Below are 114115 nucleotides of genomic sequence, written 5' to 3' on the forward strand. Positions count from 1 at the left end.
GGATGTCGGACAGTTTTGCGCGCGGTCCGCCCTTGGCGAGCTCCTCCTGGCGCGCGATCACGTTGACCTGGTGGTAGTGCAGCGCGTGCAGCGTCGCCGCGGTCGGCGAGGGCACCCAGGCGGTGGTGGCGCCGGCCTGCGGATGGCCGAGCTTCTGTGCCAGCATGTCCGCCATCTTGTCGGGCGCGGCCCACATGCCCTTGCCGATCTGGGCGTGGCCGGGCAGGCCATCGATTAGGCCCATGTCGACGTTCCAGTCCTCATAGGCCTTGATCCAGGCCTGCGCCTTCATCTCGTTCTTGCGGATCATCGGGCCCGCTTCCATCGAGGTGTGGATCTCGTCGCCGGTGCGGTCGAGGAAGCCGGTGTTGATGAACATGATGCGCTTGGAGGCGCGCTGGATGCAGGCCTTGAGGTTGACGGTGGTGCGTCGCTCCTCGTCCATGATGCCGACCTTGAGCGTGTTCTCGGGCAGGCCGAGCATCTTCTCGACGCGGTCGAAAATCTCGCAGGTCAGCGAGACCTCGTCCGGGCCGTGCATCTTCGGCTTCACGATGTAGGCAGAACCGGTGCGGCTGTTCTTGACCTTGGAATTGCCCTTGAGGTCGTGGATCGCGAGCAGGCCCGAGACGGCGGCGTCCAGCAGGCCCTCCGGAACCTCTTCGCCCTTCTCGTCGAGCACCGCGTCCGTGAACATGTGGTGACCGCAATTGCGCATCAACAGCAGGCTGCGGCCGTGCAGCTTGAGCTCGCCCTTGCCGTCCGGCGTCTTGTAGAGGCGGTCGGAATTGAGCGAACGCGTCAGCGTCTTGCCGCCCTTCTCGAAATCGGCCGACAACGTGCCGTTCATCAGGCCGAGCGTGTTGCGGTAGACCAGCACCTTGTCCTCGGCATCGACAGCGGCGACCGAGTCCTCCATGTCCAGAATGGTGGAGACCGCAGCCTCCATGATCATGTCGGCGACGCCGGCCGGATCGTCCTTGCCGATCGCGCTGCTGCGGTCGATCTTGACCTCGATATGCAGGCCGTTGTTGACGAGCAGCACGGCGCTCGGCGCGGCTGGATCGCCCTGGAAGCCCGCGAACTGCGCGGCATTCTTCAGCGCGGTGGCGTTGCCGCTCTTCAGCTTCACCGCGAGCTGGCTCGCGACGACGCTATAACCGGTCACGTCGGTGTGGCTGCCGGTCGCGAGCGGCACGGCGTTATCGAGGAACGCCTTGGCCTTGGCGATCACCTTGTCGCCGCGTGCCTTGTTGTAGCCCTTGCCGCTCTCGGACGGATCATGCGGAATCGCATCGGTACCGTAGAAGGCGTCATAGAGCGAGCCCCAGCGTGCGTTCGCCGCGTTCAGCGCGTAGCGCGCATTGGTGAGCGGCACGACAAGTTGCGGGCCGCAGATCTTGCCGATCTCCTCGTCGACATTGGCGGTCTCGACCTTCTGCGTCGCCGGCTCCGGGACGAGATAGCCGATCTCCTTTAGGAAGGCGGTGTAGGCATTGAGGTCGAACGCCTTGCCTTTATTGGCGCGGTGCCAGTCGTCGATCTTGGCCTGCAGATTGTCGCGAAATGCGAGCAGCTCGCGGTTCTTCGGTCCCAACTCCTTGATGATGCCGGCAAGCCCGGCCCAGAACGCATCCGGCGCGATCCCGGTTTTCGGGGCCGCTTCCTTGGCGATGAAGTCAAACAGGACGGGTGCGATCTTCAATCCGTGGGCGTCGACGCGTTTCATGATGGGCTTTCTTGTTGGAAATGGCTGTTTTTGGCTGCTTTTGACCCGACAGCAGCAAAATGCGCCCGCGCGGGGCAGCTTTCGGGGGCCTATTAGCCCCAAAAAAGAGGCCGTGAGAAGACCCCCGGGAGCTTGTCAAAATGTCAAGGAGAGGTGGGAGACGGTCCCACGCACCGGTGTCATTCCCCGCGACCCGGCTACGCTAAGGCTTCGCCGAGGTTGAGGTCTAGGGGCGCCGAAGCTTTAGCGAAGGCGGCAAGCGGGGAATCCAGTACGCTGCGGCTTCTTCGTATTCCAACGCTGTCTCTGGAATACTGGGTCGCCCGGCCGAGCCGGGCGACGACTAGGGCGGCCTCAAATATTCGCAGCGAGATCCACGAGCTCGTCGAACAGCACGCCTGATGCCTTCAGCATCTGCTCGATCTCGTCGGCCGCTTCCGCAACCGTCCGCTTCGACGTATCGATCACGAGCTCGGCGGCCTCAGGCTTCTCGTAGTCGTTGCCAATGCCGGTGAACGAGGCGAGTGCGCCGGCGCGGGCTTTCTTGTAATGGCCCTTGGGATCGCGCTCCTCGCACACCTCGGCGGGCGTCGCGACATGGATTTCGCGAAACGCGGTGTCGGCGATGCGACGCGCGGCGGCGCGATCTTCGCGCGCGGGCGAGACCGCCGCGACGATGGCGATGTGGCCGTTGCGGGCGAGATGCGTCGCGACCTCGGCGAGGCGGCGGATGTTCTCGCTGCGATCAGTGGCGGAGAAGCCGAGATCGCTGTTGAGCCCGGCGCGCAGCGTGTCGCCATCGAGCAGGATCGGCGAGCCGCCATTGGTGAAGAGACGCCGCTCCAGCGCCCGCGCCAGCGTCGACTTGCCGGAGGCCGGCAGGCCGGTAAGCCAGACCACGGCGCCATTGTGGCGGTAGCGGGCCGAGCGCTCGTCGCTGCGCAGCGCCGATTCCACCGGCACGATGTCGACAGGCACGGCACGCTGGCCGGCATCGACCGACAGCACCAGGCCGCCGCCGGCGATGCGTCCGGACACCTCGATTACGAGGCGGCCGGTGCGCGGATTTTCGGTGTAGGGATCGGTCGCGATCGGATTGGACAGGGAGATGTCGATCTCGCCGACATGGTTGCGACCGATCGCCTTGTTCTCGCTGCTTGAGAGCTCGCCGGGATCGACCGCCTTCTCGATGGCGACCACGGTGGCGCGGCTTTCCTTGGGGCCGCAGCGCACCAAAAGCTGGTCGCCTTTGGCAAGCGGCTTGTCGTGCAGCCAGAAGATGCGCGCGCGCAGCCGCCGCGTCTCGCGCGGGGCGCTGCCCGCATGCGCGATGATGTCGCCGCGCTCGATGAACAATTCGCGGTCGAGCGTGATGCCGACCGAGCGGCCCGCGCCCTGCCGTCCCGCGACCGGCGTCATCGGCCAGCTCTCGACCGTCTTGATCTTGGCGATCTTACCGGCCGGCATTATCACGATCTCGTCGCCGGCAATCAGGCTGCCGGATTCGATGCGGCCGGCGACGATGCGGCGGTCGTCGAACTTGTAGATCGCCTGCACCGGCAGCCGCAGCGCCAGCGCTTCCAGCGGACGCGCCGGCTCGAGGTGATCAAGCGCCTCGACCACGGTCGGTCCCTTGTACCAAGAGATGCGGTCGGTGCGCATCGCGACGCCGTCGCCGTCACGCGCGGAAATCGGGATCACGGCCGTGGGGGTCACGCCGAGGCCGTTCAGATGCGCGGAGATCTCGTCGCTGATGTCCTTGAAGCGTGCGGCGGAGAAATCGACGCGGTCCATCTTGTTGACGACGACGGCGACCTGCTTCACCCCGAGCAGATGCAGGAGATAGCCGTGCCGCCTGGTCTGGTCGCGCACGCCCTCCAGCGCGTCGATGATCAGCACCGCACCGTCGGCCTGCGAGGCGCCGGTGATCATGTTGCGGAGGAATTCGGCGTGGCCAGGCGCATCGATCAGCACGATGTCGCGCGAATTGGTGCGGAAGCGGATCTGGGTGGTGTCGATGGTGATGCCCTGGTCGCGCTCGGTCTGCAGCGCGTCGAGCAGGAACGACCATTCGAACGGCATGCCGCGCCGCGCGCTGACGGCCTTGAGCATTTCGAGCTTGCCCTCGGGCAGGCTGCCGGTTTCATGCAGGAGGCGGCCGACCAGGGTCGACTTGCCGTGGTCAACATGGCCGACGATGACGATGCGGACCTGGGGACGCGTGGTGCCGTTCGGCGTGCCGGGCGAGGCTGACGTGACGATCATGTTCATGGCCGCGTCCTTGATCAGAGATAGCCGGCGACGCGAAGGCGCTCGAAGGCATCCTCGGTCTCGTGGTCGAGCGCGCGCCCCGAGCGCTCCGGCACCTTGGTCTGTTCGAGCTCGATCAGGATCTCGTCGATGTTCGAGGCATTCGAGGCAACCGGATTGGTGATGTCCTGGTCACCCAGCGAGCGATAACGCTTGCCGTTCTTGGCGAGGTACAGCGGAATGATCGGGATGTTCTCGCGCTTGGTGTAGGCCCAGATGTCGGCCTCGGTCCAATGCAGGATCGGATGGATGCGCAGATGCGCGCCTTGCGGCGGCGAGGCGTTGAAATGATCCCAGAATTCCGGCGGCTGGTCGCGCACGTCCCAATTGCCCTCCAAGCCGCGCGGCGAGAAAACGCGCTCCTTGGCGCGCGTTGCTTCCTCGTCGCGGCGGATGCCGGCGATCAGGCCGTCGAAGCCATATTTTGCGAGCGCCATCTTGAGGCCCTCGGTCTTGCGCGCGGCGGACCGGGCGGCCGGCGGCAGCGTTGGGTCGACGGCATCGATCGGCGGGCAGGGCTCGACGCGCAGATCGAGATCCCATTCCTTGCCGTAATGATCGCGGAAGCGATACATCTCCGGAAACTTCTTGCCGGTATCGACGTGAAGGGCCGGGAACGGCATCTTGCCGAAGAAGGCTTTCCGCGCCAGCCAGATCATGACGTTGGAGTCCTTGCCGAGTGACCACAACAGGGCAATCTTCTTCAGCCGGGCAAAGGCCTCACGGAAGATGTAGATGCTCTGCGCTTCGAGCTGGTCGAGATGGTCCATGCTCGAGGCAAGTTCGGCAGCAAATTCTTGCGCGCGCACGCGCTCAGCCAGCGCCGGATTGCTCAGTCGATCAGCAGCGGAATCGTCCTTGAGAAGATGCATCTCTGCCACTTTGCGTTTGGAGGCGAAAATTCTATAGTTGCGGTGCGGAAGAGAAGAAAAAATTTTCTCTTTGCGCGCTCGAAACGAGACATATATAGAAAATAATTCCAGTCAACCCCGTTTGTGGGGAAGCGAGTATCACATGCGGTTCTTGCCGGTGTTTCTCGATCTCAAGGCCGGCCCGGTGGTCCTCATCGGGACGGGCGAGCTTTTGCGCGCCAAGCTGCGCGTGCTCGCCGCTGCCGGCGCGCGCCTGCGCGTGCATGCGATCGATGGCAATCACGACCTTGGCCTCGGCTCCGAAGACTTGGCGCGCATCGAGATCGCGGCAGGCGATCCGCTCACGGTGGATATTTCCGGCGTCATCGCCGTCGTCTGCGCGGGCGCAGGCGATGTCGGTGTGGCCATGTCGGCTCGCGCCAAAGCGGCTGGCCTGCCCGTCAACGTCATGGACGACCTCGAGCATTCCAGCTTCATCTTTCCGGCCATCGTCGATCGCGGCGATGTCGTGGTCGCGGTCGGCACGGGCGGCACCTCCCCGGTGGTGGCGCGGCGCGTGCGCGAGAAGATCGAGGCGCTGCTGCCGGCGCGCATTGGCGAGCTCGCCGAGTTCATCGGCACCTTCCGCAAGTCGATCAACGAGCGCATCGCCGAGTTTCCGCTGCGCCGCCGCTTCTGGGAGCGCGTCATCGACGGTCCTATCGGCGCCGCCGTGCTCGCCGGCCGCAACAGCGAAGCCGATGCATCGCTCAAGGCGATCTCCGATCCCACCGCGTTCGCGCGCGCCGACAAGCCGGAAGGCTCCGTCGCGCTGGTCGGCGCTGGCCCCGGCGATCCCGATCTGCTCACCATCAAGGCGCTGCGCGCGCTGCAGGACGCGGACATCGTCTTTTATGACGAGCTGGTCTCGCCCGAGATTCTCGACCGCATTCGCCGCGACACCACGCGCGTTGCGGTCGGCCGCCGCGTCGGCAAGCCCGGCATCGGCCAGGACGCCATCAACAAGCGCATGATCGAGGCCGCGCAATCGGGCCAGCGCGTCGTGCGGCTGAAGGGCGGCGATCCCTTCGTGTTCGGCCGCGGCGGCGAAGAGGTGGAAGCGTTGCGCGCCGCCGGCGTCGCCTATTCGATCATTCCCGGCATCACCGCAGGGCTCGGCGCCGCTGCCGATTTCGAGGTGCCGCTCACTTATCGTCACGAAGCGACCCGCATCACCTTCCTCACCGCACACAAGGCCCGCGATGCAGAGAACGTGGATTGGTCGACACTGACCGACACCAAGATGACCGTTGTGGTCTACATGGGCATGACCGCAGCGCCCGCCGTGCGCGCAGGCTTGTTCGCGGCCGGCCGCTCGCCGGAGACGCCGGTCGGCGTGTTCGCCCGCGTCACGCGGCCCGATGCGCAAGGCGCAATTGGCACGCTGCGCGATCTGCCGGAACTGGTGCGGCGGATCCATGGCGGTCCCGCCATCCTCATCATCGGCGACGTGGTCCGGCATGCCGGCTCGCTTCGCCGCCAGACACCCAAACAAATCATCTCTGACCTATTGGATGCAGCCGAATGACCTCTCCGCTCGAACAAAAGAAGATCCGTATCGCCGGCCCCTCGGTCGTGACCGCCAACCGCACCTGGGACGGCATCGTGGTCTACCGCACCGCCGCCAACAGCTGGTCCGCCGAGCTGTCGGAAGCCGCGATCGTGCGCAACTCCGACGAGGCCAAGGCGTTGCTTGCGGAAGCCGTGGCCGATGACGTCGGCGCCATCGGCCCCTATATCGCGCCGGTGCAGATCGGCGACGATGGCAAGGTCCAGCCCGGCAATCTGCGCGAGCAGATTCGCCGCACCGGCGTCACCATCGGACAGCCGGCCCAGGTTTAAGGCATCCACTTATGTATGCTTACGACGAAATCGACCGCACGCTCGTCAACGAGCGCGTCTCGGAGTTCCGCGACCAGGTGAAGCGGCGCCTTTCCGGCGAGCTCACCGAGGACGAGTTCAAGATCCTGCGTTTGCAGAACGGCGTCTATCTGCAGCTGCACGCTTATATGTTCCGCGTCGCGATTCCCTATGGCACTCTGGCGACGAACCAGATGCGGGCGCTCGCCCATGTCGCGCGCAAATACGATCGCGGCTACGGCCACTTCACCACGCGGCAGAATATCCAGTTCAACTGGATCAAGCTCGCCGAGCTGCCGGATGCACTCGAAGACCTCGCCAAGGTCGGCATCCACGCGATGCAGACCTCCGGCAACAACATGCGCAACGTCACCTCGGACCAGTGGGCCGGCGTCGCGCCGGGCGAGATCGAGGATCCGCGCATCTGGTCGGAGCTGATCCGCCAGCACACCACGTTGCATCCGGAATTCTCGTTCCTGCCGCGCAAGTTCAAGATCGCGATCACCGCCTCGGACCACGACCGCGCCGCGATCAAGATCCACGACATCGGCCTGCGCTTGATCAAGAACGAGAAGGGCGAGACCGGCTTCGAGGTTCTGGTCGGCGGCGGTCTCGGCCGGACGCCGTTCATCGCCAAGACCATCAAGCACTTCGTGCACGGCCGCGACATCCTCAGCTACATCGAGGCGATCTTACGCGTCTACAATCAGTACGGCCGCCGCGACAACATCTACAAGGCGCGCATCAAGATCCTGGTGCACGAGCTCGGCATCGAGAAATTCTCGCGCGAGGTCGAGGACGAGTGGCAGCATATCCGCAACTCCTCGCTCCAGATCGACGAGGAGGTGATCGAGGACATCCGCTCGCGCTTCACCTATCCGGCTTACGAGAAGCTGCCGCATATGCCGGACGAGCTGCGCCAGGCCGCGGCCGACCCCGATTTCGAGGCATGGCGCAAGAACTCGGTGGCCCCGCACAAGGTGCAGGGTTATTCCATCGTCACGATCTCGCTGAAGCCGACCGGCGGGCCTCCGGGCGATGCCACCGCCGAGCAGATGGACGCGCTGGCAGATCTTGCCGACAAATATTCCTTCGGCGAGATCCGCGTCGGCCACGAGCAGAATCTAGCGCTGCCGCACGTCGCCAAGCGCGACCTGCCGGCACTGTGGAAGGCGCTCGACAAGCTCGGGCTGGCGACGCCCAACGTCAACCTGATCACCGACATCATCGCTTGCCCCGGGCTCGACTATTGCTCGCTGGCGAATGCCCGCTCGATTCCGATCGCGCAGGAGCTGACGCGGCGCTTCGCCAATCACGAGCTCGCTAACCTGATCGGCCGTCTGCACATCAACATCTCCGGCTGCATCAATGCCTGCGGCCATCACCATGTCGGCCATATCGGCATTCTCGGCGTCGAGAAGAACGGCGAGGAGGTCTACCAGATCACCATCGGCGGCCGTGCCGACGAGAACGCCGCGCTCGGCACCCTGATCGGTCCCGGCGTCAAGTTCGACGAGGTCGCCGACGTGGTCGAGGACATCGTGGAAGCCTATCTGGCGCTGCGCGAGCGGCCCGAAGAGCTGTTCATGGACACGGTGAAGCGCCTCGGCGTCGAACCCTTCAAGGAGCGCGTCTATGCCACTCGTTAATGGCGGAAAGATCACGGACGACCGCTTCGTCAAGCTCGCCGTCGACACGCCGCTGCCCGAGGGCGGCGACATCCTGGTGCCCGCCGAGCGCTTCCTCGGCGAGGCCGAGGGCTTGCTCAAGCGCGCCGGAAAGGTCGGGGTGATCTGGCCCAACAATCGCGACATCGCCGAGCTCGTGCCGTATCTCGGCCAGATCGCCGCCGTCGCGCTGGTGTTCCCGACCTTCCGTGACGGGCGCGCCTACAGCCAGGCGCGGCTGCTGCGCGAACGTTACAACTACCGCGGCGAATTGCGCGCGACCGGTCAGGTGCTGCGCGACCAGTTCGTGTTCATGCTGCGCGCCGGCTTCGATGCCTTCGAGGTCAAGAAGCAGGCCGATGCGGAAGCCTTCATGCAGACCGCCAAGCGCTACTCGGTATTCTACCAGCCGACCGGCGATGGCCGCATCACCGCGCTGCACCGGCGCATGCAATTGCGCCACTCCGAAGGGGTCGGCACGTGAACGCGATCGCGCCTCAGGTTTCGCCCGTGTCTGCGCTACCTTCGGCGGACGAGCTCGATCGCGCCTTGCGCGATGCCTCGCCTGCGGAGGTCATTGCCGCGGCGCTGAAGACGGTCGGGCGCGACAAGCTTGCGCTGGTGTCGTCCTTCGGCACGGAATCGGCGACGCTGTTGAAGGTCATGTCGGATGTCGATCCCGCAATCCCCGTGATCTTTCTCGACACCGGCTGGTTGTTCGAGGAGACGCTGGCTTATCGCGATACGCTCGTTGCGACGCTGGGCCTGAAGGACGTTCGCTCGATCAAGCCGGCCGAGGAGACGCTGTTGCGCGAAGACCCCGACCGCGACCTCTGGTTCTCCGATCCCGATGCCTGCTGCCGCATCCGCAAGGTCGAGCCGCTGGCGCGTGCGCTGAAGCCGTTCGGCGCCTGGCTCAACGGCCGCAAGCGCTTTCAGGGCAATGCGCGCGCCGACATTCCGGTCGTCGAGGACGACGGCGCGCGGCTGAAGTTCAATCCCTTCGCCAACGTCTCGCGCGAGGAGATCGAGGCGATCTTCACCCGCGCTAAATTGCCGCGGCACCCTCTGGTTGTGTCAGGATTCCTGTCGGTTGGGTGTATGCCTTGCACCAGCAGAACGACTGAGGGCGAGGATGCACGCGCCGGCCGGTGGCGCGGCCGGGCCAAGACAGAATGCGGCATCCATACGATGAAGACTTCGTAGCACAGTCGCGCTGCAAGCTAGCGAACAAGAAAATCGGGTTCCGTTGACACAAGAGCGTTTCGCCACGAGTTATGCCTGCCGTCGACGACGCCGATGTCGTCGAGGTGAATGGAGATGGACATGATGCGCCGTATCGTTCCGCTCGCCGCAGGATTGCTCGCGACGGGGTTCTGGGCAGGCTCGGCTCTGGCCGCCGACATCAATTTGCTGAACGTGTCGTACGATCCGACGCGCGAGCTCTATGTCGAGTTCAACAAGGCGTTCGCGAGCGCCTACCAGAAGGAAACCGGCAAGAGCGTCGAGATCAAGCAGTCGCACGGCGGCAGCGGCTCGCAGGCGCGCGCGGTGATCGACGGCTTGCAGGCCGATGTGGTGACGCTTGCGCTGGCCTATGACATCGACGCTATCGCGAGCAAGCGCCTCACCGCGACGGATTGGCAGAAGCGGCTGCCGCAGAATTCGTCGCCCTACACGTCGACCATCGTGTTCTTGGTGCGCAAGGGCAATCCCAAGGGCATCAAGGACTGGGATGATCTGATCAAGCCGGGCGTTGCCGTCATCACGCCGAACCCGAAAACGTCGGGCGGCGCGCGCTGGAATTATCTTGCCGCCTGGGGCTTTGCGCAAAAGAAATACGGTTCGGCCGACAAGGCCAAGGACTTCGTCGGGAAGCTCTTCCAGCAGGTGCCGGTGCTCGATACCGGCGCCCGGGGCGCCACTGTGACCTTTGTCGAGCGCGGCGTCGGTGACGTGCTGCTCGCATGGGAGAACGAGGCGTTCCTGGCCCTGAAGGAATTCGGTGCGAACAAGTTCGAGATCGTTGCACCGCCGCAGTCGATCCTCGCCGAGCCGCCGGTCGCGATCGTGGACAAGGTTGCCGACAAAAAGGGCACCCGCAATGCGGCTGACGCCTACCTTCAATACTGGTACACCAAGGAAGGGCAGGAAATCGCCGCGCGCAATTTCTACCGTCCGCGTGATGCCGAGACCGCCAAAAAGTACGAAAATGCCTTCGCCAAGGTCGAGCTGTTCACGATCGACGACGTCTTCGGCGGCTGGACCAAGGCACAGAAGGAACATTTTGCAGACGGCGGCGTTTTCGATCAGATTTACAAGAACTGATCGGGCGCTGTCGTAGGGGGCTTTAGCAGGGGGCCTGGTGAGCGCACTCGCAGCACGACGCCGGACATTGCCGGGCTTCGGTCTCACCATGGGACTGACGCTTTCCTGGCTGTCCGTGATCATCTTGATTCCACTCGCCGGCCTGTTCCTGAGATCGCTTGAGCTCAGCCCCGAGCAGTTCTGGAACATCCTCTCCAGCCGCCGCACCCTGAACGCGCTACGCGTCTCGTTCGGCCTCGCCTTTGCGGCGGCTTGCGTCAATCTGGTGATGGGCAGCATCATCGTCTGGGCGCTGGTGCGCTACCGCTTCCCCGGCCGCCGCATCTTCGATGCCATCGTCGACGTGCCGTTTGCGCTGCCGACGGCGGTGGCCGGCGTCGCGCTGACGGCGCTGTTCGCCGAGAAGGGCTGGCTGGGGGCGCCGCTCGCCGCGCTCGGCCTCAAGGTGGCGTTCACGCCGGTCGGCATCTTCGTCGCCATGATCTTCATCGGCATTCCCTTCGTTGTCCGCACCGTGCAGCCGGTGCTGCAGGATCTCGACCCTGAAATCGAGGAAGCCGCGGGCAGCCTGGGGGCCAGCCGCTTGCAGACCATCGTTCGCGTGATCCTGCCTTCGCTCGCGCCGGCGCTGCTCACGGGCCTCGCGCTCGCCTTCGCCCGCGCGGTCGGTGAATACGGCTCGGTGATCTTCATCGCCGGCAATCTGCCCAACGTGTCCGAGATCGCGCCGCTCTTGATCGTGATACGCCTGTCCGAATTCCGTTACGCCGATGCGACCGCGATTGCGGTGGTCATGCTGGTCGTCTCCTTCGTCATCATCTTCGCGGTCAATCGGCTCCAGCGCTGGGCGCAGAGCCGGATCCCGGCGCGCTGAGGGCGGACCATGACGATGCAGATCGCAGATTCCGTGTCGCTCTCGGCCTCCGACTCGCAGGCACGCGCGCACGCGGCGGCGGCGCGGAACAATTTGCGCACCGAGCCGCGCGCTGTCCGCATCATCATCATCACGCTGGCGTTGCTGTTTCTCACCGTCTTCGTCGTGCTGCCGCTGGTCGTCGTGTTCGCGCAGGCATTTTCGCGCGGCATCCTCGCCTATTTCGCCGCGCTCGCCGAGCCGGAGGCGATGGCGGCGATCAAGCTGACGTTGATCGTCGCGGCGATCTCGGTCGGGCTCAATCTGGTGTTCGGCCTCGTCGCCGCCTGGGCGATTGCAAAATTCGAGTTTCCGGGCAAGACCTTCCTGATCACGCTGATCGACCTGCCATTCTCGGTCAGCCCGGTGATCTCGGGCCTCGTCTTCGTGCTATTGTTCGGCGCGCAAGGCTATTTCGGCAGCTGGCTGCGCGAGCACGACATCCAGATCCTGTTCGCGGTCCCCGGCATCGCGCTCGCCACCACCTTCGTGACCTTCCCCTTCGTGGCGCGCGCGCTGATCCCCCTGATGCAGGAGCAGGGCACGCAGGAGGAGGAGGCCGCGATCTCGCTCGGCGCCTCCGGCCTGCAGACCTTCTTCCGCGTCACCCTGCCCAACATCAAATGGGGCGTGCTCTACGGCGTCCTGCTCTGCAACGCGCGCGCGATGGGCGAGTTCGGTGCGGTCTCCGTCGTCTCCGGCCACATCCGCGGCGAGACCAACACCATGCCGCTCTTGGTCGAGATCCTCTACAACGAATACCAGTTCGTCGCCGCTTTCGCGATCGCCTCGCTGCTCGCAATGCTGGCGCTGATCACGCTGATCGCAAAAACCATTCTCGAACGTCATCTCGACGAAGGACAAGACGCCAGTGACCATTGAAGTCAAGAATCTCGTCAAGAAATTCGGCAGTTTTGCTGCCCTCGACGGCGTCGATCTCAAGGTCAACGACGGTGAGCTGCTGGCGCTGCTCGGTCCGTCCGGCTCCGGCAAGACCACCTTGCTGCGGATCATCGCCGGCCTCGACTGGCCGGACTCGGGCGAAGTCTCCTTCAACGGTGAGGACGCGCTGGCGCAAGGAGCCCGCGAGCGCCACGTCGGCTTCGTGTTCCAGCATTATGCGCTGTTCCGCCACATGACGGTGTTCGAGAACGTTGCCTTTGGCCTCCGCGTGCAGCCGCGCGCGGTCCGAAAGGATGAGGCTGCGATCCGCTCGCGCGTCAAGGAGCTGCTCGATCTGGTGCAGCTCGACTGGCTCGCCGACCGCTATCCCAGCCAGCTCTCCGGCGGCCAGCGTCAGCGCATCGCGCTCGCCCGTGCGCTTGCAATCGAGCCGCGCATTCTGCTGCTCGATGAACCCTTCGGCGCGCTCGACGCCAAGGTGCGCAAGGAGCTGCGCAAATGGCTGCGCTCGCTGCATCACGAGATCCATGTCACCTCGATCTTCGTCACGCACGACCAGGAGGAGGCGCTGGAAGTCGCCAACCGCGTCGTGGTGATGGACAAGGGACGGATCGAGCAGATCGGCTCGCCCGACGACGTCTACGACAATCCGGCGACTGCGTTCGTGCACGGCTTCATCGGCGAATCCATCGTGCTGCCGATCCAGATCGGCGATGGTGCGATCCGGCTCGGCGACCGGCAGCTCGATCTGGCGGCCGATGGGCTTGCGCCTGGCGCGTCGAAGCTGTTCGTACGGCGACATGACATGCTGGTCGGCCCGCCCGGCAGCGGCGCCTTCGAGGGCGCGGTCCAGCACGTCCGCAATTTCGGTCCGGTGCAGCGGGCGGAAGTAGCCCTGTCCGGCGGCGAGACCATCGAGATCGACGCCCCCCGCGACAAGGAACTGCGCGCCGGCGACACGATCGGCCTCAATCCGCGTCGCTACCGGATTTTTGCGGGCTGAGCCCACCGTCATTCCGCCGCGGAATGACGGCTCAAATTCTCTTCAAAATTCACCTTTCAGCCATTGTTGGTATGCAACAACAGCCCCTCATTTGGGGGCCCCGATTCATGCGCGCTGCGGCCGCAATTCTCATCATGTTGCTGCTCGCCGGTTGTGCCGGCAACGAAGCACCGGTCCAGCAGCCGTCGATGTATGCCGACATGGCGGTGCCGGGCTCCAAGCTCGACGTCCAGGCAGCTGCGATCATGATCTCGCAATACCGCCAGAACAACGGGCTCGGTACGGTCGTGGTCGACCCGGATTTGACGCGGCTCGCCGAATCCCAATCGGGCGCGATGGCGGCGGCCAACAAGATGGACCACGACGTCCGCGCGCCGCTCGCCAAGCGTCTGGCCTCTGGCGGTTATCCTGCCACCGTGGCGGTCGAGAACATCTCGGCCGGCTATCATACGCTGGCGGAAGCGTTTTCCGGCTGGCGCGACTCGCCTCCGCACCGCGCGAACATGCTCAAGAGCGGTGTCACAAAATTGGGCATCGCGGCGAGCTATGCTCCAGGCACCAAATACAAGGTGTTCTGGACCATGATCCTGGCCTCCACCGAGCCTCGATAAGCCAGACTTGATCCCGGGGATGCATTGACGTCGCGGCGGAGTGTCGCCACGGTGGCCAGCCCTTTGCTATTGTTCCCGCATGACCGATCATAGTCCGGAAACCGCAACAATCCCCACGAATGCGCAACGCGTCCTGGTCCTCCAGGGCGGCGGCGCGCTCGGCTCGTACCAGGCTGGCGCCTTCCAGGCGCTGTGTGGCTACGGCTTCGATCCGGAATGGGTCGCCGGCATCTCGATCGGCGCGGTCAATGCCGCCATCATCGCCGGCAACGAGGGGCACACCCGCGTCGAGCGGCTCAAGGAATTCTGGGAAATGGTGTCGGCCCCGGTGCCGTGGAAGCCGGTCGGCAAGAGCGACCGCAGCCGCGAGCTGTTCAATTCCACCAGTGCCGCGCTGATTGCGACGTTCGGCGTGCCCGGCTTCTTCACGCCACGCATTCCGCCGGCGCCGCTGTGGCCGCCGGGGCATCGCGAGGCCGAAAGCTATTACGATACCTCGCCGCTGAAGAAGACGCTGGAGCGACTCGTCGATTTCGACCGCATCAACGATCTGAAGACACGCCTGTCGGTCGGCGCGGTCGGCGTCACCTCGGGCAATTTCAGATATTTCGACAATTACGCGTTCAAGAAGCTCGGCAAGAAGATCGGCCCCGAGCACATCATGGCCTCCGGCGCGCTGCCGCCGGGCTTTCCCTCCGTCGTCATCGACGGCGAGCATTATTGGGACGGCGGCATCGCCTCCAACACTCCGCTCGACTACGTGCTCGATGCCGAGGTCGAACGCGACATGCTGATCTTTCAGGTCGATTTGTTTTCCGCGCGGGGCGACCTGCCGAACTCGCTGCTGGAGGCGGCCGAGCGCGAGAAGGACATCCGCTATTCCAGCCGCACGCGGATGAACACCGACAAGAACAAGCAGCTGCACAACGCCCGCAGGGCCGTGCGCGATCTGATCGGCAAATTGCCGGACTATCTCAAGAACGATCCTTCCGTCGAATTCCTGGCGAAAGTGTCGCGCGAAAGCACCGTCACCGTGGTGCATCTGATCTACCGCAGCAAGAACTACGAATCCTCGTCCAAGGATTACGACTTCTCCCACATTGCCATGGTCGAGCATTGGGAAGCCGGCGTACGCGACGTGCATCTGTCGATGCGCCACAAGGACTGGCTGGAGCGGCCGCAGTCCGGCGAGACCATGGTGACCTACGATCTCACGGGGGACGTCACCGCGCCCCCGGCAAAAAGGAGCGAATAGAATGGGTACTCTGTCAGGCAAGAACGCCGTCGTGACCGGATCGACCAGCGGCATCGGGCTCGCTTACGCGCGCGCCTTCGCCGCCGCCGGCGCCAACGTCGTCATCAACGGTTTCGGCTCGCCGGAGGACATCGAGAAGGAGCGCGCCAAGATCGAATCCGATTTCGGCGTCAAGGCGGTCTACTCGCCCGCCGACATGACCAAGCCCACCGAGATCGCCGGCATGATCGCGCTCGGCGAGAAGACGTTCGGCTCGGTCGACATCCTCGTCAACAATGCCGGCATCCAGTTCGTCTCGCCGATCGAGGAATTCCCGCCGGAGAAATGGGACCAGATCATCGCGATCAATCTGTCCTCAGCCTTCCACGCCATCCGCGCCGCAGTGCCCGGCATGAAGAAGAAGGGCTGGGGCCGCATCATCAACACGGCGTCGGCGCACTCGCTGGTGGCCTCGCCATTCAAGTCGGCCTACGTCTCGGCCAAGCACGGCATCGCCGGCCTCACCAAGACCGTGGCGCTGGAAGTCGCGACCCACAAGATCACCTGCAACTGCATCAGCCCCGGCTACGTCTGGACCCCGCTGGTCGAGAAGCAAATCCCCGACACGATGAAGGCACGCAATCTGACGCGCGAGCAGGTCATCAACGATGTGCTGCTCGATGCGCAGCCGACCAAGGAGTTCGTCACCTCCGAGCAGGTCGCCGCGCTCGCCCTGTTCCTGTGCAGCGACGACGCCGCCCAGATCACCGGCACCAACCTCTCGATCGACGGCGGCTGGACCGCGGAGTAATTCGTGCCGACCTGACAACTCTCGGTCATGCCCCGCGAAGGCGGGGCATCCAGTACACCGCGGCCTCTCGGTTAATCACAGCCGCCTCGGAGTACTGGATCGCCCGGTCAAGCCGGGCGATGACAGCGAGAGTGGATCGGCGTTTTCGATCGTCGTCTATTTGCCGAACGCCAGCACGTGCAGCCCCAGCCGCTGCCGCACGATCCAGAACAGCAGCACCGTCTCGAAGGTGAGGGAGATCGAGGTCGCAGCCGCGGCGCCATGGCAGCCGTAGCGCGGCACCAGCGCGATGCAGAGCACGAGGTTCATCACGAAGGCTAGCGCATAGGCGAGCGCGCAGATCTTCTGCTGGCCGAGCATGTTGAGCAGGCGCTCGACCGGCCCGATCGCAGAGCGGACCACGAGCCCCATCGCGGCGACGAACATGATGTCGTAGCCGACGGTGAATTGCGGCCCGAACAGCCAGAGCAGCGGCTTGCCGAGCGCGAGCAGCACGATGGTCGCGGCCAGCGACGGCCAGAACGTCCAGGTGATGGCATGCGCGACGTAGGCCGACAGGCGCGCCTCGTCGCCGCTGGCATTGTATTCGGCGAAGCGGTGTGCCGTCGTAGCTGACATCGCGTAGTGGATGAACGAGACCAGCGCCAGCGTCTTCACCACGGCGAAATAGACGCCGACCTCGTCCGAGGGACGGAATTGCTGCAGCACCAGCACGTCGGTGTAGGACAGGAGCAGGTAGAAGCTCTCGACCAGCAGGATCGGTAGCGAGACGGCGAGCCAGCCCTTGACGTCATAGGCCTTCGGTCCCGGTGTGATGTGATCGGCGAGCTTGCGGTTCAGCACCACCATCTGCCCGGCCATCGCGATCCATACCGCGCAAAGGCTTGCGACCATCGCGGCGACGGCGCCGAGGTGATAGCCGAGCAGGAAGGCGAGCGCCGTGATGCCGATGATCAGCGCCTGGCGGATGATGAATTGCGGCATCAGGCCGAGTTGCATCCAGTCGTGCGAGCGCGCGATGCCGTCCTGGGTGTTGGCGACCACGAAAGCGGGCAGCGTCATGCAGCCGATATAGAGCGGCAGCACCTCGGCGGGATCGATCCAGGGCGACAGCAATTTGACGATGCCAGCAAGGCCGAGCGACGTCAGCGTGGACACGGCAAAGGTCAGCCAGCGGCTGCCGGACAGGAAGCCGCGCAGCAGCGCGTGCGCGCCGTTGGCGCGGTACTCCGGAATGATTTTCTGCGCGGAGGCCGATATGCCGAAATCCATCATGCTGCCGAGCAGCAGCACCCAGGTCCAGACATAGACGTAGATGCCGTAATCGGACGTGCCCATCCAGCGCGCCAGCAGCACCTGCGAGACATAAGCGAGGCCGGCGCTGATGACGCGAATGATGAAGATGGTGCCGGCGAGCCGTCGGGTCAGCGACGCCTCGCTCGATCCGCCCGCGAGCCTGGCACGCAGCCGCGCGACCAGCCCGGCCGGTCCGGTCGTTGCGGGTGGTGCATCCATCACGGCCAATTCGAACAATCCCCAGCGACCTGCAGCGGCAGGCGAGGGATTAGCAACCATTCGTTAAGATTCGGTTGGGCGGACGCTAGTTCAAATTCGTGTTGAACTCGTACGCCTTCTCCGGCCCGACCAGCGTGAACTTCAGCGCCGCGCCCTCGGGCTTGGCGCCCGGCGGCAGCCCGTCGAGCTCGAACGAGAAGCGCACGACCCCGGGCGGGCTGGGCTGCACCGGCGCTGGAATCGGCAGCGCCCAATCGGGAGTCGGGCCTTCCACGAACAGATTGACCTTGCGGCTGTCCGGCGCCACCACATCGACCACTACGTTCTTGGGCCCGTCCCGCTTGACGTCGCGAATGGTGAGCGGATTGGGGTCGCCGATATTGGCGGGCTTCGGCACGGTGTCGAGCGCGGCACGCAAGTTCGCGTCCTCGGTCGAGGCGACGCTGTTGAAGCCGAGCTCGGCGCTGGCCTCTACGGGAATGCAGAGCTTCTCGCACACCGCGTAGTTGATCTCGGCCCTCAAGGTCACCGGCTTGTCTGCAGCCTTGGCGACGATGCGCAGGGGCAGCACGACTTGGTCGCGATAGCCGATGGAATGGCCGCCCGCGCCGTCGTCGAACTTCAGCGGCGCCGGCCACATCACCGTCACCGCCTCGACATTGTCGGACTTGGAGAAGTCGAACCGGGGTGGAACGCCGGAATCGCCGGGCGACCGCCAGTAGGTCTTCCAGCCGGGCTGCAGCTGGAAGGCGATACCGCCGAGCAGCACCGCGCCGCTGCGCGAGCCCGCCAGGAGCCGCACCGCGGAATGTCCATCGCGCTGCCAAGGCGATGCGTCATCGGCACGGGCCGCGATAGCCAACGACGACGCGAGCAGGGTTGTCGCGACGCCAATCGCCGCACGCAGGGGAACAATGCTGGACATGGCACGTCTTTACAGGGTCACCCAGGGCCAAACCATTGAATTGCTTGTGATGGATGCACTCGAATCAACTCGCCGCAAGCCTTGATTTGACAGCCGCCCGGCCCGACATCAGGATAGGAATTGAAACCGGAGTGCTCGAGCGATGGCTCCCACAGGCAAGAGGACGGGCGAAAGCACCCGCAGCTCGGGCGCCGCGCTGCCCAGTTCCGGCGGCTATCTCGACGGCCGGCTCCTGATCGCAATGCCCGTGATGGGCGATTCCCGCTTCGAGCGCTCGGTGATCTATCTTTGCGCCCATTCGGCGGAGGGGGCGATGGGCATCATCGTGAACCACCCCGCCGGCAGCATCGATTTCCCCGAGCTCTTGCAGCAGCTCGGCATCATCAAGAAGGGCGAGCACATCAAGCTGCCGGAGAATGCCGAAAGTATGAAGGTGCTGCGGGGCGGGCCGGTCGACACCGGGCGCGGCTTCGTGCTGCATTCCAGCGACTTCTACATCGAGAACGCCACGCTGCGGATCGATGACGGCGTCTGCCTGACCGCGACGGTCGACATTCTGCGCGCCATCGCCAACGGCTCCGGCCCCAAGCACGCCATCCTCGCGCTCGGCTATGCCGGCTGGGCGCCGGGCCAGCTCGAGACGGAGATCCAGAGCAACGGCTGGCTGCATTGCGACGCGGACGCGGATCTGATTTTCGGCGACGACGTCGAGGACAAGTACAATCGCGCTTTGCAGAAGATCGGCATCGACCCCGGTATGCTCTCGAACGAGGCCGGGCACGCGTAGCGTTATCGGCCGCTATTGCCACACTCTCCACTGCCCTCAGTTATTCTCCGCTGTCGTCCCGGATCGGCGCTTCGCGCCGGACAACGCTACGCGTTGCCCAGCGCTCCGCTTGTCCGGGACGACGACCGAATTTGTGGCTACTCCGACCCGGCCTACTCCGCCGCCTGCTGCTGCACCGTCGGCTCCGTCCCCGCCACCGTCGCGCGGCGCATGTCGCGGGGCTGGGACTGGTCGTAGCGGCGGACGCGGTGCATGGTCTGGCGGTTGTCCCACATCACGAGGTCATGCAGCTTCCATTTGTGCACGTAGACGAACTCGGGTTGCGTGGCGTGCTCGGTCAGATCGCGCAGCAATAGCCGCCCCTCGGGCATGCTCATGCCGACGACCTTGCCGGCATGCGATGACAGATACAGCGACTTGCGGCGATGCACGGGGTGCGTGCGCACCAGCCGTTGCAGCACCGGCTTGAACATCTCCTTCTCTTCGTCGGTGTATTCGGTGAAGCCGAGCGATCCCCGCGAATACATCAGCGAATGCTCGCAGACGAGATCCTCGATCTCCGCCTTGGTCTCGTCGTCGAGCGCGTCATAGGCCGCGCGCATGTCGGCGAACTCGGTGTTGCCGCCCTTCGGGTTCACCACGCGCGCCGATAGCAGCGAGAATTTTGCGGGGATCGGACGGAACGAGCTGTCCGAGTGCCACAGGCAATTGCCGAGGTTGAACAGATTGGCGCGGCTGTCCTTGGGCAGCGGCTTGCCGTCCTTGCCGAGGTTGGAGACGTCGTTCAGGCCTGAGGTGAGGCGGTGTTCATCCGCCTTGGTGATGTTGCCGCCGCGCGCCTCCTCGCGCTGGCCAAAATTCAGCGCGAATGCCATCTGCTGCTCGTCGGTGATGTCCTGGTCGTGGAAGACGAGCACCGCGTACTTGTCCATGGCGGCCTCGATCTCGCGCGCCTGATCCGGCGTGAGCGGCTTGCGCAAGTCGAGGCCGGACACCTCGCCGACGAAATGTTTCTGAAGCTGCCGGATGGCGATGGTCATTGCGTTCCTCCCGCATCTACGAGCGGTTTCCCCGCTCTGTTTGTGGAAAAAATGACTCCCGCATCCGGCGATGTCAACGCGCCGCGCGCATGGCTCTCACGCGTTCCGCGCCATCAGCCCGCCATCGACCGGGATCACCGCGCCGGTGAGGAAGGACGCCGCCGGAAGGCACAGGCTCAGCGTCATATGCGCGACCTCTTCAGGGTCGCCGTAGCGGCCGAGTGCGGTGCGGCGCTTGGCGTAGATGGTCTTGTGCTCCTCCGGGATGCGGTCGGTGATTTTTGTGCGGATCGGTCCGGGGCAGATGCAGTTGACGGTGATGCCCTCGCGGCCGAGCTCCACCGCCAGCGAGCGGGTGAGGCTCACGACGCCGCCCTTCGCGGCCGAATACGGGCTGTGCAATGCGGTGGCGCCGAGCGCCTCGGTCGAGGCGATGTTGACGATGCGGGGACTCTTCGACTTGCGCAAGTGCGGCAGCGCGGCGCGGATGATGCGTGGGTGCGCCGTCAGCATCACGGCGATGCCCTTCGCCCAGGCGTCCTCGTAGCCCTCATCGTCGATCGCGACGCGCACGGAGATGCCGGCATTGTTGACGACGATGTCGAGGGCGCCGAAATGCGCGGCGACATCGCCGACCACGCGTTTGATTTCGCCGCCGTCGGCGACGTCGAGCTTCCACGCCCTTGCCGCGCCTCCGCTTGCCGCAATCTCCCTGGCGACGTCCTGCGCGCCTTGCTCGTCGAAATCGGTGACGGCGACGTTCGCACCTTCGTTTCCGAACACGCGCGCTGTGGCGCGCCCCATGCCGCTGGCTGCGCCAGTGACGAGCACGGTGAGCCCCTTCACGGACCGGCTGAGCTCCCTGACGTCGGACATGCTGTTCCCTCGCGCCGAGCTGGTTCTTGTTATGATTGACAAGGCTGGCATCGATCCGCAGACAGGTCAAACAAGCAGAAAACAAAAGGGGAGGCCGACAATGGCAAACGAGCTCGATTACTCAGGCAAGCAGGTGCTGGTGGTCGGCGGTTCCAGCGGCATCGGCAACGGCATCGCGCAGGCCTTTCGCGCCAAGGGCGCAGCTGTTGCCGTCTGCGGCACGCGTGCTCGCGCAACGGAATATTCAGCCGACGAAGGCTCCGATCTCGAAGGTCTTGCTTACGCGCAGCTCGATGTCGGCAATTCCGGTGCGATCGAAGCATTCAAGCCGTCGTTCGACCGTCTCGACATCCTGGTGCTCGCGCAGGGCGCGGTGATCTACCGCCGCGGCGAATTCGAGATGGCGGGCTTCCGCAAGGTCGTCGAGATCAATCTGATGAGCCTGATGGCCTGCGCGACGCGCTTTCATTCCATGTTGCGGGACGCGAAGGGCGCGCTGATCATCGTGTCCTCGACCGCGGCCTATCATTCCACCATGGGTAATCCCGCCTACAATGCCTCGAAGACCGGTGCGGTCGGATTGACGCGGACGCTGGGCGAGGCCTGGGCCGAGGACGGCATCCGCGTCAACGGCATCGCGCCAGGGCTCGTCGACACCAAGATGACGAAGGTGACGACCGACAATCCGAAGCGGCTCGAAGGCGCGCTCGCACGCATCCCGTTGCGGCGATTGGGTACGCCGGCCGACATGGCGGGCGCGGCGCTGTTCCTGGCCTCGCCGCTGTCGTCCTACATCATCGGCCAGACGCTGGTCGTCGATGGCGGCCTGATTCTATAGGAGAGCCTAAGGAACCGCGCTGCGTCTGATCGGTTACTTCGGCTGACCACCGAGGAGGATCATCATGGACACGGATCGGATTGTTGGATCGGCGAAGGAATATGCCGGACGCGCGGAAGGCGCGATCGGAGACATGGCAGGCGATGCCAAGACGCAGGCGTCGGGCAAGGCGCGGGAAGCCGCGGGCACGGTGCAGAATCTCTACGGCCAGGCCAAGGATGCCGTGCGCGACGCCACGGACACCGCCGCGGGCTATGCCAAGGACGCCTACGAGAACAGTGGTGAGACTTTCCGCGACGGCTCGAAGGCCATTGCGCAGAAGGTGCAGGACAATCCGCTCGGCGCGCTGCTGGTTGCCGGCGGCATCGGCTTCGCGCTGGCGCTGCTGATGTCGCGTCCCGCCCGCCGCCCGCCGTCACGCTGGCGCTATTACGGCTAGTTGCCGAAACGCCTGTCACGCGTGCCCCGGCTCAGCGATGCAGCGTGAGACGCTGCATCGCTGAGCCGGGGTCATCTTTTCTGAATGCAGCACGAATTGGGTCCCGGCTCTGCGCCGCATCACCAGAAGGTGCTGCGTTGCGTCCGGGACACGAGACCTTGCCTTACCGGAACATCTCGGCGGAACGGCCGACGTTAGCCGGCGGACGCGGGATCCCAGGATTGGGATTCGGATTGCGCGGCCCGGGCGGCGGCGCCATTTGGCGCGGCGGCGGCGGCGGCGGCTGCGGCGAGCCGAAGCCGAAGAAATCACGGAATGTGGGCGTTGCCTGGGCCGGCAGTTGCGGGGCGACCTGCGGCTTCTTCGGCGCGAGCTTTGGCGGTGCGATCGCGGCGGCCGCGCCCGGTGCGCCCTGAGCCGCCCCGCCGTCCGGCGTCGTTGCCGCCATCGGCGTATCGCCCTTGGCCTGCTCGCGGCCGACTTCCCGGCGCGGCCAGGCATAATCGTCGGCGCGGCCGGCCGGGGCTGCCAGCGGTTCACCCTTTACCATGGTCTTGGCGGCGAGCGCATCGACGGCGGCGGGACGCGTGCCCGGTCCGCCCAGCAATTGATCGGTCGAGATCGAGGCTGCAACCAGCGGCACGATCGGTCCGGCCAACGGCCGCGGCGCGGGCTTGCCCGGCTCGGCGCTGGTGTCGGGCGTCGCGGGCTCGCTCGGCAGCGCGATCGGGCCGGAGCGTCCGGCAAGCAGACGCGTGATCTCGCGCTCGACATAATGCGCGAGCTTGCGCGCGCCGGCCTTGGTGAAATAGATGCCGTCGGAGCTGCGCAGCTGGCGGATCTGGCCTTCGAAGTCCGGGCCCTTCTGCAGGAAGCGGCCGGCTTCGTCGACGAAGCCGTCCCATACGTCGACATAGGTGATGCCGGCCTTGGCCGCGCCCTCACGGTACAGCGAATCCAGGAACAGCGTGTCCGCGGTGCCCTTCGGTCCGCGGACCGCGGGCAGGCCGACCCAGAGCACCGGCACGCCCTTGGTTTTGAGGGCGGCCGCGAGCTCCTCGATCTTCTTGCCGTAGAGCTCGACCCAGCGCTCGTCACGGAATTCGTAGAGGCCGTTCGGATTGCGCGCGGTCTTTTCCGGCGCGGCTGCCGGCGTGTCGGCATTGTCGGCGTCGTCCTGCGGCAGGTCGGCGTCGGCAGGCTTGTCGTCCGGCTTGGCGGCGCTGTCGCCGGGCTTGGCGTCGCCGGGCTTGCCGAGCGGCTTGGTGCGCGCACCCTTGTCGTTCTTCTTATCTTTGTCCTTCTCCGCGGCCGGCTTGTCGGGTTTGTCGGCGGCCGGCTCGCGGATTGCGACACGGTCGTTGAGGCCGAGCATGACGACGATCACGTCGGGCTTTTCGGTCTCGAGAATGCCCTTGGCCGCCGCGGCCCAGTCCGCGGGCTCGCCCTTGGGCTGGTACCTGATCAGGCCGGACGTAGTCTTGTGCTTGCGGATCACGCCCATGTCGGGCTGCTCGGCGTAGGCGTCTTCGAGGCCATAGGCGAGCCAGTCAGCCATGGCATCGCCGATCACCAGCACGTTCTTCTCAGGAATCGTGTCGCGCTTGGCCGGTGCCGGCGCGCGCGAGAAATCCTGGCGCGGCGCCTGCGGCGGCGGCTGGAAGGGTGAGAAGAAGTCGCCGCCGAACCATCCGCCACCTCCGCCACCCCGTGGTGGAGGTGGTGGAGCCGAACGCTGCGGCGGGCCGCCGAAGCCGGGGAAGTTGAAGAACTGCGCCGAAGCGGGTGCCGCCACCGACACCAGGATCGCAAGCGCCGTCCCCAGCGCGATCAACGGGCCGGTCTCGGTCAGCGCCTTGAACAGGGACTTCTTCGACATGCGATCTCGGGCACGCGCAATGGGGGGTCGGAGTTAGCTCAATATAATAACGGAATCAGGCGCCAAACGGGCAAATTCCATCGCAGATTCTTGTCCATAGACCGGGGAACACCAGTCCCGGTCAAGGCTATCAGCCAAAATCCCCCTTCAAGGTTACTTCGAGCACGATTTTACCGCCCGCGCAGCCGGTCCAGCACGTCGGAGGAGGCAAAACCGTCGGCGGGGACCCCGATCGAGGCCTGGAAATTACGCAGAGCCTCCCTGGTCAGGCCGCCGAATTGGCCGTCCGGGGTGCCCTTGTAGTAGCCGCGCTGAGCCAGCAGCTGCTGCAGCTCCAGCCGTTCGGTGCGGGACAGCTCGCGCTCCTGCCGCGGCCAGGGCTGCACGAAAGGCTGTCCCCCGCGCAGGCGGTCGGCGAAATGGCCGATCGCCAGCGCATAGGCTTCCGCCGGGTTGTACTTCATGATGACGCGGTAATTCTGCAGCATCAAAAAGCCCGGTCCCTGCGCGCCGGCGGGTGCCAGCAGGTAAGCCTTGTCCGCAGGATGCGGGAAGGCCTGGTTGTTCGGACGCTTGAGCCCGAGCTTCTCCCATTGCGCGATCGGCATCGCCTTGGCGCGGTCGGCCAGCATGTAGTTGAAGCCTTGCGGCACCACGACCTCGTAGCCCCAGGTCTGGCCTGGCTGCCAGCCGTCCTTCTTCAGATTGTTGGCGGTCGACGCGATCAGGTCGGTCGGATTGTCGACGACGTCGCGCCGGCCGTCGCCGTCGCCGTCCACCGCGAAGCGCTTGAACGCGGTCGGCATGAACTGGGTCGGGCCGAAGGCGCCGGCCCAGGAGCCGCGCAGCTGCTCCGGACGCAAATCGCCGCGGTTGAGGATCTCCAGCGCGGAGAGGAATTCGTCCTTGAAATAGGCTTGGCGGCGGCCGATGCAGGCGAGCGTCGCGGTCGATTGCAGCACGCTGCGATCGCCGATCTGCGTCGAGTAATTGGACTCGATGCCCCAGATCGAGGCGATGATGTAGCGGTCGACACCGGTGGCCTTTTCGGTGGCGTCGAACTGCGTCTTGTATTTGGCGAGGACCTCGCGGCCCTTGGCGAGGCGGTTGTCGTTCACCAGGATGTCGAGATAGGCCCAGATCGACTTGGTGAATTCCGGCTGCGAATCCATGAGGTCCATGATGCGCAGGTCGGGTGAGAGCCCGGCGGTGAAGCGCTGAAAGTTCTCCTGCGTGACGCCGCGTCGTGCGGCATCGGGCCACATCGCAGCGACGCAATTGTTGAAATTGCCGGCAGCCTCGCGGATCGCGGCGGCCGTCATCAAGGGATGGCCGGAGGCGCCGTCCTCGCCGCTCCACGGCAATGGACCCGTCGGCGCGCCGCTCGGGCCAGGTGTGGGTTGCGCCGGTGCCGGGTTCGATCCCGAGAAGATGCCGCCGAACAGGTTGGACAGGCCGTTCTGCGCCTGGGCGTGCGCGCCGGCCGGCAGCAGCAAAGCGGCCGCAACGACTGCGCCGCCAGCCCGTCTCGCCAGTCCTGCCATTGATTGCATCATGTTCCACCCGTCGGCCTGAAAACCCGCCACAGGAGGCCTGGTTAGCGTTGCCAATAGCTTAACAAAGGTGAAATTTTGGTGGCCGCCTTTTTCTTAACTCCGTCGGGGCGAGGCCCCACATCCGCCTTTGTTGGCGGCTGCAAACAGGCTAGCAAGGATGCCATTGCTCCCGTCCCATGTGCCCCCAAGGTATTCGATCGATCCCATGAAGATTCGCAAAGCCGTATTCCCCGTCGCCGGCCTCGGCACCCGCGTCCTGCCTGCCACCAAGGCGATGCCGAAGGAAATGCTGACCATCGTCGACAAGCCGCTGATCCAATACGTCTATGACGAGGCGAAGGAAGCCGGCATCGAGCACTTCGTCTTCGTCACCGGCCGCAACAAGGCTGTCATCGAGGATCATTTCGACCGGATGTTCGAGCTCGACACGACGCTGGCCGCACGCGGCAAGAAAGCCGAGCAGGACATCCTGGCGCAGAACCAGCCCGAAGCCGGCGCGGTCAGCTTCACCCGCCAGCAGGCGCCGCTCGGCCTCGGCCACGCGGTCTGGTGCGCGCGCGACATCGTCGGCAACGAGCCGTTCGCCGTGGTGCTGCCGGATGAGCTCGTGCTCAACACGCCCGGCTGCCTGAAGCAGATGATCGAGATGGCGTCCTCGCTCGGCGACAAATCCAATCTGATCGCGGTCGAGGCGGTGCCCGATCACCTGACCCATCAATACGGCATCTGCGGCGTCGGCAAGCGCAACGGCAAGATGTTCGAGGTCGACGGCATGGTCGAGAAGCCGGCCAAGGGCACCGCGCCCTCCAACCTCTCGATCACCGGCCGCTACATCCTGCAGCCGGAGATCTTCAAGATCCTGGAGACCCAGGAGCGCGGCGCCGGCGGCGAGATCCAGCTCACCGACGCCATGATCGGGCTTGCCAAGACGCAGAAATTCTACGGCGTCGAATTCGAGGGCGAGCGCCATGATTGCGGCTCCAAGCCCGGCTTCCTGCGCGCCAACATCGCCTATGGCTTGAAGCGCCCGGAATTGCGCGACGGGCTGGTCGCGGAGATGAAGAAGTATCTGGGGCAGTAGCGGGCCGCTCGTCATTGCGAGCGAAGCGAAGCAATCCAGAATCCTTCCGCTGAGGAAGTCTGGATTGCTTCGTCGCAAGAGCTCCTCGCAATGACGAGAGCGAGAGACCGCCTCACGCCACCAACGACAGCTGCGGCAGGCTCGCCACCACCGACTGGTTGCGCCCGCCGGCCTTGGCGGCGTAGAGCGCCTTGTCGGCGGCGGCAACCAGCATCGGCCAATCCATGCCGGCATTCGGGACCAGGCTGGCGATGCCGCAGGACACGGTCGACATCGCCTGCTCGTCGGACCAGCCCTGCACCTTGCGGCGGATCGTCTCCGCCACCTTGAAGGCCTCGGCGGCGGAGGTGTTCGGCAGCAGCACGGCGAATTCCTCGCCGCCATAGCGCGCCGCGCAATCGCCGGCGCGGCTCACCGAATCGGAAATGCAGATGGCGATGCCGACCAGCACCTGATCGCCGGCCTGATGGCCGAACGTGTCGTTGTAAGCCTTGAAGTGATCGGTATCGATCATGAGCAGCGCGATCGGCGCCTTCTGGCGCATGGCGCGCCGCCATTCGACGTCGATGACGGAATCGAATTTGCGGCGGTTTTTCAAGCCCGTGAGCGCGTCGGTCGTCGCCAACTCCTCGAGCTTGCGCTCGGCCTCGGCGCGCCGGCCGATCTCGCGCGCGAGCACGAGGGTCGATCCCAGCACGAACAGGATGAGCGCCAGCACCACGGTGCCGATGCGGAGCGCCTCCCTTTGCCAGAGCGCGAACACCGCGGCCAAAGGCTTGCCGGCGACCACGAACAGCGGACCATTGTTCTTGCTGCGGACATAGAGCCGCGGCGTCGCATCGACCGGGCCCTGTCCCGAATAGGCGGCGCCGACCCTGAGATTGTCGGCCTTCCAGTTCTGACGGTCGTTCAGGTTCGTGCCGATGATGTCGAGATCGAACGGTCGCCGCATGATGATGGTGCGGTCGCGCTTGAGCACGGTGATGGTGTCCTCAGGGTCGAGGTTGAGCCGATCGAACAGCTCGTGGAAATAGCTGAAGCGGATCGAGCCGGCGACCACGCCCATGAAGCCGCCGTCAGCGTCACTGATGCGCCGGCTCAACACGATCGAGTAGGCGCCGCGAAACAGCATGGGACGGCTGATGAACAGCTCCGTGCCGGGATTATCCCGGTGGACCTTGAAGTAGTCCTCCTCGCTGCGGTCCTCGGGCAGGGGATCGAGCGTGGACGCATCGATGGTCAGCCGGCCCTCGGCGTCGAACACCTGGATGGCGCCGAAATGTTTGGCGGTGGTCGCGTGGTCGAACAGGATCAGGTGACGGATCGTCTTTGAGACCGTCGCCAGCTCGGGCAGCAGCATGTTGCTGGCCACCGCCTTCAGCGACAAATCGTAGATCTCGACGTTGCGGCTGACGTCGGACTCGATCGTGGTCGCGAGGTTCTCCAGCGTCTGGCGGGCGAGTGCCTCCTCGCCGCGGCGCATGTCGAGCATGACGTTGACGCAAATGGCGGAAAAACCGATCACCGTCACCACGGACGAGATGATCAGCAGCTTCGCCGAAATCCGCCACGGCCGGCGGGCCGCAACGTCGCGCCATCCAGAGAACATTTTTCGCTCCTGTCCATAGTGGATGCGCCCGAAAGCTTGCGTAGTGTTTAAGCCGCGACGGCGCTGCCGCAATGAGTTAAGAATCGGTTTATGCGGCTGACGGTTTTGAGCAGCCTGACTTCGCCCCGGACGAGAGGACGAGTGTGAACGACTACGATGCGTTGCGCGATTATCTGCTGCGGCAGAAGCAGGAGGAGCTCGTGCTGAGCTTTGAGCAGATCGAGGAGATCATCGGCGCGGCGCTGCCGCGCGCGGCCCAGCGTGCCTCATGGTGGGACAGCCTTCGCAGCCCCGACATCCAGATGCCGCAACGCGAAGCCTGCCTCGCCGCCGGCTTCGTGGCGACACGCATGCCGGACGGCCAGAGCGTCCGGTTCAGGAAGCAGAAGGGTGAGCGGCGGCGCTAGTGCGTGACTTCCCTTCTCCCCTTGCGGGAGAAGGTGGCGCGAAGCGCCGGATGAGGGGTATGTCTCCGCGCATTCAGATGGATTTGGACGTGGGGAGAGATACCCCTCACCCCCGCTCGCTTGCGAGCGGACCCTCTCCCGCAAGGTGAGAGGGGAAGATCAACTCGCAGCTTCCAGCCGCACTTCCGTGAGCAGACGCATCGCCGCGTCCGCGTCCATCGGCTCGCCGAAGGCAAAACCTTGCGCGTATTCGCAGCCCATCTGGTAGAGCTCGACGGCGTCCGAATCGGTCTCGGCGCCTTCGGCGACGACGTCCATGCCGAGGTCATGCGCGAGCGCGATGATCGACTTCAGGATCACGGGGCGGGTGCCGCGGCTGGTGGTGCGTACGAACGACTGGTCGATCTTGATAGTGTCGAACGGGAAGCGCTGCAGATAGGCCAGCGAGGAGTGGCCTGTGCCGAAATCGTCGAGCGACAGCCCGGTGCCGAGTTCGCGGATCCGGGTCAGCATCTGGGCTGCGTGCTCCGGATTCTCCATCACCAGCGATTCCGTCAATTCCAGCTTCAGCGTGCCGCGCGCCACCGAGGAGCGCGACAGCACGGTACGGACATCGTGGATCAAATCGTGGCGCAGCAGCTGCCGCGAGGATACGTTGACGGAAGCGAAGATCGGCTCGCGCGAGCGCATCGCCCGCTGCCACACCGAAAGCTGCTTGGCGGTCTGGTCGAGCACGAACATGCCGAGGTCGACGATCAACCCGGTCTCTTCGGCGATGGTGATGAACTCGGAGGGCGCCATGCGCCCGAGCTTCGGGTGGTCCCAGCGCGCCAGGGCCTCGAAACCGGCGATCGAGCGATCCTCCAGCCGCACGATCGGCTGGTACAGGATCGTGATCTCCTGCCGCTCGATGGCGCGGCGCAATTCGCTCTCCAAGGTCAGGCGATCGGTTTTGCGCGCCCGCATCGCCGGCTTGTAGACGTCGATGCGGTCGCCGCCGATCCGCTTGGAGTGATACATCGCCAGCTCGGCGTCCTTGATGATCTCGTCCGTGAGCTGGGTTTGCGGATCGGAGAGCGCGAGACCGATCGACGCCGTGAGGAAGATCTCGCGGTCGTTGAAGGCGATCGGCGCGCGGATGGTCTTGCGGATGGTCTCGGCGAAAGCGGTGATGCGGGCCGGATCCTGCTCCGACAGCAGGATCAGGCCGAACTGGTCGCCGGCCATCCGGGCCAGCGTGTCCTGCGGCTTCAGGATGCGGGTGAGACGGCGCGCCAGCGTGAGCAGGATGGAATCGCCGACCGCGATCCCGACGGAATCGTTGACCTGCTTGAAGCGGTCGAGGTCGATCACCATCAGCGTCGGCCGCAGCGTCGGCATGGTCTTGGCGAAATGCGCGACCGCGCCCAGCCGGTCCATGAACAGTTTTCGGTTGGGCAGGCCGGTGAGATTGTCATGCACGGAATCGTGCAGCAGGCGTTCTTCCGCGTTGCGCAGCTCGGTGACGTCGGTCAGCGTGCCCACCACGCGCGAGACCTCGCCGTCCGAGCCGACCACCGGGCGCGCCTTGAGCGCGAACCACATGAAGTGGCCGTCCGGCGTGCGCAGACGGAAATCCTGCACCAGGCGGCCGCGGCGCTGGTCGAGCACGCTGTCGAGCGCGGCGCGGAAACGGTCCTGGTCGAGCGGATGCAGCACCTCTAGCCAGGACGCCGCCGGGCCTTCCAGCGTGCCGCGCTTCAGCCCGAGCAGGGCTTCGGTCTCGGGGCTGGTGAACACCTTGTCGGCGGAGACGTCCCAGTCCCAGATCAGGTCGCCGGAGCCGGCCAGCGCCAAGGCGCGCCGCTCGATGTCGGAGACGACGCCCGTGCTGGCGCCGCCGCCGGCAAAGGCGTGCTGCATCACCGTAAAGCCGATCAGCATCACGATCAGCACGAGGCCGCCGAGCAGGGCCGGGCCGACGATGTCGTTGGTGACCGAGCCCGCCACCGTCATGCCGGCCGCGACCACCCAGACCACGAGGAGGAACCAGGTCGGGATCAAGAGCACGGCGCGGTCGAAGCCGTGGGTAGAGAGATAGACGATCAGCGCGAAACCGGCGAAGGCGATCAGCACCAGCGAGATGCGTGCGATGCCGGAAGCCACCGCCGGGTCGAACAGCGCGAGCGCCACCAGCGAGCCGAGGAACGCGAGCCAGCCGACCGTGATGTGCGAATAGCGCACGTGCCAGCGGCTGAGATTGAGATAGGCGAACAAGAACACCAGGAGCGTCGCCGCCAGGATCGCTTCGCCCGCCGCGCGCCAGATGCGCTCGGCGTTGTTCGACATGTCGAGCACCTTGCCCCAGAAGCCGAAATCGACGCCGATATAGACCAGCACCGCCCAGGCCAGCGCCGCCGCGGCCGGGAACATGATGCTGCCCTTCACCACGAACAGGATGGTCAGCACCAAGGCAAGCAAGCCGGAGATGCCGATCACGATGCCCTGGTACAGCGTGAAGGAGTTGACCTTGTCCTTGTAGGCTTCCGGCTCCCACAGATAGAGCTGCGGCAGCTTGTCGGTGCGCAGCTCCGCGACGAAGGTGACGACGGCGCCGGGGTCCAGCGTGATGCGGAACACGTCTGCGGTGGCGCTTTCCTGCCGTTCCGGCCGGTCGCCAATCGAGGGCGTGATGGTTGCGATGCGCGACAGGCCGAGGTCTGGCCACAGCAGTCCCGAGGAGACGATGCGGTAATGCGGAGCGACGATCAGGCGGTCGAGCTGGTCGTCGGTGTTGTTGGCGAGCGCGAACACCACCCAGTTCTGTCCGCCCTCGCGGGCGCGCACCTCGATGCGGCGGACGATGCCGTCGGTGCCGGGTGCGGTGGAGACCTGGATACGATCGGCATCGCTGCGCTGGTGCTCGAGCACGCCGGTGAGGTCGATCGCGGGCGCGTCGCTACGGACGCTGACGGCGTCGAGCGCGCGCGCGGGATACGCGGCGACAAGAATCATGAGGCCCAGCGCGATGGGCGCGAGGCACCTGATCAGACGCAAGGTCAGTTCTCCGCGTTCGACGCAAACTCGTCAGTGCAAGGCAAATCTAGAAGGCGATTTCTGACCGGACCGATGCGGTTCGGTGCGTCGCGATAGATGCCACGAAAGCGAGGAAAATCAAAGGGTTTCCGGCTTGCCCTGTCGGCCAGCGGCCTAGGCCTCCAACACAATTTTGCCAATATGTGCGCTCGTTTCCATGCGCCGGTGGGCGTCTGCCGCCTTTTCCAGCGGGAAAGTGCTGTCCATCACCGGCTTGACGCGGCCTTCGCGCAAAAGCGGCATCACTTTCTGCTCGATCGCGGCCACCATCGCCGCCTTGTCCGCATTACTACGGGGGCGCAAGGTCGAGCCGGTATGGGTCAGGCGCTTGACCATCACCTTGGCGATGTTGACGCTGACCTTGGGGCCGTTGAGGGTCGCGATCTGGACGATGCGGCCGTCGATCGCAGCGGCATCATAATTGCGATCGACATATTCTCCGGCGACCATGTCGAGGATCAGGTTGACGCCAACGTTGTTGGTCTCCGCCTTCACCACGGCGACGAAATCTTCGGTCTTGTAGTTGATGGCGCGGTCGGCCCCCAGTTTGAGGCAGGCGTCGATTTTGTCCTGCGATCCCACGGTGACGAACACTTTCGCGCCGAAGGCTTTCGCAAGCTGGATCGCCATGGTGCCGATGCCGGAGGAGCCGCCATGGATCAGCAGCGTCTCGCCGGCTTTCAGCCCGCCGCGCTCGAACACATTGTGCCAGACCGTCATCAGGGTTTCCGGCAGCGCGCCGGCTTCCTTCATCGACAGCGCCGGCGGCACTTTCATCGCCTGGGCGTCCTGGGCGATGCAGTACTGCGCATAGCCGCCGCCGGCGACCAGCGACATCACCTTGTCGCCGACCTTGTGCCGCTTGGCGTTGCTGCCGACCGCGACGACTTCGCCCGATATCTCGAGGCCGGGCAGGTCGCTGGCGCCGGGCGGCGGCGGATAGGCGCCGGAGCGCTGCGCCACATCGGGCCGGTTGACGCCGGCAGCCATCACCTTGACCAGGATCTCGTCGGGACCGGGCTGCGGAACACTGCGTTGCTCCGGCACCAGCACCTCCGGCCCGCCGGGCTTGGAGATGGCGACCACGGTCATTTGCGCGGGCAGCTTGTCCATGATGTGTCCTTGAGCAAAAGTGCGGGAGGAAACGAGGCCCTTGCTTAGCCAGCGCGGTGCAGGCTGGCAACCGCCTCAGGCCATCTGGTCCGACCCGCGGACGGAGAGGAGGAGCGACGATGCCGATCGAAGACGACGACCGCCCGCGCAAGAAGATCAGTCATGAAATTGGACAGGACCTCTCACTTTTGTCAGTGGAGGAACTGACCGAGCGCGTGGCGCTGCTCAAGACCGAGATCGCAAGACTGGAAGAAGCCGCCGCCAAGAAGCGCGCCTCGCGCGATGCGGCGAACAGTATTTTCAAGTCGTAGTGGTCGCCACACAACGACTGTCGTCCCGGACGCGTGGGCCGAACTTTCTCCGCTTCGTCATTCCGGGGCGGCGCGTCAGCGAGCCCGGAATCCATAATCCAGGCTCTTGCAAAAGGGCGCGCCAAGAGAGCCGGGCCGTTCCATCCGCTCGTGGTTATGGATTCCGGGCTCGCGACTTCGTCGCGCCCCGGAATGACGACGGAGAGTCTGTTCCCGCAGCACACTCGGCCACTGGCTCACATGACTAATGAACTCTGAAAAAATTAGCTCGTTTACTTCAGATTAAGCTTTCGGGTTTATGACTGGAACTGTCCTCGTTTGGACACCGAGTGGCTCCTGTCCACTCTGTTTGACGCCTCCCTGTTATCAACTTTCAAAGCCGCCGGTCTCCGGCGGCTCTTTTTTTGCGTTCACTGCCCGGTTTGCACCTCTCATCCCGGTTGCATACGAAAGGATTGACCCGCGGAAACCATATCCGCGCTTGTCACTGGACTCCGCGTCCCGCCCGCGCAATGATTTGTTCATCATAAGCCGGCGGCAAAGCCGGGCAGTCAAACAGTTGCGTAAGAGGCGTTAACCATGGAACGTTTGCAGGCCGACGGCGCGCTCGTTCAGCTCAGTGAGCGATTCACCAATTCTGCGGCGTTCGGCAATTTGTTCCGTGAGGGCATGGACCTCGTCGAGGAGACCGCCGCCTATCTCGACGGCGCCGGCCGCGTCGAGGCCAAGGCGCTCGACCGCGCCGTCAGCCTCACCTATGCGACCGAGAGCATGCGCCTCACCACGCGCCTGATGCAGCTCGCCTCCTGGCTGCTGCTGCACCGCGCGGTCAAGGAAGGCGAGATGACGCTAAGCCAGGCCAATCGCGAGAAGACCAAGGTCAAGCTCACCGCCGCCGATCCCGGTCCCGCCGACACCATCGAGAAGCTGCCCGCGCAGCTTCAGGACCTGATCCATCGCTCGATGAGCCTGCAGACCCGCGTCCGCCGCCTCGACAGCACGATCCACACCCCGCCGGCCGAGCAGGCCACGATCGGCAACCCTCTGGTGCCGCACCTCAACGCGCTGAAGGCCGCGTTCGAGCGGTAGGGTCTATCAACAATTCCAATCGTCATTCCGGGACGCGCCTCTTGGCGCGGGCCCGGAATCCATACTCCCGATCGTGGTTATAGATTCTCAGTGCGCAATTGCGCATCGTAGCTCGCGACTTTGTCGCGCCCCGGAATGACGGCTAGAAACAAAAAACGCCCCCGGTCTCCCCGGGGGCGTTTTCATCTCCAGCCTTGCGGCCGGCTCAATCCTTCTTGAGAAAGCCCGAAAACTTCTTCTGGAAGCGCGAGACGCGGCCGCCGCGGTCCATGATCTGGGCGGAGCCGCCGGTCCAGGCCGGGTGCGACTTCGGATCGATGTCGAGGTTCAGCGTGTCGCCTTCCTTGCCCCAGGTCGAGCGGGTCAGGTACTCGGTTCCGTCGGTCATGACGACCTTAATCGTATGATAATTCGGGTGAATTTCGGCTTTCATGGCAATTCCTCGGCGCTCCGGCGCCTTCTTGGGTGGCTCGCGAATGACGGATTTGGGCGGCTCTATACCTCACGAAACCCCGCAAAACAAGCCATGCCCGCGCGCTGGACCGGGTTTGCCCCTAAGGGACTTCCCGGATTTGCCACTACTCCTGCACCGGCCTATTGGGAGCAGATCAATGCAACGGGTCGGATCTCATGAGCGCAGTGGAACGGCTGGATGACCACGATGTCGAACGGCCCGCAATGAACGCCGCGGACAATCCCTCGATCGAGGCCGAGCTGATCGAAGCGCCGGCCAAGGGCCGCGCCAAGTTGCGGCCGCTGCTCGCGCTCGCGCCGTATGTGATCCGCTATCGCGGCCGCGCGGCGCTGGCCTTCGTCGCGCTCACGATCGCCGCGCTGACCACGCTGCTGGTGCCGGTCGCGGTGCGCCGGATGATCGATTTCGGCCTGACGCCCGAGGGCATCGAGCTGATCAACAGCTACTTCTCGGTGATGCTCGCGGTCGTCGCCGTGCTCGCGATCGCCAGCGCCGCGCGCTACTACCTCGTGATGAGCATCGGCGAACGCATCGTCGCCGATCTCCGGCGCGACGTCTTCGGCCATCTATTGTCGCTCTCTCCCGCCTTCTTCGATTCCGCCCGCAGCGGCGAATTGATCTCGCGCCTCACTGCCGACACCACCCAGCTGAAATCGGCGGTCGGTGCCTCCGTCTCGATCGCGCTGCGCAACCTGATGATGTTCCTCGGCGCGACGGCGATGATGGTGATCACGAGCCCGAAGCTGTCGGGCTTCGTGCTGCTGGCCATCCCTTTGATCGTGCTGCCGCTGGTGGCGTTCGGGCGCTGGGTGCGGCGCCTGTCGCGCAATGCGCAGGACACGCTCGCCGACGCCTCCGCCTATGCCGGCGAGCTGGTCGGCGCGATCCGCACCGTGCAGGCCTATACCAGCGAGCAATTTGCCGAGAAGCGTTTCGGCGGCGAGGTCGAGCAGGCCTATGAAGCCGCCCGCACCTCGACCCAGGCCCGCGCCGTGCTCACGGCGATCATCATCTTCATCGTGTTCGCAAGCGTGGTCGCCATCCTCTGGATCGGCTCGCATGACGTGCTCACCGGCGCGATCACGCCGGGCCGGCTCGGCCAGTTCGTGCTGTATGCGGTGTTCGCAGCAGCGGGGCTCGGCCAGCTCAGCGAGGTCTGGGGCGAGGTCTCGGCGGCGTCGGGCGCGGCCGAGCGCCTGTTCGAGATCCTCCACGTCAAGCCCGAGATCACCGCGCCTGCGACGCCGCTTGCGCTGCCGGTGCCGGCGCGCGGCGAGGTCGGCTTCGATCGGGTCAGCTTCGCCTATCCGGCGCGGTCCGACGTCAAGGTGCTCGACGCGGTGTCGTTCACCGTGCGCCCCGGCGAGAAGGTCGCGATCGTCGGTCCCTCCGGGGCCGGCAAGAGCACCATCTTTCATCTGCTGCTGCGCTTCTACGATCCGCGCAGCGGGACGATCTTGCTCGACGGCGTGCCGGTCAAGTCCGCCGACCCCGGCGATTTCCGCGCGCGCATCGCATTGGTGCCGCAGGAATCCGTGGTGTTCGCCGCGAGCGCCCGCGAGAACATCCGCTTCGGCCGGCCCGATGCGACCGATGCCGAGGTCGAGCGCGCCGCCGAGCTCGCCCATGCCGCCGAATTCATCCGCCGCCTGCCTGAAGGTTTCGAGACTGCGCTCGGCGAGCGCGGCGTGACGCTCTCCGGCGGCCAGCGCCAGCGCATTGCGATCGCACGCGCCATCCTGCGCGACGCGCCGCTGTTGCTGCTGGACGAAGCCACCTCCGCGCTCGACGCCGAAAGCGAGACGCTGGTGCAGACCGCGCTGGAAGAGCTGATGCGCCACCGCACCACGCTCGTCATTGCCCACCGCCTCGCCACCGTGCTCTCCTGCGACCGCATCCTGGTGATGGACCAGGGCCGGATCGTCGAGCAGGGCACGCATGCCGAGCTCGTCGCGGCGAACGGGCTCTATGCGCGGCTGGCGCGGCTGCAGTTCGAGGGCGCGTAGACGCCTCACACGGCGGAAAGTACCGCGGACCTCACGCCTTCCACACCATCTTCAACACCGGCCGCCCCGAGGTCGGGTTCACGTCGTCGCCCGCATGGGCGAAGCCGTTGCGCTCGTAGAAGCGGATCGCGCGGGCATTGTCCTTGTTGACGAGCAGCGTGACGCCCGAGGGCGACAGCCGCTTGGCCTCGTCGACCAGCAGCCTTGCCGCGTCGGAGCCCCAATGCGCGGGATCGACGACGAGCTGGTCGAGATAGCCTTCGCCGTCGATGGTGACGAAACCGACCAGCGCGCCGTCCTGCTCCGCCACCACGATCTGGGCCTTCGGCACCAGATCCCTCAGCCAGCGCTCGCGCCACCATTCGAGCCGTGCCGCGAAGTCGATCTGCGGATAGGCCTGCTGCCAGGTGCGATGCCAGAGATCGATCGCGACGGCTTCGTCTTCGGGTCGGTAAAGGCGGAGGTGGAGCGCGCTCACTACCGCTCCGTCAGCTTCAGCTCGATGCGGCGATTGCGCTTGTAGGCCTCCTCGGTGTTGCCGGTGTCGAGCGGCTGGAATTCGCCGAAGCCGGCCGCGACGAGGCGCTGGGCGGGCACGCCGAGCGAGACCAGATATTGCACCACTGAGATCGAGCGCGCCGCGGACAGGTCCCAGTTCGACCTGAAGTTCGCGCCGCTCACCGGCCGCACGTCGGTATGGCCGTCGACGCGCAGCACCCAGGGGATGTCGCTCGGGATCTTCTTGTCGAGCTCGATCAGCGCCGCTGCCAAGGTGTCGAGCTCGGCGCGGCCCTCGGGCAGCAGCACCGCCTGTCCCGTGTCGAAGAACACTTCGGACTGGAACACGAAGCGGTCGCCAACGATGCGGATGTCGGGGCGGTTGCCGAGGATGGCGCGCAGCCGGCCGAAGAATTCCGAGCGGTAGCGCGACAATTCCTGCACGCGTTGCGCCAGGGCGACGTTGAGGCGGGAGCCGAGGTCGGCGATGCGGTTCTGCGATTCCTTGTCGCGCTTCTCGGAGGCATCGAGCGCCTCCTCCAGCGCCGCCAATTGCCGGCGCAGCGCGCTGATCTGCTGGTTCAGCACCTCGATCTGCGCCAGCGCCCGCGCCGAGACCGCCTTCTCGGAGTCCAGCGCTTTGCCGAGCTCGGCGGTCTTGCCTTGCGCATCGTTGCCGGCGGCAGCCAAGCCGTCATAGAGACCCTTGATGCGGTCGCGCTCGGACTCGGCCGAGGCGAGCCCGGCTTTCAGCGACGAGACCTGGTCGTCGAGGGTGAGCTTGCCGAGCTTCTCCAGCGACAACAGCTCGTTGAGCTGGGCGATCTTGGCGTTGAGCTGCTCCAGCGCCTTGTCCTTGCCGGTGACCTCCTGCGACAGGAAGAACTGCACCACGAGGAACACCGACAGCAGGAACACGATCGACAGGACCAGCGTCGACAGCGCGTCGACGAAGCCGGGCCAGTAGTTGAGACCGCCTTCGCTGCGGCGGGCGCGGGCAAGGGCCATGTCATCCGTCTCCACTCTTGTGTCCCGGACGCGGTGCAGCGTGCAACGCTGCTGCGCAGAGCCGGGACCCATCTTGTCCCTGACGCTGGGCCCCGGCTCAGCGATGCATCATTTCATGCTGCGTCGCGTCCGGGGCACAACACCGTCTCAACTCTTCTCGGGCTGGCGCGCGATCCGCTCCAGCAGGCGGCGGATCTCGCGGTTCTGCTCGCCCTGGCCGTCGGCCCATTCGCGGATCATCTGCTGCTCGGTGCGCATGTGCGAGACCAGCGCCTGGATGGCTTCGGCAAGGCTCGCCATCGCCGCGGTGGTGCCGCGGCCGCCGCTGCCTTCCTCGAGCACGGACCGCAGCCGTTCGACCGCGGCCTGAAGCTCGCCGCTGGCGACGCCGCCGCCGGTCGCGACAGGCGCCTCGCCGTTGCCATACTCGCGCACGGTGGTGGCGAGCCAGTCTTCGAGATCGGTGTAGAAGCGGTTCTGCGCCTGGCTCGATTGCAGATCGAGGAAGCCGAGGATCAGCGAGCCGGCAAGGCCGAACAGCGAGCTGGAGAAGGAGATGCCCATGCCGCCGAGCGGGGCGGCGAGACCTTCCTTCAGCGTGTCGAACAGCGCCCCGGAATCGCTCCCGACCTTGAGCCCGTCGATCACCTTGCCCACCGAGCCCACCGTCTCGATCAGGCCCCAGAAGGTGCCGAGCAGGCCGAGGAAGACCAAGAGGCCGGTCATGTAGCGGGAGATGTCGCGGGCCTCGTCCAGGCGGGTCGCGATCGAATCGAGCAGGTGCCGCATCGTGGTCTGGGTGATGGTCATCCGCCCCGAGCGCTCCCCGCCAAGGATCGCAGCCATCGGCGCCAGCAGCTTGGGGTGGCGGGCCGGCGCCAGGCCGGGATCGGCGACGCGGAAATTGTTGACCCAGGAGACTTCGGGATAGAGCCGGATGACCTGGCGGAAGGCCAGGATGATGCCGATGAACAGCACCCCTCCGATCAGGGCGTTGAGCCCGGGATTGGCGAAGAAGGCCTGGACGATCTGCTTGTAGAGCACCACGCTCACCAGCGTGCACAGCACCAGGAAGACCAGCATCCGCACCAGGAAGACGCTGGGCGAGGACAGTTTGGTGTACTCGATGTCCATGGTGGATCGGGAAGTGCCAGACCGCATGCCGGTATCATCCGTTACGTAAAGCTTGCTTGCGGCGCGCACTATGGCACAGCGCCGGCCCAAAAAAAGCGCCGGATGCGCCGATTTCGGGGACAGCTCGGGGAACCCGGACCGGAAGCGGTGCTTTGATAAGCAGGTCTCTGCAGAAGTTCGCCATTCGGGGGGCGCATGAGCGTCGTTTCCGCGATCATCGGGACTGCCGAGCGTGTGCCGCTGCCGGACGTGGTGATCCGCGCCGCGATCCAGCGCCTGTGCTCCCGCATGGCGACGCGCCTGTCCGGGCTGGGCCTCGGCGACGATGCCGCCTTCGCCGGGCGGATGATGCTGCGGCCGATCGCCGAGGGCGCGGCAGCGGGGCATGACGAGGTGCCCGCGGCCTTCTTCGCCGACTTGCTCGGCCCCAAACGCAAATTCTCCTCCTGCTTCTACAAGACCGACGCGACCACCTTGCGGGAGGCGGAGGAGGAGGCGCTGCGCCAGACCGTCGAGCATGCCGGCCTGACCGACGGCCAGGCCATTCTGGAGCTTGGCTGTGGCTGGGGCTCGCTGTCGCTGTGGATGGCACGGCAATTTCCGCACGCGACGGTGACGGCGGTCGCGGCCTCGCAGGCGCAGCGCGCCTCCGTCGAGGAGGAGGCGCGGCGGCGCGGGCTGCTGAATCTGCGCGTGGTCACGGCCGACATGAACGTGTTCGCGCCCGATGGCCAGTTCGACCGCATCGTCTCGGTCGAGATGTTCGAGCGGATGAGCAACTGGCGCAAGCTGATGACGCGCGTGCGGTCATGGCTCGCGCCGGAGGGACGGTTCTTCATGCACGTCGTCACCCACCGGTCCGGCTCGCATCTGCCTGACCCGGCCGATCGCGACGACTGGATCGCGCAATACGTCTACACAGGCGGGCTGATGCCGAGCCATCACCTCGTCAGGCAGTTCGACGATATCTTTGCCATCGAGAAGGAATGGTGCTGGAGCGGCACGCACTACCAGCGCACCGCCAACGACTGGCTGGCCAATTTCGATGCCCATCGCGAGGCCATCGAAGCCTCCTTGCACGGGGTCCACGGCGAGGAGACCGCTCTCTGGATGCGTCGCTGGCGCTGGTTCCTGCTCGCGACCTCGGGCCTGTTCGGTTACGCCGACGGAACAGAATGGGGCGTCAGCCATTACCGGATGAAGGCCGCCGAGTAATTGCGGTGTTCCGCCGCAGCACGCGCCGGTGGAACTTAGATTCACAATCAAGTTACACCGCAAAAGCCTTCTGATTTCAACGGGATAAGCTGTGTGACAATGAGCCGCCCGCGCCATGCGTTGCATCGCAGCAGATGCATTCTATTTTGGCGGCATCAGCCGCGTGCAAAAGGTCCAGAACGGGCTTCGCGCGAGCATGATCAGTTTCAACAATCGGGGCATCCCACTTCATGTTTGGAATTCGAGCGCGATCGGCATGCGTTGCAATGATGCTCGCGGCCCTTGCGCCGCTGCTGGGTGCTTGCGAGGAATCCAGTTCCGCGGTGTCCGCCGCCCAGCCGCCTGCCCCTGACGTCAGCATCGTTATCGTCAAGCCGCAGCCGCGCGCCGTGGTGCGCGAGCTGCCGGGCCGCATCGCCCCGACCCGGGTCTCCGAAGTCCGGCCGCGCGTGTCCGGCATCGTGGTAGAGCGCCTGTTCCGCCAGGGCAGCGAGGTCAGGGCCGGCGATCCGCTCTACCGCATCGATCCGCGCCCGTTCGAGGTCGAGGTCATGGCCAACGAGGCCGCGCTGGCGAAGGCCGAAGCGGCATTGGCGCAGGCCAAGCAGCAGGCGCATCGTATCGCCACCCTGACCAGGGATCGCGCCGCGCCCGAAGCCGAGAACGAGAAGGCGATTGCGGCCGAACGCCAGGCCCATGCCGAGGTCGAGGGCCGCAAGGCCGAGCTCGCGCGGGCCAGGCTTAATCTCGACTACGCCACCGTGCGTGCGCCGATCGACGGCGTGGTCGGCGCGGCCCTCGTCAGCGAGGGCGCGCTCGCCGTGCAGAACGAGACCAATCTCGCCACCATCCAGCAGCTCGATCCGATCTATGCCGACTTTACCCAGTCGGTGACCGAGCTCAACCAGCTCCGCCGCGCCTTCGAGACCGGCGACCTCGATCGCATCGCCGCCGATGCCGCCAAGGTGCGCCTCGTGCTCGACGACAACACCATCTATTCGCTCGACGGCAAGCTGCTGTTCTCCGACGCCAAGGTCGACGCCCACACCGGGCAGGTGACGTTGCGCGGCGAGTTCCCCAATCCCAAGCGCGAGCTGCTCCCGGGCATGTATGTCCGGGTCCGCATCGACCAGGGTCTCGATTCCGATGCGATCGCGGTGCCGCAGCAGGCGATCCAGCGCAATGGCGGCGGCGGCAGCGAGGTGTTCGTCGTCAAGGACGACAATCACATCGCGGTGCAGCCGGTGCGCACCGGCTCGGTGCAGGACGGCCTCTGGTTCATCACCGAAGGCCTGAAGTCCGGCGACAAGGTCGTGGTCGAAGGCTTCCAGAAATTCGCGGCCGGCGACAAGGTCAAGCCGCAATCCTGGTCGGAGGCGGAAGCGACCGCAGACAACCGGCACGCTCAGCAGCTCACGCGGTAACGCTCCGCGCAGCAAGTGTCGTCCTTAACCTGAGGAGCCCGCTGCAAGCGGGCGTCTCGAAGGATGGCCGCGGGAGAGAGCCGGGCCTTCATGGTTCTCGCGGCGATGCGCGGCATCGTCCGGAGCGCGCGTTCCGCGCTCCTCACCATGAGGGTCTAACCGAACAACGAGGATAAAACGGCCAATGCCGAGTTTCTTCATCGACAGGCCGATCTTCGCCTGGGTGGTCGCGCTGTTCATCTGCTTGATCGGCGCGATCGCGGTGCCGCTGCTGCCGATCGCGCAATATCCGATCATCGCGCCGCCCTCGATCTCGGTCTCGACCAGCTATCCCGGCGCCTCGCCGGAAAACCTCTACAATAGCGTCACGCGGCTGATCGAGGAGGAGCTCAACGGCGCCGCCAACATCCTCAATTTCGAATCGACCAGCGACTCGCTCGGCCAGGTCGAGATCATCGCCAATTTCCAGCCGGGCACCGACACCAGTGCCGCCTCGGTCGAGGTCCAGAACCGCATCAAGCGCGTCGAGGCGCGCCTGCCGCGCGCGGTGATGCAGCAGGGCATCCTGATCGAGGAAGCCTCGAGCGCAGTGCTGCAGATCATCACGCTGAACTCGACTGACGGCAGCCTGGATGAAGTCGGCCTCGGCGACTTCATGATCCGCAACGTGCTCGGCGAGATCCGCCGCATTCCCGGCGTCGGCCGCGCCACACTGTACTCGACCGAGCGCTCGCTTCGTGTCTGGGTCGATCCGGCCAAGCTGGTCGGCTATGGCCTGACCGCCGACGACGTCAACAAGGCCATCACCGCGCAGAACGCGCAGGTCGCTTCCGGCAGCATCGGCGCCGAGCCGTCGACCTCGAACCAGCGCACCTCGGCATTGGTGCTGGTCAAAGGCCAGCTCTCCTCGCCCGACGAGTTCGGCGCCATCATCCTGCGCGCCAATGCCGACGGCTCGACCGTGCGCCTGCGCGACGTCGCGCGCATCGAGGTCGGCGGCCTCAGCTACCAGTTCAACACGCGCCTCGACGGCAAGCCGACGGCGGGCCTGTCGGTCCTGATGTCGCCGACCGGCAATGCGCTGGCGACCGCCAGCGCGGTCGAAGCGAAGATGAAGGAGCTGTCGCGCTTCTTCCCGGCCAACATCACCTACGAGATCCCCTACAACATCACGCCTGTGGTCGAGGCCTCGATCGAGAAGGTGCTGACGACGCTGGTCGAAGCCGTGGTGCTGGTGTTCGTGGTGATGTTCTTGTTCCTGCAGAACATCCGCTACACCATCATTCCGACCATCGTGGTCCCGGTGGCGCTGCTGGGCGCCTGCTCCACGCTGCTGCTCGCCGGCTATTCCATCAACATGCTCTCGATGTTCGGCATGGTGCTGGCGGTCGGCATCCTCGTCGACGACGCCATCGTCGTGGTCGAGAACGTCGAGCGCATCATGGCCGAGGAAGGCCTGCCGCCGAAGGAAGCGACGCGGAAAGCCATGTCGCAGATCACCGGCGCCATCATCGGCATCACGCTGGTGCTGATGGCGGTGTTCGTGCCGATGGCGTTCTTCCCGGGCTCGGTCGGCATCATCTACCGCCAGTTCTCCGTCACCATGGTCGCCGCGATCGGCTTCTCCGCCTTCCTGGCGCTGTCGTTGACGCCGGCGCTGTGCGCGACGCTGTTGAAGCCTGTGGCAAAGGGGCACGGTCATTCGACCAACTTCGTGTTCGGCTGGTTCAACCGCATGCTCGAAGGCGTCAAGGAACGCTATTCGCGCACCGTCGGCTTTTCGCTGAATCGCACCGGCCGCTTGATGCTGGTTTATGCCGCGCTGCTGGTCGGCCTGTCCTGGGCCTTCGTCAACCTGCCCGGCGGCTTCCTGCCCGTCGACGACCAGGGCTTCATCACCACCGACGTGCAGACGCCCTCGGATTCGTCCTATGCCCGCACCGAGGCCGTGATCGAGAAGGTCGAAAAATATCTCGCCGCGCGGCCGGGCGTCGACAACGTCACCTTCCTCACCGGCTTCAGCTTCTCCGGCCAGGGCATGAACACCGCCCAGGCCTTCATCACGCTGAAGGACTGGTCGGAGCGCGGGCCGAAGGACTCCGCTGCCGCGATCGTCAACGACGTCAACCGCGACCTGGGCTCGTCGATCCGCGACGCAAAAATCTCGGCGCTGCAGCCGCCGCCGATCGACAATCTCGGCAACTCGTCCGGCTTCTCGTTCCGCCTCCAGGATCGCGGCCAGAAGGGCTATCAGCAATTGATGCGCGCCGCCGACCAGCTGATCGCGGAGGCCAATGCCAGCCCGGTGCTGCAGAAGGTCTATATCGAAGGCCTGCCCGAGGCGGGCGTGGTCAATCTCATGATCGACCGCGAGAAGGCCGGCGCGTTCGGCGTCACCTTCGAGGACATCAACAACACCATCTCGACCAATCTCGGCTCGAACTACATCAACGACTTCCCGAACCGCGGTCGCATGCAGCGCGTCGTGGTGCAGGCGGACGCGCGCGACCGCATGCGGGCCGAGGACATCCTCAACTACAACGTCAAGAACAGCCGCGGCCAGCTGGTGCCGTTCTCGTCCTTCACCACGATCGAATGGGCGCGCGGCCCGACACAGATCGCCGGCTTCAACTATTATCCGGCGGTGCGCATCTCCGGCGAGGCCAGGCCCGGCTTCACCTCGGGCGATGCCATCGCCGAGATGGAGCGGCTCGCCGACCGGTTGCCGCGCGGTTTCGGCTATGAATGGACCGGACAGTCGCTGCAGGAGAAGCTGTCGGGCTCGCAGGCGCCGTTCCTGCTCGCCCTGTCGGTGTTCGTGGTGTTCCTGTGCCTCGCCGCGCTCTACGAGAGCTGGACCATTCCGCTCGCGGTGCTGCTCACCGTGCCGCTCGGCATCGTCGGCGCGGTCACTGCCGCTATGCTGCGCGGCCTGCCCAACGACGTCTATTTCACCGTCGGCCTGATCACGATCATTGGCCTCGCCGCAAAGGACGCGATCCTGATCATCGAGTTCGCCAAGGATCTGCGGAAAGAAGGCAAGCCGCTGGTCGAAGCCACCATCGAAGCCTGCCGCCTGCGCTTCCGCCCCATCTTGATGACCGGCCTTGCCTTCATCTGCGGCGTGCTGCCGATGGCCATCGCCCACGGCGCCGGCGGCGCCAGCCAGCAGGCGCTCGGCTCAGTGGTGATGGGCGGCATGATCGCGGTCGTGATCCTGGCGCTGTTGATGGTGCCGGTGTTCTTCGTCTCGGTGCAGCGCGTGCTGGGTGGGGACAGGGAGCCGAACGCGGCGCGGGAAGCTGAAGCGCACGGCCGACCGGCGCGGGCGCACACCGGCCACTGATGCACCCCCGTCATTCCGGGGCGTGCGAAGCACGAGCCCGGAATCCAGCGGGCCACCATTGACGAGGATCAATGGATTCCGGGCTCGCGCCAAGAGGCGCGCCCCGGAATGACAGGGGAATGTGGAGCGCGAGCTTCCGCCTTAAGCCGGCTTCCGCAAGATCTTCACCAGCTCCCCGTGCACGTACTCATTCCCGCACACGACGTGCCCGGTGACCAGCGGGTCGCCCGGCGTTGCGATATCGCTGATGGTGCCGCCGGCTTCGCGCACCATCAGCATACCGGCCGCGATGTCCCAGGATTGCAAATCGCGCTCCCAATACCCGTCGAGCCGGCCGGCGGCGACGAAGGCCAGATCGAGCGAGGCAGCGCCGAAACGGCGCAAGCCGGCGACGCGGTCCTGGATCGCGGTCATCTCGCGGCGGAATTCCTGGTGGTCGCCGCGGCCGATATGGGGCAGGCCGCAGGCCACCACGCATTCGCTCAGCTGGCGGCGGCCGGCGACGCGCAGGCGCTGGTCGTTGAGGAAGGCGCCCTTGCCGCGCTCGGCGATGTAGAGCTCGTCATTGGCGGGGTTGTAGATCACGCCCGCAATCACGGTGCCCTCGCGCGCAAGCCCGATCGAGATCGCGAATTGCGGGATGCCGTGCAGGAAGTTGGTGGTGCCGTCCAAGGGATCGACGATCCAAGTGTGGCTCTTGTCGGTGCCCTCGCGGTTGCCCCCTTCCTCGCCGATGAAGCCGTAGCCGGGCCGGGCCTTGGCGAGGTCCTGGTAGAGGATCTCCTCGGCGCGCTTGTCGGCGAGCGAGACGAAATTGGCCGGTCCCTTCAGCGAGACCTGGAGATGCTCGATCTCGCCGAGATCTCGCTTGAGGCTGCGGCCGGCGCGGCGCGCCGCCTTGACCATGACGTTGATAGTGGCGGAATACAGCATATGCTTCTGGTCTTGATCGGGGGGAGGGGCGCGGAAACGCGCCTGTTTGGGGGACTGGGTGCCCCGTGAGGGGCCCCGCGTCAAGTCATTTGGACCCGAGCCACTTCCTGGCAGCGGCCTCGGCCTTGGCGCGGTCATCGGCCGGCAGATCGGAGAGCTGCTTGTCGAGCTCGGGGTCGCCCTTGCCGGCCGTCTTGGCCACCAGGTGCCATTTGAAGCCCTCGATCTTGTCCACGGGCGTGCCAACGCCGTTGATCAGCACCCAGGCCAGCCGGTTCTGCGCGATCGCGCTGCCCTGGCGGGAGGCCTTGCGAAGCAGGGCGACGGCTGCAGGCTGGTTCTTCGGCGTGCCGGTGCCGTTGAACATCGCGATGGCATATTCGACCTCGGCATCGACATTGTCGGCGATCGCGGCGGCCTGCAGCAGTCGCACCGCGCGTTCGGGGTCCTTCGGCACACCGGTGCCCTCCTTGTAGAAGGTCGCGAGCGCGTATTGCGCTTCGGGCAGGCCTGCATCGGCGGCCTGGCGCAGCAGTTCCGCCGAACGTCGGACGTCCTGCGGCAGCGTCTGGCCGTCCAAATAGAGCAGGGCGAGGTTATAGGCCGCCTTGGGCTCGCCGAGCTTGGCAGCGGAGGCCATCAGCCTGACCGCCTCGCTTTTGTCGACGGGGCCGCCGCGGCCGGAGATGCGCAGCATGGCGAGCGCGAACATCGCCTCGCGATCGCCGGCATCGGCGGCGCGCTTGTACCATTCGGCCGCCTTGGCGTAGTCGCGCCTTATGCCCATGGCGTTGGAATAGAGCTCGCCGAGCATGGTCATCGCCTTGGCATCACCGGCTTGTGCGCGCACGGTGGCGAGCTCGAAAGCGGTCTTGTACTGGCCGCGCTGATAGGCGCCGAACACGAGGTCGACGTTGGGATCGTCGGACGGCGGCGCGGGGATCACGGTTGCCGGCTTGGGCGAAGCGGACGGCTTGGGAGATGCCGTAGGCTTCGGCGCCGGTGCTGCCTCCTTCTTCTTGGCAGGCGCGGGCGGCTTCTGCTTCTCTGCCGGTGCGCTCGGCGTCGTCGCCGGCGGGGTGATCTGCAGCTGCGCGGCCGCGGGCACTGTCAGCAGCAGCGTGGCGAGCATGGTGATGCACGGGAGCTTCATGTCGGGCGCTAGCCGTGCTCCTGGCCCGCAGGATCTTGGCTCGCAGGATCTTGGCCGGCCTGCGCCGTCGCATGGGCCTTCTTGATCGCGGCATCGACCTCGATCAGCGCGGCCTTGGGCCCGCGCGGATCGGCCCAGATGAAGTCGCCGACCAGCACGAAATCGGCGCCGCTGGCGGCGAAATCGTAGGCCTCGTCCAGCGTGGTGGCAAAGCCGACGCAGGGCGGCTCGAACAGCTCGGCCCACCAGTCGAGCCGCTCGGCGATCGCCTGCGCCGAGGGACGCTGGCCTTTCGCATCGGGCTCGCCGAACAGCACGTAATCCGCGCCCATCTCGCCGGCATCCATGGAATGGTGCCGCGTCGTCAGCCCGCCGACACCGGCGATGCGATCTGGCTTGAGCGACGGCAGGGCCTCCTTCAGCGCGGCGATGCCGGGCAGATGCGCGCCGTCGGCGCCGCCCCGCGCGACGATATCAGGGTGGCCGTCGACGAGGAGTGCCGCGCCCGCCTTCTGCACCGGCGGCGCCAATGCCTTGACGCGCGAGATCATGCCGCGCTGATCGGTCTCCTTCAGCCGCAGCAGCACGGCGGCGATGTCGGCGGACGCGATCAGCTCGGGCAGCGCGGCGACCAGCGTCGCGGGATCATCGACGACGGGTGTCGCGAGATAGAGACGCGGCGCCGGGCGCGGCGGAGGCGGTTTGTTCGACAAGGTCTAGGCTGCCTTCTGTTCCAGGCTGCTTTGCCATTCGCCCTTGGAGGCGAGGCCGTTCATGCGGGCGCGATGGCTGAAGGCGCGCTGGCCGGCCGCGACGTTCTCAGGCTTGCCCGACCAGGCCTTCTGCGGCGCGGCCTGCAGCGCGCGGCCGTAGGAGAAGGTCAGGCCCCAGGGCAGCGGACCGAGCTTGTGCATGGCGTTGAGATGCGCGGTCGCCTCTTCGTCCGACTGGCCGCCGGAGAGGAAGGCGATGCCGGGCACCGCCGCCGGCACGCAGGCCTTGAGCAGCCGTATCGTCTTTTCCGCGACCTCCTCGACCGAGGCCTGCTTCGGACATTTCTTGCCTGATATCGCCATGTTCGGCTTCAGCACCATGCCTTCCAGCGCCACGCGCTGCACGCGCAATTCCTGGAAGGTCTTGTTGAGCACGCGGCTCGTCACCTCGTAGCAGCGCTCGATGTCGTGGTCGCCGTCCATCAGCACCTCCGGCTCGACGATCGGCACGATCTGGGCGGCCTGGCACAGCGCGGCATAGCGCGCCAGCGCGTGGGCGTTGACGCTGATCGCGGTCATCGAGGGGATGCCGCTGCCGATGTCGATCACCGCGCGCCATTTGGCAAAGCGTGCGCCGCGCTCGTAATATTTCTTCAGCCGCTCGGCGAGCCTGTCGAGCCCGACCGTGACGAGCTCTCCGGGGCACATCGGCAGGGCCTGCGTGCCCTCGTCGACCTTGATGCCGGGAATGGCGCCGGCCTGCTCGATCAGCTTGACCAGCGGCGTGCCGTCCTTGGCATTCTGCCAGATCGTCTCGTCATAGAGGATCACGCCGGAGATGTACTGGCTCATGGCGTCCTTGGCGCGAAACAGCATTTCGCGATAGTCACGGCGGTTCTCCTCGGTCGATTCCACGCCGATGGCGTCGAAGCGCTTCTTGATGGTGCCGGAGGATTCGTCGGCGGCAAGGATGCCCTTGCCGGACGCGACCATGGCGGTCGCTATCCCATTGAGCTCAGTCAGATTCATCGAGAGGTCCTCCCAAAACGATTCTGCCCTTGCCCGTGAAAATAGACCGTTCTCGGGCAATTGCCGAGTTATCGTTCGTCGCGGGGTAAAGGGTCTTTCTGGCATTCCGGGATGCGCCGAAAGGCGCAGGCCCGGAATCCATAACCCCAGGCTGTGGTTATGGATTCCGGGCCCACGCTTCGCGTGTCCCGGAATGACGGGAGGATGTGACGGAGGCCTTAGGCGACCCGGGGATCGAGCTCGCCCTTGGCGTAGCGCTTGGCCATCTCGGCGGTGGTCAGCACCTTCTTGATCTTGGAGGCCTGGCCTGCGGTGTTGAACTCCTGCAGGCGCTGCTTGCACAGCTTGGTCATCGCCTCCATCGCCGGCTTCAGGTACTTGCGCGGATCGAACTCTTCCGGGTTGTCCTTCAGAACTTTCCGGATCTGGCCGGTCATCGCCATGCGGTTGTCGGTGTCGATGTTGATCTTGCGCACGCCGTTCTTGATGCCGCGCTGGATCTCGGCCACCGGCACGCCCCAGGTCGGCTTCATCTTGCCGCCATAGGCGTTGATGATGTCCTGCAGGTCCTGCGGCACCGAGGAGGAGCCGTGCATGACGAGATGCGTGTTCGGCAGCTTGCGGTGGATCTCCTCGATCACGTTCATGGCGAGGATGTCGCCGTCGGGCTTGCGGGTAAACTTGTAAGCGCCATGCGACGTCCCCATCGCGATCGCGAGCGCGTCGACCTTGGTCTCCTGTACGAACTTCACGGCCTCGTCCGGATTGGTCAGGAGCTGGTCGTGGCTAAGCTTGCCTTCGGCGCCGTGGCCGTCTTCCTTGTCGCCCATGCCGGTCTCGAGCGAGCCGAGCACCCCGAGCTCGCCCTCGACCGAGATGCCGCCAAGATGGGCCATGTCGGTGACGGTCTTGGTGACGCCGACATTGTAGCCCCAGTCGCCGGGGGTCTTGCCGTCGGCCTTGAGCGAGCCGTCCATCATCACCGAGGTGAAGCCGGCCTGGATCGCGGTCATGCAGGTCGCCGGCTCGTTGCCGTGGTCGAGATGCACGCAGACCGGAATGTGCGGATAGATCTCGGTCACCGCGTCCATCATGTGCTTGAGCATGACGTCGTTGGCGTAGGAGCGCGCGCCGCGCGAGGCCTGGATGATGACGGGCGCATCGACCTGGTTGGCCGCGTCCATGATGGCCAGCGCCTGCTCCATGTTGTTGATGTTGAAGGCCGGTACGCCGTAATCGTTCTCCGCCGCGTGGTCGAGCAATTGACGTAACGTGATCCGAGCCATCTGTCTTTGTCTCCCGTTGGGGCCTCAAAGGCCGCTTGATTACTTGCTACGCAGAACTTCAACGCCGGGCAGGGGCTTGCCTTCCATCCATTCAAGGAACGCGCCACCGGCGGTCGACACATAGGTGAAGTCTCCGGCCACATGGGCCTGGTTGAGCGCCGCGACGGTGTCGCCGCCGCCCGCGATCGAGATCAGCTTCTTGGCCTTGGTGCGCTCGGCGGCGTGCTTGGCGGCCGCGACCGTGCCGCGGTCGAACGGCTGCATCTCGAATGCGCCCAGGGGGCCGTTCCAGACCAGCGTCGCCGCATCGTCGATCGCGGCATGGACGCGCGCGATCGATTGCGGGCCGACGTCGAGGATCATGCCGTCGGCCGGGATCGCATCGAGCCCATAGGCATGCGACGGCGCGTTGGCGGCGAAGTGATAGGCGACGGTGGCGTCGACCGGGAGGATGATGGCGCAATTGGCGGCTTCCGCCTTCTCCATGATGCGCAGCGCGGTGGCGGCGAGATCCTTCTCGGCCAGCGACTTGCCGACCGCAACGCCCTGCGCGTGCAGGAACGTGTTGGCCATGCCGCCGCCGATCACGAGCGCGTCGACCTTGGTGACGAGGTTTTCCAACAGGTCGATCTTGGTCGAGACCTTGGCGCCGCCGATGATGGCGATCACGGGCTTGCTCGGCGAGCCCAGCGCCTTCTCCAGCGCGTCCAGCTCGGCCTGCATGGTGCGGCCGGCATAGGCCGGCAGCTTGTGGCCGAGACCTTCGGTCGAGGCGTGGGCGCGGTGCGCGGCCGAGAACGCGTCATTGACCCAGATGTCGCCGAGCTTCGCGAGTTCCGCGACGAAGGCGGGATCGTTCTTTTCTTCCTCTTTGTGGAAGCGGGTGTTTTCCAGGCACAGGATGTCGCCATCCTTCAAGCCGGCGACCGCCTTGGCCGCGGGCTCGCCGATGCAATCCTCGGCAAACGCGACGGGCTTCTTCACCACCTTCGCCAGCGCCTCCGCGACGGGCTTGAGCGAGTCCTTGGCATCGCGTCCCTTCGGCCGGCCGAAATGCGCGAGCAGGATGACCTTGCCGCCCTTGTCGGCGAGCTCGGTGATGGTCGGTGCAACGCGCTCGAGCCGGGTGGCGTCGGTGACGCGCCCGCTCTCCATGGGCACGTTGAGGTCGACGCGCAGCAGCACGCGCTTGCCCTTCACGTCGACGTCGTCGAGGGTGCGGAATTTAGCGGGCATCGTTCATCATCCGTGCGTCGGAGTGTCGGAATCGGGGGGAGGCGAATGGCCGTGGTCGCCGCTCCCTCCACCGTCTTTCGGAGACTTCACTGCGAGGCCCCGGCGAAATCCGTACGCGATCATCGCGATCAACAGTATGACGCCAGGGATGCCAATCCAGTGAGGAAGCACCTTGGCTTCCCTCAGATCACCTTCGCCATCGCGGCGGCGGTGTCCGCCATGCGGTTCGAAAAGCCCCACTCGTTGTCGTACCAGGACATCACGCGCACCAGCGTGCCGTTCTGCACCTTGGTCTGGTCCTCGTGGAAGGTCGAGGAGTGCGGGTCGTGGTTGAAGTCGATCGAGACGTTCGGCGCATTGGTGTAGCCGAGGATGCCCTTGAGCTGCTGCTCGCTGGCGCGCTTCATCGCCGCGTTGATCTCCTTGGCGTCGGTGGCGCGCTTGGCGACGATCTTGAGGTCGACGACCGAGACGTTCGGGGTCGGCACGCGGATCGCGACGCCGTCGAGCTTGCCCTTCAGCTCGGGCAGCACGAGGCCGATCGCCTTCGCAGCACCCGTCGAGGTCGGGATCATCGACATCGCCGCCGCGCGGCCGCGGTAGAGATCCTTGTGCATCGTGTCGAGCGTCGGCTGGTCGCCGGTATAGGCGTGGATCGTGGTCATGAAGCCGGTCTCGATGCCGACGAGATCGTTCAGCACCTTGGCAACCGGCGCAAGGCAGTTGGTGGTGCAGCTGCCGTTGGAGACGACGAGGTGATCCTTGGTCAGCGTGTCGTGGTTGACGCCGTAGACGATGGTGGCGTCGGCGCCGTCGGCGGGCGCGGAGACCAGCACGCGCTTGGCGCCGGCGGTCAGATGCGCGCTAGCCTTGTCCTTCGAGGTGAAGATGCCGGTGCATTCCATCGCAATGTCGACGCCGAGATCCTTCCAGGGCAGCTTCGAGGGATCGCGCTCGGCGGTGACCTTGATCTTGCCGTTGCCGAGGCTGATGGAGTCGCCGTCGACGGTGACGGTGCCGGGAAAGCGGCCATGGACGCTGTCGAAGCGGAGGAGATGAGCGTTGGTCTCGACCGGGCCGAGGTCGTTGATGCCGACGACCTCGATGTCCTTGCGGCCGGACTCGGCGATAGCCCGCAGGATGTTGCGGCCGATGCGGCCAAAACCGTTAATTCCGACGCGGACTGCCATGTTTCGTCTCCTTCAATGACCGTTGTCATCCCGCACAACGCGCTATACGCGCCTGCGAGGGTTTTTTAGGGGCGGACGCCCGGTTCGGCCGGGCGGTGCTTGATCATATGAGAGATTAGGTAGTCCTTTTTTGCGGCAAGCTCAACTCTCAGGAAACGCGCTTCAGCACAGCGTTAACCGCGGCCTCGGCGGTAATGCCGAAATGCTTGTAAAGCTCCTTGGCAGGGCCGCTTTCGCCGAACGAATGCATGCCGATGAATTCGCCATCCTGGCCAATCACGGCGTCCCAGCCCCAGCGCACGGCGGCCTCGATCGCGATCTTCACCGGCGCGTTGCCGATGATGGCGGCGCGCTTGGCCTCTGGTTGCGCTAACAACAGCTCCAGCGAGGGAACGGAGACAACGCGCGAAGCGACGCCGCGTTCCGCCAATTGTTTCTGGGCCGCGACCGCGATCTCGACCTCCGAGCCCGAGGCGAACAGCGTCGCCTTGGCTTCGCCCTGGGCGGCGACCAGCTCGTAGGCACCAGCCGCGCAGGGATTGTCGTTCGGTGCGGTGGTCCGCAGCTGCGGCAGGTTCTGCCGCGTCAGCGCCAGCACGGTCGGGCCATCGACGCGGTTGAGCGCGAGCTCCCAGCACTCGGCGACCTCGATGGCATCGCAGGGACGGAACACGCGCATGTTGGGAATGGCGCGGAGCGCTGCGAGATGCTCGACCGGCTGATGGGTCGGGCCGTCTTCGCCGAGACCGATCGAGTCATGGGTCATGACGTAGACGACACCGGCGCCCATCAGCGCGGCAAGGCGCATCGCCGGACGCGCATAATCGGTGAAGACGAGGAAGGTCGCGCCGTTCGGCGCGAAACCGCCGTGCAGGAAAATGCCGTTCATCGCGGCCGCCATGCCGTGCTCGCGGATGCCGTAATGGATGAAGCGGCCCTTCGGCGTCTTGGCCGAGAAGGCGGTCGCCGACTTCGCCTTGTTGTTGTTGGAGCCGGTGAGGTCGGCCGAGCCTGCCAGGAATTCCATCGGCATGGCGCCGGCGATGACTTCGATCACCGCTTCCGACGACTTGCGGGTGGCCGCGGTCATCGGCTTTTCCAGCAGCTCCTTCTTGTAGGCGCGAACGGCCTTGGCGAGCGAAGCGGGACGCTCGTGACGCAGGCGGCGCTCGAACTCGGCGCGCTTGCGGCTGCCGAGCTCACCGAGCCGCGCTTCCCATTCCTGGCGTGCCGCGGCGCCTCGGCTGCCGGCCGCGCGCCATGCCTTCAGCACGTCGTCGGCGACCGCGAACGGCTCGAGCGAAATGCCGAGATTTTCCTTGGCAGCCTTGAGCTCGTCGGCGCCGAGCGCTTCGCCGTGCACCTTCGAGGTGCCTTGCTTGTGCGGCGCGCCGAAGCCGATCGTGGTGCGGCAGGCGATCAGCGTGGGCTTGCTGGATTTCTTCGCGCGCGTGATCGCATCGGCGATCGCGGCCTGGTCGTGGCCATCGATCTTCTCGGCCGCCCAGCCCGCCGACTTGAAGCGCTTCACCTGGTCGACGGAATCGGAGATCGAGGTCGGGCCGTCGATCGAGATGCCGTTGTCGTCGTAGAGCACGATCAGCTTGTTGAGCTTCCAGTGGCCGGCCATCGCGATCGCTTCCTGCGACACGCCTTCCATCAGGTCGCCGTCGGAGGCGAGCACATAGGTGTGGTGGTCGACGATCTTCTTGCCGAATTCGGCGGCGAGCATCTTTTCGGCCAGCGCCATGCCGACCGCAGTCGAGATGCCCTGGCCGAGCGGGCCGGTGGTGGTCTCGATGCCCTTGGTGCGGAAGTTCTCGGGGTGGCCGGGGGTCAGCGAGTCGACCTGGCGGAACTGCTTGATCTGGTCCAGCGTCATCTCGGCATTGCCGGTCAAATACAGCAGCGAATAGAGCAGCATCGAGCCGTGGCCGGCCGAGAGCACGAAGCGGTCGCGGTCCGGCCAGGCGGGCGCAGTGGCATCGAATTTCAGGAACTGCGTGAACAGCACGGTGGCGATGTCGGCGGCGCCCATCGGCAGGCCGGGATGGCCCGATTTCGCCTTCTCGACAGCGTCCATCGAAAGGCCGCGGATCGCGTTGGCCATACGGGTGTGATCGACCTGCGTCATGTCTGAAATCCGTCTGAAATGAAGCGCTTGGCGATGGTTGCCCGCGCGGGGAGAAGCCTGGCGGCCACTGAAGGTTGGCGCTGGGATAGCACCTCGGTTCCGGGAGTCCAAGGCAATCGAACGCCGGTTTGGCCGCAAAAGTTGCCTGTGTGGACATCGGTTTTCCGCCGGGATCGCGCCGGGCGGAAGCGACGCAGCGACACGTCGTCCCGATTGAACAGTGCATAGTTTTGCGGCGGCGTTGCGCTTGGCTAGCTTGCTTTGTAAATTTCTGCTTCTAACCGCTTGCCGAACCGAGTCTTTTGCCGGACGGCAAGCTCCAGGGAAAGGCCACTGGGCAAAGGCCGCCAGGTTCCGCCGCTGACTGCATGAACGATCGCGTATCCAACAGTTCCGCCATGACGGAGTCGTCCGCCGTCGAGATCGAGATTGCGACCCGCAGACTCATGGCGGCGCTCGATGCGCTCGAAAGTGCGGTGGAGCGGCGTCGCGATGCCGATCGCGACGAGAACGAGCTTGCGGCGCGCATCCAGGCGCTCGGCGCGGATCGCTCGCGTCTTGCCGACGAGCTCGACGGCGCGCTGGTGAAGGCACGCAAGCTCGAGCGCACCAATCGCGAGATTTCTGACCGGCTGGATTCCGCGATCGTGACGATACGCTCGGTGCTCGATACCGGAGAGGACGGATGAGCCACATCAACGTCACCATCAACGGCCGGCAATATCGCATGGCCTGCGAGGAGGGCCAGGAGGTGCGGCTGCTCAAGCTCGCCGAGACGCTGGAGACGCGCATCCAGTCGCTGCGCGGAAAATTCGGCGAGATCGGCGATGCGCGCCTCACCGTCATGGCTGCGCTCACCGTGTGCGATGAGCTGATCGACACCACCAACCGCGTCCGCACCCTCGAGCAGGAATTGACCGAGCTCAGGGATTTCCGCAATGCCGCCGTCGAGCGCGCCCGCATGACGCAGACCGCCGTGGTCAACGCCCTGAACGCCGCCGCCGAGCGCATCGAGAAGTCGACCCAGGTCCTGAACCGCACCGTGGGGAACGGGATCGCGATCGGCTGAAGCTCGATTGTAGCCACGCGGCCGGTGCGCTCCCTCCCCCGCTTGCGGGGGAGGGTCGGGGAGAGGGTGTTTCTGCTGGGCGAGAACCCCCAAGAGGTGAGAGCCCTCTCCCCAACCCTCTCCCGCACGCGGGAGAGGGAGTTCACCTCCCTCGTGGCTCGTACGTCGCTTCATTGCACCGAAGCGCCGCAGCGCACTGGCGATTCGTCAGTACAGTTGTTACATTGCCTCCGCGAGGCTGCGACGTGCGTCAGGAGCCATATATCCCCGGGGCCTTATCGATCCTTTAGGGAACTGTCCCTGGCCGGGCCCGTGGGCTCGGACATATGGTGCCCACCTACTTTCGTAGGGAACTCCGGGATCGAGTGCTTCAACGGCGTTCGCGGCTTCGCACTTTCGTTTGCTTCGTTTGTGCTTGTTGAAACGACTGCGGCCAATTCAACAGGTGTCATTCCCCCCGAGTGCGCAATTGCGCACGGGGCGGGGAATCCAGTACGCCGCGGCCCTTGTGTGAATCACCACCGCCTCTGGAATACTGGATCACCCGCATTCGCGGGTGATGACGTGGGGACCAAAGCACATGTCCAACTCCAAAGCCGAGCTCCGTGCCAAAGCCCTCGCCAAGCGCGATGCGCTGAGCGAGAAGAAACGCATCGCGGCCGCCGCAAAGCTCGCCAAGCGCGGGCTACCGTTCAAGCTGCTGCCCGACAGCATCGTCTCCGGCTATTCGCCGATCCGCAGCGAGATCGATCCGATGCCGCTGCTCGCAAAGCTCGCGGAAGAGGGCGCCAGGCTGGCGCTGCCCTGCGTCACCGCGCGCGGCCAGTCGCTGATCTTCCGTCTCTTCCATCCGAACGACCGCCTGATGCTCGGCCCGCTCGGCATTCCCGAACCTTCACCTGCTGCGGCCGAAGTCATTCCCGACATCATGCTGACGCCGCTCGCCGCCTTCGACCGCCTCGGCCATCGCATCGGCTATGGCGCCGGGCATTACGATTTCACCTTCGCGCATTTGCGCAAAGCCAAGCACATCGTCGGCATCGGCCTTGCGTTTGCAGTGCAGGAGATCGAGGCGGTTCCGGCACTATCCCACGACGTGGCGCTCGATTATGTGCTAACGGAATCGGACGTGTTCGATTTCCGGAGTTCTGAAGTTGCGCATTCTCTTCGTGGGTGACGTCGTCGGCCGTAGCGGACGCGAGGCCGTCTCCGAATATCTGCCCGGCATGGTCAAGGACTGGTCGCTCGATCTCGTCGTCGTCAACGGCGAGAATTCGGCCGGTGGCTTCGGCATCACGGAAGCGATCTACCAGGAGTTTCTCGAGGCCGGCGCCGACGCGGTGACGCTCGGCAATCACTCCTGGGACCAGCGCGAGGCGCTGGTGTTCATCGAGCGCGCCGACCGCCTGGTGCGCCCCGCCAACTATCCGCGCGGCACGCCCGGCCGCGGCGCCGCCTTGGTCGAGACCAAGAACGGCAAGCACGCCCTCGTCGTCAACGCGCTCGGCCGCGTCTTCATGACCCCGTTCGACGATCCCTTCGCCGCGCTCGAGCGCGAGCTTGGCGCCTGTCCGCTCGGCGTCGCCGCCGACGCCATCGTCGTCGATTTCCATTGCGAGGCTTCAAGCGAGAAGCAGGGGATCGGCTTCTTCTGCGACGGCCGCGCCAGCCTCGTCGTCGGCACGCACACGCATGTGCCGACCGCCGACCACCAGATCCTGTCAGGCGGCACCGCCTACATGACCGACGCCGGCATGACCGGCGATTACGATTCCATCATCGGCATGCAGAAGGAAGAGCCGCTGCGGAGGTTCACATCAGGAATTCCGTCCGGCCGCTTCGAGCCGGCCGCAGGCGCCGCGACGCTCAGCGGCGTCGCCGTGGAAACGGACGATGCGACAGGGCTCGCGCTCAAGATCGCGCCGGTGCGCGTGGGTGGAAGGCTGGAGCCGACGACGCCGAAATTCTGGTTGAGCTGAAGCGCGAGCGAAATCACCCGGTGTCGTCCCCGGACGATTATATCAAACTTTGCCCTCAGCAGCGGACATCGACGGGCAACAAGGGAACTCCGCTTTGGGCCACAAGCGGAAGTCAACAGTCATTGGCGGCTGCGAGCCCTTCTCTTCGACAGATTGGATTCCGTTCAAGAAGCTGTCCGCAACATTGGTGTCATCGTCGGCGAAGAACCATGTTGTATCTCGCCGATGATCTTGAAGCCGTGGCGTTCATAAAGGGAGATGTTTCGCGGATTCGAACTTTCGAGGTAGGCGGCGATGCCCTCCTCGTCGCATCGTCGAAGAGCGTGCTTCATCAACAATGTGCCGAGACCTTGGCCGATCCAGTTCGGATCGGAGGCAATGAGAGGCAGATACCAATGGGGCTCGTGGGGATGATGTTCGGCCATTCCCTGGAGCATGTGTCCAATATCATCGGCGATCTCCGGACGCAGGGATTGCGCCATGAGTGCGTCCATGGCCGTTTCATCGGGCTCGACGCCGGGCGGCAGCCACAGGGCGGCCGCGCGAGCCCCTTCTGTGATGTAAGCTGTGCCATGCTCGAATGCCCGTCCGCCAAATGCCTTGACGAATTGAGGCATAATCCTGAGATATTCGGATGAATCGGGCCAAACCCAACGCGCCATCGGATCGGCTGCAAAGCCAAGTACAATGGTGCTGATAGTGCTTGCCTGAATGTTGGCGCCCGCAGATTTGATTTCCGAGTCTGCGCTCATGATATCGTCTCCAAGTCGTCGATGGCGTCGGCCACATTCATTCTAAGATGCAGCACAGGATAGTGGCCGGGCGCTACGGCGTCGCGCGCAATCACGCGTCAATCTCAGGTGACCGCGCCCCGCGCCGCGACTGGCCAAAGTGCCTCCACGCGGGAATCCGGCGTGTTGAAGCCGCGCACGCCGACATACCAGTCGTAGAGATTGACGGTCGGGTCGCAATGGCCGGGGATCAGCGTCACCTTGTCGCCGATCGCCAGTCGCGACGAAGCGCTGTCGAAATCGAGCAAGCCATGCTCGTCAGATGGCCGATGATAGCGCAGATCGGGCCGGCCGAGCACGACCGGAAATCCGCTGTCGTTCGACAGAGCCTTGTGGCCGGCATCGATGACCGCGTGTTCGCCGGCGCCTGTGCTCATCACCGTCGCGATCACGAACAGCGCATGCTCGAACGGATTGGCGTTGCGCGCCCCGTCGGCGAGGTTCTTGGCGTAGTCGGCGTCCATGAAGATATAGGAGCCCGCCTGCAATTCGTTCCAGATGCCGCTCGCGCCTTCGAGCTCGAATGTGCCGGTTCCCGCACCTCCAATCGTCCGGCACTGAAAGCCCGCGTCCTTGAGGACGCGCAGTGTCTCCGCGGTCGCGTTCGCGGCACCGGCGATGGCAGCGCGCCGCTCCTCCGGCGTGCGCAAATGCTGGGCAGAGCCGTGATAGGCCTGCAAGCCGCCGAACGATAGGAAGCGTGAAGCCGCCACCTGCCGCGCCAGGGTGGCCGCCGCCGGCCCCGGCCTGACGCCGCAGCGACCGGCGCCGACGTCGATTTCGACCAGGACTTCGATTTGCGATCCTGCCCGCTCCGCGGCGTGCGACAGTTGCTCGACCATGATCGCATCGTCCACGCAAACGCTGATGCGTGCGTGGCGAGCGAGGCCTGCGAGCCGTTCCAGCTTCCGCAGGCCCACCACCTCATTGCTGACGAGCACGTCACTCACCCCGCCCGCAACCAGGATCTCGGCCTCGGCGACCTTCTGGCAGCAGATGCCGATTGCGCCGCGCGCTATCTGCTTGGCCGCAATGATCGGTGATTTGTGGGTCTTCGCATGCGGACGCAAGCGAACGCCGAGCTTGCTCACCGCCGCCGCCATCGTGTCGAGATTGCGCTCGAAGGCGTCGAGGTCGATGATCAGCGCCGGTGTATCGATCTCGGAAAACGGCGCGCCGATTTGGGCGGGTGGACAGGACATCGAAAAGCCCGCTTGCTGTGTTCGGGTTCGCGCGGATGCGCGGCGGCATTTCTACGGCAACGTCGGCCGCCGCACCAGTGCAGTCGGCTTCTGTGCTCGGCGGACGGCGGGGAGAACCGCACGCCTCTCACAATTTCGGAATAATAGCATTTTGCCCCTGTTTTGCCCGACGAGTCAACGCGCGCCGGGGCCCGCCGGCGTAAGCCATTGATTCCGCACACCCCGGCTACTGTGCATGGGGTTGTTTTTTAGGTTTTGAGTCAAAGGCCTTAGCGCCGCCCGTCAGCCCTGCCGCAATCCCATCCGGAAGGCGCCCCAGTGCTTGCCGCGGATCATGATCGGCGAGGACAGGTCCTTCATCAGCACGAACTGCCCGCCGCCCATGTCGCGGCGATAGGTCTGCAGCAGGAAGGGTTTTGTGTTGGCCGCGACCTTCTTCACCGCGCGGTCGGTGAACAGGCGGCGGTTGCGGCAATTGGCGTTGTTCCAGACCGGGTCCTTGCCCTGCGGCAGGCGGTAGTTCGGATTGTGGGTCGGAAGGTAGCCGCCCCGCGCCCAGGCGACGCAGAACACGATGCGCGGATCGGTCTTCTGGATCGGGTCCTGGATCGCGGGCAGCACGCGGTCGGTGAACTCGACGTAATTGGTGAGGTACTGCTTCGGATCGGTGCCTGATATCTCGCGGTAGGTCTCGTCCATGAGCTGGTCGAGCGTGATCTCGCCGCGGTCGATCGCAGCTTCGAACTCGGCCGAGATCCGCTTCGCGGTGTCGACGACGATGCGGATCAGCGGCGCGTCCGACGTCTCCACGCCGCTGTCGGCGATCAGCGCGATCAGGCCTTCGGAGGCGTCGAGCAGCTTTGCTACCCGCTCGTCGGCGCTTCGGAGGTCGCGCGAGGAGAGGTCGACGCCCTTGGCGAGCTCGTTGAGCTCGCTGATCACGGTGTCGCAGTGGCCGAGATTGGAGGTCGCCGCGCGCGCGACGCCGTCGATCTCGGCTTCGACCGAGGCGAAGCCCTGCTGGACCCGCGAGATGATGCCGGAGATCGCTTGCGCGCCTTCGCCGGCGGTCTTGGCGCGCTGCGAGGCGTCGCTGCTCTCGCCGATCAGGCCTTCGATCTGGCCGTCGAGATCGCGCACGGTGTCGGAGATCTCATGCGTGGCCTGGCGCGTGGCCTCCGCGAGGCTCTTGACCTCGCTTGCGACCACCGCGAAGCCGCGGCCGGCAGTGCCGGCGCGCGCCGCCTCGATGGTGGCGTTGAGCGCGAGCAGATTGGTCTGCTTGGCGATCGCCTCGATCGAGCCGGAGACCTTCGCCACCTGCGCCAGCGCCGCGCCGACCGCGGACAGGCGTGCCTCGATCCGCTCCACCGCGGCGACGAGCTCGGAGATGTGGCTGACCGCGGTGTCGACGGCGCCGCGCGACTGCGCGATCTCGCCGACCGCGGCCGACGTCGTGGTTTGCACCGCCTGCGAGGCATTGGCGATGTCGTGGTTGGCCGAGACCATCGTCTCGGCCGTCTTCTGCAAATGGTGAAACCGTTCCGACTGGCTCGCGACGCGGTTGGCGACGTCCTGGACGTTGCCGGCGATGTCGGCGAGCTCGACGCCGAGACCGCCGATGCGGTCGGCGAGCTGGTCGATCAGGCGTTCGGCCAGCGTCCGGTTGGAGGCAGTGTCCAATACGGCAAGTTGTGCAGAGGACATGTACGGGCTCTCTCCAGTCGGAGCCGTTGATCGGCTCCTTGGCGGCATTCCGATTCCAGATCCGACCTTAGAGGATGATTCGCGCCCGGCGTCTTGCCCAGGAGTGCAGGTGCGTGCAGGTGCGTGCACGCGCGGGAGCGCTACAGCTTGTAGGCCGTGCGGAAGCCGCCCCAGTGCCGGCCCTGCACGCGGATCGGGACGTCGATCTCCCGCATCATCACCGTGTTCCCGTTGCCCATGTCGCGCGCATAGCTCTGGACCAGGTACGATCGCAGGTTGCGCGCGGCGGCCAGCCCCGCCGGATCGTTGAAGAGGCGCCGGTTGCGGCAGTTGGCCGTGTTCCAGGCGACATCGCCCGGCCGCTGCGGGTGCGAATAGATCTTGTTGTGCACCGGCAAGAAGCCGTTGCGGTCGACCATGGCGCAGAATGCCATCCGCGGCTCCCGCGCCAGGAAGGACTCCTGGAACGGCGGCAGGGCGCGGTCGGCCCAGTCGAGATATTTGGTGCGGTATTGCTGCGGATTGGTGCCGGCGATTTCCAAATAGTCCGTGTCGAAGAGGTCGTCGAGCTTGACCTCGCCGCGCGCAACCGCCTTCTCGAATATCTGCGTCAGCGCATTGCCGGCTTCCATGGCACGGGTGACGAACTCGGTGTTCTCCTCATGGATCGACCAGAGCTTGTCCTCGATCTTCTCGTTGAGAGCGGCGGTGGCGCCGACGAATTGCGCGCGGGCGCCGGCCTTGGATTGCTCGATCACGCGCAGGCGGCAGGCGCCGATGTCCTCTAAGCTGCCTTCGATCGTCGCTTGCGTTGCCAGCCGGCTTGCGTCCGCGCCGCCGATCAGCACGCCTTCCATCGCGATTTCATAGACCGGCATCACGGCGCGCGCGGTTTCGAATTTGAGGTGGCAGGGCAGCCGCTCGGTCTTGCGGCGGTCGTCGTGCTCGCTCTGGCGCAGCAGCACCGCGCAGCGCGATTTCAGCTTCTGGGCGAAGGTGGTGACGGCCTTGCCGGCGCTGGCGACGCTCTCGCCATGGGTCTCGGCCGCCTTGGTCGCCGCGTCGATCTCGGCCGCGCTCTCGCCGACCGAGATGATGAACTCCGAGGCGCTGGCGGCATTGCCGGAGACTTCGCTGGTCGTGGCATTCTGCTCGGCGACCGCGCCGTTGACGGTGTCGAACACCGGACGGATCGCCTCGATCGCCTGCGAGATGCGGTGCACGGCGTCCGCCGAACCGGCGGCGTCGCGCTGCAATGCGTCGATCTTCTTCGTGATCTCCTCGGTCGCACTCTGGGTCTGCACCGCGAGCGCCTTGACCTCGGTGGCAACGACGGCAAAGCCTTTTCCGGCTGCGCCCGCGCGCGCGGCCTCGATCGTCGAGTTGAGCGCGAGCAGCGTGGTCTGCCGCGCGATCTGCGCGATCAAATTGACGACGTTGCCGATGGCGGCGGAGGATTCGCGCAGGCGGTCGACATTGGCGCGGGCTTCCTGCGCGGCGGCGCTGGCCTCGTCGGCGAGCTTGCCGGCTTCCCGGACCTGCGCGCCGATGCCTTGCGCGGACTGGGTGAACTTGTCGGCGGCATGGGCGAAGGTGGAGGCGGTGGATTGCGCCGCGTTGGTCCGGCCGGTCAGGGCGTCGGTGCGGTCGCGAATGGCAGCGAGGGTCGCCGCGGTCGCCTCGGCGCCGCCAGCCACCGAATTGGCGGCGCGCTCAAGCTGGCGGATCATGGCGCCGAGCTCGAGTTCCAGCAATTCTAGGATTTCCCGGGCCGAATCACTTTCGGCGGTCGGGGCGGGTGCGGCAGGGGCCGCCGGCTGCGCAGCTTCCGGGGCTGCCGCGGGCGCGGCCGTGTCCGGCAGACGCTTCCGAAATAATCCGAACGCCATCGGGTCTCTCTTGTCGGGGGACGGTCGGGCGCTATTTTCGCAGTCCGGAATGAAATCAGGGTTAACGGTGCCCATCTAGGCAGGCGCCGTTACGGCGACTACCTTTACAGTGCTACCTCAGGCGCAGCCGAGCCCTTTGATTCCGGTGGGTTGGCGGCCTATAAGGCCGCGCTTCCCACGCTCATCTTTGGCTGACGATTTCTCAAGAGACCACGCATGGCCGGACATTCCCAATTCAAGAACATCATGCACCGCAAGGGGCGGCAGGATGCCCAGAAGTCGAAACTGTTCGGCAAGCTGGCGCGGGAAATCACCGTCGCTGCCAAGCTGGGCACCCCCGACCCCGCCATGAACCCGCGCCTGCGCGCCGCCGTGATCGCTGCGCGCCAGGAGAACATGCCGAAGGACAATATCGAGCGCGCCATCAAGAAGGCGCTCGGCAGCGACGGTGAGAACTATGACGAGATCCGCTACGAGGGCTACGGCCCCGGCGGCGTCGCCGTCATCGTCGAGGCACTGACCGACAATCGCAACCGCGCCGCCTCCGACATCCGCTCCTTCTTCACCAAGTCCGGCGGCAATCTCGGCGAAACCGGCTCGGTCTCCTTCATGTTCGACCGCACCGGCATCATCGAATACGACCGCAGCGTCGCCTCCGACGATGCGGTGCTGGATGCCGCAATCGAAGCCGGCGCCGACGACGTCGTCTCTGGCGAGAACGGTCACGAGATCTACGCCTCGACAGAAAGCTATCGCGATGTCGCCAAGGCGCTGGAAGCCAAGTTCGGCGAGCCGCGCAAGGCCGCGCTGATCTGGAAGCCGCAGAACACGGTTGCGGTCGACGACGAGACCGGCGAGAAGCTCCTGAAGCTGATGGACCTGCTCAACGAGCACGACGACGTCCAGAACGTCTACGCCAATTTCGAGGTGTCGGACGCGCTTGTTGCGAAGATGGGCGGGTAGGGCTCGACGGCCCTACTTCCCTTGTTACTTCCGTTCTGTTTCTGTTTCCTCCAGGGCAGCCAGCCGCTATCACTGGCGCATGACCGCGCTCCCGATTCGTGGCCCCGTTCGCATCATCGGCATCGACCCCGGCCTGCGCCGCACCGGCTGGGGCGTGATCGAGGCCGAGGGCAATCGCTTGGCCTACGTCGCCTGCGGCTCGGTGGAACCGCCCGACGATTTGCCGCTGTCGAGCCGGCTGCTCGCGATCCATGAAGGGCTCGCTTCCGTCTTGTCCGATCACCGGCCGGTGGAAGCGGCGGTGGAGCAGACCTTCGTCAACAAGGACGGCGTTGCGACGCTGAAGCTAGGCCAGGCCCGCGGCGTTGCCATGCTGGCGCCCGCAATGTTCGGCATCTCTGTCGCAGAATACGCGCCGAACCAGGTCAAGAAGACCGTGGTCGGCGCCGGCCACGCCGACAAGCAACAGATCGCGATGATGCTGAAGATCCTGCTGCCGAAGGCCGAGCCGCCGTCCGCGGACGCCGCCGACGCGCTCGCCATCGCCATCACCCACGCCCATCACCGCCAGAGCACGGCGCTCCGGCTGAAGGTGGTGGGGATATGATCGGCAAGCTCAAGGGCTTGATCGATTCCTACGGCGAGGATTTCGTCATCCTCGACGTCGGCGGCGTCGGCTATCAGGTGCACTGCTCCTCGCGCACCTTGCAGCATCTGCCCTCGCCGGGTGAGGCCGCTGTGCTGTCGATCGAGACCTATGTCCGCGAGGACCAGATCAAGCTGTTCGGCTTCCGCACCGACCAGGAGCGCGAATGGTTTCGCCTGCTCCAGACCGTGCAGGGCGTCGGCGCCAAGGTCGCGCTGGCCGTGCTCGGCACGCTGTCGCCGGCCGATCTCGCCAATGCCATTGCGCTTCGCGACAAGGCCGCGGTGGCGCGCACGCCCGGCGTCGGCCCGAAGGTCGCCGAGCGGATCGTCACCGAATTGAAGGACAAGGCGCCGGCCTTTGCCAATGTCGATCCCGCCGTCGTGCATCTCGCCGGCGCCGTCGACGACCAGCGCGCGCCGCGCCCCGTCGCGGATGCGATCTCTGCGCTGGTCAATCTCGGCTACGGCCAGCCGCAGGCCGCCGCGGCGATTGCATCGGCCTCGCGCAGCGCGGGTGAGGGCGCCGAGACGGCGCAGCTGATCCGGCTCGGGCTGAAGGAATTGGCAAAGTGAGTGCCTCAATGGTCAGTCTCGTAGGGTGGGCAAAGCGAAGCGTGCCCACCATCTACAAAGCGAGCAGCGACATGGTGGGCACGGCGCGAAGTGCGCCTTTGCCCACCCTACGATCCGATGGAGTTCGCTGAGTGAGCGATCCCAAGGCCAGCCGCATGGTCTCGCCCGAGCGCCGCAGCGATGATGTCGGCGACACCGCGCTGCGGCCGCAATCGCTGTCCGACTTCGTCGGCCAGGCGCAGGCGCGCAAGAATCTCTCGATCTTCATCGAAGCGGCGCGCAAGCGCGGCGAGGCGCTGGATCACGTGCTGTTCGTCGGTCCCCCCGGCCTCGGCAAGACCACGCTGGCGCAGATCGTGGCGAAGGAGCTCGGCGTCGGTTTCCGCGCCACCTCGGGGCCCGTGATCGCCAAGGCCGGCGATCTTGCCGCCCTCTTGACCAATCTCGAAGAGCGCGACGTGCTCTTCATCGACGAGATCCATCGCCTCAGCCCCGCGGTGGAAGAGGTGCTCTATCCCGCGATGGAGGACTTTCAGCTCGACCTCATCATCGGCGAGGGCCCGGCGGCGCGCTCGGTCAAGATCGAGCTGTCGAAATTCACGCTGGTCGGCGCCACCACGCGCGCCGGCCTTCTCACCAATCCCTTGCGCGACCGCTTTGGCATTCCGGTCCGGCTCAACTTCTACACGATCGAGGAGTTGGAGAGCATCGTCAGCCGCGGCGCGCGCGTGCTCAACGTCGGCATGAGCGCCGATGGCGCCAACGAGATCGCGCGCCGCGCCCGCGGCACGCCGCGCATCGCCGGCCGCCTGCTCCGCCGCGTGCGCGATTTCGCCTCGGCGGCCGATGCCGACAAGATTGACCGTAAGATTGCCGACCATGCGCTGAGCGCGCTCGAGGTCGATGCCGCAGGGCTGGACGCGATGGATCGGCGCTATCTCTCGACCATCGCGCTCAACTATGGCGGCGGACCGGTCGGCGTCGAGACCATGGCTGCGGCCTTGTCGGAGCCGCGCGACGCCATCGAGGACATCATCGAGCCCTATCTGATCCAGTGCGGCTATCTGCAGCGCACCCCGCGCGGCCGCCTGCTGACCTCGCACGCCTTCCGCCATCTCGGTCTCGCCGAGCCCTCGCGCGATGCGGCGGCGCAGTTCGGCCTGTTCGGCACGGATGACAGCGACGAGTGATCTGCCGAACCTCGCGCTGTTCCGGCTTGATGAATTTCCGTTAACCTCGTGCAGACGATCTGCACGAACGCACCCCAATTCCGCTCCAATCGGATATCATCAAGGCGCCGCATCATCATCGGGCTTCCATGATCACGCGCCGTCATCTCATCCGTTCCATCGGCGGTCTGTCCGCCCTCGGCGTCTCGACCGCAGCCTACGGCGTCGGTGTCGAGCCGGTGCTGCGCCTTCGCGTCACGCGCTATCATCCGATGCCGCGGCAGTGGCCGGCGGATTTTCCGCTGAAGATTGCCGCCATCGCCGACATCCATGCCTGCGATCCCTGGATGTCGCTGGAGCGCATCGAGGGCATCGTCGACCGGACCAACGCGCTCAACGCCGATCTCATCGTGCTGCTCGGCGACTATGTCGCCGGCCTTCACCATGTCACGCGCTTCATTCCGTCGAGCGAATGGGCAAGGGTATTGGGGCGCCTGAAGGCGCCCCTCGGCGTCCATGCCGTCATGGGCAACCACGACTATTGGGATGACAGAACAGTGCAGCAGGCAGGGCACGGGCCGACCATCGCACATCGGGCGCTGGAGGCGGCCGGCATCCCCGTCTACGAGAACGATGCTGTGCGCCTCACCAAGGACGGCCGTCCGTTCTGGCTTGCCGGCCTCGGCGATCAGCTCGCCTTCCTGCCGGCGCGGCGCTTCCGGAGCATGGCGCACTTCGGTGCCGACGATCTCAATGCTACGCTGGCGAAGATCACCGACGATGCGCCGGTCATTCTGCTCGCGCACGAGCCCAATGTCGCTCCGCTCGTGCCCGCGCGCGTCGCGCTGCAATTGTCCGGCCATACCCATGGCGGCCAGGTCCGCCTGCTCGGCTGGTCACCGGCCGTCGCGCCCAGGAACGGCCTGCGTCTCGCCTATGGCCATTTCCGCCTGAAATGCGATCTCATCGTGTCCGGCGGCCTCGGTTGCAGCATCATGCCGCTCCGCTTCGGCGTGCCGCCTGAGATCGTCGAGGTGACGCTGGGAAGGCCAGGACCGGTCGTGTCCTAGCACGCTTGCGCGTCCGGCTGTTTTTGCGCAAAACGTGCCGGTTACCGACCAGCGAAGAGGCTCCGGACGTGACAGCTCATCTCGACGGCGAGATCCGCGACGGCCGCCACCACATGCAGGTCCGGGTCTATTACGAGGACACGGATTTTTCCGGCATCGTCTATCATGCCAATTACCTGCGCTACATGGAGCGCGGACGCACCAATCATCTCAGGCTGATGGGTGCCGAGCAGCAGGTGCTGTTCGAGCAGACCGAGACGGACGGCGCGGGCTTCGCCTTCGTGGTGCGCTCGATGCATCTGGACTTCCTGAAGCCCGCGCGAATGGACGACGTGCTCGACGTCGTGACCTGGCCGGTCGCGGTGAAAGGGGCGTCAATCATGCTGGCGCAGGAGGTGCGGCGCGGTGACGACGTGCTGGTGAAAGCCGAGGTCCGCGTCGCCTTCATCAGCGGCGGCCGGGCCCAGCCGATTCCGAAGTCGATCCGCCAGCTGATGAAGGCCGATCTGGTTACGTGATCGCTCGATAGCGGATCGCCTATCGACTCTGCCAATTGCGACGATACATTCGCGGTCCCGATCAACCGATGAGGCCACCATGTCGCGCCCGCCGCTTCCACCCTTCACCCGCGAGACCGCCGCGCAAAAGGCCCGCATGGCCGAGGACGCCTGGAATTCACGCGATCCGGTGCGGGTCTCGCTCGCCTATACCGAGGACAGCCGCTGGCGCAACCGTTCGGAAGTTTTTCAGGGCCGCGAAGCCATCGTCGCCTTCCTCACCCGCAAATGGGAGAAGGAGCAGGATTACCGCCTGATCAAGGACCTCTGGGCCTTCGACGGCAGCCGCATCGCGGTGCGCTTCCAGTACGAATGGCACGATGCAAGCGGCCAGTGGTACCGCTCCTACGGCAACGAGCAATGGGAGTTCGACGAGCACGGCCTGATGAAGCGGCGCGAGGCCTCGATCAACGACATCGCCATTGCGGAGAAGGATCGCCGGTTTCACTGGGCGGCGCCGGGCCCGCGGCCGGCCGATGTGCCGGGGCTGGGAAGCGAGCCGTTCTGAAATTAACAAAGCGACCGCTGCTTCACCCTCTCCCCTTGCGGGAGAGGGTGGCTCGCCGCATAGCGGCGAGACGGGTGAGGGGTCTCTCTCCTCACGAGCAGTCCGGCGAATGGATAGAACCCCTCATCCGGCGCTTCGCGCCACCTTCTCCCGCAAGGGGAGAAGGGAAGACGAGTGCGTCTCGAGCTTCGTAGTCAGGTGCGCTTAGCCAAAAACCGCGTAATCGCCCCGCCGAGCTTCGCATTGTCCATCGGCTCCGCCAGCGACGCCCTTGCTGTGGCAACGACATCCTCCGGCGCTTTCCCGTCACGCAGATCGCAGCACACTTGCGCGAACCCGACATCGAATTCCGGATGCGGCTGCACTGTCAGCGTCGCGCCATTGGCATAGAGCAGGCCGGCATGCGGGGTGAATTCGGAGGAGAGGATCGTCAGCGCATCGCTTGGCGGCTCGATCACCTGGTCCTGATGCGAGGCGGCGATCGCAACCGCTTCACCGTCGATGACGCCGTTCTCCGGCAGCACCTGATAGACATGCCGGCCGATGCCCCAGCCATGCTCCGATTTGCGCACGGTGCCGCCGAGCGCCTGCGCGATCAGCTGGTGGCCAAAGCAGACACCGACCATCGGTGTCTTGTTGGCGTAAGCCGTCCGCACGAAATCTTCCAGCGGCGCGATCCAGTCGAGCCCGTCATAGACCCCGGCCGCCGCGCCGGTAATGAGGATGGCCTCGAGCTTGCTCGGATCGGGCAGCGCATCGCCGTTGGGAATGCTGACGACCTCGATCGTCGCGGCCGGCTCCTCGGCGCGGATCATGCGCGCGAACATGTCCGGAAATGAACCGTGGCGCTCGCGGTATTTTTGCGGCACCTCTCCGGTCTCGATGATGGTGATGCGTGCCATGGGCCTCCCGGTCAAAAGGTTGCGAAGCTCAGCCGCTTTCTGCCCCATGTTGCTGGTGCGGCGCTGTGCGCTCGAGCAGAGCGCTCTCCTTGCGGATCTCGTTGAGAAAGGCCTTGGCCAGACGCGACAGCGGCTCGGCTTCAGACCATAGCATATAGGCGACCGCCTGCGTCGTCGGCGTGAACGGACGGACGACGAGGCCGCTGCCGCCGTTCTGCCGCGGCGAGAAAGGATCGACCACCGCCGCGCCGACGCCGGCGGCGGCCAGCACGCAGGCCGTGTTGCAGTAGCGCACCTCGACCGTCGGCCGGAACGGCGCGCCGGCGCGGGCAAAGCTGTCGCGCACGGCTTCGCCGAGCCGCGTGCCGCGTTCGAGCCCAATGAAGGGCAGGCCGGAGAGATCGGAAGCGGAGATCATCGGCCGGTCGGCGAGTGGATGCTGTGGCGGCAGCACGCAGACCATCTCGCCGGTGTGCACCACCTCGTGCGCGATCCCTGGATGATGCGTGAGGCCGAGCGCGAAGCCGAGCTCGGCGACGCGGCTCAGCACACCCTCGATGATGCCCTCATAGCGCCGTACGTCGAAGAACACCCGCGTCTCCGGGCGGCGGCGCAGGAAGCCCGACAGCGCGGACGGAATGATGCTGTACGCGAGCGGCGGCGTCGCCACGATGGCGAGATGCCCGGACCGGTTCTCGCGCAAATCGCGCATGCGGTTCTCGAGCTTGGCGTGCAGCGCGAAGATCGCCTCGCTCTCCTTGTAGAGCGCCATCGCTTCGGCGGTTGGAAACAGCCGGTTGTTGACGCGCTCGAACAGCGCAAAGCCCGCCTGCGCCTCCATCGTCTTCAGCGCGTTGCTGACCGCCGGCTGCGACAGCGCCAGCTCGTCCGCCGCCGCCACCGTGGTGCGGTGGCGGATCACGGCGCGAAGGATCTCGAGCTGACGCAGGTTCATATCACTGCCGATTATAGTCAGGGCCAAAACATCATAGCAACGCGAATTGATTTTGCAGCAGTGCTTGCTCGTAATGGCAGCCGATTTGCACGTCGCATCAAAGGGTTCGTTCGCCCATTGAGGCAGCACTGCGCACAGATTGGAGGCAATCTTGGTTCGTGTCCTTCGCGCCGCCGCCGCTCAGATGGGGCCGACGCAAAAAGCCGATACGCGCGAGCACACGTTGTCGCGGATGCTCGACATGCTGGAGGAGGCGGCCGGTCGGGGTGCGAGTCTTGTGGTGTTTCCGGAGCTCGCCTTCACCACCTTCTTCCCGCGCTGGCTGCTCGAAGGCGAGGCCCTCGACCGGTATTTCGAGCGCAGCATGCCGAACCCCGCGGTGGCAAAGCTATTCGATCGCGCACGTGCGCTGCGCGTCGGCTTCTATGTCGGCTATGCCGAGCTGACCCCGGAGGGGCGGCGCTACAATTGCTCCATCCTGGTCGATCGCGACGGCGAGGTTCTCGGCCGCTATCGCAAGGTGCATCTGCCGGGCTCGGTCGAGCCGCGTCCGGGCGCGCGCTACCAGCAACTCGAGAAGCGCTACTTCGAATATGGCGACCTCGGCTTTCCCGCCTTCCGCGCCGGCTCGTCCTGGGCCCATGCCATCATGGGCATGATGATCTGCAATGATCGTCGTTGGCCGGAATCCTGGCGCGTGCTCGGTCTGCAAGGCGTCGAGCTCGTCTGCATCGGCTACAATTCGGCGGCCTACGATCCCAACGGCGGCACGACCGAAGACGGAGCCTTGCGCACCTTCCACTCGACGCTGGTGACGCAGGCCAACGCCTACATGAACGCGACCTGGGCGATTTCGGTGGCGAAGGCGGGCGAGGAGGACGGGTCCGGCCTGATCGGCGGCTCCTGCATCGTCGATCCCAACGGCCGCATCGTCGCGCAGGCTCAGACGCTGGCCGACGAGGTGATCGTCGCCGACATCGATCTCGACCTCTGCCGCCAGGGCAAGGACAAGATGTTCAACTTCGCCGCCCACCGGCGGCCCGACCAATACAGGGTGATCACCGAGCGTGCCGGAATCATCGAGCCGGCCGTTCTCGACGCGGATTGATCAACTGCCGGTCGCAGCATTGGCAAAAGGAGCTGACATGACACGCCTCTCGTATTTGCTTGCCTGCGCAGCGCTGGCTGCGGTGACGTCGGCGCGAGCCGCCGAGCTGCCGGCGGAGATCAAGCAGGCTGGTACGCTGAAGCTCACGGTCAATTCCACCTACGCGCCGATGGAATATCGCGACCCCGCAACCAACGAGCTGGTCGGGCTCGACATCGATCTGGCGAAGGAGCTCGCCAAGCGGCTCGGAGGGCTGAAGATCGTCTGGAGCGAGACGCCGTTCGCCGAGCTGATCCCTTCGCTCACGACCAAGCGGGCCGACTTCATCATTTCCGGCATCTCCGATCGTGCCTCGCGGCGCGAGACCGCCGACTTCGTCGATTACCTCGCAACCGGGCCGCAGTTCTTCGTGATGGCGGAGAGCGCGGCCAAGGACGCCACCGATCTCTGCGGCAAGAAGGTCGGCACGACCCGCAGCACCAGCTTCCCGGTCGAGATCGAGAAGTGGAGCAAGCAGAATTGCGAGCCGGCCGGCAAGCTCGCGATCCAGTACGTTCCGGGCGAGAATTCCATCGACGTCCGCAACCAGCTCAAGCAGGGCCGCATCGACGCCGCCGTGCAGGGTAGCGAGACGTTGCCTTATGCGCAGCAACAGGAGCCCGGCAAGTATCGCATCGTCGGCGAGCCCTTTGCCAGGGGCTATCAGGGCATCATGTTCCGCAAGGACGATGCCGCCTTGCGCGAAGTCGTGACCGAGAAACTCGCGGCGATGATCGCTGACGGCTCGTACAAGGCCATTCTCGACAAATGGGGCCTAGGGACAAATGCAGTCGCCCAGCCCATGCTGAACGCGGCGCCGCAATGAAGCAGGCGCCGGCACTCGCGCAAGGATTTCCCGATCTGTCGGGCATGCGGATCGCGCGCGAGCCGCACTGGTTTCGCTGGATTAGCGCGGCCCTGATCGTCCTCGTGCTGGCGGCGATCGCGCGCGCCTTTGCGAACGGCCAGATCGAATGGTCCTATGTCAGCCGCTTCCTGACCGCAAAGGTCATCCTCGAAGGCATCGTCAACACCATGGTGATGGCGGTGCTGGCGATGATGCTCGGCATCTTCCTCGGCATCGTCGTCGCGATCATGCGGCTGTCGCCCAATCCGGTGCTGAAGTCGGTCGCCGCCGGCTACACATGGCTGTTTCGCGGCACGCCACTGATCCTGCAGCTGCTGCTGTGGTTCAACCTCGCGCTGGTGTTTCCGACCATCGGTATCCCCGGCCTGTGGTCTGCACGCGCCGTCGATGTCATGACGCCGTTCCTTGCCGCGCTGCTCGGGCTCGGCATCAACCAGGGCGCCTACACCTCCGAAGTCATGCGCGCCGGCATGCTGTCGGTCGATATCGGACAATATGAGGCGGCGCAGGCGATCGGCATGGGACGGCTGCGGGCGCTGCGCCGGATCGTGCTGCCGCAGGCGATGCGCGTGGTAATCCCGCCGCTCGGCAACGAGTTCATCGGCATGGTGAAGGCGACTTCGCTCGCCAGCGTGATCCAGTATCCGGAGCTGCTGCACAATGCCGAGAACATCTACTACGCCAACTCCCGCGTCATCGAGCTCCTGATCGTCGCCGGGCTCTGGTACCTGCTCGCGGTCTCGATCCTGACACCGCTCCAGATGTTGCTCGAACGCCGCTTTGCACGCGGCACATTGCGGCTGGCGCGATGACAAAGCCGCTCGTCGCGATCCGCTCCGTAGCCAAGAACTTTGGAGAGTTTCAGGCTCTCAAGAACGTCTCGCTCGACGTCTGGCCCGGCGAGGTGATGTGCCTGATCGGCGCCTCCGGCTCCGGCAAGACCACGCTGCTCCGCTGCATCAATCAGCTCGCCACGATCGATGCCGGCGGCATCTGGCTCGACGGCGAACTGCTCGGAGTGCGCGAGCAAGGCGGGAAACTCCATCGCCTGAGCGAGCGCGAAATCGGGCGGCAGCGGCTCAAGACCGGCATGGTATTCCAGCGCTTCAACCTGTTTCCGCACAAGACCGCGCTGGAGAACATCACGGAAGGCCCGACCCAGGTGCAGGGGCGCAAGCCGGATGAGGTGCGCGCCGAGGCGACCGAGCTGCTTCGGCGCGTCGGATTGTCGGCCAAGGCCGACTGGTATCCGGCGCAGCTCTCCGGCGGCCAGCAGCAGCGCGTCGCGATCGCGCGGGCGCTCGCCATGAAGCCGATGCTGATGTTGTTCGACGAGCCCACCAGCGCACTCGATCCCGAGCTGGTCGGCGAGGTGCTCGCGGTCATGAAGGAGCTGGCGCGAAGCGGCATGACCATGATGGTGGTGACGCACGAGCTCGGCTTCGCCCGCGAGGTCGCCGACCGCGTCGTCTACATGGATCAGGGCGCGATCGTCGAGCAGGGCCGCGCCTCCGACGTGTTGGGCGCGCCGCGCGAGGAGCGCACCAAGGCATTTCTTTCGGCAGTGATCTGACATTGGGGGTATGGTGATGAAGAGATTCTTGCTTGCGGCGGCGTTCCTGGGCGCCATGAGCGTGTCGGCAATGGCGGCCGAACTGCCGCCTGAGATCGTAAAGCGCGGCAGCATCAAGGTCGCGGTGGTGCCGAACTATCCGCCGATGGAGTTCCGCGATCCCGCCACCAACGCGCTCTCCGGCTTCGACGTCGATCTTGGCGAGGCGATCGGCCGCAAGCTCGGCGTCAAGATCGAATGGACCGAGACCAGCTTTGCCGAGTTCATGCCCTCGATCTCGACGGGGCGGGTGGATGCGATCCTGTCCGGTTTCACCGACTATGCGAGCCGGCACGAGGTCGCGACCTTCGTCGATTATTTGCGCAGCGGCCCGCAGTTCTTCGTGCAGGCGTCGCGCAAGGCGGAATTCAAGGATGCGACGTCGCTGTGCGGCAAGAAGGTCGGCGCCAGCCGCCGCACCATGTTCCCGGCCCAGATCGCGGCGTGGAGCGAGAAGAATTGCGGCGGCAATCCGATCCAGTTCGTCGGCACCGACGGCTCGGCCGATGCTCGCACCCAGCTGCGGCAGGGCCGCATCGATGCCGCCGCCCAGGGCAACGAGACGCTGCCCTACATCATGGACCTCGAGCCCAACACCTATGCGACCGTGGGCGCGCCCATCGCACAGCAATTCACCGGCATTGCTCTGCCGGTGAAGGAGAAGGCATTGCAGCAGGCAATGCTGGAAGCCGTCGACGCGCTGATCGCGGACGGCACCTACAAGACGCTGCTGGCGAAGTGGAAATTGAGCGACAACGCAATCGAGAAGGCGACCATCAATGCTGGACAGTAAGGCACTCCAGAGCATTCCGCTCGTTCCGGCCAACACCGCGGATCCCGCGCCGGAATATCCGTGGCCGAAGCCGTACACATCCGCGATGTTCCTGTCGTTCGACGTGGACGCCGAGAGTGCCTGGACCAGCAAGGACGCGGTGCATGCGCAGCGGCTCATCACCATGAGCTATGGCGGCTACGAGGCGCGCGTCGGCACGCCGAAGCTCCTGGAGCTGCTCGACCAGCTCGATCTCAAGGCGACGTTCTTCGTCACGGGGTGGTCGGTCGACGCGCATCCGGCGATGGCGGAGTCCATCCTGAAGGCCGGGCACGAGATCGGCCATCACGGTTATCACCATCTGCTGCCCGACCCCGGCGATCCCTGGATCGAGGAGGAGCTGGAGCGCGGCTTCGAGGCGCTGAAGCGCCGGCTCGGCGTCAAGCCGACCGGCTATCGCGCGCCCTATGGCGAGTTCACGGAGGAGCTGCGCGTCGCGCTGGTGCGGCACGGCATCGTCTACACGTCTTCGTTCCGCGACGACGTCAGGCCCTATCGCCACCGCCTCGCCGACGGCAAGCCCGGCACGATCGAGCTGCCGGTGACCGCGAGCTATGACGACTGGATGCACGGCCTGTCCGCGCGCTTCAGTCCGCGCTCGATCTTCCCTAGGGAGCACGTCCTCTCGATGTGGAAGGACGAGCTGGATGAGGTCCGCGACTGGGGCGCGATGGTGACGACGGTGCTGCACCCGCAATGCAGCGGCCGCCCGATGCGGTTGCGTCTGCTGCGCGAGTTCCTGACCTACGCGAAGTCGTGCCCGGACGTCTGGATCACCACCGGCGAGAACATCGCGAAAAACTTCCTGCGTCACGAAGCGGGTCACCGATAATGTCGATCTCCCGCCGCTCGCTCCTCAAGGCCGGCGCAGCGCTGCCGGCGCTGTCGCTGCCGGGCATCGTCCGCGCTGAATCGCAGTCCACGCTGCGCTTCATCCCCGTCATCGATCTCGCCTTCGTCGATCCCATCTATTCGACCGCGCAGGTGTCGCGAAACCACGGCTTCATGGTTTACGATACGCTCTACGGCATGAGCGCCTCGCTCCAGGTCTCGCCGCAGATGCTGTCGGGCCACGCCATCTCCGCCGACCAGCTGCAGTGGGACCTCACGCTTCGCGACGGCCTGTTCTGGCACGATGGCGAACGCGTGCTGGCGCGCGATTGCGTCGCCAGCATCCGTCGCTGGGCCGCGCGCGACGGCTTTGGCGGCGAGCTGATGGAGGCGACCGCCGAGCTCTCGGCTGCCGACGACCGCACCATCCGCTTCCGTCTGAAGCGTCCTTTTCCGCTGCTGCCGCAGGCGCTCGGCAAGGCAGCCATCAATGCCTGCTTCATGATGCCGGAGCGGCTGGCGAGCCAGGATCCGTTCAAGCCGCTCACCGAGGTGATCGGCAGCGGTCCGTTCCGCTATCTCGCCGACGAGCGCGTGCAGGGCGCGCGCAATGCCTATGCCAAGTTCGAGCGCTATCAGCCGCGCACTGACGGCAAGCCGGATTGGACTGCGGGGCCGAAGATCGTGCACTACGATCGCGTGGTCTGGACCACGACGCCCGATGCCGGCACCGGCGTCGCCGCGCTCCAGACCGGCGAGCAGGATTGGCAGGAGACCACGCCGCACGATCTCTTGCCGGTGATCAAGGCGGCCGGCGATATCGAGACGCGCATCCTCGATCCCAGAGGCTATGCCTGCATGCTGCGCCTCAATCACCTGCAGCCGCCGTTCGACAATCCCGCCATCCGCCGCGCGCTGCTGGGTGCGATCGATCAGTCCGCGTTCATGACCGCCGTCGCCGGCACCGATCCGGCGTTCCAGGTCTCACCGGTCGGCTATTTCGCACCCGGCACGCCGATGGCAAACGACGTCGGCCTCGACGTGTTCCGCGGCCCGCGCGACTACGCCAAGGTGAAGGCTGACCTCAGGGCCGCCGGCTATAACGGCGAGAAGATCGTGCTGCTCGTCCCCACCAACTCGCTGGCGCAGAAGCCGCTCGGCGAGATCGCGGTGGACTCGTTGCGCAAGGCCGGCATGAACGTCGAATATGCCGGCCTCGATTTCGCCGTGGTGCTGCAGCGCCAGCTGAAGAAGGATCCGCTTCCGCAGGGCGGCTGGAGCGCCGCGGTCGGCAACTGGCAGGGCATCGACTGGCTCAACCCGGCCGGCAACACCAACATTCGCGGCGAAGGCAAGGTCGCCGGCTGGTACGCGAGCACGAAGATGGGCGAGTTGCGCAGCCAGTGGCTGGCGGCCTCCGAACTCGCCGAACAGCAGCGCATCTGCCGCGAAGTCCAGAGGGTGGCGTTCGAGGAAATCCCCTATATTCCGATCGGCCTCTACAAGCAGCCGACGGCCTATCGCAAGGCCATCACCGGCATTCTCGACGGCACCGCCGTGTTCTGGAACGTGCGCCCCGCATGAGCACCACAGCAATCTTCGGCAGCTATGTGCTGTCACGGAAAGACGGCGCGCAGGACGTGCTGCGCGACCGCTGGGTTCTGGTCGAAGGCAAGAAGATTGCGGCGATCACGCGCGACAAGCCGCGCGCTGATCAAGTCTATGATCGCCCTGGCCGCTTCGTCCTGCCGGGCCTGCTCAACCTGCACAATCATTGCTTCTCGGAAGCGGTGGCGCGCAGCCACACCGAGGACGGCAACGGCCGCAAGAACAACCAGAGCATTGTCTACACGGTGCTGCTGCCGCTGACCAAGCGCGGCGCCGACATCCTGTCGGCGGAAGAGCGCCTTGCGGTGGCGCGGCTCGGCATCCTCCAGCTGCTCAAGGGCGGCGCCACCACGGTGATGGAGCCGTTTCGCAACTCGATCCCCGAGATGTTCGACGCGGCGGAAGAGATGGGCATCCGCTTCTATGGTGCGCCCTATCTGTTCTCGACCTCCGACGCCAAGGCCGGACTAGATGGTGTGGTCCAATATTCCGGCGATGACGGCGCTGCGGACATGGCGGCGTGGGACGCGCTCTATCAGCGCTGGAATAGTCACGGCGACGGCCGCATCGGCCTCGCCATGAGCCCGCATGCCACCGACACCTGCGGCCCCGATCTGCTGAAGGCCTGCGCCACGCGGGCGCGCGAGCTCGGCGTTCCCATCACCACGCACATGGCGCAGAGCCGCGCCGAGGTCGAGACCATCGGCAGGCGCTATGGCGGCCGCACGCCGGCAGAATATCTGGACTGGCTCGGCCTGCTCGCGCCGGATCTGATGGCGGCGCACTGCATGTTCAGCAGCGATGACGATCTCAAGCTGATGGCCGCGCGCGGCATGACCGTCTTGAACTGCCCGCGCGTGTTCGCGCGTGCCGGCATCACCGCAGCGTTCAGCCGCTTCGCCGAGCACGGCGTGCGCACCGTGGTCGGCACCGACGGCTACAACATGGACCTGCTCGGCGAGCTCAATGCGGCGTCGCTGATCTCCAAGATCATTTCGGCGCGCCCTGACGTCGCGAACTCACCCGAACTGATCGAGGCGAACACGGCCGTGGCCGCCGACGTCATCAAGCGGCCCGATCTCGGCCGCATCGAGCCGGGCGCGACCGCAGATCTCACCGTCGTCGATCTCACCCATCCGCATCTGCAGCCGCTGTTCGACCCGCGCCGCGCGCTGATCGCACTCGCCAACCGCGCCAATATCGATCAGGTCATGGTCGACGGCCGTGTGCTGGTCGATGAGGGACGCTATCTCGGCGCGGATGAAGCTGCGATCATTGCGGCGGGCACCGCCGCGATCGGCAAGATCTGGGATCTGCCGGAGGCGCAGGCCGCGTTCAGTGGTTGAGTGCCGCTGGTGCCACGAAGACGGTGCGCTCCCTCTCCCCGCTTGCGGGAGAGGGCAGGGGAGAGGGCTCTCTCCAATCGGGGACACTCCCCGTGTTGAGAGAACCCTCTCCCGGCGCTACGCGCCGACCTCTCCCGCAAGCGGGAGAGGTTGAAGCGAGCCTGTAGCTGCACTGTTCGAACCGAAGCCCTAATCCTCAAACTCCACCAGCGCCTTGCGCATGGTCTCGACCAGGTCCAGCGCCACCGGGGACGGGCTGCGCTGCGCCGGAAAGACCGCGGAGAATTCGAAATCGATGCGCGGCAGGAAGCGGCGCACGACGACGCCGCGCGTTGCAAATTCCTGCGCCGTGAAGGGATCGCAGATCGCGACGCCGAGGCCCGACGACACCATGCCGCACATGATTTCCGACAGCGTGGTCTCAACGCGCAGCACGCGGCGGACATCGTGGCGGTGGAAGACCTGGTCGACGAGATGCCGACTCGACGATCCCGCCGACAGCGAGATGAAGGTCTCGCCCTCGAAATCGCGCGGCTCCAGCACTTCATTCTCCGCGAGGCGATGACCGGTCGGCAGCACTGCGACGCGCGCCGGCGCCGGCAGTCTCTGGCTCGGCAGACCGGAATGCGCGATCGGCACCTCGGCAAAGCCGACGTCACATTGATTGTTCAGCACCCAGTCGACCACGATCGGCGAGATGACACCGAAGAAGGCGAGGTTGAGGTTTGGCCGTTCCTTCAGGAAGTGACCGGTGAGCCGCGGCAGATAGCCGTTCGACAGCGCCGGCAGTGCTGCGATGCGTAGCGAGCCCGTGCGCCGGCCGCGGATTTCTTCCGCCGCCGCAGTGATGCGTTCCAGCCCGACGAAGGAGCGCTCGACTTCGGTGTAGAGCGCCATCGCCGCGGCGGTCGGCACCAGGCCGGTGCCGCGCCGTTCGAACAGCTCCATCTTCAGCAGCGCCTGGAGGTCTCGCAGCAACCGGCTGACGGCCGGCTGCGTCACCTTCATCAGCGCCGCCGCCTCCGTCACGCTGCCGGTCAGCATCATCGCGCGGAAGGCCTCCACCTGCCGCGAATTGATACGCGCCATTCCACCATCCAATCATAACATTTCGGCATGCAGAGGGTGCCATTATTCATTGGACGATGGAAGTATAGGTCTGCGATGTTTTTCATCAGGACTGGAGACAGCCCGCTTTTTCGGCAGATTGGAGGTGTTCAACCCTCCAGATCGCGCCAAAACCCGCCGAATGGGGGCCGGAGCCCTGATCGGAAGCGGTTTGGCGCGGAAGGGAATGCGGCAACGCGCTTCAGCCAGCGAGACTCGTCGGCACGTCACCTCATTCCGGTATTGGAGATCGGTCCACATGAAGACTTTTCGCCTTCTGACCGCGGTCAGCATCGCAGCGCTCATTGCCGTCCCCTCGGTCGCCTCGGCCCAGCAGAAAACGCTCTACGTCGCCGGCTATGGCGGCTCGTTCGAGAAGACCATCCGCGACGAGGTGATCCCGGCCTTCGAGAAGGAGAACGGCGTCAAGGTCGAATACGTCGCCGGCAATTCCACCGACACGCTGGCCAAGCTCCAGGCGCAGAAAGGCAACCAGCAGATCGACGTCGCCATCGTCGACGACGGCCCGATGTACCAGGCGATCCAGCTCGGCTTCTGCGGCAAGCTCGACGGCCTGCCCGCCGATCTCTACGACACTGCGCGCTTCAAGGACGATCGCGCGGTCGCGATCGGCATCGTCGCCACCGGGCTGATGTACAACACGAAGGTGTTCAAGGAGAAAGGCTGGGCGCCGCCGACCTCGTGGAACGACCTGAAGGACACGAAATACGCAAAACAGCTCGTGATTCCACCGATCAACAACACCTACGGTCTCGAAGCGCTGGTGATGCTGTCGAAGATGAACGGCGGCGGCGAGACCAACGTCGAGTCCGGCTTCAAGATCTTCAAGGAGCAGATCAATCCAAACGTGCTGGCCTATGAGCCGTCGCCGGGCAAGATGACCGAGCTGTTCCAGTCCGGCCAGGCCGTGATCGCGGTATGGGGCACCGGCCGCGTGCAGAGCTTCGCCAATACCGGCTTCCCCGTCGACTTCGTCTACCCGAAGGAAGGCGCAGCGACGCTGCTGACCACGGCGTGCCCGATCAATAAGCCCAATGCTTCGCCGCTGGCTGCGAGCTTCGTCAAGATGCTGCTCGATCCGAAAACCCAGCTCGTGATGCTGAAGGATTACGGCTACGGCCCGGTGCTGAAATCGCTGGTGATCCCGCCCGAGCTCGGCAAGATGGCGCCGATCGGCGAGCGCGCGGCCAAGCTCTATAATCCGGACTGGACCGTGATCAACGAGAAGCGCGAGGAGTGGACCAAGCGCTGGAATCGCGAGGTCGAACGCTGATCGGTCGCCGCGGAGACAGCGCCATGGCCTATCTCGAGCTCGATCGGGTCGCAAAGCAGTTCGGCACGCAGACTGTGGTCGATGACTTCAGCCTGTCGGTGGGGAAGGGGGAGTTCATCTCCTTCCTCGGCCCGTCCGGCTGCGGCAAGACCACGACGCTGCAGATGATCGCGGGCTTCCTCGATCCGACGCGCGGCGCGATCCGCCTTGAGGGCAAGGACCTGACCGCGATCCATCCGGCAAAGCGCGGCCTCGGCATCGTGTTCCAGAGCTACGCACTGTTTCCGCACATGACCGCGGCGGAGAACGTCGCCTTCGGCCTGGAGATGCGTGGCGTGCTGCGCGCTGAAAGGTCCGAACGCGTCCGCGCCGCACTCGCGATGGTGGGCCTCGCCGGATACGAGGATCGCCATCCGCGCCGCATGTCCGGCGGCCAGCAGCAGCGCGTGGCACTGGCGCGTGCGCTGGTGATCAAGCCCAGCGTGCTGCTGCTCGACGAGCCGCTGTCGAACCTCGACGCCAAGCTGCGCGAGGAGATGCAGATCGAGCTGCGCCAGATCCAGCGCACCGTCGGCACCACCACGATCCTGGTCACGCATGACCAGAACGAGGCGATGTCGCTGTCGGATCGCATCGTGGTCATGAGCCAGGGCAAGATCGAGCAGATCGGCACGCCACAAGAGACCTATGAAAGGCCGGCCTCGGCCTTCGTCTCGCAATTCCTCGGCAAGACCAACGATTTTGCCGGAACGATCGACCGGACCGTCGCGCCGACGCAGTTGGTGGCCGGCTCCTGGCGCGCACCGGCGCCGGCTGGGCTCGGCGGTCCCGTCACCGTCAGCGTTCGCCCCGAAAGAATCGGCTTTGGCGATACAGGGCTCAGCGCAAAAATCATCACGCGCATCTTCCAGGGCAATCACTGGCTGTTCCAGTGCGACAGTGAATGCGGCCCGGCGATCGTGATCCGCCAGAACGACGGCAAAGCGCAGCCGGCCGAAGGGGACGCGGTTCGCCTCACCTGGCGGCCCGAAGACGTGAGCGTTCGCGTGAGGGCCGGCGCATGAGCATGGCGGCCGAGGAGCGCAGCCTGCGCGCGCCGTGGGTGCTGACCGCACCCGCCTTGATGCTGTTCGTCGGCGTGCTGCTGATTCCGCTGGCGATGACGGTAATGCTGTCATTCCACGATTGGGGCCAGTACAAGGGCATCGAGCCGGTCTTCATCTTCAAGAACTGGCACGAGATCGCGACCGATCCCTATTACGCCGAGATGTTCTGGCGGACCTTTCGCATCGCGATTCTGACCACGCTGCTCACCGCGCTGCTCGGCGCGCCCGAAGCCTATATCCTCAACCGCATGAGCGGCCGCTGGAAGAGTTTTTTCCTACTGGTCATTCTCGGGCCGCTCTTGATCTCAGTGGTGGCGCGAACGCTGGGCTGGGCCCTGCTGTTCGGTGGCAACAACGGCCTCGTCAACAAGCTGCTGATGTCGCTCGGGCTGATCGGCTCCCCCATTCCCTTCATGTTCACCGAAACAGGCGTGGTGATCGCGCTCGCGCATGTGATGATGCCGTTCATGGTGCTGTCGGTATGGGCCGCCCTCCAGCGGCTCGATCCGCAGATCGAGAATGCTGCGATGTCGCTCGGCGCGGGCCCTGCGACCATCATCCGCCGCATCATCATGCCCCAGATCATGCCGGGCGTGCTGTCGGGCGCCATCATCGTGTTCTCGCTCTCGGCCAGCGCCTTCGCAACGCCTGCGATCATCGGCGGCCGCCGGCTCAAGGTCGCGGCAACGCTCGCCTATGACGAATTCCTCAACACGCTGAACTGGCCGCTGGGCGCTGCGGTCGCAACGCTGCTGCTGGCCGCATTGGTGCTGATCGTCGTCGGCAGCAACGCACTGATCGAACGCCGCTATGCGGAGGTGTTCCGATGAGCCGGAACGGTCCGCTCGCGCTGATCTTTCACACCATCTTCGTCATCGTCATGGTGGCGCCGATCCTGGTGGTCTGCCTCGTCGCCTTCACGCCTGAGGGATACCTGTCGCTGCCGACCAACGGCTTCTCGCTGCGCTGGTTCAGGACCATTGCGAACTACCCCGAATTCATTCACGCCTTCTGGGTCAGCCTCGGCCTTGGCGCGTTGTCCTCCCTCGCGGCACTGCTGTTCGCGGTGCCGGCGGCGCTGGCGATCGCGCGCTATCGCTTCCGTGGTCGTGATGTGCTGGCGGCGCTGTTCCTGTCGCCGCTGATGATCCCGCATGTGGTGCTCGGCATCGCCTTCCTGCGCTTCTTCACTTCGGCCGGTCTCGGCGGTAGCTTCGCGGCGCTGATCGTCGCGCATGTCATCATCGTGTTCCCGTTCGCGCTGCGGCTGACGCTGGCGGCGGCGACCGGCATGGACCGCACGGTCGAGATGGCGGCGGTCTCGCTCGGCGCCGGCGGCTGGACGCTGTTCCGCCGCGTGACCTTGCCGCTGATCCTGCCCGGCGTGATTAGCGGTTGGGCGCTCGCCTTCATCCAGTCCTTCGACGATCTCACCATGACCGTCTTCCTTGCTGCGCCCGGGACCGAGACGTTGCCGGTCCGCATGTTCCTTTACATCCAGGACAACATCGATCCGCTCGTGACGTCGGTCTCGGCCTGCGTGATCGCAATCGCCATGGCCGCCCTCATTTTGCTCGACCGCTTCTACGGGCTCGACCGTGTGCTCGCTGGCAAGGGCGATACGGGACGATAGGAGAACTCATGTCAGGAGATTACGACGTCGCCGTCGTCGGCGGCGGACTGCTCGGCTCCGCCATTGCCTGGGGCCTCGGCCGGCTCGGCAAGAAGGTCGCCGTGCTCGACGAAGGCGACATCACCAAGCGCGCCTCGCGCGCGAACTTCGCATTGGTGTGGGTGCAGAGCAAAGGGCTCGGCATGCCGGCCTATACGCGGTGGACCGTGCAGGCCTCGCAGGCGTGGGGCCGGCTGGCCTCCGAGCTGAAGCAGCAGACCGGCCTCGACGTCGCCCTGCAGCAGAACGGCGGTTTTCATCTCACGCTCGGCGAGGACGAATTCGGCCAGCGCACCGAGCTCGTCAAGCGCATGCACAACCAGGTCGGCGCGGCCGACTACAAGATGGAGATGCTGCGGCCGTCCGAGGTGAAGGAGGCGCTGCCGCTGATCGGCCCTGAGGTCTCCGGCGGCAGCTATTGTCCGCTCGACGGCCACGTCAATTCGCTGCGCACCTTCCGCGCCTTCCACACCGGCTTCATTGCGTTCGGCATCGACTATTTTCCGGAGCGTCCGGTCTCGGCGATCAGCAAGAGCGGGGGCGAATTTCGGCTGATCACGCCGCAGGGCGAGCTGCGCGCCGCCAAGATCGTGCTCGCCGCCGGCAACGCCAACCAGACGCTGGCGCCGATGGTCGGCCTCTTTGCGCCGATGGGCCCGACGCGCGGCCAGGTCGTCGTGACCGAGCGCACCATGCCGTTCCTGCCGCATCCGCTGACCACGATCCGCCAGACCGACGAGGGCACGGTGATGATCGGCGACAGCAAGGAGGACGAGCTCGATGATCGCACGCTGAAGCCGTCGATCAGCGGCGTCATGGCCGATCGCGCGCAGCGCATGTTTCCGCATCTGGCGCGGCTCAACGTGGTCAGGAGCTGGTCCGGAATCCGCGTCATGCCGCAGGACGGCTTTCCGATCTACGATCAGTCGGAGACGCATCCCGGCGCCTTCGTCGCCTGCTGCCATTCCGGCGTGACGCTCGCCTCCAACCACGCCTTCGAGATCGCGCGCATGGTGGCGCAGGGCGCGCTCGAGCCGGAGCTGGTCGGCGCGTTCTCGGCCAGCCGTTTTGGCGGCGCAGGTGCTGCGAACAGCAGCGGCTACTAGAGATTCTGAGAAGGAGCCAAGAGGCATCCCCATGTTCAAGCGATCCGAACAGGACAAGCGGCCACAGGTGCAGATCTTCGTCGATGGCGTCGCGGTCGCAGCGCGCCAGGGCGACACCGTCTCCGCCGCACTGCTGGCCTCCGGCGTTGACGCACGGCGTTCCACCGCGGTGAGCGGCGCGCCGCGTCTGCCTTATTGCATGATGGGCGTCTGCTTCGACTGCCTCGTCACCATCGACGGCGTCGGCAACCGGCAAGGGTGCCTCGTGCCCGTCGCCGAGGGCATGCAGATCGAAATCCAGAAGGGCAAGCGGGAGATCGGAAAATGAGCGTGGCTCCCAAGCGCGAAAACTATGACTTCGTGGTGATCGGCGCCGGGCCCGCGGGCCTTGCGGCTGCCGCAGCATCCGCCAAGGCCGGCCTCTCGACGCTGCTGCTCGACGAGAACATCGGCCCCGGTGGCCAGGTGTTTCGCGCCATCGCCTCGACGCCGGTTACCGAGCGCAATCAGCTCGGCGCCGATTATTGGGTCGGCGCCGATCTCGTGCAGTCGCTGCGCGCGAGCAATGCGGAGGTCATTCACCGCGCCACCGTCTGGAGCCTCGACCGCAATCTCGATATCGCCGTCTCGATCGGCGGCGCCTCGGCCTTCGTCAAGGCGAAACGCGTGATTCTCGCGACCGGTGCGCTGGAGCGGCCGTTCCCAATTCCCGGCTGGACGCTGCCGGGCGTGATGACCGCCGGCGCGGCGCAGACCATGCTGAAGTCCTCGGCCCTGGTGCCCGACGGACGCACGGTGATCGCAGGGCAGGGGCCGCTGCTCTGGCTGCTCGCCGCGCAGATACTGCGGCTTGGCGGCCGCATCGATCGCATCCTCGACACCACCCAGCGCGGCAATTATTTCGCCGCGCTCCCGCACGCTTTCGCCTTCCTCACCTCGCCCTATTTCGCCAAGGGCCTGTCGATGATGCGCGAGGTGAGGGCGAAGGTGCAGGTCGTCTCCGGCGTCACCGAGCTTGCGGCTTCCGGTGATGGCCAGCTTGCCAGCGTGAGCTACGTCGCCGGCGGCAAGCGCGAGACCATCGCTGCGGACCTGTTGCTGCTGCATCAGGGCGTCGTGCCCAACGTCAATCTGGCGATGTCAGCCGGCATCGAGCATCGCTGGGATGATCTGCAATTGTGCTGGTCGCCAGTGCTCGACGCGAGCGGCAATTCGTCGGTCGCCGGCATCGCGATCGCCGGTGACGGGGCCGGCATCGGCGGCGCGAGTGCAGCCGTGGTGCGCGGTCGCATTGCCGCGCGCGCCGCCGTCGAAGCACTGGCGCCCGCTTCTGCCGCAAAACTTCCCGCAATGGCGACGCTCCGTTCCGACCTCGCCAAGGCTGAGCGTGGTCGCCTGTTCCTCGACACGCTGTTCCGCCCCGCGCCGCAGTTCCGGATTCCTTCAGGCGATACCATCGTCTGTCGTTGCGAAGAGGTCACGGCAAAGGACGTTCTCGATTCCGTCGCGATCGGCGCGACCGGGCCGAATCAGCTCAAGGCCTATCGCCGCACCGGCATGGGCCCGTGCCAGGGCCGGCTCTGCGGCCTCACCGTCACCGAGCTGATGGCGCGGGCGCGCGGCAAGACCCCGCAGGAGATCGGTTACTACCGGCTGCGCGCGCCGGTGAAGCCGATCACGCTGGCCGAACTCGCCGCCGTTCCCAAGAGCGAGGCCGACGTCAAGGCTGTGGTACGCGGATGAGCACAAATGTGGATGCGATCGTCATTGGCGGCGGCATCCACGGGTGCTCGACCACGCTGCATCTGTGTCTCGCCGGCCTGAAGCCGGTGCTGATCGAGAAGGACTATGCCGGCCGTCACGCCTCGGGCGTCAATGCCGGCGGCGTCCGGCAGCTCGCGCGGCACATTCCCGAGATTCCGCTGTCGATCCGCTCGATGGACATCTGGGAGAAGATCACGGATCTCGTCGACGACGATTGCAGCTTCGAGAGCTACGGCCAGGTGCTGGTCGCCGAGAACGAGGAAGAACTCGCCCTCTGCCGCGCGCGCGTCGCCGAGCTCAATGCGCTGGGCTTCACCCACGAGGAGCTGATCGACGCCGCCGAACTGCGCCGGCTGGTGCCGGCGGTGGCCGAGACCTGTCCCGGCGGTGTGGTTTCTCGGCGTGACGGTGCGGCCAATCCGGCGCAGACGACGACGGCGTTCCGCCGCAAGGCCGAGCAATTGGGCGCAACTGTGCGCGAAGGCGTAGCTGCCGGCAGCATCCGGCACCGTGACGGCCTCTGGCACGTCGATGCCGGGTCGGAGAGCTTTGCCGCGCCGGTGCTGGTGAATGCTGCCGGCGCCTGGGCCGGCAGGATCGCGGCTCATCTCGGCGAGCCCGTCCCGGTCGAAACCGTGGCGCCGATGCTGATGATCACCTCGCGCGTGCCGCACTTCATCGACCCCGTCGTGATCCTGCGTGGTCGAAAGCTGTCCTTCAAGCAGTTCAAGAACGGCACCGTGCTGATCGGCGGCGGCCATCTGGCGACGCCCTATCAGGATCGCAACGAGACGGTGCTGGACTGGAAGAGCCTTGCGACCAGTGCGCAGACCGTGTTCGAGCTGTTTCCGGTGATGCGCAGCGCTAACATCGTCCGTGCCTGGGCCGGCATTGAAGCCAAGATGAAGGACGACATTCCCGTGTTCGGGCCGAGCTCGCGTCACAAGGGCCTCTATCACCAGTTCGGCTTCTCGCTGCACGGTTTCCAGCTCGGCCCTGGCGCCGGCGCCGTGATGGCGGAACTGATCGTCAACGGCGGCACCCAGACCCGTATCGGCGAACTCGGCATCGACCGCTTCCACCCTTCCACGCTTTAAACAAGAGGATATCATGAGCATCACCCGCAGCATCCGCACGCCCATCATGCACCGCGCCGTCGAAGCCAATGGCTTCGTCTTCCTCGGCGGCACGATCGCCGACGACACCTCGGTCTCGATGGGCGAGCAGACCCGCAACATCCTCGGCAAGATCGCTGGCTATCTGAAAGAGGCGGGAACCGACAAGAGCCGCGTGGTCAGCGCCTCGATCTTCGTCACCGATCTCTCCAAGAAGAAAGAGATGGACGCGGCCTGGACCGAATTCTTCGGCGACAACCTGCCGACCCGCGCCACCGTCGGCGTCGCCGATCTCGGCGGCGGCGCGCTAATCGAGGTGGTGGTGACCGCGCTCAAGGGCTGATGGCGCACGGCGAGGAAGGACGACAGCGCCAATCACGCTGTTGTCTCCTCGAGCCGCGCCTTGATCTCGCCTTTTGATGGGACTAGTTAGAGAGTTCCTCAATCAGGATCTTCGCAGCCATGGATTTCACCCCGACCGCAACGCCCATCCGCCTTGCTCACGGGGAATTCCATGCCTGCTTCAATCGTCCTGTCGAACCTGTCGCTGTCCACGCCTGACGGGCGCTCTCTTTTCTCAAACCTCGATCTGACATTCGGCGCCGAGCGAACTGGTCTCGTCGGCCGTAACGGCGTTGGCAAGACGACGCTGCTTGCGTCGATGCTCGGCGAACATGTTCCTCAGTCGGGACGCGTTCTGATCAACGGCACTATCGGCTTGTTGCGCCAGGACGTGCAGGTTCTTGCCGGCGCGACCGTGGCGGATCTGTTCGGCGTGCGGCCGGCGCTCGAGTTGATGCGCCGTGCCGAGCGGGGCGACGCCTCCGCCGACGAGGTCGCTGCGGTCGACTGGACGCTCGAGACGCGGCTTGAGGCCGCGTTGGCGCGCCTCGGGTTCGATCCGTCTCCCGATACGGCGCTGTCGTGCCTGTCCGGTGGCCAGATCACGCGGGTTCGTCTCGCCGCGCTGGTGTTCGCTGCGCCTGACTTCCTGCTGCTGGACGAGCCCACCAACAATCTCGACCAGGACGGACGCAAGGCCGTCACCGATCTGCTGGCTGCCTGGCGCGGCGGCGCGATTATCGTCAGCCACGACCGGACACTGCTCGACACCATGGATGCGATCGTCGAACTGACGTCGCTCGGCGCGACGCGATATGGTGGCAATTGGAGCAGCTTTCGAACGCAGAAGGCCATCGAGCTCGCGGCTGTGAGGCACGATCTCGCGCTTGCCGAGAACCGGCTGTCCGAGATCGACGGGAGGGCGCGGGAGGCCGCGGAGAAGAAAGCGCGCAAGGACAGCGGCGGCAGAAAGAAGCGCGCCAAGGGCGACATGCCGCGCATCCTGGCCGGCGCCCGCAAGGATCGCAGCGAGGACACCGGCGGCAAGAATGCGCAAATCGCCGAGCGGCAGCGCGCGGAAGCGCTTCAAGCCATCGACACGGCGCGCCGGCGCGTCGAGGTTCTTCAGCCGCTCTCGGTCAAATTGCCCGCAACCGACCTGCCGGCGGGGAGGGAGGTGCTTTGGCTTGACGGTGTCAGCGCTGGCTTTTGGCCGGAGCAGCCAGTCGTGCGCGACCTCTCATTTGCGGTGGTCGGGCCGGAGCGCGTCGCGCTGGTCGGGCCCAATGGCTCCGGCAAGACGACGCTGCTGAAGCTCATCGTGGGCGAGCTGCGTCCGCTTGCGGGCATCGTGCGGCTCAGGCCGGATTTCGCGTTGTTCGACCAGAAGGTCAGCCTGCTCGACCCGGCGCGCTCCATCCTAGACAATTTTCGGCGTCTCAATCCGAAGGCCGGTGCGAACGAGTGCCATGCCGCGCTGGCCCGGTTCATGTTTCGCGCCGATGCCGCCTTGCAAATCGCCGGGAGCCTGAGCGGCGGGCAAATCTTCCGCGCGGGCCTCGCTTGCGTGCTGGGCGGGCAGCCGCCGCCGTCGCTGCTGATCCTGGACGAGCCGACCAATCATCTCGACTTCGAGTCCATCGAAGCCGTCGAGGCCGGCTTGCGGGCCTATGACGGCGCACTGCTGGTCGTCAGCCATGACGAGGCGTTCCTGCAGGCGATCGGGATCACGCGGCGGATCGAACTTGCCGCCAATTTGCCGCGCATCGATGGCGGGATCGTCTGATCCCGCCTGGCGCTCTGGATCTGGCTGTGATTTTCAAAAGCCCGACGCCCTGCCCCCAGCGCGTCGGGCGGAAAAAAATGAGTATAAATCCGTGATCCCAACGCCATTGTTGTGACGCGGGCCGCATCGATTTTCTACTCCGGGAAACTACCGCATCGGAACCAGGCTTCGTCTGCCCACCGATTGCGCGGCCTAGGATGCCGCGCCTCCACCCGGCTCCAGCGCCTCGCCGATCTCCAGCGGATGCGCCATGGTCTCGTGCAGCGCGTCGCGGTCGAGCTCGCCTTCGGAGATGCTGATGACCACGCAGGCAACGCCATTGCCGATCAGGTTGGTGAGCGCGCGGCATTCACTCATGAACTTGTCGATGCCGACCAGGATCGCGATCGACTGGATCGGGATATCAGGCACGATCGACAGCGTCGCAGCGAGCGTGATGAAGCCGGCGCCGGTCACGCCCGAGGCCCCCTTGGAGGTGATCATGGCGATGCCCAAAATGCCGAGCTCCTGCCAGATGGTCAGATGGGTGTTGGTCGCCTGCGCCAGGAACAGCGTCGCCAGAGTCATGTAGATGTTGGTCCCGTCGAGGTTGAAGCTGTAGCCGGTCGGGATGACGAGGCCGACCACGGAGCGTGAGGCGCCGAGATGCTCCATCTTCTGGATCATCTGCGGCAGCACGGTCTCGGAGGACGAGGTGCCGAGCACGATCAAGAGTTCGTCCTTGATATAGGCGATGAAGCGCAGGATCGAGAAGCCGGCGAGCCGGGCGATCGAACCCAGCACGATCAGCACGAACAGGATACTGGTCAGATAGAACGTGCCGATCAGCGCGGCGAGATTGAGCAGCGAGCCGAGGCCGTAGGCGCCGACGGTGAACGCCATGGCGCCGAAGGCGCCGATCGGCGCGACGCGCACGATGATGCGGATGATGCCGAAGAACATCTTCGCCGCCTTGTCGATTGCGTCCGCGATGGGCTCGCCGGCCTTGCCGAGAAAGGCGATGGCGAAGCCGGAGAGAATCGAGATCAGCAGCACCTGCAAGAGGTCGCCGCGCGCGATGGCGCCGAGATAGCTGTCGGGAATGATCGCCATCAGGTGGGCTACGATGCCCTCTTCGTGGGCCTTGGTGACGTAGGTCGCCACCGATTTCGGGTCGATCGTCGCCGGATCGATGTTGAAGCCGCGCCCGGGCTGGAGAATCTCGCCGACCAGAAGGCCGACCGCGAGGGCCACGGTCGAGACCGTCTCGAAATAGATCAGCGATTTCAGCCCGACCCGGCCGACCCGCTTCAGATCGCCCATCGAGGAGATGCCGTGCACCACGGTGCAGAAGATCACGGGCGCGATCATCATCTTGATCAGCGCGATGAAGCCGTCGCCGAGCGGCTTCAAGGCCTTGCCGAGATCGGGATAGACATAGCCGATGAGCACGCCGAGTGCGATCGCGATCAGCACCTGGACGTAGAGGATCTTGTACCAGGGCTGGTGCCGGCGCTGGATGGCTGACGGGATCGCAATCTGTGTCATAATGTAGGCTCGGGAACGGATTGATCGTGCATGATTTGCATCATGTGATGGGCGCCGCAGAAGCGACAATCACATTTTTGTCTGTTGGCACGACCATCGGTCGTTGCGTCGAACTTGGGTGGGAACATGACGATCGCAACAGGCTCGGACGAGCAGAGTTATTTTCCACGTTGGAAGCTCAAGACCTCGGGCGTGATTATGCCGGAGGAGCGGCTGTCCTGGGGCCAGACCATCGTCTCGGGTCTTCAACATTGCGTCGCGATGTCCGGTGCGACGATCATCGCGCCGCTGTTGATGGGGTTCGATCCCAACGTTGCAGTTCTGTTCTCCGGCGTCGGCACGCTGATCTTCTTCGTCATCGTCGCCGGGCGCGTGCCTAGTTATCTCGGCTCGAGCTTCGCCTTCATCGCCGTCGTCATCGCCGCCACCGGCTATGCCGGGCAGGGGCCGAACCCGAACCTGTCGGTTGCGCTCGGCGGCATCGTCGGCGCCGGAGTGCTGTATGGCCTGATTTCGCTGGTCGTGATGTGGTCCGGTGTCGGCTGGATCGAGCGGCTGCTGCCGCCGGCCGTTACCGGCGCCGTCGTCGCCGCGATCGGCCTCAATCTCGCGCCGGTGGCGGTCAAGGCGGTGAGCGCCAATGCATTCGACACCTGGATCGGCCTCGCCACCGTCTTGATCATCGGCGTGGTCGCCGTTGCAGCACCAGGCCTGTGGCGCCGCCTGCCGATCATCCTCGGCGCTGTCGGCGGCTATCTCTTGTACCTGCTGTTCGCGAACGGCCTCGGTTTCAGCAAGCCGATCGACTTCACGCAATTGTCGGCCGCGCCGTGGCTCGGGCTGCCGAACTTCACTGCGCCGAGCTTCCATGCCGATGCGATCTTCCTCATCGCGCCGGTTGCCGTCATTCTCGTTGCCGAGAATCTCGGGCACATCAAGGCCGTTGGCGCCATGACCGGCCGAAGCCTCGATTCTTATCTTGGGCGCGCTCTGTTCGCCGACAGCTTAGCTACCATCGTGGCGGCGTGCGGCGGTGGTACCGGCGTCACCACTTATGCCGAGAACATCGGCGTGATGGCGGCGACCAAGGTCTATTCGACCCTGCTGTTTGCGTTCGCAGCCTTGGTGTCGATCCTGCTCGGCTTCTCGCCGAAATTCGGCGCGCTCATCCTGTCCATCCCGGGTCCCGTCATCGGGGGGCTTTCGATCGTGCTGTTCGGATTGATCGCGGCGATGGCCGGACGAATCTGGGTCGAGAACAAGGTCGACTTCGCTAATCCTGCGAACCTCATCACGGTCGCGGTGGCGCTGATCGCAGGGGCCGGCGATCTCACGCTCAAATTCGGTGCATTCACGATCGGCGGCATCGGCACCGCGACCTTCGGCGCGATCATCCTCTATCAGATCTTGACCTCGCCGCGCGCGCAGCGAGCTGACTAGATCCCGGCATCTGCGAGGGATGGAACAAAACGCCGGTTCCATCCATGATGATGCATCCCGGAGAAAACACATGCCGCAAACCGAACGCTCGACCCCGTTTCCCTCGCGCCTCGTCGGCCAGTACGCGCTGGTGACCGGCGCCTCACAAGGCATCGGCCGTGCCGTCGCCATCCGGCTCGCCCAGGAAGGCGCGACCGTCGCCATCAATTATTTCGGCAGTCCCGAGGGGGCGGACGAGACGCTCGCGCTCGCACGAACCGCATCGAGCGATCGCGGCCACGGCAGGCTCGACCATATCGTCGTCAAGGCCGATATCGGCAATGAGCAGGACATCGCCGCGATGTTCGAGACGGTCCTGGCGCGCTTCAAGCGCCTCGACTGTCTCGTCAACAATGCCGGCTTCCAGCGGGAATCGCCGAGCGAGGCGCTCGACGTCGAAACCTATCGCCGCATCATCGACGTCAACCTGAACGGCGCCGTGCTGTGTGCGCAGAAGGCGCTGGCGCATTTCGTCGCGCGCGGGGCAGGCGGCAGCATCATCAACTGCTCCAGCGTCCACCAGATCATCCCCAAACCCGGCTATCTCGCTTACTCGATCAGCAAGGGCGGCATGGCCAATCTGACGCGCACGCTGGCGCTGGAATTCGCCGGCCAGCGCATCCGCGTCAATGCGGTTGGTCCCGGCGCGATCGACACGCCGATCAATGCGGCCTGGACCGGCGATCCGGAGAAGCGCGGCGTCGTCACCTCCCACATTCCGATGGGGCGCGTCGGCACGCCGGAAGAGATCGCCGCGGTGTTCGCCTTCCTCGCCTCGGACGATGCCAGCTACATCACCGGGCAGACCATCTATGCCTGCGGGGGCCTGACGCTGTTTCCAGAGTTTCGGGAGAACTGGGCAAGCTGAAAACCGGCTTGCGGTTGCGCGCGCCTCGCGTGGGATAGAGGGGCGCGACCGGTTGGGGGTCTGCGGCGCCGTGTGCTATCGACCGTGGATGGCGCTGCCGCTATTGGCGAGCGCCGACACGTGAAGGGCCCGTGACCACAACCATCAACATCAATGCCTATAGTGACGCGCTGGTGGTCCTCGGCACCGCCGGCGTGGTGGTGCCAATGGTCCGGCATTGGGGCATCAATCCCGTGCTGGGCTATCTCGGGGCCGGCGCCGTTCTCGGTCCGCTCGGGCTCGGCTCGCTCGTCAAGGACGTCCCGGTCCTGTACTGGTTCACCGTGACGGACGCCCAGAACGTCGAGGGTATCGCCAATCTCGGCATCGTGTTCCTGCTATTCCTGATCGGGCTCGAGCTGTCTTTCAGACGGCTCATGACGATGCGGCGTCTGGTGTTCGGGCTCGGCGGCCTGCAAGTCCTCGCGACATCGGCCATGATTTTCGGCGTGGCGCTTCTCTTCGGGCAGAGCTCCGATACGGCCGTGATCCTCGGCGCGAGCCTTGCGCTGTCCTCGACGGCGATCGTGCTCGAGCTCCTGTCCGCCGAGAGGCGGCTTTCCACCTCGGCCGGGCGCGCCAGCTTCTCGGTGCTGCTGGCTCAAGACCTCGCAGTCGTCCCCATTCTGGTTTTCGTCTCGGTGCTCGGCGCGGGAAGCGGTGGCTCGGTCGTGGCGCACATCTCCAGTGCGGTCCTGAAGGCTGTGCTGGCGGTAGCCTTCCTCACTCTGGTCGGACGGCTGCTGATGCGTCCGCTCTTCCAGATGGTTGCAGGCACCCATTCGACGGAGTTGTTCGTTGCCGCGACCTTGTTCGTCATCGTCGGCGCAGGGCTTGCCGCCCACCAGGCCGGCCTGTCGATGGCGCTCGGAGCCTTCGTTGCAGGACTGATGCTGGCGGAAACCGAATATGGCAAGGCCATCGAGGCCACCGTCGAGCCGTTCAAGGGCCTGCTGCTGGGCATCTTCTTCCTCACAGTCGGGATGGCGATCGACGTCCGTGTGTTCCTGCGCGAGCCCGGCTGGCTGCTGGCCGCCGTCGTCGGCATTCTCGTCGGCAAGGCGATCGTGCTCATCATCCTGGGACGCCTCTTCAGGCTGTCATGGCCGGCGGCGATCGAGATCGGCTTCCTGCTGGGCCCCGTCGGCGAATTCGCCTTCGTCAGCATCGGAATGGCGGCGGCCGGAGGCATGATCGAGCCCCCCGTGTCGAGCTTTGCCGTCGCCGTCACCGCCGTGACGATGGCCCTGACGCCGCTTCTGGGCATGCTCGGGCGACGATTGGCCGCGAAGCTGAGCAGCGAACGCACGCCCGATCCCGAGCTCGCGGTCCGGCCGCCCGGCGACCGGGCGCAAGCCATCGTGGTCGGCTATGGCCGTGTTGGAAAGGTGGTCTGCTCCCTGCTGACCAGCCATGGCCTGAACTACATCGCGGTCGATCACGCGGCCGTCGACGTGGCGCGTGATCGCCGCGACGGTCACAAGGTCTATTTTGGCGATGCGACAGAGCCGGGTTTCCTCGAAGCCTGCGGCTTGATGCAGACGACCGGCGTGATCATCACCATCCAGTCGCGGCCGGCGATCGATGCCGTCGTCGAGCGGATCCGGGCGGTGCGGCCGGACGTGCTGATCGTCTCGCGTGCGCGGGACGCCGATCATGCCCGGCACCTCTACGCGATCGGCGCAACCGATGCGGTGCCGGAGACCATCGAGGCGAGCCTGCAGCTCTCCGAAGCCGCACTGGTCGGCCTCGGCGTTGCGGTCGGGCATGCGATCGCCTCGGTGCACGAGAAGCGGGACGAGTTCAGGCTGACGCTGCAGCAGGCCGCGCGGATCGCGGGACAAGAGAAAGCTCGTCCGCTCGATCCCACGGGACGACGGTCGCCGCGATAGCGGCTATGCATGCGCCGGGATTGTCGTCATCTGGCAAAACGGGCCGGCGCGAACTACATCATGCGCCATGACAAATGCCCCTCCGGCAAAACCTCCGCTCCAGGATTTCATCGGCCGGCACGAACGCCTGTTCGTGCTGACGGGCGCCGGCTGCAGCACCAATTCCGGGATTCCCGACTATCGCGACAGCCAGGGCAATTGGAAGCGGACCCAGCCCGTCAACTTCCAGGCCTTCATGTCGGACGAGCCAACCCGCCGCCGCTATTGGGCACGCAGCCTGATCGGCTGGCGGCGGTTCGGCCGGGCGAGGCCCAACGATGCGCATCGCGCGCTGGCCCGGCTCGAGGCGAACGGCCGGTGCGGGATGCTGCTGACCCAGAACGTCGACCGGCTGCATCAGTCGGCCGGCCATCGGCAGGTGATCGACCTGCACGGCCGGCTCGATCTGGTCCGCTGCATGGGCTGCGGGGCGAAGACGCCGCGCGAGGAGTTTCAACACGCGCTCGGCCGCGCCAATGCGGCATGGCTGACGCTCGATGCCGCGGATGCACCCGACGGCGACGCCGATCTGGAGCACGAGGATTTTTCCTCCTTCGAGGTGCCTCCTTGCGAAGCCTGCGGCGGCATCCTCAAGCCCGACGTAGTGTTCTTCGGTGAGAACGTGCCGCGCGAGGTGGTGGCCACGGCGCAGGATCATCTGGCAGAAGCCGATGCCATGCTGATCGTCGGCTCGTCACTGATGGTCTATTCCGGCTTCCGCTTCGTCCAAGCCGCCGCGCGGCGCAATATCCCCATCGCCGCGGTCAATCTCGGCCGCACCCGCGCCGACGATCTCCTGACGCTGAAGGTCGAGGAGCGCTGTGAAGCGGCGCTTGCATTCCTGCTCTGATCGCTCAGGCGCGAACACGCCTTGCCTATTGCATAGGTGCCGCGCAAAATAGTCGGGCACAGCGTTGCAGGCATGCCTCATGGCACGGGAATTGCTGTGCTTTTGGACCCGAACTTGACGATCAGCACGGAGAAATTGGAATGCTCGAGGGAGCCGAGGTGCGGCTTGCCGTTGATATCGGTGGCACGTTCACCGACATCGTGCTGGACGTGGGACAAGACCGCAAAACCCGCAAGGTGCTGACGACGCCGCAGCGGCCCGAGCAGGCGGTGCTGGACGGCATGCGGCTCATTCTTGCCGATGCGCGCGCGCATATCAGCGATATCGACGTCTTCATCCACGGCACGACGCTTGCGACCAACGCTATCATCGAGCGGCGCGGCGCCAAGACGGCGCTGATCGCAACCGAAGGCTTTCGCGACGTGCTCGATATCGGCACCGAGAGCCGCTACGACCAGTACGATCTCAGCATCGACAAGCCGAAGCCGCTGGCGCCGCGCGGCCTCCGCTTCACCGTGCCCGAGCGCATCGACGCCCACGGCGCCGTCCGCCTCCCGCTCGACGAGACGGCCGTGCGCGCGCTCGCGCCGAAATTGCGTGAACTCGGCGTCGAGAGCGTCGCGGTCGCCTTCCTACACTCCTACGCCAATCCCGAGCACGAGCGACGCGCAGCGGCGATCATGGCCGAGGAGATGCCCGGCATCTCCGTCACATTGTCTTCCGCCGTCTGTCCCGAAATTCGCGAGTATGAGCGCACATCGACTGCGGTCGCGAACGCCTATGTGCAACCCCTGATCGACGGTTATCTCGCCCGCATGGCCGACGCCCTGCAGGTCGAGCAGTTCCGCGGCGCGATCTACCTCGTCACCTCAGGCGGCGGCGTCACCTCGATCGAAACCGCGCGGCGCTTTCCGGTGCGTCTCGTCGAATCCGGGCCGGCCGGCGGCGCGATCTTCGCGGCGCAGATCGCGGCGAGGCTTGGCGAGAGCAAGGTGCTCTCCTTCGACATGGGCGGCACCACCGCAAAAATCTGCCTGATCGAGAAATACCAGCCCGAGACCTCGCGCGTGTTCGAGGTCGATCGCGCCGCGCGCTTCCTCAAGGGCTCCGGCCTGCCGGTGCGCATCCCCGTGATCGAGATGGTCGAGATCGGCGCCGGCGGCGGTTCGATCGCCCATGTCGACGCGATGAAGCGCGTCACCGTCGGCCCGGAGAGCGCCTCGTCGGAGCCGGGACCGGCCTGCTATGGCCGCGGCGGTCAGCGCCCCGCGGTGACGGATGCCGACGTTGCGCTCGGAATGATCGATCCTGACGCCTTTGCGGCCGGCACGATCAAGCTCGATCCGGAGCTGTCGAAACAGGCGCTGCTGCGCGATGTCGGTGCGCCGCTCGGCCTGTCGGCGGAAACAGCGGCTTATGCCGTGCACGAGGTGGTCTGCGAGAACATGGCGAGCGCCGCGCGCGTGCACGCTGTCGAGCGCGGCGCGGTGGTCGGCCAGCACACGCTGATCGCCTTCGGCGGCGCCGCGCCGCTGCATGCGGCGCGCGTTGCCGAGAAGATCGGCGTCTCCCGCGTGATCGTGCCCTCGAACGCCGGCGTCGGCTCGGCGGTCGGATTTCTGGCGGCTCCCATCGCGTATGAATTGGTGCGCAGCCGTCACGTCCGGCTCGATGATTTCGATACCGAGGCGGTCTCTGACTTGCTTCAGGACATGGTGACCGAAGCGCGCGCGCTGGTCGAGCCGGGCGCGGCCGGCGCGCCGGTGCGCGAGCGCCGCGCGGCTTTCATGCGCTATGTCGGCCAGGGCCACGAGATCACCGTCGAGCTGCCGAACCGTCCGCTGACGACGGCCGATCTCGCCGGTCTGCGGCAAAAGTTCGAGGCCGACTATTCGGCGATGTTCGAGCGACCGATCCCGGGCGCGGCGATCGAGGTGTTGAGCTGGTCGGTGCTCGCGACCACGGAGGCGCGCAATCCGCCCGCCGTCGCTTCCGTGGCGCGCCAGCCCGCGGCCAAGGCGTCCGGCAGCCGAAAATTCTTCGACGGCCGGGCCGGCGAAGTGATCGAGATCCCGCTCTATCGGCGCGAGGACATGGCGCCAGGGGCGACCATCGCAGGCCCCGCCGTGATCGCGGAAGACGAAACCTCGACCTTCGTCTCCACCAGTTTCGACGCCCATATCGACGGTGCCGGCAGCATCGTCATGGAACGAAAGGCGGCCTGATCATGAGCAAGGCAAATGGCGCGAGCCTGATCGACCTTCAGATCATGTGGCACCGGCTGATCGCCGTGGTCGAGGAGCAGGCGCAGGTGCTCTTGCGCACCGCCTTCAGCCCGATCGTGCGCGAATGCGGCGACCTCTCGGCCGGCGTGTTCGACCTCAGGGGGCGGATGCTGGCGCAGGCGGTGACCGGCACACCCGGCCACGTCAACTCGATGGCGGAATCGGTCAAGCACTTCATCGCTCACTTCCCGATCGAGACGATGAAGCAGGGCGATGCCTACATCACCAACGATCCCTGGATGGGGACCGGTCATCTCAACGATTTCGTCGTCACCACGCCCTGCTTCAAGGACGGCAAGGTCGTCGCACTGTTCTCCTGCACCAGCCATCTCATGGACATCGGCGGCATCGGCTTCGGGCCCGATGCCACCGACGTGTTCATGGAGGGGCTCTACATCCCCATGCTGAAGCTGATCGACCAGGGCGTCGTCAACGAGACGCTGATGGCGATGATCCGCACCAACACGCGGCTTCCGATCGACACCGAGGGCGACACCTATTCGCTCGCCGGCTGCAACGACGTTGGCTGCGAGCGCCTGGTCGAGATGATGAGCGAGTTCGGCATCGAGACGCTCGACGAGCTCGGCGACTACATCTGCGACCGCTCGCGCGAGGCGGTGCTGGCCGAAATCGCCAAGCTGCCGAAGGGCAGCTGGCGCAACACCATGGTGGTCGACGGCTATGATGCGCCGGTGACGCTGGCGGCGACGCTGACGATCTCGGATACCGGCATCCACGTCGATTTCGACGGCACCTCGGCGGCCTCGAAGTTCGGCATCAACGTGCCGCTGTCCTACACCACCGCCTACACCGTGTTCGGCCTCGGCTGCGTCGTCGCCTCGCAGATCCCGAATAATGCCGGCTCGCTCTCGCCGCTGACGGTGTCGGCGCCGGCTGGTGCCATCCTCAATGCGCCAAAGCCGGCGCCCGTGGCGTCGCGCCACGTCATCGGCCAGATGCTGCCGGACGTCGTGTTCGGCTGCCTGCGCCAGATCATTCCCGAGCGCGTGCCTGCGGAAGGCACCTCCTGCCTGTGGAATCTCAACGTGCGCGGCCAGACCCGCTCCGGCGCCGGCGGCAATTACGGGTTCTCGATGGCAGTCACCTCCAACGGCGGCACCGGTGCGCGCTTCGGCAAGGACGGGCTGTCGGCGACCGCTTACCCAAGCGGCGTGCGCGGCACGCCGGTCGAGATCGCGGAGACCCAGACGCCGCTGATCTTCTGGCGCAAGGAGCTGCGCCCGGATTCCGGCGGGGCAGGGCGCACCCGCGGCGGCCTCGGCCAGATCATCGAGGTCGGCAGCGGGGTCGATGCGCCGTTCGACATCCTCGCCGCGTTCGACCGCATCGATCATCCGCCGCGCGGTCGCGATGGCGGCGGGAACGGCGAGGCCGGCTATGTCGGTTTGAAGTCCGGCAAGAAGCTGCGCGGCAAGGGCTTTCAGCAGGTGCCGCCGGACGACCGGCTGGTCGTGCTGACGCCCGGCGGTGCCGGCATCGGCGATCCCAGGGAGCGCGATCGCGCGGCCGTCAACGACGACGTCGCAAGCGGTCTCGTGTCTTCGGAGAACGCAGTCAAGGTCTATGGGTACGCGCGTTGATGCATCAACACGCTCGGTAAACGGAGGGGAGCAATGATTACGCGACGGAACTTCACTGTGGGCGCAGCGACGCTGCTCGCCGCCGGCCACATCTCGACTCGCGCACGGGCGGCAACGAGCTGGGATATGTCGACGGTCTGGCCCGACGGCAATTTCCACACCCAGAACGCGATGGCGTTTGCGGAGGAGGTGAAGAAGCAGAGCAATGGTGCGGTCGCCATCACCGTGAAGGCCGGCGGCCAGCTCGGCTTCAAGGGGCCCGAGCACTTGCGGGCCGTGCGCGACGGCCTGGTGCCGCTCGCCGACGTCCTCAACATCCAGCAGGTCGGCGACGAGCCCTTCATGGGCGTCGAGAGCATCCCCTTCCTCTGCGGCTCCGTGGAGGAGCTCAAGGTGCTGCACAAATATGTGCGGCCTGAATACGAGAAGATCGCTGCGCGCAACAACCAGAAGATCCTCTACATCGTGCCGTGGCCGACGCAATATCTGCATCTGAAGGCGAAGGTCGCCGACGTCGAGGGCCTCAAGAACATCAAGATCCGCGTGCCCGACAAGAATGCGGTCGAGATGCTCAATGCCATCGGTATGGCGGCGGTGATGATCCCCTGGGGCGAAACGATCCCCGCACTCGCCTCCGGCGCGGTGGCCGGGGTCTCCACCTCGTCGGTGTCCGGCGTCGACGGCAAGTTCTGGGAGTTCCTGAAATACGTCTACCCGACCAACCATGTCTGGTCGTCGCAGATGCTCACCGTCAATCTCGATGCCTGGAAGGCGCTCGGCGCCGATCAACAGAAGCTGGTCGCTGACATCGCGGCGAAGATGGAGCCCGGTTTCTGGGCCAATTCGCTCAAGGCCGATGTCGACAGCCTCAACCGCCTTAAGGAAGGCGGCATGGAGGTGGTGCCGGTCTCGGACGCCATGATGAAGGACATCCGGGCCAAGACCGCGCCGCAGTTGGACGCCTTCCTCAAGCGCGTGCCGGCGGCGGACAAGCCGGTGCGGGCCTATCTCGCCGAAATCAAGCGCGGCTGAGGGCGAGGCGTGGTGAGCCTTTCGCCCGAAGCATCGCAAAGCCTCAACGCAGCGGCGCCCGCGCCGCTGCGCATCGTCCTCGACGGCATCGATCGCCTCGGCCGGCTCGATGGCTGGATCGGCGGCTTCTGTCTCCTGATGCTGACGCTGTTGATGCTGTGCGAGGTCGCAACCCGCTTCCTCTCGAACTTCCTGCCGTTCTTCCCGCCGACCATCTCGATCGCGTGGGAATATTCCTCCTATCTGATGGCGGCGGCCTTCACTTTCGGTGCCGCCATGACGCTGCGCGTCGGCGGCCACATCCGCGTCGTGCTGCTCCTGAAGAACGCACCCGTGCCGGTGCAGCGCGCGCTCGAGATCCTCTCGGCGGCGGCCGGCTTCGCCTTCATGGCGTTCCTGACCATGGCCATGGCGAAATTCGCCTGGAGCGCCTTCGTGCGCGGCCAGGTCTCGACCTCGAGCGACACGCCGCTGTGGTTTCCGCAAGCGATCGTCACCTTCGGCATGTTGCTGCTGACGCTGCAGTTCCTCGCGCGTGCGATCCAGGCCGCGCTCGGCCTGCCGCTGGAGGACCATCGCATGAAGGCCTCGCCCGTCGAATGACCGCCTTGCCCGCATCCGGATCCAAGATCGCATGACCATCGAAGTCGTCGCCCTGTTCGCGATCCTGTTTGTGCTGCTAGCTTGCGGCGTCTGGATCGGCCTCACGCTTGCGCTGACCGCGACGCTGCTGCTCGCGATGTTCCGTTCGGTCCCGCTCGACAAGCTGCTGCCGCAATACGCCTGGAACATCCTGACCACGCAGGAGCTGCTGGCGCTGCCGTTGTTCATCCTGATGGGCGAGTTGCTATTCCGCACCCGTCTGTCACGCTCCCTGTTTCAGGGATTGGCGCCCTGGGCCGGGCTGCTGCCCGGGCGCCTGCTGCATGTGAACGTGATCGGCTGCACCATCTTCGCGGCGATCTCGGGCTCGTCGGCTGCGACAACGCAGGTGATCGGCCGCATGTCGCTCAGCGAGCTCACGCGCCGAGGTTATTCCCGTGACATCGCGATCGGCTCGCTCGCCGGCGCCGGCACGCTGGGCTTCCTGATCCCGCCCTCCAACATCATGATCATCTACGGCGTGCTCGGCGACGTCTCGATCCTGAAGCTGTTCACCGCCGGCGTGCTGCCGGGCTTCCTGCTGGCCGCGACGTTCATGGCCTGGGTGATGCTGCACACCACCCTCAAACCCGCGATGGTGCCCGAGACCGAAGCCAAGCTCTCGCAGGTGCCGTGGAGCGAGCGCTTTGCAGCACTGAAGGATCTCGCGCCGGCGCTGTTCCTGATCGCATGCGTGCTCGGCTCGATGTATGGCGGGCTCGCAACGCCCTCGGAAGCTGCCGCGGTCGGCGTGCTCGGCGCGGCCCTGGTTGCCTGGGTGCAAGGCGCAATGTCGCAGCAGGTGATCCGCGACGTCTTGATCGGCTCGGTCGTCACCTGTTCGATGATCGCGCTGATCGTGCTGGGAGCCTCGATCCTCGGCAATGCCGCGGCCTTCCTCGGCATCCCGCAGGCGGTGGCCGCGTTCGTCAAGAGCCTCGGCCTGTCGCCCTTCATGCTGATCGTGGCGCTGATCGTCTTCTATCTCGTGCTCGGCTGTTTCCTCGACGGCTTCTCGATGATCGTGATGACGCTGCCGATCGTGCTGCCGATCGTGAAGGGTGCCGGCTTCGACGAGGTCTGGTTCGGCGTCTTCCTTGTGCTCGCCGTGGAGATGGCGCAGATCACGCCGCCCGTCGGCTTCAACCTGTTCGTGATCCAGGGGCTGACCGATGACGGTCTCGGCTATATCGCCCGCGTCACGATGCCGTACCTCATGATCATGATCGGATTCGTGCTGCTGCTGACGCTGTGGCCGGGCATCGTCACGATTCTGCCGAAGGTGCTTTACGGATAAGACAACTTGTTCCGGGATCGGCGGATCGAAAGCAAAACGGTCAGCGCCGCTGCCGTTTCAAGTCCCCCTGCATCGAAGCGACTTCGGCGCGCATTCCATATTTGCAGGGCCTGTGATCCGTCGTACAGTGTGACGGCAAGCAGAAGTACAACAGCAACCACTCCGGTGAACGTGGCTCCTCAGCGCGATGCGCCGAGGAGGGGACGTCTGTTGACGATTCGGTCCGATGGAGGACGATCGACGCACACTGAACTGCAAATACCCCTCGCAAGCCGCATTCACGAGACGCAATCAACAAACACAAGAGCGGGAGGAAGTGCAAATGAGGAAACAGTGGCTCAGCTCGGCCTTGGCTGTCGTTGTCGTTGCGACACTTGCAGCGACGGCGGCATTGGCTCAGTCCGTGGATACGGCCCGGATCGAGGCCGCCGGCCAGAACGATTGGCTCACCTATCACGGTTCGTACAAATCCCATCACTACAGCCCGCTTACACAGATCAATACGAGCAATGTCGGCAATCTGGGCGTGGCATGGATGCACATTCCCGGGCGATCGACGCGCGGCCTGCAGTCGATGCCGCTCGTCGCCGACGGCGTGCTGTACTATTCGGGCTCTTACAGCCGGGTCTTCGCGCTGAACGGCGGCAGCGGCGAGGTGATCTGGTCGTTCTTTCCGGAGCTGGATGAAGCGCTGATCAGCCGCCAGACCCATTCTCCTTACAACCGCGGCGTCGCTCTGGGCGAAGGCAAGGTCTTCGTCGGGACCATGGACGGTCGTGTCTTCGGGCTGGACGCCAAGACCGGAAAGGTTCTCTGGGAGACCAGGCTGATCGACTCGCAGAAGCTGACGGTCGGCTTCACCGGCGCGCCGCTCTACGCCAAGGGCAGCGTGATCATCGGCGCGCAAGGCGGCGAATGGCCGGGCCGCGGCCCGATCTTCGCGCTCGATGCCGCAACCGGAAAGAAGAAGTGGGAGTTCCTCACGGTCGCAGGCACCGAAGAGGCGATGAAGACCTGGGGCAACGAGTCCTGGCGCACCGGCGGTGGTGGCGGCTGGATGCCGGGCACCTACGATTCCGAGACCAACACTGTCCTGTGGGGCACTGCGAATCCGGCGCCGCTCTACGATTGGTCGGGTCCGGACTACAAGACCCAGGGCGCGCGTCCCGGCGATAACCTCTATACGAGCTCGGTGATCGGCCTCGACATCGATACCGGCAAGCTGAAATTCTACCATCAGGAACTGCCGCACGATGCCTGGGACTTCGACAGCTCGGTCGGCGAATTCGTGATGCTCGAGCGTGATGGCCAGAAATACGTGGTCCATCCGAACAAGGGCGGCTTTGTCTTCGTCTACGACCGCAATCTCAAAGTGAAGAACGTCTGGCGGCTGGTCGAGAACATCAACTTCGTCAAGGACATCGATCCCAAGACCGGCGCCCTGATCGGCCGTCGCGATTTCCCGGTCGGCAAGGTCACCGAACCGCCGCTGTGTCCGTTCATCGGCGGCGGCATCAGCTGGAACGCCGGCTCCTACAGCCCCAAGACCGGTCTCTATTACAAGATCGGACAGGAATGGTGCATGACGCTGGATATCCAGAAGACGACGCCGGTCACCACGCCGCAGGTCCAGCTCAACATCGGTGCCGATTTCAAGATGGTGCCTCCTCCGGGTGGCGAGATCTACGGACATCTCGACGCGCGCGATCCCATCACGGGCGCGAAGAAATGGGAGGTTCGCTATCCCGAGCCTCCGCTCGGAAGCGTGCTGTCGACCGCAGGCAACCTCGTCTTCGTGCCTGATTCGCGTGGCGTGCTGCACGCCTATGATGCCGAAACTGGCGCCGAGCTATGGAGGCACAACAACGGCACCGGCCATCAGGGCGGCATCGTCAGCTACTCCGTCGGCGGCAAGCAATATATCGCGGTGACGGCGGGCTTCGGCGGGATGCTGGCGGACGAATATGCGCCGAACTTCGGCGGCGTCTACAAGAGCATGCCGCGTGACGACGGCGCCCTGGTCGTCTTCAGCCTGAAATAGTCTGCCGCAGATGTTCTGATCATGGAGCGGGCGCAAGCCCGCTCCTCGATCGATGTCGCGGCCGCGTGGCTCAGGAATGGAGCGTAGCTGTTGAGACTGTCTTGCAAGACGATTTTGGCGGGGCTGGGCGCCTCGTTGCTGTGGGCTGCGATGGCCCAGGCCCAATCCGCCACACCCGTACCGGAGAACGCGGCGTTCGAGGTCGAGCAGGTGTTTGCGGGGACTTGCGGCTTCTGTCACTCCGACGGTGGCCGGGCCGCTGGGAAGGGGCCGCAACTGATGAATTCGCCGCGCGACGACGACTATATCCGCAGTCGCATCAAGCTCGGCAAGCAAGGAGCGATGCCGGCCTTTGACGGCGCCTTCACCGACGCCCAGATCGACCAGATGGTCAAGTACATCCGCGCCCTGAAACCGCGCGACGGCTGACTAGCATAGAGTGTGGAATGAAGACATTTGCCCCGGTCATCGTCGCTGCCGCCATCGTCCTGTCGGGGCAGGCGGCGGCGCGCCCCCTGGAGGCGATCCGCTCCAGCGGCGTGATCGGGCTCTGCGCACATCCCAATTCGCTTCCCTTCGCGCACAAGACCGGCGATCCGCCCGGCTTCCAGGTCGAACTCGGTCGGGTGCTGGCACGCGAGCTCGGTGTCTCGCTGCGGCTCGACTGGATCATCACGCAGTACCAGATGCGCAGCGCCGGCTGCGACATTCTCCTGGACGTCATCGCCGATCGCGAAGCGCAAGGCGAAACCCGTCTGAGAATCTCCAAACCGTATTATCGCACAGGCGTCGCGCTCGCCGTGCCGTCATCCAGCACGCTCACGTCCTTCGCCAGCCTCAACGAATCGACCAAGGTGGGCGTGCAGGTTGGATCGATCGCAGCCATGATCATCGGTCAGCGGCGCGTGCCGATATCGACCTTCGGCTTCGAGAGCGACAGCCTGGAGGCCGTGTCGAACCGCGAGATCGACGCCGCCGCGGTCACGCCCACCGCCGCCAGCTATTTCAATCTGACCCACCCGGACAAACCGCTCCGGATCCTCGATCGCGACGAGAGCACGGCCGATCTGAACTGGAACGTCGGCGTCGGCATGGTCCGCCCGGACGATGCGTTGCGCGAAGCCATAGACGCAGCCGTGGAGCGGCTGCGCAGCGACGGCACGATCGACCGGATCTACCGCCGCTACGGCATCGCGCTGCAGGCCCCGAGATAGCGCGCTGCCGCGCGAATACGGAGCTCGCGTGCGGCCTCAGGCCGCGGCCTTCTTCCGAGCGAGCTCGGCCTTGTACAGCTCGAACTCCTCCGCGATCGCCTTGGCAATCGAAGGTCGCTGACGCAGCCGTTCGTGATACGCCTTCAGGTTCGGCCATTTCGCAAGCTCGATCGGCGGCGTCGCCATGGTCCAGTTGATGACCGTGACGAGATAGGCATCGGCCACGCTGAAATGGTCGAGCAGGAACTCGCGTCCTTTCAGGTAATTGTCGAGATAGTCGAGCCGCGACAGGTTCTTTTCCAGGGCATAGGCCTTGGCTTCCTGCGGCGCCTTGCGATCGAGCATGGGGATGAAGAGGCCCTTGTGCAGCTCGGTGCCGATGAAGCAGAGCCATTGATGCAGCCGGGTGCGCTCGATGCCGGCGCTCGCGCCGAGGCCGGCTTGCGGGAAACGGTCCGCGACATATTGCAGGATCGCAGCGTTCTCGGTCAGCACCATGCCTTCATCGGTGCGCAGCGTCGGCACGAGGCCGATCGGATTCACGGTGCGGAAGTCGGAGCCGTCGCTCAAGACCTTCTTGGTCGGCGGATCGACTTCGAGGTAGTTCGCCTCGGCGCCGGCTTCATACAGCGCGACGCGTGTCGCCATCGAGCAGGCAAGCGGCGAGAAATAGAGATCCATCTGTAGCCTCCTTGGGCAATTCCTCTTTGGGTGTCGCTCAACCTGGCCAGATTGATTTTTGTACCATCTTGCATAATATGGGTGAGGTCAAGGAATAACTTGCGGAATGGTACAAAAATCGAAGCCGCCACCTGCTGCCAATCAGCCCGAACGCCGCGGCGAGCCCGAGCGTCGCGGTGGGCCTAAGCGCCGCGGCCGTCCGCGCGCCTACGAGCCCGATGTCGCGCTCGGCAAGGCGCTCGATCTGTTCCGCAAGCAGGGTTTCGCGGCCACCTCGCTCGACGATCTCAGCGCCGCCACCGGCATGAACCGGCCGAGCCTCTACGGCGCCTTCGGCGACAAGCGCGAGCTCTACATCAAGAGCTATCAGCGCTACCGCGACGAGGCGGGCGCGGCGATGGTCGCGATCTTCCGCGAGGAGATGCCGCTGCGCCAGCGGCTGGAGCGCATCTACGCAGCCGCGCTGGACATCTATCTGTCCGGCGACACCGGACCGCGCGGTTGCTTCACGGTCGTCACCGCGGCGTCCGAGGCGGTCGGCGATCCCGAGATCCGCGCCATGGTGCTGGACGGCCTCACCGGGCTCGACAAGGCCTTTGCCAGTTGCTTCCGCCGCGCCAAGGAGAAAGGCGAGCTGCCGGAGAGCGCCGATCCATTCGCGCTGGCGCAGATCGCATCGGCCACGATCCACACCATTGCGATCCGCTCGCGCGCCCGCGTACCGCGCAAGGAGCTGGAGGCGATCGTCAAGGGCGCGATCGACGTGATGATCGGCGCCAAAGGATAAGCTGGAAGCGAAGCTTCAATATCCCCGCGTTCGATCCACCACGTTCTCCAGCGCGCCGCCCGCCTCGAACCGGGCGATCTGCTCGGCGACATAGGCCGAGATCGCATCCGCGTCGGTGTCGGCGGCATTGTGCGGCGTCAACACCACCTTGGGGTGGGTCCAGAACCGGCTGTCCTTCGGCTGCGGCTCCTGCACGAAGACGTCGAGCGAGGCGGCGCCGAGCGTGCCGTCGTCGAGGCAGGCGAGAATATCGGCCTCGTTCTGCAGGCCGCCGCGGCCGGCATTGATCAGCACCGGCGCGCCGAGCGGGCTGTTGCGATTGAGCTTGGCGAAGACCTCGCGGTTGAGGATGCCGTGCGTGTCTGGTGTCAGGGGCAGCAGGCAGACCAGGATGTCGGTGTTGCGCAGGAACGCGTCCATGCCTGCAGTGCCGTGGAAGCATTCGACGCCCTCGAACGTGCGCGGGCTGCGGCTCCAGCCGGCGACGCGGAAGCCGAGCCTCCGCAGCACGTCGGCCGCATCGGCGCCGAGCGTGCCCAGCCCCATGACGCCGACCGTGATCGCGCTCGCCGGCCACTGATATCTGGGCTCCCAGCGCTTCTCGCGCTGCGATTGCCGCAGGTAAAGCTCCTGGCGGTGATGCATCAGAACGTGCAGCACGACATATTCGGTCATGCGATTGGTGAGATCGGGCACGGCGACGCGCACCAGCGGCACCTCGGGCAGGCTCTTGTCCGCCATTAGCGCGTCAACGCCGGCGCCAAGGTTGAAGATCGCCCGCAGATTGGGGAACGCACCGAGATCGCCGGGCGCCGGCTTCCACACCGCCGCATAATGCACCTCCGCCGGATCGAGCCCGGCGTCCGGCAGCAGCACCACGCGGCGTCCCCCGCAGACCGCGTCGAAGCGGGCCTTCCAGCGCTCCGGCAGCCAGTTCTGCTGCGTGCTGTTGATCAGGACGGCCAGTGTGCCCATGGTCATTCGAAGTGCCTCTTCAGGTTCCGCGCAAGAAGGCCCTCCTTGGCACGATCTGCCGGATTTTTCTTGCAAATTTTTTCCGCAGCGCTGTCGGGGCGGGGCATATTGGCGCGTCTTCAGAACAGACGAGGGAAGTGCTGCCCATGCTTTACGCCATTCTTTGCTATCACGATGAGGATTTCGTCGGCTCCTGGAGCAAGGAACAGGACGAGGCCGTGATGAAGAAGCTCACCGTGGTGCAGGAGAAGCTCACCAGGCAGGGTCGACTCGGGCCGGTGGCGCGGCTGTTGCCGACGACCGCGGCGGCGACGCTGCGCAAGGAGGATCCGCCGCTGGTGCTCGACGGTCCCTATGCCGAGACCAAGGAGCAGCTCCTCGGCTTCTACATCGTCGACTGCAAGAATCTCGACGACGCGCTCGACGTCGCACGCGAGCTGGGTGCCGCCAATCCCGGCGGCGCCTATGAGGTGCGTCCCGTCGGCGTGTTCCGGCCCGGAGGAAACCTGACGTGAGCGAGGCCGATACCGCCTGGATCGAGACTGCGCTGACTTCGGCGCGACCCCAGGCGGTCGGCGCGCTGCTGCGCTATTTCCGCGATCTCGACACCGCCGAGGAGGCGTTTCAGAACGCCTGCCTGCGCGCGCTCAAGACCTGGCCGCAGAATGGGCCGCCGCGCGATCCCGCGGCCTGGCTGATCATGGTCGGCCGCAACGTCGCGATCGACGAAGTGCGACGCGCGCGCAGGCAGCAGCCGCTGCCTGAGGACGACCAGGCGATCTCCGATCTCGACGACGCCGAAGGCGAACTGGCCGAGCGGCTCGACGGCTCGCACTATCGCGACGACATCTTGCGGCTGATGTTCATCTGCTGCCATCCAGGACTGCCGGCGACGCAGCAGATCGCGCTGGCGCTGCGCATCGTCTCGGGCCTCACGGTGAAGCAGATCGCCCGCGCGTTCCTGGTCTCGGAAGCGGCGATGGAGCAGCGCATCACGCGCGCCAAGGCAAAGGTGGCCGAGGCCGGGACGCCGTTCGAGGCGCCGGGCGCGGTCGAGCGCTCTGAGCGGCTCGCCGGCGTCGCGGCGATGATCTACCTGATCTTCAATGAAGGCTATTCGGCGAGCGGTGACACCGCGGAGATCAGGAAGCCGCTGTGCGAGGAGGCGATCCGGCTGGCGCGGCTGCTGCTGCGGCTGTTTCCGAGCGAGCCGGAGATCATGGGCCTGACGGCGCTGATCCTGTTGCAGCACGCGCGCAGCGCGGCGCGCTTTGCCGCGGACGGGTCACTGATCCTGCTGGATGATCAGGATCGTTCCTTGTGGAACGGCACCATGATCGCGGAGGGCCTCGCGCTGATCGACAAGGCGATGCGCCACCGCCGCAGCGGGCCCTACCAGATCCAGGCCGCGATCGCCGCCCTGCATGCGCGCGCGGCGACGCCGGAGGAGACCGACTGGACGGAGATCGACCTGCTCTACGGCGCGCTCGAAGTGGTGCAGCCCTCGCCGGTGGTGACGCTCAATCGGGCGGTCGCGGTCTCCAAGGTGCGCGGGCCGCAGGCCGCGCTCGAGCTGATCGAGCCGCTGGCGCCGAAGCTCGCCAATTATTTCCATTTCTACGGCGTGCGCGGCGCCTTCCTGATGCAGCTCGGCCGCAACGACGAAGCCCGAATCGCCTTCGACCGCGCCATCGCGCTCGCCAACACCTCGGCCGAAGCCGCCCACATCCGCATGCATCTCGATCGCCTGATCCGGGACAGCCAGCCGAAGGCAAAGGAAAGCGCCAAGGCGAAGTAGGCCCGTCTGTTTCCACGCCATGACGTGGGGTGCGCAGTGCGCCAAAGAATTTCTGTCCCATTGTCGGGCCGGGGCCTCCCCCGTTCGTCCTAGGCTCCGTATCCACGGAGAGCCATCCATGCTGAAAGCCATTGCGGTCATCGCCATCGTTCTCGCCGCCGGCCTTGCCGCGGTCCTCGTCTTCGCCCTGACGAAACCCGACACGTTCCGTGTGGAACGCTCGCTCGCCGTCAGGGCACCGGCCGCTGTGATCTATCCGCTGGTTGCCGATTTCCATCGCTGGACCGCCTGGTCGCCGTATGAGACCCGCGATCCCGCCATGAAGCGGACGTTCGGCGGAACCGCGGCAGGGAAGGGTGCGACCTATGCCTGGGAGGGCAACAACAAGGTCGGCGCCGGCCATATGGAGATCCTGGAGGCGAACGGCCCCTCCAAGCTCCGCATCAAGCTTGATTTCGAGCGGCCGTTCGAAGGCCACAACACCGCCGAGTTCACCTTTGTGCCGCAAGGCGATGCCACACTCGTCACATGGGTAATGTACGGTCCGGCCCCGTTCCTGTCCAAGCTGATGCAGGTGTTCTTCAACATGGACAGCATGATCGGCAAGGATTTCGAGACCGGCCTCGCCGGCCTGAAGAAGCTCACCGAGAAGCAATAAGCCTCACTGCAAACGAAGAGGAGAGAAACGATGCTCAATCCCTATCTGTTCTACCAGGACAATTGCGAAGCAGCGTTCAACTATTACGCCAAGGTTCTCGGCGGCAAAATCGACGCGATGATGCGCGCATCGGATGCTCCGCCGGAGGTGCCGGCTACGCCCGGCCGCGAGAAGATGATCATGCATGCGCGGATGTCACTGCCGGACGGCACGGTATTGATGGCCTCCGACTCGCCGGCCGAGCATTTCCAGAAGCCGCAGGGCTTTGCAATCTCGATTACAGTCAAGGACCCCGCGGATGGTGAGCGCAAGTTCAACGCGCTTGCCGACGGCGGCAGCGTCACCATGCCCTTCAGCAAGACGTTCTGGGCCAAGGGCTTCGGGATGTGCATCGACAAGTTCGGCATTCCCTGGATGGTGAACTGCCCGGCCGAGGGCATGTGATAGGAGCATGATCCGGAAAAGTGTGAAGCGGTTTTCCGAAAAGATCATGCTCAAACAACAACCTAAAGCGCGATGACGATTTATCCTATCGCATCGCGCTTTGGGCGCGACCGTCGCGTTGCGATCCCTCTCTCCAATGCTGCGGGAGAGGGGACGTACGTTTCATTACGTCAGGCGCCGATCAGCCGTTGTCCTTTCACCGGATTGATCCGGTGACGTCCTCGGGCGACGATTCCACGCAGCGAGGACAGATTACGAGCTTGGCGCCCAGCTTCCTGTCGTTCTCCGCCTGTATCTCGTCCTGGACCGCCCACCACGCCTCGGAATAGGGGCGCAATGTGCCGAGCACTTTTTCGCGCTCCTGATTGGGATCACTTGCCGCCGGCGCGCCGGTCGTGACGCGCCGCTTGGCCACATGCGGACGGTTCGGATCCTTGCCGAGGCCATCCCATGCAATGGCGCGGCGTTCCTGCGCTGGCGCCTCTGCGCATCCGATCAGCGCTGTGCAAAAAGTGAGCACGATCAAGCCGTGTCGAATCATGCCGGGCTTTTGCCTCCACAATCGGCGCGCAGAATCTGCGTGAGACACGCGCATCGTCGGTTCAATGGAACTCAAGGCAAAACAAACTTGCCGGCATGGCCGAATATGAGTCGTGCTTTCGCATCACTTTGCGGACGCAGTGAGGCCGCTTCGTGAAGCGAGCTGCATCGCACAACAATTGGCGCAAGATTGGGCTGTGCTCTGCACGTCAGAATCGTTATTGGTGAGTCATAAAAGCTACAAACTGGGATGGACGTCACTTGCAAGGGGAGCGACCGATGGCGGCGGCGCTACAGATCAACTTTGC

Annotated in this window: 104 protein-coding genes and 1 other RNA gene (1 of these 105 only partly in view); 70 read left to right on the forward strand and 35 right to left on the reverse strand. The window is 65.4% G+C overall.

Annotation, left to right across the window (positions count from 1 at the left end):
- The 3 genes from I6F33_RS03370 to cysD all read right to left on the reverse strand — a co-directional run.
- On the reverse strand, window positions 1–1729 hold the 5' portion of the coding sequence (locus tag I6F33_RS03370; RefSeq protein WP_225134634.1) for a malate synthase G. It extends 437 nt beyond the left edge of the window; 1729 of the gene's 2166 nt are visible here — the first part of the coding sequence; it begins with the start codon at window positions 1727–1729; its stop codon lies beyond the left edge, outside the window.
- A 354-nt stretch (window positions 1730–2083) separates the two neighbouring features.
- Window positions 2084–4000 carry an adenylyl-sulfate kinase gene (gene cysC / locus I6F33_RS03375; protein WP_036021660.1) on the reverse strand — a complete coding sequence of 639 codons (1917 nt, stop codon included), beginning with the start codon at window positions 3998–4000 and terminating at the stop codon, window positions 2084–2086.
- A gap of 14 nt (window positions 4001–4014) precedes the next feature.
- Window positions 4015–4809: a sulfate adenylyltransferase subunit CysD gene (gene cysD / locus I6F33_RS03380; protein ID WP_035998209.1), complete on the reverse strand. Its 795-nt coding sequence runs from the start codon at window positions 4807–4809 to the stop codon at window positions 4015–4017.
- 244 nt (window positions 4810–5053) lie between these two features.
- Here cysD and cysG point away from each other — a divergent pair, with 244 nt between their 5' ends.
- The 12 genes from cysG (at window position 5054) to I6F33_RS03440 (ending at window position 16280) form a co-directional block, all read left to right on the forward strand.
- Complete coding sequence (gene cysG / locus I6F33_RS03385; RefSeq protein WP_225141083.1) at window positions 5054–6478, forward strand: siroheme synthase CysG; 1425 nt, start codon at window positions 5054–5056, stop codon at window positions 6476–6478.
- Window positions 6475–6792, forward strand: coding sequence for a DUF2849 domain-containing protein (locus I6F33_RS03390; protein ID WP_036021663.1), 318 nt, complete (start codon window positions 6475–6477; stop codon window positions 6790–6792). Before cysG ends, I6F33_RS03390 begins: the two co-directional genes overlap by 4 nt.
- A gap of 11 nt (window positions 6793–6803) precedes the next feature.
- A complete protein-coding gene (locus I6F33_RS03395) occupies window positions 6804–8459 on the forward strand; it encodes a nitrite/sulfite reductase (protein ID WP_109142442.1) in 1656 nt (551 codons plus the stop codon).
- A complete protein-coding gene (locus I6F33_RS03400) occupies window positions 8446–8961 on the forward strand; it encodes a DUF934 domain-containing protein (RefSeq protein WP_035998199.1) in 516 nt (171 codons plus the stop codon). Before I6F33_RS03395 ends, I6F33_RS03400 begins: the two co-directional genes overlap by 14 nt.
- A complete protein-coding gene (locus I6F33_RS03405) occupies window positions 8958–9683 on the forward strand; it encodes a phosphoadenylyl-sulfate reductase (RefSeq protein WP_225141085.1) in 726 nt (241 codons plus the stop codon). Before I6F33_RS03400 ends, I6F33_RS03405 begins: the two co-directional genes overlap by 4 nt.
- Window positions 9684–9803: 120 nt before the next feature.
- Window positions 9804–10805, forward strand: a complete 1002-nt coding sequence (locus I6F33_RS03410) for a sulfate ABC transporter substrate-binding protein (RefSeq protein WP_192893080.1) — start codon at window positions 9804–9806, stop codon at window positions 10803–10805.
- 37 nt (window positions 10806–10842) lie between these two features.
- Window positions 10843–11679, forward strand: coding sequence for a sulfate ABC transporter permease subunit CysT (gene cysT / locus I6F33_RS03415; RefSeq protein WP_074447692.1), 837 nt, complete (start codon window positions 10843–10845; stop codon window positions 11677–11679).
- 9 nt (window positions 11680–11688) lie between these two features.
- Complete coding sequence (gene cysW, locus I6F33_RS03420) at window positions 11689–12600, forward strand: sulfate ABC transporter permease subunit CysW (RefSeq protein WP_157283722.1); 912 nt, start codon at window positions 11689–11691, stop codon at window positions 12598–12600.
- Complete coding sequence (locus tag I6F33_RS03425) at window positions 12590–13624, forward strand: sulfate/molybdate ABC transporter ATP-binding protein (protein ID WP_035998225.1); 1035 nt, start codon at window positions 12590–12592, stop codon at window positions 13622–13624. The genes cysW and I6F33_RS03425 overlap by 11 nt, the downstream gene beginning before the upstream one ends.
- A gap of 107 nt (window positions 13625–13731) precedes the next feature.
- Window positions 13732–14235 carry a CAP domain-containing protein gene (locus I6F33_RS03430; protein WP_035998228.1) on the forward strand — a complete coding sequence of 168 codons (504 nt, stop codon included), beginning with the start codon at window positions 13732–13734 and terminating at the stop codon, window positions 14233–14235.
- Between the two features lie 79 nt (window positions 14236–14314).
- On the forward strand, window positions 14315–15490 hold the full coding sequence (locus I6F33_RS03435) for a patatin-like phospholipase family protein (protein WP_035998231.1): 1176 nt from the start codon (window positions 14315–14317) through the stop codon (window positions 15488–15490).
- A 1-nt stretch (window position 15491) separates the two neighbouring features.
- The gene (locus I6F33_RS03440; protein ID WP_225141087.1) at window positions 15492–16280 is read left to right on the forward strand and encodes a 3-hydroxybutyrate dehydrogenase; all 789 of its coding nucleotides are present in this window, start codon (window positions 15492–15494) and stop codon (window positions 16278–16280) included.
- A 156-nt stretch (window positions 16281–16436) separates the two neighbouring features.
- Here I6F33_RS03440 and I6F33_RS03445 read toward each other — a convergent pair whose 3' ends face one another.
- Both I6F33_RS03445 and I6F33_RS03450 read right to left on the reverse strand, forming a co-directional pair.
- A complete protein-coding gene (locus I6F33_RS03445; protein WP_225141089.1) occupies window positions 16437–17795 on the reverse strand; it encodes a flippase in 1359 nt (452 codons plus the stop codon).
- Window positions 17796–17880: 85 nt separating this feature from the next.
- Entirely contained in the window at window positions 17881–18720 is an 840-nt protein-coding gene (locus I6F33_RS03450; protein WP_035998237.1) for a protein-disulfide reductase DsbD domain-containing protein, read from the reverse strand.
- Window positions 18721–18862: 142 nt separating this feature from the next.
- Here I6F33_RS03450 and I6F33_RS03455 point away from each other — a divergent pair, with 142 nt between their 5' ends.
- On the forward strand, window positions 18863–19507 hold the full coding sequence (locus tag I6F33_RS03455) for a YqgE/AlgH family protein (protein ID WP_035998239.1): 645 nt from the start codon (window positions 18863–18865) through the stop codon (window positions 19505–19507).
- A gap of 152 nt (window positions 19508–19659) precedes the next feature.
- Here the strand turns inward: I6F33_RS03455 and I6F33_RS03460 are convergent, their stop codons facing one another.
- Complete coding sequence (locus I6F33_RS03460) at window positions 19660–20547, reverse strand: TauD/TfdA family dioxygenase (protein WP_035998242.1); 888 nt, start codon at window positions 20545–20547, stop codon at window positions 19660–19662.
- A 96-nt stretch (window positions 20548–20643) separates the two neighbouring features.
- Window positions 20644–21423: an SDR family NAD(P)-dependent oxidoreductase gene (locus tag I6F33_RS03465; protein WP_074447693.1), complete on the reverse strand. Its 780-nt coding sequence runs from the start codon at window positions 21421–21423 to the stop codon at window positions 20644–20646.
- Between the two features lie 100 nt (window positions 21424–21523).
- Between I6F33_RS03465 and I6F33_RS03470 the strand changes: the two genes are divergently transcribed.
- On the forward strand, window positions 21524–22261 hold the full coding sequence (locus tag I6F33_RS03470) for an SDR family NAD(P)-dependent oxidoreductase (protein ID WP_036021684.1): 738 nt from the start codon (window positions 21524–21526) through the stop codon (window positions 22259–22261).
- Window positions 22262–22325: 64 nt separating this feature from the next.
- Window positions 22326–22700 (forward strand): CsbD family protein, encoded by a 375-nt coding sequence (locus I6F33_RS03475; RefSeq protein WP_035998251.1) that lies wholly within the window; start codon window positions 22326–22328, stop codon window positions 22698–22700.
- A gap of 163 nt (window positions 22701–22863) precedes the next feature.
- Here I6F33_RS03475 and I6F33_RS03480 read toward each other — a convergent pair whose 3' ends face one another.
- Both I6F33_RS03480 and I6F33_RS03485 read right to left on the reverse strand, forming a co-directional pair.
- Window positions 22864–24579 carry an SGNH family hydrolase gene (locus I6F33_RS03480; protein WP_225141091.1) on the reverse strand — a complete coding sequence of 572 codons (1716 nt, stop codon included), beginning with the start codon at window positions 24577–24579 and terminating at the stop codon, window positions 22864–22866.
- Between the two features lie 170 nt (window positions 24580–24749).
- Entirely contained in the window at window positions 24750–26132 is a 1383-nt protein-coding gene (locus tag I6F33_RS03485) for a lytic murein transglycosylase (protein ID WP_051056815.1), read from the reverse strand.
- Between the two features lie 208 nt (window positions 26133–26340).
- Between I6F33_RS03485 and I6F33_RS03490 the strand changes: the two genes are divergently transcribed.
- The gene (locus I6F33_RS03490) at window positions 26341–27216 is read left to right on the forward strand and encodes a UTP--glucose-1-phosphate uridylyltransferase (RefSeq protein WP_225134644.1); all 876 of its coding nucleotides are present in this window, start codon (window positions 26341–26343) and stop codon (window positions 27214–27216) included.
- 112 nt (window positions 27217–27328) lie between these two features.
- Here the strand turns inward: I6F33_RS03490 and I6F33_RS03495 are convergent, their stop codons facing one another.
- Entirely contained in the window at window positions 27329–28825 is a 1497-nt protein-coding gene (locus I6F33_RS03495; protein ID WP_225141093.1) for a diguanylate cyclase, read from the reverse strand.
- A gap of 143 nt (window positions 28826–28968) precedes the next feature.
- On the opposite strand from I6F33_RS03495, the gene I6F33_RS03500 reads away from it, so the two are divergent.
- Window positions 28969–29232, forward strand: coding sequence for a hypothetical protein (locus tag I6F33_RS03500; RefSeq protein ID WP_035998268.1), 264 nt, complete (start codon window positions 28969–28971; stop codon window positions 29230–29232).
- A gap of 159 nt (window positions 29233–29391) precedes the next feature.
- Here the strand turns inward: I6F33_RS03500 and I6F33_RS03505 are convergent, their stop codons facing one another.
- Together I6F33_RS03505 and I6F33_RS03510 are read right to left on the reverse strand one after the other, a co-directional pair.
- Window positions 29392–32268 carry an EAL domain-containing protein gene (locus I6F33_RS03505; protein WP_035998272.1) on the reverse strand — a complete coding sequence of 959 codons (2877 nt, stop codon included), beginning with the start codon at window positions 32266–32268 and terminating at the stop codon, window positions 29392–29394.
- A 153-nt stretch (window positions 32269–32421) separates the two neighbouring features.
- Entirely contained in the window at window positions 32422–33420 is a 999-nt protein-coding gene (locus tag I6F33_RS03510) for an NAD(P)H-quinone oxidoreductase (protein WP_225141095.1), read from the reverse strand.
- A 119-nt stretch (window positions 33421–33539) separates the two neighbouring features.
- Here I6F33_RS03510 and I6F33_RS03515 point away from each other — a divergent pair, with 119 nt between their 5' ends.
- On the forward strand, window positions 33540–33731 hold the full coding sequence (locus I6F33_RS03515) for a DUF1192 domain-containing protein (protein ID WP_035998277.1): 192 nt from the start codon (window positions 33540–33542) through the stop codon (window positions 33729–33731).
- Between the two features lie 579 nt (window positions 33732–34310).
- Window positions 34311–34820 (forward strand): DUF1465 family protein, encoded by a 510-nt coding sequence (locus I6F33_RS03520; RefSeq protein ID WP_035998279.1) that lies wholly within the window; start codon window positions 34311–34313, stop codon window positions 34818–34820.
- A gap of 205 nt (window positions 34821–35025) precedes the next feature.
- On the opposite strand, the gene rpmE is transcribed toward I6F33_RS03520, so the two are convergent.
- Window positions 35026–35253, reverse strand: a complete 228-nt coding sequence (gene rpmE / locus I6F33_RS03525; protein WP_027573780.1) for a 50S ribosomal protein L31 — start codon at window positions 35251–35253, stop codon at window positions 35026–35028.
- A gap of 197 nt (window positions 35254–35450) precedes the next feature.
- On the opposite strand from rpmE, the gene I6F33_RS03530 reads away from it, so the two are divergent.
- A complete protein-coding gene (locus I6F33_RS03530) occupies window positions 35451–37301 on the forward strand; it encodes an ABC transporter ATP-binding protein/permease (RefSeq protein WP_225141097.1) in 1851 nt (616 codons plus the stop codon).
- 31 nt (window positions 37302–37332) lie between these two features.
- Here the strand turns inward: I6F33_RS03530 and I6F33_RS03535 are convergent, their stop codons facing one another.
- From I6F33_RS03535 to I6F33_RS03545, 3 genes are all read right to left on the reverse strand, one after another.
- The gene (locus I6F33_RS03535) at window positions 37333–37779 is read right to left on the reverse strand and encodes a GNAT family N-acetyltransferase (protein WP_225141099.1); all 447 of its coding nucleotides are present in this window, start codon (window positions 37777–37779) and stop codon (window positions 37333–37335) included.
- Window positions 37779–38807, reverse strand: coding sequence for a peptidoglycan -binding protein (locus I6F33_RS03540; RefSeq protein ID WP_036021776.1), 1029 nt, complete (start codon window positions 38805–38807; stop codon window positions 37779–37781). Before I6F33_RS03540 ends, I6F33_RS03535 begins: the two co-directional genes overlap by 1 nt.
- Before the next feature lie 147 nt (window positions 38808–38954).
- Entirely contained in the window at window positions 38955–39968 is a 1014-nt protein-coding gene (locus I6F33_RS03545; RefSeq protein WP_035998292.1) for a hypothetical protein, read from the reverse strand.
- Window positions 39969–40136: 168 nt separating this feature from the next.
- On the opposite strand from I6F33_RS03545, the gene I6F33_RS03550 reads away from it, so the two are divergent.
- The 3 genes from I6F33_RS03550 (at window position 40137) to I6F33_RS03560 (ending at window position 45926) form a co-directional block, all read left to right on the forward strand.
- On the forward strand, window positions 40137–41156 hold the full coding sequence (locus I6F33_RS03550) for a cyclopropane-fatty-acyl-phospholipid synthase family protein (protein ID WP_035998295.1): 1020 nt from the start codon (window positions 40137–40139) through the stop codon (window positions 41154–41156).
- A gap of 266 nt (window positions 41157–41422) precedes the next feature.
- Window positions 41423–42580: an efflux RND transporter periplasmic adaptor subunit gene (locus tag I6F33_RS03555; RefSeq protein WP_035998298.1), complete on the forward strand. Its 1158-nt coding sequence runs from the start codon at window positions 41423–41425 to the stop codon at window positions 42578–42580.
- A gap of 184 nt (window positions 42581–42764) precedes the next feature.
- Window positions 42765–45926 (forward strand): multidrug efflux RND transporter permease subunit, encoded by a 3162-nt coding sequence (locus I6F33_RS03560; RefSeq protein ID WP_109142455.1) that lies wholly within the window; start codon window positions 42765–42767, stop codon window positions 45924–45926.
- Between the two features lie 141 nt (window positions 45927–46067).
- On the opposite strand, the gene I6F33_RS03565 is transcribed toward I6F33_RS03560, so the two are convergent.
- From I6F33_RS03565 to tkt, 8 genes are all read right to left on the reverse strand, one after another.
- A complete protein-coding gene (locus I6F33_RS03565) occupies window positions 46068–46859 on the reverse strand; it encodes an inositol monophosphatase family protein (protein ID WP_225141101.1) in 792 nt (263 codons plus the stop codon).
- A gap of 85 nt (window positions 46860–46944) precedes the next feature.
- Complete coding sequence (locus tag I6F33_RS03570; protein WP_225141104.1) at window positions 46945–48012, reverse strand: tetratricopeptide repeat protein; 1068 nt, start codon at window positions 48010–48012, stop codon at window positions 46945–46947.
- A gap of 8 nt (window positions 48013–48020) precedes the next feature.
- Window positions 48021–48725 carry a thiamine phosphate synthase gene (locus I6F33_RS03575; protein ID WP_225141105.1) on the reverse strand — a complete coding sequence of 235 codons (705 nt, stop codon included), beginning with the start codon at window positions 48723–48725 and terminating at the stop codon, window positions 48021–48023.
- Window positions 48726–48728: 3 nt separating this feature from the next.
- The gene (locus I6F33_RS03580; protein ID WP_035998312.1) at window positions 48729–49754 is read right to left on the reverse strand and encodes a class I fructose-bisphosphate aldolase; all 1026 of its coding nucleotides are present in this window, start codon (window positions 49752–49754) and stop codon (window positions 48729–48731) included.
- A gap of 218 nt (window positions 49755–49972) precedes the next feature.
- Window positions 49973–51040: a class II fructose-bisphosphate aldolase gene (gene fba, locus I6F33_RS03585; RefSeq protein WP_035998315.1), complete on the reverse strand. Its 1068-nt coding sequence runs from the start codon at window positions 51038–51040 to the stop codon at window positions 49973–49975.
- A 39-nt stretch (window positions 51041–51079) separates the two neighbouring features.
- Entirely contained in the window at window positions 51080–52276 is a 1197-nt protein-coding gene (gene pgk / locus I6F33_RS03590) for a phosphoglycerate kinase (protein WP_128264417.1), read from the reverse strand.
- Between the two features lie 182 nt (window positions 52277–52458).
- Window positions 52459–53466, reverse strand: a complete 1008-nt coding sequence (gap, locus tag I6F33_RS03595; protein ID WP_035998321.1) for a type I glyceraldehyde-3-phosphate dehydrogenase — start codon at window positions 53464–53466, stop codon at window positions 52459–52461.
- A gap of 148 nt (window positions 53467–53614) precedes the next feature.
- Window positions 53615–55600, reverse strand: a complete 1986-nt coding sequence (gene tkt / locus I6F33_RS03600) for a transketolase (RefSeq protein ID WP_225141107.1) — start codon at window positions 55598–55600, stop codon at window positions 53615–53617.
- Window positions 55601–55998: 398 nt separating this feature from the next.
- Here tkt and I6F33_RS03605 point away from each other — a divergent pair, with 398 nt between their 5' ends.
- The 5 genes from I6F33_RS03605 (at window position 55999) to I6F33_RS03625 (ending at window position 58648) form a co-directional block, all read left to right on the forward strand.
- Entirely contained in the window at window positions 55999–56289 is a 291-nt protein-coding gene (locus I6F33_RS03605; protein WP_011084341.1) for a DUF4164 domain-containing protein, read from the forward strand.
- The gene (locus I6F33_RS03610) at window positions 56286–56669 is read left to right on the forward strand and encodes a cell division protein ZapA (RefSeq protein ID WP_035998340.1); all 384 of its coding nucleotides are present in this window, start codon (window positions 56286–56288) and stop codon (window positions 56667–56669) included. The genes I6F33_RS03605 and I6F33_RS03610 overlap by 4 nt, the downstream gene beginning before the upstream one ends.
- 232 nt (window positions 56670–56901) lie before the next feature.
- A non-coding RNA gene (gene ssrS / locus I6F33_RS03615) (6S RNA) lies at window positions 56902–57062 on the forward strand.
- A 187-nt stretch (window positions 57063–57249) separates the two neighbouring features.
- Window positions 57250–57846 (forward strand): 5-formyltetrahydrofolate cyclo-ligase, encoded by a 597-nt coding sequence (locus I6F33_RS03620; RefSeq protein WP_225141109.1) that lies wholly within the window; start codon window positions 57250–57252, stop codon window positions 57844–57846.
- Complete coding sequence (locus I6F33_RS03625; protein ID WP_035998346.1) at window positions 57824–58648, forward strand: TIGR00282 family metallophosphoesterase; 825 nt, start codon at window positions 57824–57826, stop codon at window positions 58646–58648. Before I6F33_RS03620 ends, I6F33_RS03625 begins: the two co-directional genes overlap by 23 nt.
- 164 nt (window positions 58649–58812) lie before the next feature.
- Here the strand turns inward: I6F33_RS03625 and I6F33_RS03630 are convergent, their stop codons facing one another.
- The 4 genes from I6F33_RS03630 to I6F33_RS03645 form a co-directional block, all read right to left on the reverse strand.
- On the reverse strand, window positions 58813–59400 hold the full coding sequence (locus I6F33_RS03630) for an N-acetyltransferase (protein WP_085971997.1): 588 nt from the start codon (window positions 59398–59400) through the stop codon (window positions 58813–58815).
- 104 nt (window positions 59401–59504) lie between these two features.
- Window positions 59505–60641 carry a DSD1 family PLP-dependent enzyme gene (locus tag I6F33_RS03635; RefSeq protein WP_225136330.1) on the reverse strand — a complete coding sequence of 379 codons (1137 nt, stop codon included), beginning with the start codon at window positions 60639–60641 and terminating at the stop codon, window positions 59505–59507.
- A gap of 282 nt (window positions 60642–60923) precedes the next feature.
- Complete coding sequence (locus I6F33_RS03640) at window positions 60924–62348, reverse strand: methyl-accepting chemotaxis protein (RefSeq protein WP_225141111.1); 1425 nt, start codon at window positions 62346–62348, stop codon at window positions 60924–60926.
- Window positions 62349–62488: 140 nt separating this feature from the next.
- Window positions 62489–64237, reverse strand: coding sequence for a methyl-accepting chemotaxis protein (locus tag I6F33_RS03645; protein WP_225141113.1), 1749 nt, complete (start codon window positions 64235–64237; stop codon window positions 62489–62491).
- A 216-nt stretch (window positions 64238–64453) separates the two neighbouring features.
- Between I6F33_RS03645 and I6F33_RS03650 the strand changes: the two genes are divergently transcribed.
- The 7 genes from I6F33_RS03650 to I6F33_RS03680 all read left to right on the forward strand — a co-directional run bounded on the left by I6F33_RS03650 (window position 64454) and on the right by I6F33_RS03680 (window position 69725).
- Complete coding sequence (locus I6F33_RS03650; protein WP_035998371.1) at window positions 64454–65200, forward strand: YebC/PmpR family DNA-binding transcriptional regulator; 747 nt, start codon at window positions 64454–64456, stop codon at window positions 65198–65200.
- Between the two features lie 79 nt (window positions 65201–65279).
- Window positions 65280–65807: a crossover junction endodeoxyribonuclease RuvC gene (gene ruvC, locus I6F33_RS03655; protein ID WP_225141115.1), complete on the forward strand. Its 528-nt coding sequence runs from the start codon at window positions 65280–65282 to the stop codon at window positions 65805–65807.
- Window positions 65804–66421: a Holliday junction branch migration protein RuvA gene (ruvA, locus tag I6F33_RS03660; protein ID WP_035998377.1), complete on the forward strand. Its 618-nt coding sequence runs from the start codon at window positions 65804–65806 to the stop codon at window positions 66419–66421. The genes ruvC and ruvA overlap by 4 nt, the downstream gene beginning before the upstream one ends.
- A gap of 155 nt (window positions 66422–66576) precedes the next feature.
- The gene (gene ruvB / locus I6F33_RS03665; protein WP_157283837.1) at window positions 66577–67611 is read left to right on the forward strand and encodes a Holliday junction branch migration DNA helicase RuvB; all 1035 of its coding nucleotides are present in this window, start codon (window positions 66577–66579) and stop codon (window positions 67609–67611) included.
- Between the two features lie 128 nt (window positions 67612–67739).
- Window positions 67740–68660 (forward strand): metallophosphoesterase, encoded by a 921-nt coding sequence (locus I6F33_RS03670; RefSeq protein WP_225126362.1) that lies wholly within the window; start codon window positions 67740–67742, stop codon window positions 68658–68660.
- 68 nt (window positions 68661–68728) lie between these two features.
- Window positions 68729–69178, forward strand: a complete 450-nt coding sequence (gene ybgC / locus I6F33_RS03675) for a tol-pal system-associated acyl-CoA thioesterase (protein ID WP_036021745.1) — start codon at window positions 68729–68731, stop codon at window positions 69176–69178.
- A gap of 79 nt (window positions 69179–69257) precedes the next feature.
- On the forward strand, window positions 69258–69725 hold the full coding sequence (locus I6F33_RS03680) for a nuclear transport factor 2 family protein (protein ID WP_036021747.1): 468 nt from the start codon (window positions 69258–69260) through the stop codon (window positions 69723–69725).
- A gap of 194 nt (window positions 69726–69919) precedes the next feature.
- On the opposite strand, the gene I6F33_RS03685 is transcribed toward I6F33_RS03680, so the two are convergent.
- Both I6F33_RS03685 and I6F33_RS03690 read right to left on the reverse strand, forming a co-directional pair.
- Window positions 69920–70627, reverse strand: a complete 708-nt coding sequence (locus tag I6F33_RS03685; protein WP_225141117.1) for a type 1 glutamine amidotransferase — start codon at window positions 70625–70627, stop codon at window positions 69920–69922.
- 28 nt (window positions 70628–70655) lie between these two features.
- Entirely contained in the window at window positions 70656–71582 is a 927-nt protein-coding gene (locus I6F33_RS03690) for a LysR family transcriptional regulator (protein WP_036021753.1), read from the reverse strand.
- A gap of 151 nt (window positions 71583–71733) precedes the next feature.
- Between I6F33_RS03690 and I6F33_RS03695 the strand changes: the two genes are divergently transcribed.
- The 8 genes from I6F33_RS03695 to I6F33_RS03730 are packed head-to-tail and all read left to right on the forward strand — an operon-like array spanning window position 71734 to window position 79826.
- Window positions 71734–72690: an N-carbamoyl-D-amino-acid hydrolase gene (locus I6F33_RS03695; protein WP_074447730.1), complete on the forward strand. Its 957-nt coding sequence runs from the start codon at window positions 71734–71736 to the stop codon at window positions 72688–72690.
- Window positions 72691–72727: 37 nt separating this feature from the next.
- The gene (locus I6F33_RS03700; protein ID WP_225136341.1) at window positions 72728–73555 is read left to right on the forward strand and encodes an ABC transporter substrate-binding protein; all 828 of its coding nucleotides are present in this window, start codon (window positions 72728–72730) and stop codon (window positions 73553–73555) included.
- Window positions 73552–74409: an amino acid ABC transporter permease gene (locus I6F33_RS03705; protein WP_036021759.1), complete on the forward strand. Its 858-nt coding sequence runs from the start codon at window positions 73552–73554 to the stop codon at window positions 74407–74409. The genes I6F33_RS03700 and I6F33_RS03705 overlap by 4 nt, the downstream gene beginning before the upstream one ends.
- Window positions 74406–75170, forward strand: a complete 765-nt coding sequence (locus I6F33_RS03710; protein ID WP_057028105.1) for an amino acid ABC transporter ATP-binding protein — start codon at window positions 74406–74408, stop codon at window positions 75168–75170. The genes I6F33_RS03705 and I6F33_RS03710 overlap by 4 nt, the downstream gene beginning before the upstream one ends.
- Window positions 75171–75186: 16 nt before the next feature.
- Window positions 75187–76002: an ABC transporter substrate-binding protein gene (locus tag I6F33_RS03715; RefSeq protein WP_225112976.1), complete on the forward strand. Its 816-nt coding sequence runs from the start codon at window positions 75187–75189 to the stop codon at window positions 76000–76002.
- A complete protein-coding gene (locus I6F33_RS03720; protein WP_225141118.1) occupies window positions 75989–76873 on the forward strand; it encodes a polysaccharide deacetylase in 885 nt (294 codons plus the stop codon). Before I6F33_RS03715 ends, I6F33_RS03720 begins: the two co-directional genes overlap by 14 nt.
- Window positions 76873–78456 (forward strand): ABC transporter substrate-binding protein, encoded by a 1584-nt coding sequence (locus I6F33_RS03725; protein ID WP_225141119.1) that lies wholly within the window; start codon window positions 76873–76875, stop codon window positions 78454–78456. The genes I6F33_RS03720 and I6F33_RS03725 overlap by 1 nt, the downstream gene beginning before the upstream one ends.
- Window positions 78453–79826 carry an amidohydrolase family protein gene (locus tag I6F33_RS03730; protein ID WP_225141121.1) on the forward strand — a complete coding sequence of 458 codons (1374 nt, stop codon included), beginning with the start codon at window positions 78453–78455 and terminating at the stop codon, window positions 79824–79826. Before I6F33_RS03725 ends, I6F33_RS03730 begins: the two co-directional genes overlap by 4 nt.
- Before the next feature lie 189 nt (window positions 79827–80015).
- Here the strand turns inward: I6F33_RS03730 and I6F33_RS03735 are convergent, their stop codons facing one another.
- Window positions 80016–80915 carry a LysR substrate-binding domain-containing protein gene (locus I6F33_RS03735; RefSeq protein WP_225141124.1) on the reverse strand — a complete coding sequence of 300 codons (900 nt, stop codon included), beginning with the start codon at window positions 80913–80915 and terminating at the stop codon, window positions 80016–80018.
- A gap of 277 nt (window positions 80916–81192) precedes the next feature.
- Here I6F33_RS03735 and I6F33_RS03740 point away from each other — a divergent pair, with 277 nt between their 5' ends.
- The 10 genes from I6F33_RS03740 (at window position 81193) to I6F33_RS03785 (ending at window position 91118) form a co-directional block, all read left to right on the forward strand.
- On the forward strand, window positions 81193–82227 hold the full coding sequence (locus I6F33_RS03740; protein WP_035998434.1) for an ABC transporter substrate-binding protein: 1035 nt from the start codon (window positions 81193–81195) through the stop codon (window positions 82225–82227).
- Between the two features lie 23 nt (window positions 82228–82250).
- Window positions 82251–83291 (forward strand): ABC transporter ATP-binding protein, encoded by a 1041-nt coding sequence (locus I6F33_RS03745; protein WP_225141125.1) that lies wholly within the window; start codon window positions 82251–82253, stop codon window positions 83289–83291.
- Entirely contained in the window at window positions 83288–84163 is an 876-nt protein-coding gene (locus I6F33_RS03750) for an ABC transporter permease (RefSeq protein ID WP_035998440.1), read from the forward strand. The genes I6F33_RS03745 and I6F33_RS03750 overlap by 4 nt, the downstream gene beginning before the upstream one ends.
- A complete protein-coding gene (locus I6F33_RS03755) occupies window positions 84160–84966 on the forward strand; it encodes an ABC transporter permease (RefSeq protein ID WP_225141127.1) in 807 nt (268 codons plus the stop codon). The genes I6F33_RS03750 and I6F33_RS03755 overlap by 4 nt, the downstream gene beginning before the upstream one ends.
- 8 nt (window positions 84967–84974) lie before the next feature.
- Window positions 84975–86111, forward strand: coding sequence for an FAD-binding oxidoreductase (locus I6F33_RS03760; protein ID WP_225112971.1), 1137 nt, complete (start codon window positions 84975–84977; stop codon window positions 86109–86111).
- A gap of 31 nt (window positions 86112–86142) precedes the next feature.
- A complete protein-coding gene (locus I6F33_RS03765; protein WP_025034065.1) occupies window positions 86143–86439 on the forward strand; it encodes a (2Fe-2S)-binding protein in 297 nt (98 codons plus the stop codon).
- Window positions 86436–87854, forward strand: coding sequence for an NAD(P)/FAD-dependent oxidoreductase (locus I6F33_RS03770; RefSeq protein WP_225141129.1), 1419 nt, complete (start codon window positions 86436–86438; stop codon window positions 87852–87854). Before I6F33_RS03765 ends, I6F33_RS03770 begins: the two co-directional genes overlap by 4 nt.
- Window positions 87851–88972 carry an FAD-binding oxidoreductase gene (locus I6F33_RS03775; protein ID WP_036021805.1) on the forward strand — a complete coding sequence of 374 codons (1122 nt, stop codon included), beginning with the start codon at window positions 87851–87853 and terminating at the stop codon, window positions 88970–88972. The genes I6F33_RS03770 and I6F33_RS03775 overlap by 4 nt, the downstream gene beginning before the upstream one ends.
- A gap of 13 nt (window positions 88973–88985) precedes the next feature.
- Window positions 88986–89333 (forward strand): RidA family protein, encoded by a 348-nt coding sequence (locus tag I6F33_RS03780; protein ID WP_028138431.1) that lies wholly within the window; start codon window positions 88986–88988, stop codon window positions 89331–89333.
- 171 nt (window positions 89334–89504) lie between these two features.
- Window positions 89505–91118 (forward strand): ABC-F family ATP-binding cassette domain-containing protein, encoded by a 1614-nt coding sequence (locus I6F33_RS03785; protein WP_225141131.1) that lies wholly within the window; start codon window positions 89505–89507, stop codon window positions 91116–91118.
- A 192-nt stretch (window positions 91119–91310) separates the two neighbouring features.
- On the opposite strand, the gene I6F33_RS03790 is transcribed toward I6F33_RS03785, so the two are convergent.
- Entirely contained in the window at window positions 91311–92645 is a 1335-nt protein-coding gene (locus I6F33_RS03790) for a dicarboxylate/amino acid:cation symporter (protein WP_035998454.1), read from the reverse strand.
- 126 nt (window positions 92646–92771) lie between these two features.
- Here I6F33_RS03790 and I6F33_RS03795 point away from each other — a divergent pair, with 126 nt between their 5' ends.
- From I6F33_RS03795 to I6F33_RS03850, 12 genes are all read left to right on the forward strand, one after another.
- Window positions 92772–94085 (forward strand): solute carrier family 23 protein, encoded by a 1314-nt coding sequence (locus I6F33_RS03795; protein WP_035998458.1) that lies wholly within the window; start codon window positions 92772–92774, stop codon window positions 94083–94085.
- A gap of 70 nt (window positions 94086–94155) precedes the next feature.
- Entirely contained in the window at window positions 94156–94992 is an 837-nt protein-coding gene (locus I6F33_RS03800; RefSeq protein ID WP_035998460.1) for a glucose 1-dehydrogenase, read from the forward strand.
- Between the two features lie 131 nt (window positions 94993–95123).
- Entirely contained in the window at window positions 95124–96923 is a 1800-nt protein-coding gene (locus I6F33_RS03805) for a cation:proton antiporter (protein ID WP_225141133.1), read from the forward strand.
- A gap of 67 nt (window positions 96924–96990) precedes the next feature.
- Window positions 96991–97812: an NAD-dependent protein deacetylase gene (locus tag I6F33_RS03810; RefSeq protein WP_036041370.1), complete on the forward strand. Its 822-nt coding sequence runs from the start codon at window positions 96991–96993 to the stop codon at window positions 97810–97812.
- A 140-nt stretch (window positions 97813–97952) separates the two neighbouring features.
- On the forward strand, window positions 97953–100037 hold the full coding sequence (locus I6F33_RS03815) for a hydantoinase/oxoprolinase family protein (RefSeq protein WP_225141135.1): 2085 nt from the start codon (window positions 97953–97955) through the stop codon (window positions 100035–100037).
- 2 nt (window positions 100038–100039) lie between these two features.
- Window positions 100040–101698, forward strand: a complete 1659-nt coding sequence (locus I6F33_RS03820; protein ID WP_225141137.1) for a hydantoinase B/oxoprolinase family protein — start codon at window positions 100040–100042, stop codon at window positions 101696–101698.
- 33 nt (window positions 101699–101731) lie between these two features.
- Window positions 101732–102730, forward strand: coding sequence for a TRAP transporter substrate-binding protein (locus tag I6F33_RS03825; RefSeq protein WP_036021827.1), 999 nt, complete (start codon window positions 101732–101734; stop codon window positions 102728–102730).
- A 9-nt stretch (window positions 102731–102739) separates the two neighbouring features.
- Window positions 102740–103333 carry a TRAP transporter small permease subunit gene (locus tag I6F33_RS03830; protein ID WP_035998480.1) on the forward strand — a complete coding sequence of 198 codons (594 nt, stop codon included), beginning with the start codon at window positions 102740–102742 and terminating at the stop codon, window positions 103331–103333.
- Between the two features lie 31 nt (window positions 103334–103364).
- Window positions 103365–104669 carry a TRAP transporter large permease gene (locus I6F33_RS03835; protein ID WP_036021830.1) on the forward strand — a complete coding sequence of 435 codons (1305 nt, stop codon included), beginning with the start codon at window positions 103365–103367 and terminating at the stop codon, window positions 104667–104669.
- 322 nt (window positions 104670–104991) lie between these two features.
- Complete coding sequence (locus I6F33_RS03840; protein WP_225141139.1) at window positions 104992–106710, forward strand: PQQ-binding-like beta-propeller repeat protein; 1719 nt, start codon at window positions 104992–104994, stop codon at window positions 106708–106710.
- Between the two features lie 114 nt (window positions 106711–106824).
- On the forward strand, window positions 106825–107139 hold the full coding sequence (locus I6F33_RS03845; RefSeq protein WP_225141141.1) for a cytochrome c: 315 nt from the start codon (window positions 106825–106827) through the stop codon (window positions 107137–107139).
- Window positions 107140–107156: 17 nt separating this feature from the next.
- Window positions 107157–107924 carry an ABC transporter substrate-binding protein gene (locus tag I6F33_RS03850; protein ID WP_035998489.1) on the forward strand — a complete coding sequence of 256 codons (768 nt, stop codon included), beginning with the start codon at window positions 107157–107159 and terminating at the stop codon, window positions 107922–107924.
- A 36-nt stretch (window positions 107925–107960) separates the two neighbouring features.
- Here I6F33_RS03850 and I6F33_RS03855 read toward each other — a convergent pair whose 3' ends face one another.
- Window positions 107961–108605, reverse strand: coding sequence for a glutathione binding-like protein (locus I6F33_RS03855; RefSeq protein WP_035998492.1), 645 nt, complete (start codon window positions 108603–108605; stop codon window positions 107961–107963).
- Window positions 108606–108711: 106 nt separating this feature from the next.
- Here I6F33_RS03855 and I6F33_RS03860 point away from each other — a divergent pair, with 106 nt between their 5' ends.
- Window positions 108712–109392, forward strand: coding sequence for a TetR/AcrR family transcriptional regulator (locus tag I6F33_RS03860; protein ID WP_225141143.1), 681 nt, complete (start codon window positions 108712–108714; stop codon window positions 109390–109392).
- A 15-nt stretch (window positions 109393–109407) separates the two neighbouring features.
- Here I6F33_RS03860 and I6F33_RS03865 read toward each other — a convergent pair whose 3' ends face one another.
- On the reverse strand, window positions 109408–110373 hold the full coding sequence (locus tag I6F33_RS03865; protein WP_225141145.1) for a glyoxylate/hydroxypyruvate reductase A: 966 nt from the start codon (window positions 110371–110373) through the stop codon (window positions 109408–109410).
- A 140-nt stretch (window positions 110374–110513) separates the two neighbouring features.
- On the opposite strand from I6F33_RS03865, the gene I6F33_RS03870 reads away from it, so the two are divergent.
- The 4 genes from I6F33_RS03870 (at window position 110514) to I6F33_RS03885 (ending at window position 113267) form a co-directional block, all read left to right on the forward strand.
- Window positions 110514–110882, forward strand: a complete 369-nt coding sequence (locus I6F33_RS03870) for a YciI family protein (protein ID WP_035998498.1) — start codon at window positions 110514–110516, stop codon at window positions 110880–110882.
- Window positions 110879–112165, forward strand: coding sequence for an RNA polymerase sigma factor (locus tag I6F33_RS03875; RefSeq protein WP_035998501.1), 1287 nt, complete (start codon window positions 110879–110881; stop codon window positions 112163–112165). The genes I6F33_RS03870 and I6F33_RS03875 overlap by 4 nt, the downstream gene beginning before the upstream one ends.
- A 118-nt stretch (window positions 112166–112283) precedes the next feature.
- Entirely contained in the window at window positions 112284–112823 is a 540-nt protein-coding gene (kdpF, locus tag I6F33_RS03880; RefSeq protein WP_225141147.1) for a K(+)-transporting ATPase subunit F, read from the forward strand.
- Between the two features lie 30 nt (window positions 112824–112853).
- A complete protein-coding gene (locus I6F33_RS03885; RefSeq protein ID WP_225141149.1) occupies window positions 112854–113267 on the forward strand; it encodes a VOC family protein in 414 nt (137 codons plus the stop codon).
- Between the two features lie 196 nt (window positions 113268–113463).
- On the opposite strand, the gene I6F33_RS03890 is transcribed toward I6F33_RS03885, so the two are convergent.
- On the reverse strand, window positions 113464–113808 hold the full coding sequence (locus tag I6F33_RS03890; RefSeq protein ID WP_035998508.1) for a hypothetical protein: 345 nt from the start codon (window positions 113806–113808) through the stop codon (window positions 113464–113466).
- Window positions 113809–114115 lie beyond the last annotated feature (307 nt).

The sequence above is a fragment of the Bradyrhizobium sp. BRP20 genome (genome assembly GCF_020194215.1).
Classification (GTDB): domain Bacteria; phylum Pseudomonadota; class Alphaproteobacteria; order Rhizobiales; family Xanthobacteraceae; genus Bradyrhizobium; species Bradyrhizobium yuanmingense.

Coding starts and splice junctions, on each gene's coding strand:
- cysC (WP_036021660.1), bottom strand. CDS start 4,000: ATGAACATGATCGTCACGTCAGCCTCGCCCGGCACGCCGAACGGCACC.
- cysD (WP_035998209.1), bottom strand. CDS start 4,809: ATGGACCATCTCGACCAGCTCGAAGCGCAGAGCATCTACATCTTCCGT.
- cysG (WP_225141083.1), top strand. CDS start 5,054: ATGCGGTTCTTGCCGGTGTTTCTCGATCTCAAGGCCGGCCCGGTGGTC.
- I6F33_RS03390 (WP_036021663.1), top strand. CDS start 6,475: ATGACCTCTCCGCTCGAACAAAAGAAGATCCGTATCGCCGGCCCCTCG.
- I6F33_RS03395 (WP_109142442.1), top strand. CDS start 6,804: ATGTATGCTTACGACGAAATCGACCGCACGCTCGTCAACGAGCGCGTC.
- I6F33_RS03400 (WP_035998199.1), top strand. CDS start 8,446: ATGCCACTCGTTAATGGCGGAAAGATCACGGACGACCGCTTCGTCAAG.
- I6F33_RS03410 (WP_192893080.1), top strand. CDS start 9,804: ATGATGCGCCGTATCGTTCCGCTCGCCGCAGGATTGCTCGCGACGGGG.
- cysW (WP_157283722.1), top strand. CDS start 11,689: ATGACGATGCAGATCGCAGATTCCGTGTCGCTCTCGGCCTCCGACTCG.
- I6F33_RS03430 (WP_035998228.1), top strand. CDS start 13,732: ATGCGCGCTGCGGCCGCAATTCTCATCATGTTGCTGCTCGCCGGTTGT.
- I6F33_RS03435 (WP_035998231.1), top strand. CDS start 14,315: ATGACCGATCATAGTCCGGAAACCGCAACAATCCCCACGAATGCGCAA.
- I6F33_RS03440 (WP_225141087.1), top strand. CDS start 15,492: ATGGGTACTCTGTCAGGCAAGAACGCCGTCGTGACCGGATCGACCAGC.
- I6F33_RS03445 (WP_225141089.1), bottom strand. CDS start 17,795: ATGGATGCACCACCCGCAACGACCGGACCGGCCGGGCTGGTCGCGCGG.
- I6F33_RS03450 (WP_035998237.1), bottom strand. CDS start 18,720: ATGTCCAGCATTGTTCCCCTGCGTGCGGCGATTGGCGTCGCGACAACC.
- I6F33_RS03455 (WP_035998239.1), top strand. CDS start 18,863: ATGGCTCCCACAGGCAAGAGGACGGGCGAAAGCACCCGCAGCTCGGGC.
- I6F33_RS03460 (WP_035998242.1), bottom strand. CDS start 20,547: ATGACCATCGCCATCCGGCAGCTTCAGAAACATTTCGTCGGCGAGGTG.
- I6F33_RS03465 (WP_074447693.1), bottom strand. CDS start 21,423: ATGTCCGACGTCAGGGAGCTCAGCCGGTCCGTGAAGGGGCTCACCGTG.
- I6F33_RS03470 (WP_036021684.1), top strand. CDS start 21,524: ATGGCAAACGAGCTCGATTACTCAGGCAAGCAGGTGCTGGTGGTCGGC.
- I6F33_RS03475 (WP_035998251.1), top strand. CDS start 22,326: ATGGACACGGATCGGATTGTTGGATCGGCGAAGGAATATGCCGGACGC.
- I6F33_RS03480 (WP_225141091.1), bottom strand. CDS start 24,579: ATGTCGAAGAAGTCCCTGTTCAAGGCGCTGACCGAGACCGGCCCGTTG.
- I6F33_RS03485 (WP_051056815.1), bottom strand. CDS start 26,132: ATGCAATCAATGGCAGGACTGGCGAGACGGGCTGGCGGCGCAGTCGTT.
- I6F33_RS03490 (WP_225134644.1), top strand. CDS start 26,341: ATGAAGATTCGCAAAGCCGTATTCCCCGTCGCCGGCCTCGGCACCCGC.
- I6F33_RS03495 (WP_225141093.1), bottom strand. CDS start 28,825: ATGTTCTCTGGATGGCGCGACGTTGCGGCCCGCCGGCCGTGGCGGATT.
- I6F33_RS03510 (WP_225141095.1), bottom strand. CDS start 33,420: ATGGACAAGCTGCCCGCGCAAATGACCGTGGTCGCCATCTCCAAGCCC.
- I6F33_RS03515 (WP_035998277.1), top strand. CDS start 33,540: ATGCCGATCGAAGACGACGACCGCCCGCGCAAGAAGATCAGTCATGAA.
- I6F33_RS03520 (WP_035998279.1), top strand. CDS start 34,311: ATGGAACGTTTGCAGGCCGACGGCGCGCTCGTTCAGCTCAGTGAGCGA.
- rpmE (WP_027573780.1), bottom strand. CDS start 35,253: ATGAAAGCCGAAATTCACCCGAATTATCATACGATTAAGGTCGTCATG.
- I6F33_RS03530 (WP_225141097.1), top strand. CDS start 35,451: ATGAGCGCAGTGGAACGGCTGGATGACCACGATGTCGAACGGCCCGCA.
- I6F33_RS03540 (WP_036021776.1), bottom strand. CDS start 38,807: ATGGCCCTTGCCCGCGCCCGCCGCAGCGAAGGCGGTCTCAACTACTGG.
- I6F33_RS03545 (WP_035998292.1), bottom strand. CDS start 39,968: ATGCGGTCTGGCACTTCCCGATCCACCATGGACATCGAGTACACCAAA.
- I6F33_RS03550 (WP_035998295.1), top strand. CDS start 40,137: ATGAGCGTCGTTTCCGCGATCATCGGGACTGCCGAGCGTGTGCCGCTG.
- I6F33_RS03555 (WP_035998298.1), top strand. CDS start 41,423: ATGATGCTCGCGGCCCTTGCGCCGCTGCTGGGTGCTTGCGAGGAATCC.
- I6F33_RS03560 (WP_109142455.1), top strand. CDS start 42,765: ATGCCGAGTTTCTTCATCGACAGGCCGATCTTCGCCTGGGTGGTCGCG.
- I6F33_RS03565 (WP_225141101.1), bottom strand. CDS start 46,859: ATGCTGTATTCCGCCACTATCAACGTCATGGTCAAGGCGGCGCGCCGC.
- I6F33_RS03570 (WP_225141104.1), bottom strand. CDS start 48,012: ATGAAGCTCCCGTGCATCACCATGCTCGCCACGCTGCTGCTGACAGTG.
- I6F33_RS03580 (WP_035998312.1), bottom strand. CDS start 49,754: ATGAATCTGACTGAGCTCAATGGGATAGCGACCGCCATGGTCGCGTCC.
- fba (WP_035998315.1), bottom strand. CDS start 51,040: ATGGCTCGGATCACGTTACGTCAATTGCTCGACCACGCGGCGGAGAAC.
- pgk (WP_128264417.1), bottom strand. CDS start 52,276: ATGCCCGCTAAATTCCGCACCCTCGACGACGTCGACGTGAAGGGCAAG.
- gap (WP_035998321.1), bottom strand. CDS start 53,466: ATGGCAGTCCGCGTCGGAATTAACGGTTTTGGCCGCATCGGCCGCAAC.
- tkt (WP_225141107.1), bottom strand. CDS start 55,600: ATGACGCAGGTCGATCACACCCGTATGGCCAACGCGATCCGCGGCCTT.
- I6F33_RS03605 (WP_011084341.1), top strand. CDS start 55,999: ATGACGGAGTCGTCCGCCGTCGAGATCGAGATTGCGACCCGCAGACTC.
- I6F33_RS03610 (WP_035998340.1), top strand. CDS start 56,286: ATGAGCCACATCAACGTCACCATCAACGGCCGGCAATATCGCATGGCC.
- I6F33_RS03620 (WP_225141109.1), top strand. CDS start 57,250: ATGTCCAACTCCAAAGCCGAGCTCCGTGCCAAAGCCCTCGCCAAGCGC.
- I6F33_RS03630 (WP_085971997.1), bottom strand. CDS start 59,400: ATGAGCGCAGACTCGGAAATCAAATCTGCGGGCGCCAACATTCAGGCA.
- I6F33_RS03635 (WP_225136330.1), bottom strand. CDS start 60,641: ATGTCCTGTCCACCCGCCCAAATCGGCGCGCCGTTTTCCGAGATCGAT.
- I6F33_RS03640 (WP_225141111.1), bottom strand. CDS start 62,348: ATGTCCTCTGCACAACTTGCCGTATTGGACACTGCCTCCAACCGGACG.
- I6F33_RS03645 (WP_225141113.1), bottom strand. CDS start 64,237: ATGGCGTTCGGATTATTTCGGAAGCGTCTGCCGGACACGGCCGCGCCC.
- I6F33_RS03650 (WP_035998371.1), top strand. CDS start 64,454: ATGGCCGGACATTCCCAATTCAAGAACATCATGCACCGCAAGGGGCGG.
- ruvC (WP_225141115.1), top strand. CDS start 65,280: ATGACCGCGCTCCCGATTCGTGGCCCCGTTCGCATCATCGGCATCGAC.
- ruvA (WP_035998377.1), top strand. CDS start 65,804: ATGATCGGCAAGCTCAAGGGCTTGATCGATTCCTACGGCGAGGATTTC.
- ruvB (WP_157283837.1), top strand. CDS start 66,577: ATGGTCTCGCCCGAGCGCCGCAGCGATGATGTCGGCGACACCGCGCTG.
- I6F33_RS03670 (WP_225126362.1), top strand. CDS start 67,740: ATGATCACGCGCCGTCATCTCATCCGTTCCATCGGCGGTCTGTCCGCC.
- I6F33_RS03680 (WP_036021747.1), top strand. CDS start 69,258: ATGTCGCGCCCGCCGCTTCCACCCTTCACCCGCGAGACCGCCGCGCAA.
- I6F33_RS03685 (WP_225141117.1), bottom strand. CDS start 70,627: ATGGCACGCATCACCATCATCGAGACCGGAGAGGTGCCGCAAAAATAC.
- I6F33_RS03690 (WP_036021753.1), bottom strand. CDS start 71,582: ATGAACCTGCGTCAGCTCGAGATCCTTCGCGCCGTGATCCGCCACCGC.
- I6F33_RS03700 (WP_225136341.1), top strand. CDS start 72,728: ATGACACGCCTCTCGTATTTGCTTGCCTGCGCAGCGCTGGCTGCGGTG.
- I6F33_RS03705 (WP_036021759.1), top strand. CDS start 73,552: ATGAAGCAGGCGCCGGCACTCGCGCAAGGATTTCCCGATCTGTCGGGC.
- I6F33_RS03710 (WP_057028105.1), top strand. CDS start 74,406: ATGACAAAGCCGCTCGTCGCGATCCGCTCCGTAGCCAAGAACTTTGGA.
- I6F33_RS03715 (WP_225112976.1), top strand. CDS start 75,187: ATGAAGAGATTCTTGCTTGCGGCGGCGTTCCTGGGCGCCATGAGCGTG.
- I6F33_RS03720 (WP_225141118.1), top strand. CDS start 75,989: ATGCTGGACAGTAAGGCACTCCAGAGCATTCCGCTCGTTCCGGCCAAC.
- I6F33_RS03725 (WP_225141119.1), top strand. CDS start 76,873: ATGTCGATCTCCCGCCGCTCGCTCCTCAAGGCCGGCGCAGCGCTGCCG.
- I6F33_RS03730 (WP_225141121.1), top strand. CDS start 78,453: ATGAGCACCACAGCAATCTTCGGCAGCTATGTGCTGTCACGGAAAGAC.
- I6F33_RS03735 (WP_225141124.1), bottom strand. CDS start 80,915: ATGGCGCGTATCAATTCGCGGCAGGTGGAGGCCTTCCGCGCGATGATG.
- I6F33_RS03740 (WP_035998434.1), top strand. CDS start 81,193: ATGAAGACTTTTCGCCTTCTGACCGCGGTCAGCATCGCAGCGCTCATT.
- I6F33_RS03745 (WP_225141125.1), top strand. CDS start 82,251: ATGGCCTATCTCGAGCTCGATCGGGTCGCAAAGCAGTTCGGCACGCAG.
- I6F33_RS03750 (WP_035998440.1), top strand. CDS start 83,288: ATGAGCATGGCGGCCGAGGAGCGCAGCCTGCGCGCGCCGTGGGTGCTG.
- I6F33_RS03755 (WP_225141127.1), top strand. CDS start 84,160: ATGAGCCGGAACGGTCCGCTCGCGCTGATCTTTCACACCATCTTCGTC.
- I6F33_RS03760 (WP_225112971.1), top strand. CDS start 84,975: ATGTCAGGAGATTACGACGTCGCCGTCGTCGGCGGCGGACTGCTCGGC.
- I6F33_RS03765 (WP_025034065.1), top strand. CDS start 86,143: ATGTTCAAGCGATCCGAACAGGACAAGCGGCCACAGGTGCAGATCTTC.
- I6F33_RS03770 (WP_225141129.1), top strand. CDS start 86,436: ATGAGCGTGGCTCCCAAGCGCGAAAACTATGACTTCGTGGTGATCGGC.
- I6F33_RS03775 (WP_036021805.1), top strand. CDS start 87,851: ATGAGCACAAATGTGGATGCGATCGTCATTGGCGGCGGCATCCACGGG.
- I6F33_RS03780 (WP_028138431.1), top strand. CDS start 88,986: ATGAGCATCACCCGCAGCATCCGCACGCCCATCATGCACCGCGCCGTC.
- I6F33_RS03785 (WP_225141131.1), top strand. CDS start 89,505: ATGCCTGCTTCAATCGTCCTGTCGAACCTGTCGCTGTCCACGCCTGAC.
- I6F33_RS03790 (WP_035998454.1), bottom strand. CDS start 92,645: ATGACACAGATTGCGATCCCGTCAGCCATCCAGCGCCGGCACCAGCCC.
- I6F33_RS03795 (WP_035998458.1), top strand. CDS start 92,772: ATGACGATCGCAACAGGCTCGGACGAGCAGAGTTATTTTCCACGTTGG.
- I6F33_RS03800 (WP_035998460.1), top strand. CDS start 94,156: ATGCCGCAAACCGAACGCTCGACCCCGTTTCCCTCGCGCCTCGTCGGC.
- I6F33_RS03810 (WP_036041370.1), top strand. CDS start 96,991: ATGACAAATGCCCCTCCGGCAAAACCTCCGCTCCAGGATTTCATCGGC.
- I6F33_RS03815 (WP_225141135.1), top strand. CDS start 97,953: ATGCTCGAGGGAGCCGAGGTGCGGCTTGCCGTTGATATCGGTGGCACG.
- I6F33_RS03820 (WP_225141137.1), top strand. CDS start 100,040: ATGAGCAAGGCAAATGGCGCGAGCCTGATCGACCTTCAGATCATGTGG.
- I6F33_RS03825 (WP_036021827.1), top strand. CDS start 101,732: ATGATTACGCGACGGAACTTCACTGTGGGCGCAGCGACGCTGCTCGCC.
- I6F33_RS03835 (WP_036021830.1), top strand. CDS start 103,365: ATGACCATCGAAGTCGTCGCCCTGTTCGCGATCCTGTTTGTGCTGCTA.
- I6F33_RS03840 (WP_225141139.1), top strand. CDS start 104,992: ATGAGGAAACAGTGGCTCAGCTCGGCCTTGGCTGTCGTTGTCGTTGCG.
- I6F33_RS03850 (WP_035998489.1), top strand. CDS start 107,157: ATGAAGACATTTGCCCCGGTCATCGTCGCTGCCGCCATCGTCCTGTCG.
- I6F33_RS03855 (WP_035998492.1), bottom strand. CDS start 108,605: ATGGATCTCTATTTCTCGCCGCTTGCCTGCTCGATGGCGACACGCGTC.
- I6F33_RS03860 (WP_225141143.1), top strand. CDS start 108,712: ATGGTACAAAAATCGAAGCCGCCACCTGCTGCCAATCAGCCCGAACGC.
- I6F33_RS03865 (WP_225141145.1), bottom strand. CDS start 110,373: ATGACCATGGGCACACTGGCCGTCCTGATCAACAGCACGCAGCAGAAC.
- I6F33_RS03870 (WP_035998498.1), top strand. CDS start 110,514: ATGCTTTACGCCATTCTTTGCTATCACGATGAGGATTTCGTCGGCTCC.
- kdpF (WP_225141147.1), top strand. CDS start 112,284: ATGCTGAAAGCCATTGCGGTCATCGCCATCGTTCTCGCCGCCGGCCTT.
- I6F33_RS03885 (WP_225141149.1), top strand. CDS start 112,854: ATGCTCAATCCCTATCTGTTCTACCAGGACAATTGCGAAGCAGCGTTC.
- I6F33_RS03890 (WP_035998508.1), bottom strand. CDS start 113,808: ATGATTCGACACGGCTTGATCGTGCTCACTTTTTGCACAGCGCTGATC.